102 protein-coding genes and 2 tRNA genes (1 of these 104 cut by a window edge) are annotated in these 115,343 nt (G+C 45.5%); 83 read left to right on the forward strand and 21 right to left on the reverse strand.

Annotation, left to right across the window (positions count from 1 at the left end; all coding sequences use genetic code 11):
- The first annotated feature begins 29 nt into the window (after positions 1–29).
- Positions 30–1,430 carry an NAD(P)/FAD-dependent oxidoreductase gene (locus ABIN22_RS15385; protein WP_346909762.1) on the forward strand — a complete coding sequence of 467 codons (1,401 nt, stop codon included), beginning with the start codon at positions 30–32 and terminating at the stop codon, positions 1,428–1,430.
- Positions 1,431–1,640: 210 nt separating this feature from the next.
- Positions 1,641–2,987 (forward strand): phosphoglucosamine mutase, encoded by a 1,347-nt coding sequence (gene glmM, locus ABIN22_RS15390; RefSeq protein WP_118620171.1) that lies wholly within the window; start codon positions 1,641–1,643, stop codon positions 2,985–2,987.
- A gap of 246 nt (positions 2,988–3,233) precedes the next feature.
- On the opposite strand, the gene ABIN22_RS15395 is transcribed toward glmM, so the two are convergent.
- The 3 genes from ABIN22_RS15395 to ABIN22_RS15405 form a co-directional block, all read right to left on the reverse strand.
- Positions 3,234–5,822 carry a PEP/pyruvate-binding domain-containing protein gene (locus ABIN22_RS15395; protein WP_346909764.1) on the reverse strand — a complete coding sequence of 863 codons (2,589 nt, stop codon included), beginning with the start codon at positions 5,820–5,822 and terminating at the stop codon, positions 3,234–3,236.
- A 186-nt stretch (positions 5,823–6,008) separates the two neighbouring features.
- A complete protein-coding gene (locus tag ABIN22_RS15400) occupies positions 6,009–6,773 on the reverse strand; it encodes an N-acetylmuramoyl-L-alanine amidase (RefSeq protein WP_118620173.1) in 765 nt (254 codons plus the stop codon).
- Positions 6,774–6,911: 138 nt separating this feature from the next.
- Positions 6,912–8,237, reverse strand: a complete 1,326-nt coding sequence (locus ABIN22_RS15405) for an HlyC/CorC family transporter (RefSeq protein ID WP_346909766.1) — start codon at positions 8,235–8,237, stop codon at positions 6,912–6,914.
- A 269-nt stretch (positions 8,238–8,506) separates the two neighbouring features.
- Here ABIN22_RS15405 and murB point away from each other — a divergent pair, with 269 nt between their 5' ends.
- From murB to ABIN22_RS15440, 7 genes are all read left to right on the forward strand, one after another.
- Entirely contained in the window at positions 8,507–9,412 is a 906-nt protein-coding gene (gene murB, locus ABIN22_RS15410) for a UDP-N-acetylmuramate dehydrogenase (RefSeq protein ID WP_118620175.1), read from the forward strand.
- 1 nt (position 9,413) lies between these two features.
- Positions 9,414–10,292, forward strand: a complete 879-nt coding sequence (rapZ, locus tag ABIN22_RS15415; RefSeq protein WP_109732620.1) for an RNase adapter RapZ — start codon at positions 9,414–9,416, stop codon at positions 10,290–10,292.
- A 14-nt stretch (positions 10,293–10,306) separates the two neighbouring features.
- A complete protein-coding gene (gene whiA, locus ABIN22_RS15420) occupies positions 10,307–11,269 on the forward strand; it encodes a DNA-binding protein WhiA (protein ID WP_109732619.1) in 963 nt (320 codons plus the stop codon).
- Positions 11,262–11,522, forward strand: a complete 261-nt coding sequence (locus ABIN22_RS15425) for an HPr family phosphocarrier protein (protein ID WP_109732618.1) — start codon at positions 11,262–11,264, stop codon at positions 11,520–11,522. Before whiA ends, ABIN22_RS15425 begins: the two co-directional genes overlap by 8 nt.
- A gap of 118 nt (positions 11,523–11,640) precedes the next feature.
- Positions 11,641–12,597 carry a diacylglycerol/lipid kinase family protein gene (locus ABIN22_RS15430; protein WP_346909769.1) on the forward strand — a complete coding sequence of 319 codons (957 nt, stop codon included), beginning with the start codon at positions 11,641–11,643 and terminating at the stop codon, positions 12,595–12,597.
- Between the two features lie 178 nt (positions 12,598–12,775).
- Positions 12,776–12,847 (forward strand) — tRNA-Glu (locus ABIN22_RS15435).
- A 264-nt stretch (positions 12,848–13,111) separates the two neighbouring features.
- Complete coding sequence (locus ABIN22_RS15440; protein ID WP_109732616.1) at positions 13,112–13,318, forward strand: helix-turn-helix domain-containing protein; 207 nt, start codon at positions 13,112–13,114, stop codon at positions 13,316–13,318.
- A 254-nt stretch (positions 13,319–13,572) separates the two neighbouring features.
- Here the strand turns inward: ABIN22_RS15440 and ABIN22_RS15445 are convergent, their stop codons facing one another.
- On the reverse strand, positions 13,573–14,157 hold the full coding sequence (locus ABIN22_RS15445) for a TetR/AcrR family transcriptional regulator (RefSeq protein ID WP_181368776.1): 585 nt from the start codon (positions 14,155–14,157) through the stop codon (positions 13,573–13,575).
- A 284-nt stretch (positions 14,158–14,441) separates the two neighbouring features.
- On the opposite strand from ABIN22_RS15445, the gene ABIN22_RS15450 reads away from it, so the two are divergent.
- From ABIN22_RS15450 to ABIN22_RS15460, 3 genes are all read left to right on the forward strand, one after another.
- Entirely contained in the window at positions 14,442–16,490 is a 2,049-nt protein-coding gene (locus tag ABIN22_RS15450) for an oxidoreductase (RefSeq protein WP_346909772.1), read from the forward strand.
- A gap of 261 nt (positions 16,491–16,751) precedes the next feature.
- On the forward strand, positions 16,752–17,618 hold the full coding sequence (gene fba / locus ABIN22_RS15455) for a class II fructose-1,6-bisphosphate aldolase (RefSeq protein WP_346909774.1): 867 nt from the start codon (positions 16,752–16,754) through the stop codon (positions 17,616–17,618).
- A gap of 134 nt (positions 17,619–17,752) precedes the next feature.
- Positions 17,753–19,867 (forward strand): glutamine synthetase III family protein, encoded by a 2,115-nt coding sequence (locus ABIN22_RS15460; protein ID WP_109732753.1) that lies wholly within the window; start codon positions 17,753–17,755, stop codon positions 19,865–19,867.
- Between the two features lie 88 nt (positions 19,868–19,955).
- Here the strand turns inward: ABIN22_RS15460 and ABIN22_RS15465 are convergent, their stop codons facing one another.
- On the reverse strand, positions 19,956–21,800 hold the full coding sequence (locus tag ABIN22_RS15465; protein ID WP_109732612.1) for a CocE/NonD family hydrolase: 1,845 nt from the start codon (positions 21,798–21,800) through the stop codon (positions 19,956–19,958).
- A gap of 150 nt (positions 21,801–21,950) precedes the next feature.
- Entirely contained in the window at positions 21,951–22,676 is a 726-nt protein-coding gene (locus ABIN22_RS15470) for a Crp/Fnr family transcriptional regulator (protein ID WP_109732611.1), read from the reverse strand.
- A 168-nt stretch (positions 22,677–22,844) separates the two neighbouring features.
- Between ABIN22_RS15470 and ABIN22_RS15475 the strand changes: the two genes are divergently transcribed.
- The 13 genes from ABIN22_RS15475 to ABIN22_RS15535 all read left to right on the forward strand — a co-directional run bounded on the left by ABIN22_RS15475 (position 22,845) and on the right by ABIN22_RS15535 (position 41,186).
- Complete coding sequence (locus ABIN22_RS15475; protein ID WP_118620178.1) at positions 22,845–24,233, forward strand: APC family permease; 1,389 nt, start codon at positions 22,845–22,847, stop codon at positions 24,231–24,233.
- 192 nt (positions 24,234–24,425) lie between these two features.
- Positions 24,426–26,246 carry a CocE/NonD family hydrolase gene (locus ABIN22_RS15480; protein WP_109732609.1) on the forward strand — a complete coding sequence of 607 codons (1,821 nt, stop codon included), beginning with the start codon at positions 24,426–24,428 and terminating at the stop codon, positions 26,244–26,246.
- A 139-nt stretch (positions 26,247–26,385) separates the two neighbouring features.
- Complete coding sequence (locus ABIN22_RS15485) at positions 26,386–27,720, forward strand: MATE family efflux transporter (protein ID WP_346909778.1); 1,335 nt, start codon at positions 26,386–26,388, stop codon at positions 27,718–27,720.
- A 111-nt stretch (positions 27,721–27,831) separates the two neighbouring features.
- Entirely contained in the window at positions 27,832–29,280 is a 1,449-nt protein-coding gene (locus ABIN22_RS15490; RefSeq protein ID WP_109732607.1) for an aspartate ammonia-lyase, read from the forward strand.
- Between the two features lie 24 nt (positions 29,281–29,304).
- Positions 29,305–30,468: an NAD(P)-dependent malic enzyme gene (locus ABIN22_RS15495; RefSeq protein ID WP_118620180.1), complete on the forward strand. Its 1,164-nt coding sequence runs from the start codon at positions 29,305–29,307 to the stop codon at positions 30,466–30,468.
- Positions 30,469–30,562: 94 nt separating this feature from the next.
- Positions 30,563–31,822 (forward strand): hypothetical protein, encoded by a 1,260-nt coding sequence (locus ABIN22_RS15500; RefSeq protein ID WP_346909780.1) that lies wholly within the window; start codon positions 30,563–30,565, stop codon positions 31,820–31,822.
- Positions 31,823–32,242: 420 nt separating this feature from the next.
- Positions 32,243–33,565: an extracellular solute-binding protein gene (locus tag ABIN22_RS15505; RefSeq protein WP_346909782.1), complete on the forward strand. Its 1,323-nt coding sequence runs from the start codon at positions 32,243–32,245 to the stop codon at positions 33,563–33,565.
- A gap of 90 nt (positions 33,566–33,655) precedes the next feature.
- The gene (locus ABIN22_RS15510) at positions 33,656–34,540 is read left to right on the forward strand and encodes a carbohydrate ABC transporter permease (RefSeq protein ID WP_109732603.1); all 885 of its coding nucleotides are present in this window, start codon (positions 33,656–33,658) and stop codon (positions 34,538–34,540) included.
- 1 nt (position 34,541) lies between these two features.
- Positions 34,542–35,387, forward strand: a complete 846-nt coding sequence (locus ABIN22_RS15515; protein WP_109732602.1) for a carbohydrate ABC transporter permease — start codon at positions 34,542–34,544, stop codon at positions 35,385–35,387.
- A gap of 10 nt (positions 35,388–35,397) precedes the next feature.
- Positions 35,398–36,906, forward strand: a complete 1,509-nt coding sequence (arfA, locus tag ABIN22_RS15520) for an arabinosylfuranosidase ArfA (RefSeq protein ID WP_118620182.1) — start codon at positions 35,398–35,400, stop codon at positions 36,904–36,906.
- Between the two features lie 121 nt (positions 36,907–37,027).
- Positions 37,028–38,020, forward strand: coding sequence for a LacI family DNA-binding transcriptional regulator (locus tag ABIN22_RS15525; RefSeq protein WP_109732600.1), 993 nt, complete (start codon positions 37,028–37,030; stop codon positions 38,018–38,020).
- 46 nt (positions 38,021–38,066) lie between these two features.
- Positions 38,067–39,035 (forward strand): glycoside hydrolase family 43 protein, encoded by a 969-nt coding sequence (locus tag ABIN22_RS15530; RefSeq protein ID WP_109732599.1) that lies wholly within the window; start codon positions 38,067–38,069, stop codon positions 39,033–39,035.
- A gap of 54 nt (positions 39,036–39,089) precedes the next feature.
- On the forward strand, positions 39,090–41,186 hold the full coding sequence (locus ABIN22_RS15535; protein ID WP_109732598.1) for an RICIN domain-containing protein: 2,097 nt from the start codon (positions 39,090–39,092) through the stop codon (positions 41,184–41,186).
- A 33-nt stretch (positions 41,187–41,219) separates the two neighbouring features.
- Here the strand turns inward: ABIN22_RS15535 and ABIN22_RS15540 are convergent, their stop codons facing one another.
- Positions 41,220–41,978 (reverse strand): IclR family transcriptional regulator, encoded by a 759-nt coding sequence (locus ABIN22_RS15540; protein WP_109732597.1) that lies wholly within the window; start codon positions 41,976–41,978, stop codon positions 41,220–41,222.
- A gap of 173 nt (positions 41,979–42,151) precedes the next feature.
- Here ABIN22_RS15540 and ABIN22_RS15545 point away from each other — a divergent pair, with 173 nt between their 5' ends.
- The 10 genes from ABIN22_RS15545 (at position 42,152) to ABIN22_RS15590 (ending at position 50,389) form a co-directional block, all read left to right on the forward strand.
- Entirely contained in the window at positions 42,152–42,790 is a 639-nt protein-coding gene (locus ABIN22_RS15545; RefSeq protein WP_118620183.1) for a bifunctional 4-hydroxy-2-oxoglutarate aldolase/2-dehydro-3-deoxy-phosphogluconate aldolase, read from the forward strand.
- An 84-nt stretch (positions 42,791–42,874) separates the two neighbouring features.
- On the forward strand, positions 42,875–43,900 hold the full coding sequence (locus tag ABIN22_RS15550) for a PfkB family carbohydrate kinase (RefSeq protein WP_346909786.1): 1,026 nt from the start codon (positions 42,875–42,877) through the stop codon (positions 43,898–43,900).
- A 222-nt stretch (positions 43,901–44,122) separates the two neighbouring features.
- Positions 44,123–44,986: a 5-dehydro-4-deoxy-D-glucuronate isomerase gene (gene kduI / locus ABIN22_RS15555; RefSeq protein ID WP_118620185.1), complete on the forward strand. Its 864-nt coding sequence runs from the start codon at positions 44,123–44,125 to the stop codon at positions 44,984–44,986.
- A 15-nt stretch (positions 44,987–45,001) separates the two neighbouring features.
- Entirely contained in the window at positions 45,002–45,640 is a 639-nt protein-coding gene (locus tag ABIN22_RS15560) for an RpiB/LacA/LacB family sugar-phosphate isomerase (RefSeq protein WP_346909789.1), read from the forward strand.
- An 87-nt stretch (positions 45,641–45,727) separates the two neighbouring features.
- A complete protein-coding gene (locus ABIN22_RS15565; protein ID WP_346909791.1) occupies positions 45,728–46,153 on the forward strand; it encodes a sugar phosphate isomerase/epimerase family protein in 426 nt (141 codons plus the stop codon).
- Positions 46,102–46,545: a sugar phosphate isomerase/epimerase family protein gene (locus ABIN22_RS15570; RefSeq protein WP_346909793.1), complete on the forward strand. Its 444-nt coding sequence runs from the start codon at positions 46,102–46,104 to the stop codon at positions 46,543–46,545. Before ABIN22_RS15565 ends, ABIN22_RS15570 begins: the two co-directional genes overlap by 52 nt.
- A 43-nt stretch (positions 46,546–46,588) precedes the next feature.
- A complete protein-coding gene (locus ABIN22_RS15575) occupies positions 46,589–47,392 on the forward strand; it encodes a polysaccharide deacetylase family protein (protein WP_346909795.1) in 804 nt (267 codons plus the stop codon).
- Between the two features lie 175 nt (positions 47,393–47,567).
- Positions 47,568–48,590, forward strand: a complete 1,023-nt coding sequence (dctP, locus tag ABIN22_RS15580; protein WP_118620188.1) for a TRAP transporter substrate-binding protein DctP — start codon at positions 47,568–47,570, stop codon at positions 48,588–48,590.
- Positions 48,591–48,601: 11 nt separating this feature from the next.
- Positions 48,602–49,081, forward strand: coding sequence for a TRAP transporter small permease (locus tag ABIN22_RS15585; RefSeq protein ID WP_109734042.1), 480 nt, complete (start codon positions 48,602–48,604; stop codon positions 49,079–49,081).
- Positions 49,082–50,389, forward strand: a complete 1,308-nt coding sequence (locus ABIN22_RS15590) for a TRAP transporter large permease (RefSeq protein ID WP_346909798.1) — start codon at positions 49,082–49,084, stop codon at positions 50,387–50,389.
- Positions 50,390–50,397: 8 nt separating this feature from the next.
- On the opposite strand, the gene ABIN22_RS15595 is transcribed toward ABIN22_RS15590, so the two are convergent.
- Positions 50,398–51,294 carry a helix-turn-helix transcriptional regulator gene (locus tag ABIN22_RS15595; RefSeq protein ID WP_346909800.1) on the reverse strand — a complete coding sequence of 299 codons (897 nt, stop codon included), beginning with the start codon at positions 51,292–51,294 and terminating at the stop codon, positions 50,398–50,400.
- Positions 51,295–51,400: 106 nt separating this feature from the next.
- Here ABIN22_RS15595 and ABIN22_RS15600 point away from each other — a divergent pair, with 106 nt between their 5' ends.
- Together ABIN22_RS15600 and ABIN22_RS15605 are read left to right on the forward strand one after the other, a co-directional pair.
- Positions 51,401–52,522: a glycoside hydrolase family 88/105 protein gene (locus ABIN22_RS15600; RefSeq protein ID WP_346909802.1), complete on the forward strand. Its 1,122-nt coding sequence runs from the start codon at positions 51,401–51,403 to the stop codon at positions 52,520–52,522.
- 22 nt (positions 52,523–52,544) lie between these two features.
- Positions 52,545–53,348, forward strand: coding sequence for a gluconate 5-dehydrogenase (locus ABIN22_RS15605; RefSeq protein ID WP_346909804.1), 804 nt, complete (start codon positions 52,545–52,547; stop codon positions 53,346–53,348).
- Between the two features lie 68 nt (positions 53,349–53,416).
- Here ABIN22_RS15605 and ABIN22_RS15610 read toward each other — a convergent pair whose 3' ends face one another.
- Positions 53,417–54,691 carry a PD-(D/E)XK nuclease family transposase gene (locus tag ABIN22_RS15610; RefSeq protein ID WP_346909806.1) on the reverse strand — a complete coding sequence of 425 codons (1,275 nt, stop codon included), beginning with the start codon at positions 54,689–54,691 and terminating at the stop codon, positions 53,417–53,419.
- Between the two features lie 291 nt (positions 54,692–54,982).
- Between ABIN22_RS15610 and ABIN22_RS15615 the strand changes: the two genes are divergently transcribed.
- Together ABIN22_RS15615 and ABIN22_RS15620 are read left to right on the forward strand one after the other, a co-directional pair.
- A complete protein-coding gene (locus ABIN22_RS15615) occupies positions 54,983–55,285 on the forward strand; it encodes a metal-sensing transcriptional repressor (protein WP_109732197.1) in 303 nt (100 codons plus the stop codon).
- A 10-nt stretch (positions 55,286–55,295) separates the two neighbouring features.
- Positions 55,296–57,821, forward strand: coding sequence for a heavy metal translocating P-type ATPase (locus tag ABIN22_RS15620; protein ID WP_346909809.1), 2,526 nt, complete (start codon positions 55,296–55,298; stop codon positions 57,819–57,821).
- Between the two features lie 156 nt (positions 57,822–57,977).
- Here the strand turns inward: ABIN22_RS15620 and iadA are convergent, their stop codons facing one another.
- The 3 genes from iadA to ABIN22_RS15635 all read right to left on the reverse strand — a co-directional run bounded on the left by iadA (position 57,978) and on the right by ABIN22_RS15635 (position 61,231).
- The gene (gene iadA / locus ABIN22_RS15625; RefSeq protein ID WP_346909811.1) at positions 57,978–59,120 is read right to left on the reverse strand and encodes a beta-aspartyl-peptidase; all 1,143 of its coding nucleotides are present in this window, start codon (positions 59,118–59,120) and stop codon (positions 57,978–57,980) included.
- 90 nt (positions 59,121–59,210) lie between these two features.
- On the reverse strand, positions 59,211–60,281 hold the full coding sequence (locus ABIN22_RS15630) for a DegT/DnrJ/EryC1/StrS family aminotransferase (protein ID WP_346909813.1): 1,071 nt from the start codon (positions 60,279–60,281) through the stop codon (positions 59,211–59,213).
- Positions 60,282–60,388: 107 nt separating this feature from the next.
- Positions 60,389–61,231 carry a MurR/RpiR family transcriptional regulator gene (locus tag ABIN22_RS15635; protein ID WP_109732201.1) on the reverse strand — a complete coding sequence of 281 codons (843 nt, stop codon included), beginning with the start codon at positions 61,229–61,231 and terminating at the stop codon, positions 60,389–60,391.
- 234 nt (positions 61,232–61,465) lie between these two features.
- Between ABIN22_RS15635 and ABIN22_RS15640 the strand changes: the two genes are divergently transcribed.
- From ABIN22_RS15640 to ABIN22_RS15710, 15 genes are all read left to right on the forward strand, one after another.
- Positions 61,466–61,732, forward strand: a complete 267-nt coding sequence (locus ABIN22_RS15640; RefSeq protein ID WP_118620196.1) for a hypothetical protein — start codon at positions 61,466–61,468, stop codon at positions 61,730–61,732.
- Complete coding sequence (locus ABIN22_RS15645) at positions 61,729–63,243, forward strand: sodium/pantothenate symporter (RefSeq protein ID WP_109732203.1); 1,515 nt, start codon at positions 61,729–61,731, stop codon at positions 63,241–63,243. The genes ABIN22_RS15640 and ABIN22_RS15645 overlap by 4 nt, the downstream gene beginning before the upstream one ends.
- Positions 63,243–64,001 carry a creatininase family protein gene (locus tag ABIN22_RS15650; RefSeq protein WP_109732204.1) on the forward strand — a complete coding sequence of 253 codons (759 nt, stop codon included), beginning with the start codon at positions 63,243–63,245 and terminating at the stop codon, positions 63,999–64,001. Before ABIN22_RS15645 ends, ABIN22_RS15650 begins: the two co-directional genes overlap by 1 nt.
- Before the next feature lie 124 nt (positions 64,002–64,125).
- Complete coding sequence (locus ABIN22_RS15655) at positions 64,126–65,328, forward strand: M20 metallopeptidase family protein (RefSeq protein ID WP_346909816.1); 1,203 nt, start codon at positions 64,126–64,128, stop codon at positions 65,326–65,328.
- Between the two features lie 88 nt (positions 65,329–65,416).
- Positions 65,417–66,973: an ABC-F family ATP-binding cassette domain-containing protein gene (locus ABIN22_RS15660; protein ID WP_346909818.1), complete on the forward strand. Its 1,557-nt coding sequence runs from the start codon at positions 65,417–65,419 to the stop codon at positions 66,971–66,973.
- Positions 66,974–67,046: 73 nt separating this feature from the next.
- A complete protein-coding gene (locus ABIN22_RS15665; RefSeq protein WP_346909820.1) occupies positions 67,047–68,750 on the forward strand; it encodes an ABC-ATPase domain-containing protein in 1,704 nt (567 codons plus the stop codon).
- Between the two features lie 61 nt (positions 68,751–68,811).
- On the forward strand, positions 68,812–69,972 hold the full coding sequence (locus ABIN22_RS15670) for an exonuclease SbcCD subunit D (RefSeq protein ID WP_346909822.1): 1,161 nt from the start codon (positions 68,812–68,814) through the stop codon (positions 69,970–69,972).
- Position 69,973: 1 nt separating this feature from the next.
- Positions 69,974–72,628 (forward strand): AAA family ATPase, encoded by a 2,655-nt coding sequence (locus ABIN22_RS15675; RefSeq protein WP_346909824.1) that lies wholly within the window; start codon positions 69,974–69,976, stop codon positions 72,626–72,628.
- 20 nt (positions 72,629–72,648) lie between these two features.
- Positions 72,649–73,788 carry an SGNH/GDSL hydrolase family protein gene (locus ABIN22_RS15680; RefSeq protein WP_346909826.1) on the forward strand — a complete coding sequence of 380 codons (1,140 nt, stop codon included), beginning with the start codon at positions 72,649–72,651 and terminating at the stop codon, positions 73,786–73,788.
- A 134-nt stretch (positions 73,789–73,922) separates the two neighbouring features.
- The gene (locus tag ABIN22_RS15685) at positions 73,923–74,939 is read left to right on the forward strand and encodes an ABC transporter ATP-binding protein (RefSeq protein ID WP_346909828.1); all 1,017 of its coding nucleotides are present in this window, start codon (positions 73,923–73,925) and stop codon (positions 74,937–74,939) included.
- Complete coding sequence (locus tag ABIN22_RS15690; RefSeq protein WP_346909830.1) at positions 74,923–75,789, forward strand: ABC transporter permease subunit; 867 nt, start codon at positions 74,923–74,925, stop codon at positions 75,787–75,789. The genes ABIN22_RS15685 and ABIN22_RS15690 overlap by 17 nt, the downstream gene beginning before the upstream one ends.
- Positions 75,790–75,801: 12 nt before the next feature.
- On the forward strand, positions 75,802–77,271 hold the full coding sequence (locus tag ABIN22_RS15695) for a GldG family protein (RefSeq protein WP_109732212.1): 1,470 nt from the start codon (positions 75,802–75,804) through the stop codon (positions 77,269–77,271).
- Between the two features lie 16 nt (positions 77,272–77,287).
- Positions 77,288–78,196, forward strand: a complete 909-nt coding sequence (locus tag ABIN22_RS15700) for a DUF4340 domain-containing protein (protein ID WP_346909832.1) — start codon at positions 77,288–77,290, stop codon at positions 78,194–78,196.
- A 122-nt stretch (positions 78,197–78,318) separates the two neighbouring features.
- Positions 78,319–78,726, forward strand: a complete 408-nt coding sequence (locus tag ABIN22_RS15705; protein ID WP_109732214.1) for a hypothetical protein — start codon at positions 78,319–78,321, stop codon at positions 78,724–78,726.
- A gap of 19 nt (positions 78,727–78,745) precedes the next feature.
- Positions 78,746–79,477 (forward strand): J domain-containing protein, encoded by a 732-nt coding sequence (locus ABIN22_RS15710; protein WP_118620205.1) that lies wholly within the window; start codon positions 78,746–78,748, stop codon positions 79,475–79,477.
- 90 nt (positions 79,478–79,567) lie between these two features.
- Here ABIN22_RS15710 and ABIN22_RS15715 read toward each other — a convergent pair whose 3' ends face one another.
- On the reverse strand, positions 79,568–80,578 hold the full coding sequence (locus ABIN22_RS15715) for a uroporphyrinogen decarboxylase family protein (RefSeq protein ID WP_109732216.1): 1,011 nt from the start codon (positions 80,576–80,578) through the stop codon (positions 79,568–79,570).
- Positions 80,579–80,858: 280 nt separating this feature from the next.
- On the opposite strand from ABIN22_RS15715, the gene ABIN22_RS15720 reads away from it, so the two are divergent.
- From ABIN22_RS15720 to ABIN22_RS15730, 3 genes are all read left to right on the forward strand, one after another.
- The gene (locus ABIN22_RS15720; RefSeq protein ID WP_346909835.1) at positions 80,859–82,490 is read left to right on the forward strand and encodes a PucR family transcriptional regulator; all 1,632 of its coding nucleotides are present in this window, start codon (positions 80,859–80,861) and stop codon (positions 82,488–82,490) included.
- A 185-nt stretch (positions 82,491–82,675) separates the two neighbouring features.
- Positions 82,676–83,965, forward strand: coding sequence for a cytosine permease (locus tag ABIN22_RS15725; RefSeq protein ID WP_109732218.1), 1,290 nt, complete (start codon positions 82,676–82,678; stop codon positions 83,963–83,965).
- Positions 83,966–83,999: 34 nt separating this feature from the next.
- Positions 84,000–84,824, forward strand: coding sequence for a nitrilase-related carbon-nitrogen hydrolase (locus ABIN22_RS15730; RefSeq protein ID WP_109732219.1), 825 nt, complete (start codon positions 84,000–84,002; stop codon positions 84,822–84,824).
- Positions 84,825–85,150: 326 nt separating this feature from the next.
- Here ABIN22_RS15730 and ABIN22_RS15735 read toward each other — a convergent pair.
- The 7 genes from ABIN22_RS15735 to ABIN22_RS15765 all read right to left on the reverse strand — a co-directional run bounded on the left by ABIN22_RS15735 (position 85,151) and on the right by ABIN22_RS15765 (position 89,738).
- A tRNA-Leu gene (locus tag ABIN22_RS15735) sits at positions 85,151–85,234 on the reverse strand.
- Positions 85,235–85,335: 101 nt separating this feature from the next.
- Positions 85,336–86,142 carry an HAD family hydrolase gene (locus tag ABIN22_RS15740; protein WP_346909838.1) on the reverse strand — a complete coding sequence of 269 codons (807 nt, stop codon included), beginning with the start codon at positions 86,140–86,142 and terminating at the stop codon, positions 85,336–85,338.
- A gap of 13 nt (positions 86,143–86,155) precedes the next feature.
- Positions 86,156–86,995 carry a PTS system mannose/fructose/sorbose family transporter subunit IID gene (locus ABIN22_RS15745; RefSeq protein ID WP_346909840.1) on the reverse strand — a complete coding sequence of 280 codons (840 nt, stop codon included), beginning with the start codon at positions 86,993–86,995 and terminating at the stop codon, positions 86,156–86,158.
- The gene (locus ABIN22_RS15750; protein WP_346909842.1) at positions 86,982–87,764 is read right to left on the reverse strand and encodes a PTS mannose/fructose/sorbose/N-acetylgalactosamine transporter subunit IIC; all 783 of its coding nucleotides are present in this window, start codon (positions 87,762–87,764) and stop codon (positions 86,982–86,984) included. The genes ABIN22_RS15745 and ABIN22_RS15750 overlap by 14 nt, the downstream gene beginning before the upstream one ends.
- 35 nt (positions 87,765–87,799) lie before the next feature.
- Entirely contained in the window at positions 87,800–88,270 is a 471-nt protein-coding gene (locus tag ABIN22_RS15755) for a PTS sugar transporter subunit IIB (protein WP_346909844.1), read from the reverse strand.
- Between the two features lie 16 nt (positions 88,271–88,286).
- On the reverse strand, positions 88,287–88,718 hold the full coding sequence (locus ABIN22_RS15760) for a PTS sugar transporter subunit IIA (RefSeq protein WP_346909846.1): 432 nt from the start codon (positions 88,716–88,718) through the stop codon (positions 88,287–88,289).
- Between the two features lie 27 nt (positions 88,719–88,745).
- Positions 88,746–89,738 (reverse strand): phosphoheptose isomerase family protein, encoded by a 993-nt coding sequence (locus ABIN22_RS15765; RefSeq protein WP_346909848.1) that lies wholly within the window; start codon positions 89,736–89,738, stop codon positions 88,746–88,748.
- A gap of 330 nt (positions 89,739–90,068) precedes the next feature.
- Here ABIN22_RS15765 and ABIN22_RS15770 point away from each other — a divergent pair, with 330 nt between their 5' ends.
- The 19 genes from ABIN22_RS15770 to ABIN22_RS15860 all read left to right on the forward strand — a co-directional run bounded on the left by ABIN22_RS15770 (position 90,069) and on the right by ABIN22_RS15860 (position 106,649).
- Positions 90,069–90,785 carry a GntR family transcriptional regulator gene (locus tag ABIN22_RS15770; RefSeq protein ID WP_346909850.1) on the forward strand — a complete coding sequence of 239 codons (717 nt, stop codon included), beginning with the start codon at positions 90,069–90,071 and terminating at the stop codon, positions 90,783–90,785.
- 175 nt (positions 90,786–90,960) lie between these two features.
- Positions 90,961–91,923 carry a beta-ketoacyl-ACP synthase III gene (locus tag ABIN22_RS15775; protein WP_346909852.1) on the forward strand — a complete coding sequence of 321 codons (963 nt, stop codon included), beginning with the start codon at positions 90,961–90,963 and terminating at the stop codon, positions 91,921–91,923.
- 78 nt (positions 91,924–92,001) lie between these two features.
- Positions 92,002–92,226, forward strand: coding sequence for an acyl carrier protein (locus ABIN22_RS15780; RefSeq protein WP_109732221.1), 225 nt, complete (start codon positions 92,002–92,004; stop codon positions 92,224–92,226).
- Positions 92,219–93,208, forward strand: coding sequence for an enoyl-[acyl-carrier-protein] reductase FabK (gene fabK, locus ABIN22_RS15785; protein ID WP_278321118.1), 990 nt, complete (start codon positions 92,219–92,221; stop codon positions 93,206–93,208). The genes ABIN22_RS15780 and fabK overlap by 8 nt, the downstream gene beginning before the upstream one ends.
- Entirely contained in the window at positions 93,201–94,121 is a 921-nt protein-coding gene (fabD, locus tag ABIN22_RS15790) for an ACP S-malonyltransferase (RefSeq protein WP_346909854.1), read from the forward strand. Before fabK ends, fabD begins: the two co-directional genes overlap by 8 nt.
- Positions 94,115–94,855, forward strand: a complete 741-nt coding sequence (gene fabG, locus ABIN22_RS15795) for a 3-oxoacyl-[acyl-carrier-protein] reductase (protein ID WP_346909856.1) — start codon at positions 94,115–94,117, stop codon at positions 94,853–94,855. The genes fabD and fabG overlap by 7 nt, the downstream gene beginning before the upstream one ends.
- A gap of 12 nt (positions 94,856–94,867) precedes the next feature.
- Entirely contained in the window at positions 94,868–96,103 is a 1,236-nt protein-coding gene (gene fabF, locus ABIN22_RS15800) for a beta-ketoacyl-ACP synthase II (RefSeq protein ID WP_118620217.1), read from the forward strand.
- A gap of 27 nt (positions 96,104–96,130) precedes the next feature.
- Positions 96,131–96,634: an acetyl-CoA carboxylase biotin carboxyl carrier protein gene (accB, locus tag ABIN22_RS15805; protein WP_346909859.1), complete on the forward strand. Its 504-nt coding sequence runs from the start codon at positions 96,131–96,133 to the stop codon at positions 96,632–96,634.
- Positions 96,635–96,861: 227 nt separating this feature from the next.
- Positions 96,862–97,293 carry a 3-hydroxyacyl-ACP dehydratase FabZ gene (gene fabZ, locus ABIN22_RS15810; RefSeq protein ID WP_109732227.1) on the forward strand — a complete coding sequence of 144 codons (432 nt, stop codon included), beginning with the start codon at positions 96,862–96,864 and terminating at the stop codon, positions 97,291–97,293.
- A 15-nt stretch (positions 97,294–97,308) separates the two neighbouring features.
- On the forward strand, positions 97,309–98,646 hold the full coding sequence (locus tag ABIN22_RS15815; RefSeq protein ID WP_118620219.1) for an acetyl-CoA carboxylase biotin carboxylase subunit: 1,338 nt from the start codon (positions 97,309–97,311) through the stop codon (positions 98,644–98,646).
- 85 nt (positions 98,647–98,731) lie between these two features.
- A complete protein-coding gene (locus ABIN22_RS15820) occupies positions 98,732–100,453 on the forward strand; it encodes an acetyl-CoA carboxylase carboxyltransferase subunit alpha (RefSeq protein ID WP_346909861.1) in 1,722 nt (573 codons plus the stop codon).
- 17 nt (positions 100,454–100,470) lie between these two features.
- On the forward strand, positions 100,471–101,535 hold the full coding sequence (locus ABIN22_RS15825; protein WP_346909863.1) for an NAD(P)H-dependent flavin oxidoreductase: 1,065 nt from the start codon (positions 100,471–100,473) through the stop codon (positions 101,533–101,535).
- A gap of 36 nt (positions 101,536–101,571) precedes the next feature.
- On the forward strand, positions 101,572–102,018 hold the full coding sequence (locus ABIN22_RS15830; RefSeq protein ID WP_109732231.1) for a MarR family winged helix-turn-helix transcriptional regulator: 447 nt from the start codon (positions 101,572–101,574) through the stop codon (positions 102,016–102,018).
- A 140-nt stretch (positions 102,019–102,158) separates the two neighbouring features.
- A complete protein-coding gene (locus tag ABIN22_RS15835; RefSeq protein ID WP_109732232.1) occupies positions 102,159–102,791 on the forward strand; it encodes a DUF6465 family protein in 633 nt (210 codons plus the stop codon).
- Positions 102,792–103,156: 365 nt separating this feature from the next.
- Positions 103,157–103,741: an HD domain-containing protein gene (locus ABIN22_RS15840; protein WP_109732407.1), complete on the forward strand. Its 585-nt coding sequence runs from the start codon at positions 103,157–103,159 to the stop codon at positions 103,739–103,741.
- A 35-nt stretch (positions 103,742–103,776) separates the two neighbouring features.
- A complete protein-coding gene (locus ABIN22_RS15845) occupies positions 103,777–104,505 on the forward strand; it encodes an NAD-dependent protein deacylase (RefSeq protein WP_109732233.1) in 729 nt (242 codons plus the stop codon).
- 41 nt (positions 104,506–104,546) lie between these two features.
- Entirely contained in the window at positions 104,547–105,071 is a 525-nt protein-coding gene (locus tag ABIN22_RS15850; RefSeq protein ID WP_346909866.1) for a nitroreductase family protein, read from the forward strand.
- A gap of 41 nt (positions 105,072–105,112) precedes the next feature.
- Entirely contained in the window at positions 105,113–106,036 is a 924-nt protein-coding gene (locus ABIN22_RS15855) for a helix-turn-helix transcriptional regulator (protein WP_346909868.1), read from the forward strand.
- A 70-nt stretch (positions 106,037–106,106) separates the two neighbouring features.
- Entirely contained in the window at positions 106,107–106,649 is a 543-nt protein-coding gene (locus ABIN22_RS15860; RefSeq protein WP_346909870.1) for a cysteine hydrolase family protein, read from the forward strand.
- An 85-nt stretch (positions 106,650–106,734) separates the two neighbouring features.
- On the opposite strand, the gene ABIN22_RS15865 is transcribed toward ABIN22_RS15860, so the two are convergent.
- The gene (locus tag ABIN22_RS15865) at positions 106,735–107,595 is read right to left on the reverse strand and encodes a class I SAM-dependent methyltransferase (RefSeq protein WP_346909872.1); all 861 of its coding nucleotides are present in this window, start codon (positions 107,593–107,595) and stop codon (positions 106,735–106,737) included.
- Positions 107,596–107,824: 229 nt separating this feature from the next.
- Between ABIN22_RS15865 and yedF the strand changes: the two genes are divergently transcribed.
- The 7 genes from yedF to ABIN22_RS15900 form a co-directional block, all read left to right on the forward strand.
- Positions 107,825–108,442, forward strand: coding sequence for a sulfurtransferase-like selenium metabolism protein YedF (gene yedF / locus ABIN22_RS15870; RefSeq protein ID WP_346909874.1), 618 nt, complete (start codon positions 107,825–107,827; stop codon positions 108,440–108,442).
- Between the two features lie 104 nt (positions 108,443–108,546).
- Positions 108,547–109,593 carry a selenide, water dikinase SelD gene (gene selD, locus ABIN22_RS15875; RefSeq protein ID WP_346909876.1) on the forward strand — a complete coding sequence of 349 codons (1,047 nt, stop codon included), beginning with the start codon at positions 108,547–108,549 and terminating at the stop codon, positions 109,591–109,593.
- A 70-nt stretch (positions 109,594–109,663) separates the two neighbouring features.
- Positions 109,664–111,118, forward strand: a complete 1,455-nt coding sequence (gene selA, locus ABIN22_RS15880; RefSeq protein WP_109732240.1) for an L-seryl-tRNA(Sec) selenium transferase — start codon at positions 109,664–109,666, stop codon at positions 111,116–111,118.
- Positions 111,081–112,997: a selenocysteine-specific translation elongation factor gene (gene selB, locus ABIN22_RS15885; RefSeq protein ID WP_346909878.1), complete on the forward strand. Its 1,917-nt coding sequence runs from the start codon at positions 111,081–111,083 to the stop codon at positions 112,995–112,997. The genes selA and selB overlap by 38 nt, the downstream gene beginning before the upstream one ends.
- Positions 112,994–113,911, forward strand: coding sequence for a selenium metabolism-associated LysR family transcriptional regulator (locus ABIN22_RS15890; RefSeq protein WP_118620229.1), 918 nt, complete (start codon positions 112,994–112,996; stop codon positions 113,909–113,911). Before selB ends, ABIN22_RS15890 begins: the two co-directional genes overlap by 4 nt.
- A gap of 137 nt (positions 113,912–114,048) precedes the next feature.
- A complete protein-coding gene (locus ABIN22_RS15895; protein ID WP_346909880.1) occupies positions 114,049–115,185 on the forward strand; it encodes an aminotransferase class V-fold PLP-dependent enzyme in 1,137 nt (378 codons plus the stop codon).
- 118 nt (positions 115,186–115,303) lie between these two features.
- A protein-coding gene (locus tag ABIN22_RS15900; RefSeq protein WP_109732244.1) for a putative Se/S carrier protein crosses the window boundary here: on the forward strand, positions 115,304–115,343 show its 5' end (the start). 197 nt of this gene lie beyond the right edge of the window; the window shows 40 of its 237 coding nt (coding positions 1–40); its start codon is at positions 115,304–115,306; its stop codon lies beyond the right edge, outside the window.

Below are 115,343 nucleotides of genomic sequence, written 5' to 3' on the forward strand. Positions count from 1 at the left end.
CTGTATTTGTAGGAAAGCCGAGGGATAAGATGAAACAGTATGATGTTATTATTATTGGTGCCGGCCCGTCTGGTATATTCTGCGCATATGAGTTGAAACGCCAGAAGCCGGATATGAAGATTTTAATGGTTGAGAAGGGACGCTGCATTGAAGACCGGCGGTGTCCGAAACGAAAGACAAAGGTATGTGTCGGCTGCCAGCCATGTTCGATTACAACAGGTTTCGCGGGTGCCGGGGCATTTTCAGACGGTAAGCTTTCACTGTCACCGGATGTCGGGGGAACGCTCCCTGAGATTCTAGGCTATGAAAAGGCGACAGAATTAATCAATGAGGCAGACAGCATCTATCTACAGTTTGGAGCCGATAAGAAAGTGTATGGTATTGAAGACCAGCAGGCGATCACTGACATACGATCCAAGGCAATCCGTGCTAATTTAAAGCTGATTGAATGTCCGATCCGGCATCTGGGAACAGAAGAAGGGTACAAGATTTATACCCGGCTTCAGCATCATCTGCTGGATGCGGGCGTGGAGATTCTGTTTAAGACAATGGTAGAAGATATTATTATAGAAGACGGAGCCGCAAAAGGAGTCACGACTGATAAAGGTGAGAGCTATTATGCACCGGAGATTGTCTCCGGGGTAGGCCGGGAGGGTTCGGAATGGTTTTCACATATCTGCAAGGGGCATGATATCGAAACCAGAAACGGAACGGTTGATGTCGGAGTCCGGGTGGAAGTCCGTGACGAGATCATGAAAGAGCTCAATGAAAAGCTCTACGAGGCAAAGCTGGTGTATTATACGCCTACATTTGATGATAAAGTCCGTGTATTCTGCACAAATCCGTCCGGAGAAGTTGCGACGGAATATTATGAAAACGGCCTTGCGGTTGTAAACGGGCACGCGTATAAATCAAAGGATATGAAGACGAACAATACGAATTTCGCCCTTCTTGTATCCAAGAACTTTACGGAGCCGTTTAAATCCCCGATTGAGTACGGTAAACATATAGCCCAGCTGGGTAATATGCTGTGCGGCGGGAGGATTCTGCTCCAGCGCTATGGGGATTTCCGAAGAGGCCGCAGGACCACGGAAGAGCGCCTGCTCCGAAACAATATTACCCCGACGCTGAAGGATGCGGTACCGGGTGACTTGTCACTGGTATTCCCACACCGGATTATGGTTGCCATTGACGAAATGATCAAGGCGCTGGATAAGGTAACGCCGGGGATTGCCAGCGACGAGACACTTTTATATGGTGTAGAGGTTAAATTTTATTCTAATAAAGTACTGGTTGATAAGAACTTCGAGACGAATGTGAAAGGACTGCGTGCGATGGGGGATGGCGCATCCATCACGAGAGGACTGCAGCAGGCATCAGCGAATGGACTGTGTGTAGCGCGTGCCATCGTAAATAAAATGGAGAGTTAGTATACCGCCTCCTGAATACTGTTCACAGGCACTCTTGTAGTTACTGTTCACAGACAAATCTGTAAACAGTAACGCGCCTGCCCATAAAAAAATGTTGTAACTTGAGCCATATCAGAATATAATGTTAATGAATGTTGCATCCCGGGGTATAGAAAGTATGCCCTAAGCAGCATGGCAACCAGAAACTAGATGATAAGAGGATGAAGACATATGGGTAAATATTTTGGAACAGATGGATTTAGAGGAGAAGCAAATGTAGTTCTGACTGTCGAGCATGCCTTTAAAGTCGGCCGTTACCTGGGATGGTATTTTGGACGAGAACATAAGGCAAGAATCGTAATCGGAAAGGACACAAGAAGAAGCAGCTACATGTTCGAATATGCACTGGCTTCTGGGCTGACGGCATCAGGAGCAGATGCATACCTGCTTCATGTGACGACAACACCGAGTGTTTCCTATGTTGTCCGGACAGAAGACTTTGACTGCGGCATCATGATATCAGCGAGCCATAATCCATTCTATGATAACGGCATCAAGGTCATCAACGGTCAGGGACATAAGATGGAGGCAGAGGTAGAAGAGAAGATCGAGGCGTATATTGACGGTGAGATTGAAGAACTCCCGCTTGCAACGAAGGAAGACATCGGACGCACAATCGACTATGCAGCAGGAAGAAACCGCTATATTGGTCATCTGATCTCACTTGCTACACGTTCTTTCAAAGACATGAGAATTGGCCTTGACTGTTCGAACGGAAGTGCTTTCACGATCGCAAAGAGTGTATATGATGCGCTGGGAGCGAAGACCTATGTCATCAATAACGAGCCTGATGGAACAAACATCAACACAAACTGCGGATCGACACATATCGAAGTACTTCAGCAGTATGTAAAGGATAAAAAACTGGATGTAGGATTCGCATTCGACGGCGATGCCGACAGATGTATTGCAGTAGACGGCAATGGACATATCGTAGATGGTGACCTGATCCTTTATGTATGCGGAAAGTACCTGATGGAGCAGGGGCGTCTTGCGGGAAATACAATCGTAACGACAATCATGTCTAATTTAGGATTATACAAAGCCTGCGACAAGATAGGCATGAATTACGAACAGACAGCCGTGGGCGACAAGTATGTATATGAAAATATGCTTCAGAACGGCTATGTGCTGGGCGGCGAGCAGTCCGGGCACATCATATTCAGCAAACATGCAAGGACCGGTGACGGCATCCTGACATCTCTCATGATCATGGAAGTTATCATGGAGAAAAAACAGTCACTGGCAAAATTATGCGAAGAAGTAAAGATTTACCCGCAGCTTTTGAAAAATGTCCGCGTAACAGACAAAAAGACGGCACGGGAGAATCCGGCTGTACAGAAAGCAGTAGAGGATGTGACGGCGGCACTTGGAACTGACGGCCGGATCCTTGTAAGAGAAAGCGGTACAGAGCCTGTGATCCGTGTCATGGTAGAGGCTTCAACCGATGAAATTTGTGAAAAATATGTAGATCAGGTGATTGACGTGATGAAAGCTGAGAATCTTGTTATCAAATAGGAGGACGGCAAAGTCTGGGAAAGCTATATAAAGGTTACTGTTTACTCCCCAGTCTATCACTACGCTGATAGGCTGGGAACCGTAACGTAAAACAGCCAATAAGCCTGCCCTCTCGCCGAAGGCGACTTTAAATGGGCAGGCGAGTTACTGTTTACAGGCGTGCCTGTGAACAGTAACATATAAAGAGGAGACTGTATCTGCGCCTTTGATGGCGTGATACAGTCTCTTTTTTAAGCCTCTTCTAAATCAGGTGCATATAAGCCTCTGTGTTACAATGTCGGAATAGATTTCAATATTTTCATCCCTCATATCTGTTACGTGTATGACATCAGGATAGATCTCTTCAGGATAGATCTCTTCTTCTGAACTGCCGGCAAGCAGCGTCTCCAGATGGTTAGGCTGTCTCAATATTTTCTCTTCATTAAAGTATACATCCCGTTCATTCTGGAACAAAGCAATATAGAAGATATTGGACTCTACGATATCCTGGAAGAAATGGCTTCCGTAGGAGAGGTCTGGCATGAGCCCGAGTTTTTCATAGGAAACCTCACAAATGGCGTTCATGTTACAGAGATCTGTAAACCGGACAGGAACTCCTAGGGCAGGCGTTGTTGTACCCCAGCGGCCAGGGCCGATGAGCACGGCATGTCTGTCCTTTAATATATGATTCAGTGTTCCGATCTGGTTCGCTATAGCGTACTTCTGTGGCTCGGTCAGCTTTAGGTATGGCTTGATCCTTACAAAGATGAAATAATGCACCGGAAGCCGGACATTTCCGCCCATAAAGTTTCCTTTTGAAGAAAAGTAAGCGTGTTCCCGGTCTACGTTCTCAGGAAAGTCAATCTTCCTGCCCAGCCCCTTCGTCTGGAGCGGGCGGCATTGAAGAAGATTGATGCGGTAGTGTTCCTCTTTATTGAAGTTACAGGTAAACTCAATGTCCACTGGGTAATCATAGGTGTGAGACAAAATTGCCAGAATATTTTCCAGTGCTTTCGGAAAATCTGTATGCCTCAGCAGCCGTGTAAAACTGACGATATCCGGGACATTCCGGTTCCGGTGCCCGGTTTCCCTGAAATGTCTTGCAAGCTCAAAATCTGGTTCCATAAAGAGCCTGACATTCGTCTTTAACGGAAGTCCCCTGACCGACTCAATCGGAATAGTCTGGAATTCATTTTCCTCCAGATTAATTACATCCACATAATGCTGTGAGAACTTTCTTTCATCCCCGTAGGCCAGCAGGGGCGGGCGTTCCGGCTTGTCCAGCGCAACGATGCGCGGATAGTCGGAATTGACCCTGTCCACGGCCCGTGTTCCCATTCCGAACACAAGGCGCAGCATTCCCTTGGACGGATCTGTGTTCTTATCCCAGACAAAGAGGTTGGAAGAATTTCCGACACCTGCACAGTGCGGGAAGAAATACTTTCCGTGGTAATCACCGGAAACTCTCTGCACGAGCAATGCCATCTGCTCATCCTTATCTGCCAGACCTCGGTTTTGACGGTACTCCAGCGCTTCACGGCTCATTGTGCTGGCGTAGACCTTTCGTACGGCATCCAGAAAAGCATCGTACCTTTCCTCCGGGGTTCCCTGGTTCGGACAGAAAAAGCTGTCATACTTTCCTGCAAACGCATTCCCGAAATTATCTTCCAAAAGAGAACTGGACCGCACGATAATAGGAGACTGCCCGAAATACTCCAGCATTACCATGATCTGCTCTTTAATGGTAGTTGGGAAATGCCCGCTCAGCAGGATTTCCCGAAGCTCTGCTGCCGCAGTAAAGTATCCTTCACCGGTTTTTTGCTGCATGCGGAGCCTCCAGCCGCCATTCTGGACGATATAAGTATAAAAGACGTCAGAACCTATATAATAGGAATCATGCCGTTCCATATGTTCCTTATAGAAATCTGGATTCTTCGTTTCCAGTATCTTGCGGGCCAGAAGCATGCCGACAGATTTTCCGCCGATATAACCTGTCCCGATCTCCCGGCCCCCGATCTGGATCAAATCCTCCAGTGTAAAGAATTCTCTGCTTAGTGCTGCTATGCGTGACCGCTTGCCGATCAGGAGATTCTGCAGGTTTTCTTTTACATAAGCCTGCTCAGCAAGAGATGCGCTTAAGTATGGCTTCGCTTCCTCGAAACTTAAATCCCAGTAATCAAGCTTCTTAGTATGGATCTGGAGTCTGGAAAATAGTTCCGCGGAGCTTGCACTGTCCGTGATACATTCCGAACCGCCCTCCGTCAGAAGATGAGGGAGGAACATAACAGGAGAATAACGTTTCCATACCTTCAGTGGATGCAGATAGTAGCGGCTGTCAATATAGTATAAGTTTAAAAGAAGCTGTGTGACCTCCCGGATACGGGCAATCGTGTCCTGCGTATGGGCATTCCTGTAAAGTGCAAAATATGTGACAGCATCCCGCTCAAATAAGTAAGGGCATGTAACCTGAAAGAAATTTCCCGTCATGAGGTCGGAGCACCAGAATTCCTGCAATTCGCTCAGACAATCGAATACATAGAATGCGTTCTTCCCTTCGGCAGTGATAATCTGGTAGACACTGCTTGTAAAAGATTCAAATCCCATACCGGCATCCAATGTAAACATTTCAAAATCAGCACCCTTTTCAAGGAGTGCTTCCTTATCTATCAGCGGCGCGTGGCAGCCGAAATGAATATAAACAAGACGTCTGTGATCAGCAGCGGCCTGCTGCACAAAACGCTCCACCACAAATGAGTAGGCTTCAAAAGAATCCACCTGCCAGATGATATTATCTCCGGGGCGCAGGGTATCAATGACTTCATCAGCACCCTTAAGGCCTGTACTTATCTGCTCCATACTTTCCATAGCTTTCCTCCATTCCCTGATATACAGGATTCATAAAGGTATATCAGAGTAACAACAGTTTACCACAAAAAGAGAAAAAACAAAATGCCGTTGCGAATTTAAGGAATAAAAAAATCCGGAGTTCGAAATTGATATTGAACTCCGGATTTTTAATTCTGTCCATGACGCCAAACCTTCTTACCTGCTGACAATCACAGTCGGATACCCCGCCCGTTTCAGCCGCTGTTCCATTTCGGTTGCGTCATCGAGCGTATCATAATTACCAACCTGCACCCGGAAGAATCCGTCTGAATCTATAATCGAAGCAGGAAAGTCCTGTTCCAATAGTTCGTTCAGCAGTCTGTTGGCGTAAGTAGGGTTGCGGAAGGCACCGACCTGTACTCTGTATCCGGGCGGGTCGATCTCATGATCCATCTCCAGAGTGTCGAGGATTCCGTCCGCGATAGCCTGAGCGATGTCATTAAAATTGTCATCAAAAAGCTGGTTATCGGTATTGGAATTGATAAAACCGACTTCTACCAGCACGGCTGGCATACGGGTGCGCCGGAGTACGACCAGATTAGGACGGGCTTTTACGCCGAGATTTACAAAACCAACAGATTCCAGCTGCTCATTGATGTTTTCTGCCATTTCGAGTTTAATTCCCGATTTGTCATATACAAGCGACTCTACCCCGGATACGACATTATCCGTGGGGAAGGAATTGCGGTGTATGGAAATAAAAAAGTCGACACCGGCATTATTGGCCTCCATTGCTTTTTCATATGGAGACTGGTATACGTCCGTTGTCCGGGTGTACTGCACGTCGATTCCATTATTCTGAAGAATTTCCCCTATAGCCAGTACAAGGCGGAGCGTATCATCCTTTTCCTGACGCCCGTTGTATACAGCACCGGGATCACGCCCCCCGTGGCCGGCATCTAACATGATTGAATAAGGCATAAGTATAATTCCTTTCACATTGTTCTATTTTATAATATGTTGGAATCCAAAAGAAGTTACCCCGCCACCGGAATGTTTTGGAAAATAAAAAAATCCCTGCATTCCATTAAGGAAATGCAGGGAGAACTGTTATATTTTTTAAGCTTCTGTGGAAACTCCTGATTCTGATTCCATATTTTCATCATCGGATTCTTCATCATCGGATTCTGTCTTCTCAGGCAGATAGACGTGTACACTTTCAACACGGTTCTTATCCAGCGTTTCTACAACGAGCCGTATACCATGTTCACTTGTAACTTCGTCACCAACTTCAGGAAGACGGTCAAGATGTTCGATAATAAATCCCCCGAGGGAATCATAATCCTCGGATTCCAGCTCTAAGTCAAGACGGTCATTTACATCGTCCAGACTCATGGAGCCTTCAATAATATATTCATATTCATTTAACTGCTTTACAAATTCTTCCTCGTTCTCGTCGTATTCGTCGTGAATCTCGCCCACGATCTCTTCCAGGATATCCTCCAGTGTGATCAGGCCGGCTGTCTCACCGTACTCGTCCAGAACGATTGCAATATTGAAGGAAGCATCCCTCATCTCCACAAGGAGTTCGGAAATGTTCTTATACTCATAGGTGAAATATGCTTCCCTGAGAATGTCACGTACACAGAAATGCTCCTTGTTATCGAACAGAAGCAGGTCCTTCATGTTAATGGTACCGATGACATTATCTGTTGTATCTTCGTAAACGGGAAGACGCGTAAACTTGTCCTCCTTGAAAATGTCGATCAGCTCTTTATAAGTGCTGTTCACATCTGCGAATGTCACATGCACACGGGGCACCATGACATCCTTTGCGCGTGCATCGCCTAAGTCGAACACGTTGTAGATCATTTCTTTTTCTTCCGATTCGATGATACCGTCCTCGTGGCTTACATCCACAATCGTCCGGAGCTCATCCTCCGTCATTGCGTTATTCTTTGCATTGGGGTCAATGCGGAATAAAAACAGGATACCACGGGAGAATAGATTAATAATAAATATAAAAGGCGTCATAATGGTCATAAATGGCCGTATCACGCGTATATAAGATAGAGAAAGCTTATCTGAATGCAGCGTCGCTATACTCTTCGGGGTAATCTCTCCAAATACAAGGATTGCAACTGTAAGTGTTGCAGTTGCGATACTCACCATATATCCGCCGAAGCTGTATGCCAGCGTAGCGGCCAGTGAAGACGCGGAAATATTGACAATGTTGTTGCCGATCAAGATGGCGCTCAGCATCTTACGGGAATGATTCTCCGTAACATCTAAAACAACCTTTGCACGCTTGTTGCCGTCTTCCGCAAGAGAACGCATTCGTATCTTGCTTACGGTAGTCAGCGCTGTCTCCGCTGATGAAAAAAATGCAGACAGTAGTAATAATACGATTAATATAACAAATTGTATGGCATCACTCGAGTCCAATTATCTGTTCACTCCTTTATTTCTTTAATTGCTCTGTTGCCAAAAGCATGTACACGAAATTAATATACATCATTTAGGGAGATTTTGCAAGCATTAGGCACTTTATCGTGGCTGTCCGGGGGGAAAACAGGGGAAAAATGGACTGCACGGCGGCAGCTGTTTTTGGGTCACAGGTTGAAATACGGTAAGGTTTGTTGTATGATTTGGGTAAAGAAGCGCGGCATAGCTGCAATACAAAGTTTAGGAAATTAGAGAATTGGAGAACGTTTATGGTTTTATATGAAAAGTTATGTGACTTACTTGGAGCAGAACAGGTTCTGAAAGATGAGCCTATGAGCAGGCATACTACATTCCGTGTCGGGGGCCCTTCGGATTATTTTGTGGTTCCCCGCAGTACAGGGGAGATAAGGGACACGATAGCAATCTGCAGACAGGAGGGGGTTCCTTATTATATCTTAGGAAACGGAAGTAACCTTCTGGTGGGAGACAAAGGATACAGGGGGGTGGTCATCCAGATCTATAAGAATCTGAATCAGATACGGACAGAGGGAAATCTGATTTATGCACAGGCGGGTGCGCTGCTTTCGAAGGTTGCGGCAGAGGCGTTGGAACACAGCCTGAAAGGCTTGGAATTCGCATCCGGTATCCCGGGGACACTCGGGGGAGCCGTAATGATGAATGCGGGTGCCTATGGCGGCGAGATGAAACAGGTGATTGAACGTGCAGTGGTCCTGACTCAGGATGGGGAGATTAAGACCCTGTCACTGGAAGAACTGGAACTGGGTTACAGGACCAGTATTATTGCCCGGGAAAACTATGTAGTTCTGGAGGCCGTAATTCGTCTTGAAAAGGGAGATGCAGAAGAAATCCGTTCATATATGGAAGAACTGAAAAACAAGCGTGTAACGAAACAGCCACTGGAATACCCTAGTGCGGGCAGCACATTCAAGCGTCCCGAGGGCTTTTTTGCAGGGAAGCTGATTGAGGATGCAGGCTTAAGGGGATTTCAGGTAGGAAATGCACAGGTTTCGGAAAAACACTGTGGCTTTGTGATCAACAAAGGCGGTGCGACTGCGGCCGAGATTGTTTCTCTGATGGAACAGGTTGCAGACAAGGTGGAAGCAAACGCGGGAGTCAGGCTGGAACCGGAAGTGAAGAGGATAGGAGAATTCTAAGATGAGATTTGTAGTAGTTACGGGGATGTCGGGCGCTGGAAAATCAACTGCCTTGAAGATGCTGGAGGATATGGGATATTTCTGCGTGGATAATCTGCCCATTTTGCTTATGCCGAAGTTTGCAGAGATGCTTTCAACCCCGGATACGGAGATCGAAAATGTCGCTCTGGGAATTGACATCCGGGGCGGTCAGGCATTTAGAGGACTGGAAGAGAACTTAGCTCTGATTGACAAGATGGGGATACACTATGAGATTCTCTTTCTGGATGCCGGAGATGACGTTCTCGTGAAGAGATATAAAGAAACGAGGCGCCAGCATCCCCTGGGAGGGGAAGGTCATATTGACCGCGGGATTGCAAAAGAGAGAGAGAAGATTGCGTTCTTAAAAATGCAGGCCACGTATATACTTGATACAAGTAAGATGCTGACAAGGGAGCTGAGGCTGGAGCTTGAGAAAATCTTCGTAGAGGGGAAGGATTTCAAGAACCTGTACATTACAGTTATGTCGTTTGGATTTAAATATGGAATACCTCAGGATGCAGATCTTGTATTTGACGTCCGTTTTCTCCCGAATCCCTACTATATAGAAGATTTAAAGCCGAAGACGGGAAATGATCCGGAAGTCAGGGATTATGTCATGGATAATGACAAAGCGAGGGAATTCCTTGCAAAGCTTACAGACATGATGGATTTCCTCATTCCCAATTATATACTGGAGGGGAAGAACCAGCTGGTCATCGCTGTCGGATGCACTGGTGGGAAGCACCGGTCAGTCACGCTTGCAAATGCCCTGCACCAGTTTCTGGAACCGAAGGACAGTTATGGAGTGCGTATTGAACACCGGGATATCGGGAAAGATGCAATCACAAAGGCAAAATAATACAGGAGAGCATTATGTCATTTTCAGGGAATGTAAGGGAAGAACTATCGAAACAGTGGAGTACTGCAAGGCACTGCCAGATCGCTGAATTAGCCGCGTTGATCAGCATGTGCGGGTCGATTGTCATCAATAGCTGCGGCCGCTACAGTGTAAAAATTCATTCGGAAAATCTTGCTGTTGCAAGAAAGTGCTTTACATTAATCGAAAAAACATTTAATATAGAAGCTGATATCTCTATCCGCAGGAATATTCCGAAGCAAAGTGTTTCCTATGCAGTCGTAGTCAGACGGCATAATGACGCCCTTCGTATCCTTCAGGCAACGAAACTGATAGACGAACATCAGGCAGGATTTGAAGAGGTTCATATAGTGAATCCGCTTGTAGTCCAGCAGACCTGCTGCCGGCGTTCTTTTATCAGAGGGGTATTTTTAGCGGCAGGTTCAATGAGTGACCCCAACAAGTCATATCATTTCGAAATTGTCTGTGCGTCACCGGTAATGGCACGCCAGATACAAGAACTGATTTGCGGATTTTCGATGGATGCCAAGATTGTCCAGAGGAAGAGGTCCTATGTTGTATACCTGAAAGAAGGTTCCCAGATAGTGGATATCCTGAATATTATGGAGGCGCACATTTCATTAATGGAACTGGAGAATGTCCGTATCTTAAAAGAAATGCGCAACACCGTAAATCGTAAAGTAAATTGTGAAACTGCCAACATTAACAAAACCGTATCTGCAGCAGTTAAGCAGGTAGAAGATATTACATATCTGAGAGATACAATAGGTTTTGAAAAATTGTCGGAAGGATTGGAAGAAATAGCGCTTGTCCGCCTTTCTCATCCTGATGCGACACTGAAAGAGTTAGGAGAACTCTTATCACCGCCGGTCGGTAAGTCTGGAGTGAACCACAGGCTTCGCAAGTTAGGTGAGATGGCAGAAAAGGTTAGGCAAAACAAGGAGGATTATTATGATTGAAACACCGGTTGTTGTTAAGCAGGAACAGGGTCTTGACGGTAGACCTATTGCTTTGTTGGTACAGGAGGCAAGCCAGTATGCAAGCAAAGTATATATCCATATTGACGAAAAACAGATAAATGCAAAAAGTATTATGGGAATGATGAGTCTGACACTCAAGGAAGGTGAGACTTTCACAGTAGTAACAGAGGGCGAAGATGAAGTGAAGGCTGCAGAAGGAATTAAATCTTTTTTTTCAGAAGATTCGAAATAATCCGGCCAGGTTTATAATATAATAAAGAACAAGAAAGAGGTTGTGCTTTTGTACAGCCTCTTTTATAATGAGTACATGAAAATGAAGTTTAAGTGATATTAGACGGAGGAAGTAAGCTATGAAGAAAATGCTTTTTATTTATAATCCGAATGCAGGGACCGGCCTGCTGAAGCCAAAGCTGTCAGAGGTGCTGGATATTTTCGTAAAGGGCGGCTATGAAGTGACGGTTTATCCCACACAGCGGTATCACGATGCACTGAGCAAGACGATTTCCTATACGGATGATTATGATATTGTCGTATGTAGCGGCGGGGACGGGACTCTGGATGAAGTTGTGACAGGAATGGCCCAAAGGGAGAAACAGGTTCCAATCGGCTACATACCAGCAGGAACGACGAATGACTTTGCCAACAGCCTCCATATCTCTAAAGACATGCTGGAAGCGGCTGACACAGCGGCAAATGGAGTCCCTTTTCCGTGTGATGTCGGAATCTTCAACGACGATTTCTTTGTCTATATTGCAGCTTTTGGCCTGTTTACAGACGTATCCTACGAGACAAAGCAGAGTATGAAAAACGTACTGGGACATCTGGCTTATGTGCTGGAAGGAACCAAACGTATTTTCAACATCCCATCTTATCATATAAAAGTAACCTATGACGGGGAGACACTTGAGGATGATTTTGTATTCGGAATGGTGACCAATTCAAGATCGGTAGGAGGCTTCAAAGGAATCATCGGGAAAAATGTCGTATTCGATGACGGAGAATTCGAGGTGACACTGATTAAGACACCGAAGAATCCGATCGAGCTCAACGAAATCATCGGATCTCTGGTGATTAAGCAGATTGACTCTGCACATATGTATTCCTTCCGTACAGGCAGCATCAAGTTTGAATCCGTGGAAGAAATCCCGTGGACGCTGGATGGTGAATTCGGAGGAGAGCATGATGAAGTCGTGATAAAAAACAGAAAGCAGGGGCTTAAGATTATGGTAGCTCCAAAGGCAATTGAAAGATTGTCCGTAAAAGGCAGGATTGAAGCTGCAATCCAGGAGTTTCAGGGAGAAGAGTAATATAATTTCACAGAAACCATAATATAAAAAAGGCTGCGGTGAGTGCCATGTGGGTATAATCTGCAGCCTTCGTAAAAAGTTATCAAAAAAAGTTGGCAAAAAAAGTTGAAAAAAGTACTTGCATTATTAAAAAAGGTATAGTATAATAAAATTCGCTTGTGAGAGCGAAATAAAACATGGCTCCATGGTCAAGCGGTTAAGACGCTAGCCTCTCACGCTGGAATCAGGGGTTCGATTCCCCTTGGAGTCACTACGAAAAATTATCCATAGAATATTCTATGGATAATTTTTTTGTCTGAATCCTTATATATCAAGGGGAAGAGGAGAAAGTATCTCTAACATCCCTATTCTGATAATCTTTTATACGTCTTAAAATCCCTCTAAACAGTAATCTTCTTGTCCTAACCCGAAAGACTTGATTAAATTTGTCCACTTTCATTATAGTCATGGTAAGACTATTTTCCGATAGTCGCAATGAGACTTTCTTATAATAAAAAGATAAGGGGGGACTCTCATGGTTTATGAAAATATCCGCAATTTGCGGGAAGACAGTGATAAAACTCAGATTGAATTAGCAGAATACCTCAATATAACTCAAACTACTTATTCAAAGTATGAATTAGGGAAAATAAATGTTCCGGTAGAAGTCTTTGCAAAATTAGCAGATTATTATCACGTATCTGTTGATTACTTACTTGGACGAACGAAAAATAAAAATTAATATATAGTGTCATCAAGGTTTGATTACATCTGCCCGGACAATGTGAGAAACGCTTAGGTAGTTCGTTTATTGTTGACAATTTTGTATACTTTGCTATAATATACTTAACAAGAGAACCGTTGGTCAGCGTACACCTGACCGCCGGAAAATAAGTGTTATAAAGATAGCGCCTTACTTTACCAGAGCAGGGGCGCTATTTTTTGCGTTTTGTAAGCATTACAACAAGAGTAATAACAGCGCAAAGCATATTTTATTTATTCTTTATAATAACTAATTATCATATCCAGAATCCTCTGTGACCGTTCGGAAAGTGTATAGCTCCCCTCATGAAGGCACCAGTCATAGATTAATCCCCTTGAAACTCCAAGGATATCCTCTGTAATTGCAGTAGAATCACCGTGAAGGGTTCCTGTCTCTGTTTCTGCTTCAACGGCATGCAGGATGGTCTGATAGAAAAAGCGGTCAGGGTTCAGGATATACTTTTCATTGCTGGAAAGCTGATGCTTGAAGTATTGGAGCGCTGCCATCGCACCCATATTTTCCATTGAATGGGCCTGCTCCATTATAAGGAACCGGATAGCTTCAAGCGGTTCATCGGGGTGTCCCTGATTCCAGGCTTCTTCAGACTGCTGGTCAAAGAGCCGGTACCCCTCATCCAGAATGTTATCCTTGCTCTGAAAATGATGATAGAAAGCACCTACAGATACCTCTGCCTCATTACAGATATCCTGAACTGTTATACTCTCGTATGACTTCTGTGCGAATAAAGACAAGGCACAGGAAAAGATTTTCTGTTTGGTTGCCAGAGCCTGTTTCTGACGGTTTGTCTGTGGTTTCATAATATTCCCCCTTATATACGGCAAAGCGGACGTTACTGTGAACGCCCCGCAAGGGGGCGGTAACGGGCGGACCTGCTTTATATACACTAGGATAACATGCAGATTCTGTTTTTGACAATACAGCAAATCAGAATTGGACATATTTCACAAAATAACATTCGCCGAATTGTATTCTGTGTCAATAGATTTTATAGGGGAGAAGTGTTATTATTTTAACAGAACAATAAACGGATCAAAAATTGCTCGTAAAACTGAGCAATCCAAGAGGATGGAAGGAGATGCCTATGTCTACAAAGTATGAACATTTATTTTCCCCGATTAAGGTAGGAGGTGTTGAACTGCCGAACCGTATCGCCATGATGCCGATGGGAGTTTTCTCACCGCGCCTTATGAATCAGAAGACCGCGGCCTATACGAAAGATGGGGCGGATTATTACATCGAGCGTGCAAAGGGCGGAACGGGGCTGATTATTTCAGGGGTAGTCCCGATTATCCCGATTCCGGTGCGTACGCCTGTATGTTTCCCGGATGAATATGTAGAAGAGATGAAGTATCTGATGGACGGAGTCCATAAATATGGTTCTAAGATGTTTGTCCAGCTGACTGCGATGACAGGACGCGCGGCGCATCTGGAGAGTGAAACTGACTGGAAGATACTTCCCGCACCGGCCCCGATTCAGAATGTATGGGACCCGACAGTGAAGAACCGCGGGATTACGAAGGAAGAAATCCATAAATATGTAGAAAACTTTGCAGAGGCATCTTACCTTGTAAAGCAGGCGGGGGGCGACGGTGTTGAGATTCATGCCGTCCATGAAGGTTATCTGCTGGATCAGTTTGCAATCGGGTTCTACAATAAGCGTACCGATGAATATGGCGGATGCCTTGAGAACCGCCTGAGATTCCCGAGGGAGATCGTAGAGGCGATCAAAGAGAAGTGTGGAAAAGACTTTCCGGTTTCTATCCGCTACAGCGTAAGAAGCTATGTAAAAGACTTTAACCGCGGTGCACTTCCGTGGGAGGAATTCGAGGAGAAGGGCAGGGATCTGGAAGAGGGGATCACTGTTGCGAAGAAACTTGAAGAATTCGGATATGATATGCTGAACTGTGACAATGGAAGCTATGATTCCTGGTTCTGGCCGCATCCCCCGGTATATATGCCTAAAGCATGCAATTTAAAGGATGTCGCAGAGGTTAAGAAGGCCGTGAATATTCCTGTGGTCTGTGCGGGCCGTTTTGATGACCCGGATCTTGCCGAGGAGGCAATTGCAGAAGGGAAAATGGATATTCTCGGAATGGGACGCCCGCTGCTTGCCGATGCAGAGCTCGGACATAAGTTCTATGAGGGAAGGCTGGATGATGTCCGTCCGTGTATATCCTGCCATCAGGGCTGTCTGGGACGGATTTTCCAGGGGAAGGATATCAGCTGTGCAGTGAACCCTGCCTGCGGACGTGAGAAGAGTTATGAATTAAAAACTGCGGATGTCAGGAAAAAAGTCCTTGTCATCGGCGGAGGCTTAGGCGGTATGGAAGCAGCAAGAGTCTGTGCACTGCGCGGCCATGACGTGGACCTCTATGAAAAGACAGGGGAACTCGGCGGAGTATTCGTTGCGGCTGCAACGCCTGATTTTAAAGATGACGACAAGAACCTGCTGAAATGGTATAAGAAGCAAATGACGGACCTGCCGGTCAACGTACATATGAATACAGAAGTAACAGAAAAAATGACGGCAGGATATGATGAAATCTTTGTGGCGACAGGTGCAGCGGAACGAAGGCTGGATACCCCCGGATTCGATGCAGAGAATGTGACATATGCGATTGATACTCTGAGGAATACAGATATCAAAGGCGACAATGTAATCATTGTCGGCGGAGGCCTGACAGGATGTGAGATTGCCTACCTGCTTGGAAGAGAAGGTAAAAAAGTCACAATCGTGGAGATGGCGGAGACAATCCTGAACGCGTTCGGTCTGTCAGCGGCTAACTATAATATGCTGATGGAGATTCTCGATTATTATAAAGTAAAAGTGATTAAAAATGCGGTTGTCGAGAGTTATCAGGATGGTATTGCAACGGTTATCGAAACAGAGAAGAACTACCCGAATGCGGCCAACAGGGCAAAACGCATGTTTGCGGTAGGACCTCAGGGACTGAAGGTAAAACACGAGATTCCGGCAGACCATATTGTTGTATCGGTCGGATATATCCCGAACCAGTCCCTCTATGAGAAGATCAAAGGGGAGCACGTACACCTGATCGGTGACGCGCAGCAGCCTACAAATGTGATGGATGCGATCTGGGCGGCTTATGAGACTGCCATGAATCTGTAATCGTAGAAAAATAACAGGAAATAAGGGAAAGGGTCTGTATGTATATGCTATACAGGCCCTTTTAAGTGTGGGAAATATGAATAGTTTTTCATTTCCTGCTGTATTATGCCAGATTAATTGTAACAATTGCGGATTGTCTTTTTTACGTTAATAAGCTATAATAAGAAAAAGATTTTGTAGCTGTACAGTACAGATATAAGATTTTATAACAAACATGCCGGGCGGGGCATATCCGCCGGGTTAGAAGTGGAGGAAGAGAATATGTTAGTATCAGCAAAGGAAATGCTTCAGAAGGCAAAGGCTGGCCATTATGCAGTGGGACAGTTTAACATCAACAACCTGGAGTGGACAAAAGCGGTTTTAACAGCTGCTCAGGAATTAAACTCTCCGGTCATCTTAGGTGTATCTGAAGGTGCAGGAAAGTATATGACAGGATATAAGACTGTTGTAGGTATGGTGAACGGTATGATGGAAGAGATGAACATCACTGTTCCTGTAGCGCTTCATCTGGACCACGGCAGCTATGAAGGATGTTTAAAGTGTGTGGAAGCAGGCTTTTCTTCTATCATGTTTGACGGTTCCCACTATCCGATCGAAGAGAATGTTGCCAAGACAAAAGAGCTTGTAGGTATTGTAAAAGAGCACGGAATGTCACTGGAGGCAGAAGTTGGATCAATCGGCGGTGAGGAAGACGGCGTAATCGGCAAAGGCGAGTGTGCTGATCCTGCAGAGTGCAAGATGATCGCAGACCTCGGGATTGATTTCCTCGCAGCAGGAATCGGCAATATCCACGGAAAATATCCTGAGAACTGGGAAGGCTTAAGCTTCGAGACTCTGGATGCAATCCAGAAGCTTACAGGAGACATGCCTTTAGTACTTCACGGTGGTACAGGTATTCCGGAAGATATGATCAAAAAGGCAATTGATTTAGGCGTTGCTAAGATCAATGTTAATACTGAATGCCAGTTATCATTTGCAGCTGCTACACGTAAATATATTGAAGCTGGAAAAGATCTGGAAGGAAAAGGCTTTGACCCGCGTAAATTACTGAAACCAGGCGCTGATGCAATCGTTGCAACAGTTAAGGAAAAGATGGAATTATTCGGATCAGTAGGAAAAGCTGAATAAATTAATTTTAAATTTTGCTTGCCTTTTTTAGACGATTGAGGTATACTGACAAACGTAGAAACGAACAAAGGCGTTCCAAGTCAGCTTGGAGTGCCTTTTTTTGTCTTATGAAAGGCAAAAGAAAGGAAGGAAGTATGAATACTGAACTTGTTAATGTTGCAGATATTTTTGGGGAAAACGTGTTTAATGAAACTGTGATGCAGGAACGTTTGCCGAAAAAGATCTACAAAAACCTGAAGAAAACAATTGAGGAAGGTAAGGAACTGGATTTAGAGACGGCTGATGTCATAGCCCATGAGATGAAGGAGTGGGCGATTGAAAAAGGCGCGACACATTATACGCACTGGTTCCAGCCTCTGACAGGTGTAACAGCAGAAAAGCATGACTCTTTCATTTCAGCCCCGCTTCCGAGCGGTAAGGTGCTGATGAGCTTTTCAGGTAAAGAGCTGATCAAGGGGGAGCCTGATGCATCCTCATTCCCGTCAGGAGGTCTTCGTGCTACATTCGAGGCCAGAGGCTATACTGCATGGGACTGTACATCACCGGCGTTTGTCAGAAAAGACGCAGCCGGAGCCACACTCTGTATACCGACAGCTTTTTGCTCATATAAGGGAGAAGCACTTGATCAGAAGACGCCGCTTTTGAGATCTATGGAGGCGGTAGGGGCGCAGTCATTGAGACTTCTGCGTCTGTTTGGAAATACAACCTCTAAAAAGGTTACTCCGTCTGTAGGACCGGAACAGGAATACTTTTTAGTGGATGCGGAAAAGTTTAAACAAAGAAAAGACCTGATCTATACAGGGCGTACATTATTTGGTGCAATGCCTCCAAAGGGGCAGGAGCTGGATGACCACTACTTCGGAACGATCCGCCAGAGAATCGCATCTTTCATGAAAGATGTCAATGAAGAGCTGTGGAAAGTCGGGGTTTCCTCTAAGACGCAGCATAATGAGGTGGCACCGGCACAGCATGAGCTGGCACCGATCTATGCTGAGGCGAATATCGCGGTCGACCACAATCAGTTGATTATGCAGACATTAAAAAGGGTTGCAAGCCAGCATGGGATGAAGTGTCTTCTCCACGAGAAACCGTTCGCAGGTGTGAATGGTTCCGGTAAGCACAACAACTGGTCACTGACAACAGACGATGGGATTAACATGCTCGAGCCAGGCAAAACACCTCATGAGAATACACAGTTCCTGCTCGTTCTGACTTGTATCCTGAAGGCCGTGAACAAGCATGCGGACCTGCTCCGTGAGTCTGCTGCAGATCCCGGTAATGACCACAGGCTGGGGGCAAATGAAGCACCGCCGGCGATTATTTCTGTATTCTTAGGAGAACAGCTCGAGGATGTGCTGGAACAGTTAATCAGCACAGGAGAGGCTACACACAGCCTGAAGGGCGGAACGCTTGAGACTGGTGTTAAGACACTTCCTGACCTGGCAAAAGATGCAACAGACAGAAACAGAACTTCACCATTTGCATTTACCGGTAATAAATTCGAATTCCGTATGGTTGGTTCCCGTGATTCTGTTGCGGCTCCGAATGTTGTACTGAATACGATTGTTGCGGAAGCATTTGCAGATGTATGTAATATTCTGGAAAAAGCGGATGATTTTGATAAGGCGGTACACGACCTGATCAAGGAATATGCGATAGAAAACCAGAGAATCGTATTCAACGGCGACGGATATTCAGAGGCGTGGGTTGAGGAAGCGGCAAGAAGAGGCCTTCCGAATATCCGCTCAATGGTGGAAGCCATCCCTGCTATGACGACAGAAAAAGCCGTTAATCTGTTTGAAAGATTTAATGTATTTACAAAGGCGGAGCTGGAGTCACGTGCAGAGATTCAGTATGAGTCTTATGCAAAAGCAATCAATATTGAGGCACGTACCATGATCGATATGACGAGCAAGCAGATTATTCCTGCAATCATGGGCTATACAAAGACTCTTGCGGATACAGTTATCTCAGTTAAAACAGCAGGCGCCGATGCATCTGTCCAGTCAGAACTGCTTGCAGAAGTTTCTGCCCTTCTGGTAGAGACCAGGAATGCACTGAATGTCCTGATTCAGGTGACGGAAGAAGCGGCAGCCAAAGAAGAAGGCGCTGTTCAGGCAAATTACTATTATACCGATGTAGTTCCGGCTATGGAGAGCTTACGTGCTCCAGTAGACAAACTGGAAATGATTGTGGATAAAGACGTATGGCCAATGCCTTCATACGGTGACCTTATTTTTGAAGTTTAATAAAGCATAATATGTTATAAATGAAAATACCCCCTGATGGCAGTCAGGGGGCATTTTCGTTTGAAAGAAGGAATTATAAGGTAAGGGATTAATGTGTGTTGCCTTTTCCGCTTCCGCCGATAACGATATCGTCATCACATATAGGCTGAAGCCACAGTTCCGGTGGTGTTGAAGGAATATAAGGCATAAGGATGTATGAAGGATGATCCTTATCTCTGTAAATCTTATAGTTGATTGTCTTAACGCTCGGGATCGGTCCAAGGTGGTCCATCTTTGCCTGCCAAGCCCCGCTCTGAGGCTCGAAGTTATCCATCGCTTTGATCTCAAGTTCGATAGCGGTGCCAGGTGCAAATACCATACCGATTGGGTTAATCTCAATGACGTATTCTTTGATTTCTCCCGGAACAACAGGTACTTTCTTTGTATAATCGTGTACCGGACGTCCAATTTCGCTCTTTTCTTCGTCAAGAGGATAGCAGGCCTTTAAAGATCCTGTACGGGAAACAGGCATTCTTGTTCCGCCGGCTGTAATCTGCCATACTTTTGTGATAAAGTTTGCATTATCGCTGTCGATAGAAGCCCACAGGTGCAGTTCAATCGGTCCTGTGAACTCGGTCGGACGGCTGAAGCGGTCTGTGCGGTATGTCAGCTTTTCAACCTCTGTTGTAATGAACGGAGGACGGTGTGTGAAGCTGTCAGGTGCCAGATTACCTTCTACAACAGGCTCCCAGCGGAGGTTGCCAAATGTATGGAGGTATAGTTTCTTCCAATGTGTTCTTTCCAGCGGGTATTCATTCTCATAACGATAACCAGCGCCTAAGATGTTCAGCTTCATCGGTGGCTCGTCAACGATACCTGTGTCGACACCCTTCATCCAGTAATCATACCAGCGAAGCATTTCTTCGTTCATGAAGCGGTATGGGAGTTCCATTCCGTTGTAGCCTTCCATAACACCACAGCGTTTGTAAACGTTCAGTTCCTTTGAATTCATTGCGTTAAACACAGGTGCTGACCAGCGGCCCTGAGGAGCCCATCCGCACTTGAAGTATACAGGTACTTTGATCTGGTCGTATTTGTATTTCATGGAACGTGGACGCCAGAAATCATCCTCCTGTGGATGAAGCAGGTAATCAAGATAGAAAGTATGGTATTTCGGCGGCCATACATTGAACATCTTGTTGAAATAGGTGTTCATACCGATATCCGGGTCTTTCTGTACTTCTTCGATCAGGTCTTTCATCTCGTCCTCGGACATCATTTTGCTTGTCCATGTGGTCGGGTTATTGGACGGGCAGAGTTCCCAGTACATATTCATGTATGTATCTGCAACACCACCGTAATATCCATGCTGGTAATAGTCGTCTGTATAGCTCAGAGGCATGATACATACGAGGTGGGGCGGCTGGAGGGCTGCAACAAGTGACTGGATGATTCCGAAATAAGAATATCCGAGCAGTGCAACCTTTTCTGTGCTCCACGGACAGTCGATTCCTGCCCACTCTACATAATCATAAACATCTTCCTGCTCCTGAGGATTGTAAACGCCGAGGTATTCGCCCTCACTTCTTCCGATTCCGCGTCCGTCAGGAATGATAAATGTATATCCTCTTTCTACGAAGAAGTCAATGTCTCCGGCTTCGAGGCTGTGGTCAAAATAGTTGGAAGCTCCCGGAAGTGCTCCGTGGCGCATTCTCTGCATTTTCTTTCCGTAAGCTGAATAAGCTATCAGGGAAGGAGCTGACTCTAATTCTGCCGGATGGTAAACATCGACATAAGTCTTGGTACCGTCTCTTAAAATAACTTCCACGTCTTCTTCAAGTTTAACTGTGTAAATAGGTTTTGAAAGTTTGTCGAGGTTTTTTGTATATCGTCTGTCCCAATAAACCGGTACCTTCTCCAAACCTGTTACTTCGCAAAATTCTTCTTGGTTCATAAATCGTACCTCCTACGTTTTTGATAGGCTAAGTATAATCAATAAAAAAAGTTCTGTCTGTCTATAAAGTGACACAAGGTAAAATTTCTGACAAAATGAAAATCTGCCCCCTCAAATTTGCTGAAGCGGCAGATAAGTACAGTTTTTTGACTAATCTCCTATCTCACTGTTAAGGATGATGTCAAGGAGTTTGTTAAAATCGAGAACAGAAAGCTTGCCCCTCTCGGTGGAGATGATTCCTTCCTTGCGCCAGTCGCTCAGGATCTTTGCTGCGGTCTGGCGGGCCATGCCGGAAGAAAATGCGAGGGCGCTCTGCGTGATCCGGATGTTCATGCTCTTTTGCTTGCTGTTGGTTGTCAGGTTAACGATTGTGGAGGCTAAACGGCCCGGGGCATCCAGATACATGGCATTCACCATGTGCTGTGCCGAGTTTAGCAGACGGTCTATGAGCTCAAAAATGATAACCTTGCAGACACAGGTATTGCTCCAGACAGTCTCCAGAAAGTAGTTCTTGGGGATTGAGATAAGCTGGCAGTCCTCCAGGGTGAGGGCTGTATTCGGGTAAGGCTCGTTGGTGAGCATGCCCATCTCCCCGAAATATTCACCGTCGCTCCTGACTTTTACGATAATGTCAGCACTGGTTCCGTAAAATACGGATTCCATTATGTAGCCGGATTTGATAATGTATAAGTGATTAGATGACTCATCTTTTCTGTATATTGTTGCACCTTTTTTCTTGTGGAGAAGACGGCAGTGCGTTGAAAGTTCAATGAGTTGCTTTACAGGCAGCTTTTCTAATAGTTCGGTAGCCTTTAATGCCTGGAAAATAGCCTGTTCTTCTTTGCTTAGGTCTTGGAGTCTGGTAGTTTTGTCCATTTTAGCAACAGTCCTTTCTTTTACTATGTGTTAATGAGATTTTAACATATTGCACAAAAAAAGAAAAGAAATAACTCAAAATCGGTTAAATGTCACATACCTGACACTTTTGGATTCAGAAATTGGGTATAGTAAACTAAAAATAACAGAAAGAAAAGAGGTAAGTAGATGAAAAAACAGAAAATGGGTTTGTTGTCTTGTATCTTGATGGGTGTCGGAAGTATTATAGGTGCCAGTGTTTTTGCTACAACACCAATCGCTATCAAGATAATCGGCGGTAATGGAATTGTTGTTGGTTTCATCTGTGCGGCGCTGTTCGTATTCTTACGCAGTATCCCTGAGATGTTACTTGTATCAGCATTACCTGCCAACGGAGGTTCCTACATGTACCTGACCAGGCTGGTACATCCGATTATGGGAGCATGGGATGCGTTTAATGAGCTGGTGGTAGGTGTAATGAAGATCGCTACGATGGCTTTGACGTTTTCTACATACTTTTGTATGCTGGTTCCGGCATGCCCGGACAGAATTGCAGCAGCGGTCTGCGTAGTAATCTTTACCATTATTTCCTGCTTTGGAATCAAGTTCTCATCCACAGTACAGAATATCTGTGTTGGTGTCCTTCTGGTAGCACTGGGCGTTTATATTTTCGGTGGATGGGGAGCAACAGTGGTATCCTTCAGTGAAGTTATTTCCACAACATTCCAGCTTGGAGCACTCTGGGCAGCAATGGGAATCATGCACGGAAGTCTTATCGGTGCAAACGTACTGTACTACTCAGCAGAAGAGATCGAGGATCCAGGCAAGAACGTTCCGATCGCATATCTTGTCAGCACACTCGCAACAGCTGTTATTTATGCAGCAGTAGCATATGTAACAGTAGGTGTTATGCCGAACTTCTATGAGATTGACAACCTTGCAACAGTTGCAGGAAAGTTTATGGGACCGGCAATGCTGATGTTCTTCGTGGCAGGCGGTGCACTCCTTGCGGTTGTAACAAGTATTAACTCTGCAATGATGATGTTCTCCAGAATTAACTTTGCGGCAGCCAGAGACGGACTGTTCCCGAGTAAGATCTGTGAGTCCAACAAACACGGCGCACCGGCAGTTTCCCTTTGGGTTAACTCTGTGATCGCTATCGTGGCAATCTTATCAGGATTCAATCTGGATGATGTTGTAAAGATTACAACAATTCCGGGACTGTTACTGCTTCCAATTACATTCTTGAGTATCTTTATGCTGCCGAGAAAATTCCCGAATGCATACAAGAACGCTTATATCAAGACACCACATGTCCTGAACTGTATCCTTACAACGGTTGCCGGTGTAATGTGTGTAGTTCTCGGAAGCTATGTAATTGCTGAGATGAAGCCTAAGAACTGGATAACGATGCTCGTATTCTATGGCTGTGCAATTGTTTACACAATTATCAGACGTAAATATGTTCTGGATAAGAAGGGATACGATATCTTCAGCAAGATGAAAGAACCTTATGAGCCTTGGTTCGAGATGGAGAAGTCAGCAAAAGCTAATCTGGACAGCAAAGCAGCAAAATAATTTTCTGGATCATATAATATCGGGAAGGAATGCCCGTAAGGTGATCATGAGTGGGAATTCAGAAAAATCGGAAAAATGTGTCATAATTGTCTCGTGAGATGACACTAAAAATTTAAAAAATGGTGTGTACATGACAACTGTACACACCATTTTTTGTTATGATTAGTACATGAAAAGGAGGTACGATAAACTATGAAGAAAAGAATAACAGAGGTTCTTGGAATTGATGTACTGCCAAATTACTGGGACAAACGCTATGTAAAGAATTTGGACAAATTGTCAAGACCTAAGTACGAAGTGGAACTGCATGAGGATGTTTGGATGACATTAAGAGACGGTGTACGCCTCTGCGTAGATGTTTATCTTCCGAAGGGAGCAGGTCCGGTCCCGTCACTGGTAAGCTGGTCTGCTTACAGCAAAGAAATGCAGGGCATCAAGAGAGGAGCGATTCCGCCGGAATCCCTTTTATTTGACCACAGTCTGGAAGCAGGCGATATTGAGTATTTTGTACAGAGGGGCTACGCATTTATCATTCCGGACCCGAGGGGGATCGGCAAGAGCGAGGGCGTATTCTACGGCGTTTATAATCCGCAGGAGCACCTGGATATCTATGATATGATTGAATGGGCAGCAGAGCAGGAATGGTGCGACAGTAATGTAGGTATGGTTGGATATTCTTACTTCGGAATCTGCCAGATCCTTGCAGCAGCACAGCAGCCTCCTCACCTGAAATGTATTATGCCTTGCTCATTTGTTGATGATTACTATCAGCATGGATATTACGGCGGTGTACCGTCTACCTATATGAGCATTTACTGGGAACTGTGCCCATCCAATAATCCGATGCCGTGGTCTGTAAAGATGTATGGTGAAGAAAAAGTAAAAGAAATGATGAAAGAGCGCCTGCAGGATCCTGACATCGCGGTAAACTCATACTTTACAAAGATTCTGACAACATGGCCGCCGACTTATCATACGTTCTATCTGGATTACCTGCTTCATCCGCTGGATGACGAATACTGGCAGCAACGTTCAGCTAACCAGATGTATGACAAGGTAAAGACACCGGTATACCTGCACTGTGCATGGTCACCACTTGGAAGATGGAGTTCCCCGATCTTCGCTGCTATGAATGACGACCGTCTCCAGGCTCCGAAGCGCCTTGGCGTCCTTGAAGGATATGACGGACTGGAACTTCCATACCGTGCATTGAACGAAGAATGCTTAAGATGGTATGATCACTGGCTCAAGGGAGTTGACACAGGAATCATGGATGAACCTCCGTATAAGTTCTGTGTAATCAACTCGGGCACACGCTATGAAAACGAATGGCCGCTGGCAAGAACGGAATGGCAGAAACTTTACTTACGTTCCTTCAACCGCCTGCGCTGGGACAAAGAACCGGATAAGGATCTTCCACCGGATGGATTTACACATCTGCCGCCTTCAATTTCTACAGAAGTGAACAAGATTGTGTACAAATCATCCAGATTTGCACAGGCTAAGGAGATTACCGGACCAATCGAGTTACATCTCTGGGCTTCCATTGATGCAGAGGATGCAAACTTTGTCTGCAGCCTGTTTGATGTACTGCCAGATGGTACAAGAATGCCGCTGCTGCGTTATGGCGCGCTGAGAGCTTCTCATCCGCTGAATGAAGAAAAATCAACGATCGGATCACCGGTACATGACAACAGCGTATCTATTCCTGTTACACCGGGAGAGGTTCGTGAGTATGTAATCGAGATGAGCCCGACTGCTATGGTTATTCCGGCAGGCCACTGGATTGAACTGGAAATCACAAGCCAGTGCCCGAATGAGTGCCATACAGAAAGCTGGACAGGAAAAGTCGGCAACATGAATGTAATTCCTACGAATACTACGACTGCTTATAAGATATACAGAGACAATAACCATCCGTCATATCTGCTCCTGCCTATCATTCCGTATACCGATCCGGAACAGTGGGTACAGCCGTTTGAAAACTGGGATGAAATCGAAGTAGAAGATTAAACTGATAGGGAATGGTCTTTGTACGGGGGAAAGCCCATGTCTGCAAAGATTACCCATAAGAAAAAGCAAGAAAAATAAAGGCGCAGGCCGGTATTTTTCCTGCTTTTTTCTTTTCCGTAAGAATAAGGGAGGTTTTTATATGAAGGATATGACGGTTGGAAAACCGGCCCGTATTATCGGAGGATTTGCACTGCCGATGCTGTTGGGGGATGTTTTTCAGCAGTTTTACAATATTGTGGATTCGGTCGTGGTCGGCCGTTTTGTAGGGGCGGACGCTCTGGCAGCCGTGGGCGGGTCTTTTCCTGTTACTTTTATTTTGAATGCGGTTATGATCGGGCTTACCATCGGTGCTTCAGTGCTTTTGTCACAGTTATTCGGTGCCAGACAGATCGGGGATTTTCATAAGGCTCTTTATACGATGATTGTCGGGATGGGTGTGCTTGCCGTGGTTCTGACAGGGGTGAGCCAGGCTCTGGCAGTTCCCCTGCTTCGTCTGATAGGAACTCCGGATGCAATTATGCAGGGAAGTACTCTGTATCTGCGGATTGTATTCGGGGGACTTGTACTGACGTTTGCCTATAACGTATGCACGGCAATTTTCCGATCAATTGGAGACTCAAGGACTCCGCTTTATTTTTTGATGATTGCATCTATATTAAACATCATCCTGGACCTGCTGTTTGTAATTGTGTTTCATATGGGAGTTGCCGGTGTGGCAGTTGCGACTATCATGTCTCAGGGGATATCGGCGCTTCTGTGTGTTCTGTATATTAGGAAGAAGGCTGAAATACTGCGGATGTCTAAGGAGGAGCGCGTGTTTGACGGTGAAATGCTCAGGAGGATTATGGGACTGGGTGTGCCAGCTATGTTTCAGCAGGTATCGGTTTCTGTCAGCGTGATGTGCGTGCAGGGGATGGTCAATCTTTTCGGAACGGCGGCAATGGCCGGTTATGCGGCGGCAGGAAAGGTGGAGTCGCTTGCCATGATGCCGATGTTTGATCTGGGATCTGCTCTGTCTACATATGTGGCCCAGAACATAGGCGCCGGGAATGAAAAACGGGCCAGACAGGGCGTTCATGCGGGGTTCGGACTGGCTCTGGTGGTCTGCGGAGGCATTGGAATTCTGATTTTCATTTTCAGATACCAGTTAATTGGCATATTCCTTAAGGGGGATGTAAACCCGGTTGTAATTGAATTCGGTGTGGGGTACCTTGGGGCGATTGCGCTGTTCTACCTGATCAATGCATTTTATAACAATCTGAGCGGTGCACTGCGCGGCGCGGGGGATGCATTATATTCTATGACGGCGACGGTTATTGCACTTGTTGTAAGAGTCGCATCTTCCTATCTTATGCTGAAGTATACGAATCTCGGGATGGCTTCTGTCTGGTGGGGGCTTCCGGTTTCCTGGAGCACGGGTCTGATTCTGTGCCTTGCAAGGTATCTGGGCGGGAAATGGAAAAAAGAAGTATAAATAAATGGTTATGGATACTATACGAATATATGTCTTTGATTATATAACCTCCCGGATTTATAATATGTCTGTAAAAAGAAACAGGCGATTCAATCTGGGAGGTCATTTGTTATGGTGATGAAGAAAAAAATAGATGGAATGGAATGCAGAACGGAAAAGGATTCGATCGGGAGCAAGGATATTCCGGAAGGCGTGTACTATGGAGTGCAGTCCCTGAGGGCTGCGGAAAACTTCCGAATTACGGGGCTGTCCATGCATCCGGAGGTAATCAACAGTCTGGCGCAGATCAAGAAAGCAGCGGCGATTACAAACTGTGAGATTGGGCTGCTCGATAAACATATTGCTGAGGCAATCGTGAAAGCCTGCGATGAAATCATGGAGGGCAGACTTCATGATGAGTTTATCGTAGACCCGATACAGGGAGGGGCAGGGACCTCGATTAATATGAATGCCAATGAGGTGATTGCAAACCGTGCCATTGAATTACTGGGCGGGCAGAAGGGCGACTATTCCATTGTACATCCGAATGACCATGTAAACTGCGGACAGTCTACCAATGATGTTATTCCGACTGCCGGGAAAATGACTTCCCTGAAACTTCTGAAAAATGCGAAGAAAGAACTGGAGCGGTTACATAAGGCACTTTGTGATAAAGGGGAAGAATTCGACACGATCATCAAAATGGGAAGAACCCAGATGCAGGATGCGGTACCGATCCGTCTTGGTCAGGAATTTAAGGCTTATTCGGTTGCGATCCAGCGGGATATCAACCGTATGGAAAAGGCGCAGGAAGAGATGAGGACGCTGAATATGGGCGGGACGGCAATCGGAACCGGAATCAATGCAGACGAAGCATATTTAAGAAGGATTGTTCCAAATCTGGCACGGATCAGTGATATGGATCTCGTGCAGGCTTATGACCTGATCGATGCAACACAGAACCTGGATCCGTTTGTGGCAGTTTCCGGTGCCGTAAAGGCCTGCGCAGTGACACTTTCAAAGATTGCGAATGATTTCCGGCTGATGTCATCCGGACCGAGATGCGGATTCGGTGAAATCAACCTTCCTGCGAAACAGAACGGATCATCCATCATGCCCGGAAAAGTAAATCCGGTGATTCCGGAAGTAGTCAACCAGGTAGCATTTAACATCATAGGAAATGATGTGACAATCACGATGGCGGCTGAAGCCGGACAACTGGAACTCAATGCATTTGAGCCGATTGTATTCTACTGTCTGTTCCAGTCCATCGATACTCTGGCCTATGCGGTTGAGACATTTGTTGATAACTGTGTCAGTGGAATTACGGCAAATAGGGAGCGGTGTAAAGAACTGGTGGATAACAGTGTCGGAATCGTTACCGCACTCTGCCCGCATGTTGGATACGCGAAGGCGGCGTCACTGGCAAAGACGGCAGTGAAGACAGGGGAGTCTGTCAGAAAGCTGATTCTGGAGGAAGGGCTTCTGAATGAGGAGGAGTTAAACGAGATACTGGATGTAAAGAATATGACGGAACCCGGAATTTCAGGAAAAGAACTTCTGCTTAAGAATATGGAGTAAGAAAGGAAGAAAGAGGTGCCCGTTATGGATTATGGAAAAGAAGCAATAAAGATGCATGAAAAATATCGTGGAAAGATTGAAGTGTGCAGTAAAGTGCCGCTGAAGACAAGGGAAGATCTGAGTACGGCATACACACCGGGAGTAGCCAGCCCGTGTATGGAGATTCATAAGGACGAGAAAAAAGCATATTCCTATACAGCCAAAGGTAATCTGGTTGCAGTTGTAACGGACGGTACTGCAGTTCTGGGCCTGGGAGATATCGGGCCGAAGGCTGCAATGCCGGTCATGGAAGGAAAGGCAATTCTATTCAAGGAATTTGGCGGGGTAGATGCATTTCCGATCTGTTTAGACACAAAGGATACGGAGGAAATCATTGAAACTGTGAAGCGGATAGCGCCGTGTTTTGGCGGCATTAATCTGGAGGATATCTGTTCTCCGAAATGCTTTGAGATCGAACAGAGGCTGGAACAGGAACTGGATATCCCTGTATTCCATGATGACCAGCACGGAACGGCGATAGTGACGACGGCGGCACTTATGAATGCCCTGAAAGTTGTGGGGAAGAAAATAGAAGATGTCAAGGTTGTGCTGAACGGGCCAGGGAGCGCAGGAACCGCGATTGCAAAAATGATGCTGCATGCCGGGGTGAAGCACATGACAATCTGTGATTTGGAGGGGATTCTGGCAGAAGGATGCCCGTTCGCAGTGGGGCACAAGCTGGAACTGGCCAGACTGACAAATCCGGAAGGGATTACAGGGACTTTGAAGGATGCGATCGTGGATGCGGATGTATTTGTAGGCGTTTCAGCAGGGAACATCCTGACTAAAGAAATGGTGCGGACGATGGCACCGGACCCGGTTGTCTTCGCGATGGCGAATCCGACCCCGGAAATCACCTATGAGGATGCTGTCGAGGCAGGGGTAAAAGTCATGGGAACCGGGCGTTCCGATTATCCAAACCAGATCAATAACGTGCTTGCATTCCCCGGTTTGTTCCGCGGGGCCTTGGATGCAGGCGCGCGGGATATCAATTATGACATGAAGCTGGCCGCAGCCCGTGCAATAGCCTCACTTGTCACCGATGAAGAACTAAAACCGGAATACATTATCCCGTCCCCGTTCGATCCGCGTGTGGCTGCAAAAGTTGCGGAAGAAGTAGCAAAATGTACACATATGTCAGTTTTCTGACAGTAAAAAAATCACCGTTCCTTTATACTTATAGCAAGATAACAAGGCTTGAAAGAACTAAGCTTAAGAGGCGAAGTGAGGAAGGTGATTTTTTATGGGGACTGAGTATACGTGGGCGTTTGACAGGAGTTTTCTGGTATTTCTTGCTATTGCATTTGTTTCATTGGCGATAGCGGCAAAATTAAAATCGATGATTCCGATGCCGCTGATTTATGGTGTCATATTTGCTATTGGATTTGGGACGGGGGTCCTTCCGAAGGATATGTTGCTTTCTGCTAATATGATTGCAGTAGGTACGATTGCGTTTAATGTGCTGGTTATTCATTCCGGTACAATGATTAATCTGAAGATGCTGAAGGCGAAGAAAAAGGAATCACTTCTTTGCATTATAGCCTCTCTGGTTCTTGTTGTAATTGTTGGATTCGGGCTTACTCCAATACTTGGGAAGGGACTTGCATTTCTGGCTCCAGGCTCAGTAATCGGCGGCGGCGCTTCCTGTGCGATCGCTTCGAGATGGGTACTGGACAAGAATCCGGCAATCTCTGTGTTTCCCTGGCTTGTGTTCATGTTTCAGGGATTGTTCAGTGTTCCGGTTGTAACGTGGGCGCTGAAGAGAGAAGGAAAGGCACTTTCTCAGGAATTCAGAGCAAGGAATTCACAAGGTGGAAATCAGGGCGCTCCTGAGGGGGCAGGCAATATTCCGCCGATGACCGGGCCGGGCTGCCCCGGAAATGGTAAGAGTCCTGCGGCTGGTCAGGCTGGGAAGGTTCCGTTCTGTGAGAGAATTCCTGCAAAATATAAAAACACGGCGTATTTCCTGGGGATTATTATGATAGTGACAGTCATCAACAATCTGCTTCACGGGACGATTCTGGCTGGTCTGAATATTAATCCGAATATTACGGCACTGCTGTTTGGGTTAATCCTCGGCAGTCTTGGCTTTATGGATAAAGCGCCTCTGTTTAAAGCGGATGCATATGGGCTTCTGTTATTAGGCTTGATGGGACTGATGGCCAATACAATTGCCAATTGCCCGTGGCAGGGACTGGTAGCGTTTATTCCACCGCTGCTGATTGTGTTTGTCATCTCCACGATCGTGCTTGTACTGTGCGGGATTGTCGGGGCGAAGGTCTGCGGATTCCGGGCAGAACGTGGTATTGTACTGACGATGAACTGTATGATGGGGTTCCCTGTGAATGATATGCTGACAAATAATGCGGCAGCAGCCGGAGAAAGCGAAGCAGAAAAAGGATACATAAAGAGTCAGGTTGGTCCCCTTCTTGGGATTGGAACGATGCTGATTTCAAATGCGGTGTCGGTACTGATTGTCAGTATTATGGTAATATTCGTGTAGTGGGAAGATCATGTACACGAGGATGTTAATGATTAATTAAATTTATAAAAGTGAAAAGCACTGAGAATGTAAAAAGAGATGACATTTTCAGTGCTTTTTTTGTTTGGAAAATAGGCTGTGGATGATAGGTTAAATAAATAATATGATTGGAATAATAGAGTACTCGTGAACATTCTAATAAATACTATATTAATATTATAAAATCAGATAATATTAAAATATAATTGTGATATTCAACAAAATATATGTGCAATATTAATGCAATATGCTAGTTTTGGAAAATTATATTGACATTTATGCACAAAGGGAATATCCTTTATTTATAAAAATTAGTTACACGTGTACATTTAAACCAAAAAGCAGATATACGATAAACCGGTAAGTGTGTTTGCTGAATGTTCAAGAAAGGGAGACAGGATTATGAATAAAATGAGCAAGTGGAAAAGAATGGCTGCACTTGGTATTTCGACAATGATGATTGTTTCAACAGCAGCTTGCGGAAGTGGTTCAGGAGGAAACTCTAAATCAGAAAAAACGAATGCAAAAAATCAATCAAAAGGAACCACAATTTCATTCTGGAACAGCTTTACAGGTTCAGACGGAGATATGCTGGTTGAGCTGGTGAACCGATATAATAAAGAGAATGAAGATGGAATTACTGTTGAGATGGATATTTCTTCAGATTTTGACAGTCAGCTTTCCACTGCATTTGCAGCAGGCACAGGTCCTACCATGATTTTAAGTTCAAGTGCCTATCGATTTACATATGGGGACTATATGCAGGATATCAGTGATGTATTTGACAAAACTGATTTAGATAAGGATGATTTCATACAATCTTATTTAGATTATTGCTCCGAGGGAGATAAATTATATTTTGTACCATTTCAGGTTGTAGGTTATTACATGTACTGGAATAAAGATTTATTCGAGGCGGCAGGACTTGATCCAGAGGCTCCTCCGACAACATGGGAAGAATGGCAGACATATGCTGAAAAGATTACGGATGAGAGCAAGAATGTTTATGGATCGGGTATTTCCTATGATTATCCTTACCAGATTGCACATATGATGCAGCGTCTGGGCGGGTTGTCAGTAACGGATGATAATGGCAGCTGGAAGGCAAACTTTGCAGGAAATAAGGGATATGCTGACTTCCTTACGATGTATAAGACTTTAACAGAAAACGGGGATAACCCTCTGGAAGCGGATACGGATTCTATGGTAAGTGCAGGGCAGATTGGTATGACTGTCGGGGGCCCCTGGGTCACGGCAGGACTTGATACAGCAGGTGTTAATTACGGAATCGGTCTGATACCTCAGGGAGATGCAGGGGATATGAACTCTGTAGAAGTACTCGGATTTTCTGTAACAACGACAGCAAGCGATGAGGAGAAAGAAGCTGCATATAAATTCATTGAATGGTGGAATTCAGAAAATGAAGAGGGATCAAGTCCGGCTTTAGAGTGGTCAGTGGCAAATGGTTTTCCTGCTTATACATATTCCGTTCAGGAGAAAGATGAATATAAACAAAGTGAAAAACTTAGTGTGATGTCTTCTGCAAATCCAGATGCACCGACGGACTTTATTGTTGATTCAAGTTTTCCGGGAATCAATGATATTCTGAATGATGTCATCCCTGAGATGATTAACTCCGTAGCGTTTGGAAACATGTCGGTGAATGATGCACTTGAAAAAGCCCAGACAACTGCAGATAAGATTGTTGGGGAATATAATAAATAACTGATTTCAGGGACTTTTGGCAAGTGGAGAGGCGGTTCCGTGTAGCCGCCTTTTCTTTGGAATTTGAGACAGGCGGGTAGGAGAAGTTAAATGAAGAAAATGATGAAATACTGGAATAAGCCTTCCAGAAGTGCGTATCTCTTTTTGGCCCCATCGGTCATTTTGTTAATCCTGTTTAGTGTGGTGCCGCTAATTATAGCTTTTGGACTAAGTCTGTTTGATGTGTCCATCACGATGGACTCGGCACGTTTCATCGGTATGGAAAACTTTGTCGAAGCATTTCGGGACAGCCGGTTTATAAACAGCTTAAAAGTGACTGCTATTTTTACGGGGCTGGAGGTGCCGCTGCAGGTTCTGGGAGCATTGGTAGTTGCAGCGCTGATTACAAAGAATAATATAAAGAATAAATTTTTCAGAGCGGTTTATTTTCTGCCCGTCATATGTTCTGCGACAGCAATCGGTATTATGTGGAAGATGATACTTCACTCCAATATTGGTTTTGTTACAGCGGCGTTACAATCAATGGGGCTGGGGAAGATTAATTTCCTGAATACACCGGGACTGACAATATTCGTCGTTTCATTTATATCCATATGGAGGAGTTTTGGTATTTCTGCAATTATTTATGTGACGGCGATCCAGCAGGTATCAGCGTCCTTATATGAAGCGGCTGAAATGGACGGGGCTGGGAAGATACGGCAGTTCTGGCATATCACCGCACCTTCCATCAGACCGACCTTCTGGTACATTTTAATGACACGGTTTGCAGGGGCATTACAGATATTTGACATCATCTATATTACGACAAATGGTGGACCGAATTATACAACAGAATCCACGGTTACTTACATTTATTCCAGAGCATTTTCATCCCGTTCGAGTATGGGGTATGCGTCTGCAATGTCGGTGATTTTATTTGCGATAATCATGGTTGTTACTGTAATAATGTATCGCAAAATGAATCAGGAGGATTAGTATGAAAAAGAAAAAAGCGATTAAAATCAAAAATATAACAATCAGTATTCCGATCTTTATCGTTTTGGTCATTCTGGCATTGCTGGTTCTGGTGCCGGTTATATGGATGACATTAAGCGCGTTTAAGCCGGAGAAGGAGATTATATCCTGGCCGCCTACTTTTATACCGAAATCATTGACTCTGGAAAATTTTGTTGATGTACAGGACCGAATTAATATTCTTCGTTATATGCTTAACTCAATTATTTATGCAGGGGGAACCACATTGCTGGCTGTTGTTGTAAACAGTATGGCCGGGTATGCCTACGCCTTTTATGATTTCAAAGGAAAGACAGGGCTGTTCCTAATGACTCTGGCGACAATGATGGTACCATTTCAGGTTATTATGGTCCCGCTATTCCTCGTTGTGTTCAAGATGGGTATGTACGATTCTTACTGGGGGCTGATAATACCAAGAGTTGCAGTTGCAGGTTCGATCTTCATGATGCGCGCCGCCTTTTCAGGCATACCAAAGGAACTGGCCGAGGCTGCCAGAATTGACGGGCTTTCCGAAATGGGAATATTCTGGAGAATCATGATGCCGCAGGTAAAACCGGCAGCGATCACTCTGGTTATTTTAAGTATCAATGGTTCGTGGAATGATTTGCTGTGGCCGATGATAGTGACGAGCAGGACAGAGATGCGTACACTTGCAAACGGACTGGCATTATTTATTGGGCAGAATACCATCGAGTATGGCGCCGCATTTGCAGGTGCGCTGATTTCACTTCTTCCGATGTTTATTCTGTATATGGCAGGGCAGAAATACTTCGTGGAAGGTATGGCAAGTGCCGGATTAAAGGGGTAAGGAGAATCATATGTTAGAGGCTAAAATAATTTGCGATAAAAATTTTATAATAGGCAGCATTGATCCAAGGCTGTATGGTTCTTTTCTGGAGCATATGGGGAGAGTTATTTATACAGGAGTGTACGAACCGGATAACTTAAACTCCGATGAAGAAGGTTTTCGCAGTGATGTGATTGAAAAAGTAAAGAAAATGGGGGTGACGGCAGTACGCTATCCGGGCGGAAACTTTGTTTCTGCTTACCATTGGGAAGATGGTGTTGGACCGAAGGAGGACCGGCCGAGAAAGCTTGAGCTTGCATGGAAGGCTGTAGAAACGAATGAATTCGGGACGGATGAATTTATCCGCTGGGCACGGAAAGCTAATATTGAGCCGATTTTCACCGTGAATCTGGGAACCCGAGGGATAGAGGAAGCTGTTCAATATATTGAATACTGTAATTTCCCGGGAGGGACGAAGTATAGTGAAATGAGGAAGGCTCATGGCATTTCAGAACCATATGGTGTGAAAATGTGGTGCCTTGGCAATGAAATGGATGGGGAGTGGCAGATCGGGCATAAGACAGCCGGTGAATATGGGCGTCTGGCAGCAGAAACAGGGAAGACTATGAAATTGGTGGATCCCAATATAGAGTTGATTGCATGTGGCAGTTCGCTTTCGAATATGGAAACATATCCAATATGGGATATGGAAGTTCTCGAGCATACATATGACGTGATTGACTATTTGGCCCTGCACCAATATTATGGCGGGCAGGAAAAAGGCACAAAAGCGTTTCTGGCCCAGACACTCGATATGGAGGAATATATTAAGACCATCCGTTCCGCTGCTCAGGTGATAAAGAAGAAAAAACGTTCCTGTAAGGAGATGAAATTCAGCGTTGATGAGTGGGGCGTCTGGGCGCTTCCGGGTGATTCTGTAAATATGGAAGTGTCGAAAGGACCCTGGAAGGTTGCGCCTGCAATCAGCGAACAGATTTACACTCTTGAGGATGCCCTGCTTTTTGCGGGAATGCAGATGGTTATGCTGAGAAACGCTGATGTGATAAAGATTGCATGCCAGTCCCTTCTTACAAATGTCAGTGCATGCATTATGACTGAAAAAGACGGTGGACTCTGGCTTCAGACAATCTATTATCCATTCTACTATTTTGCAAATTATGCGAGGGGGATTGTTTTAAGAAGCACCTCATTAGGACCTACATACCAGTGTGAAGACTTTGATCAAGTTCCGTATCTTGATGAGGTTGTTGTCTGGAACGATGAAAAAAATGAAATTGTTATTTTCGTAGTTAACAAGAGTGAAGACGAACCAATGAAAGTGGAAGTGATGCTGCAGAATTTTGAGCCAAAGAAGGTCACAGAATTTGTAAGCATGACGGCAGATGACAAAAAGATGACAAATCAATATGACCATACGGCTGTTCAGCCCTGCTCAAGAGAAGGGGCACATGTTATATCAGGCAGCTGTATTGCAGAAATCGAACCGCTGTCTTTTAACATGATTCGTATAGAAATATAACGGGTTGTCTTCGTTGCGGCAGTTATGTTTTGGTGTTATACTTAAGCTGATTTTATGCAGGGTATGATGCGTCCCGGCTTAGAAATGCAGGGGCTTAACGAATGAACGGAGGTAGTGGAAGATGGCAATCACTGTAAATCAGATAGCTGAAAAATGCGGTGTGTCGAGAACAACTGTGCTGAGGGCTTTAAATGACCGGGGGAGTGTTGGCAAGGAGACAAGGGAAAGGATTCTGTCTGTTGCCAAGGAATATAATTACCGTCCGAATCTGCTGGCAAGAAGCCTGAATCATGGCAGAACTATGTCTCTGGGCGTAGTAACGATAAATATTGAGAATATGTATTTTGTCCAATCTTTAAATATTATTAATAAGGAAGCGGACAAGAGAGGGTATTTTACGAATATTGTGGTCTGTGATGAAAGTCTGGATTGGGAACAGAAACTTATTCAGGGGCTTGCTGACCGTCAGATGGAAGGGATACTAATCAGCCCGATTAATAAAGGGAAAGAGTTTGAAAAGTTCCTGCTTTCGCTCCATATTCCGATTGTCTGTATAGGAAACCAAGTGTCGGACGCAATCACAACAGTACAGGTTAATGAGATGGCAGCTGCTATGGAGTCAGTAGATTTGATCGTATCTAAGGGATATCAAAAAATTATATTTATCTGCCCCCCGCTGGCTGTGAAAGAAAAAGAAAATATATATGTTCACGAACAGCGTCTTTTAGGGTTTCAGGCATCAATGGCCAAATATCCGGAGATTGAATCCTCGGTGATTGGTAAGACTGACTATCTGCAGGATGTGAAATGTCTGATTGATAAAGGAACAGAAAAAAAGACGGCTTTTCTATGCTCTGGCGACAGCTATGCCCTGAATGTGATGCGCTGGGGGCAGCAGAATGGAATGACCATACCGAAAGATTTTGGGTTAATGGGATTCGATAACATTAGTATTCTGGAATTTATTACACCTAAGTTGACAACAGTATCAACAAATCTTGAGGGGGTTGCAGCAACGGCAGTCTCAGAACTGCTTGCCCAGATAGATTCGGAGGAATATTCACCGAAAGCCATTTATCTGAACTATAAGATATTAGACAGAGAAACTCTGTGACAGACAGGTGGTATGGGGCAGATAGTAGTAATGTGAGGAAATAATAGTGAATAGAGACAATTTTATAAAAACGAATTATAATGAACCATTTATTATTCAGCGGGCAGATCCTTATGTCTATAAACATAAAGATGGAACCTATCTGTTTACCGGATCTGTACCGGAATATGACCGGATCGTGCTCCGTCAAAGTAGTACGCTTGATGGTCTGAAGGATGCGGATGAAGTTACCATATGGAAGAAGCATGAGCAGGGGATTATGAGCATGCATATATGGGCACCGGAAATCCACTATATTGAAGGTAAGTGGTTTATTTATTATGCAGCAGGTGATAAAGATGATATATGGGCGATACGTCCGTATGTCCTTGAATGCTCAGGCAAAGACCCGCTGAAGGACCCTTGGAAGGAACTGGGGCAGATGCAGGCGTCTGACGATTTTTCCTTCAGAGATTTTTCGCTTGACATGACTGTATTCGAGAATCGGGGGATATGGTACTGTGTATGGGCAGAAAAGGTTAGTGTCGGGAAGAAGATATCGAATCTATATATAGCAGAAATGGAAAGTCCAGTTAGGCTTTCTACACCCCAAGTGCTTTTAAGCTCTCCTGATTATGATTGGGAGCGGGTTGATTTCTGGGTGAATGAAGGTCCGGCACTGTTGCGCCATGCCGGGATGTTATATCTGACTTATTCGGCGAGCGCAACGGGTGCATGTTATTGTATGGGAATGCTGAGTATTCCGGATGATGAAGAACTCCTGAATCCGCGTGTGTGGAAAAAGGAAAGGATTCCCGTCTTAAGAACCGATTGGAAGAAAGGAATTCTGGGGCCTGGCCATAATTCGTTTACAAAGTCAGAAGATGGGGCAGCGGATATTATGATTTACCATGCCCGGCAATACGACGAGATTACCGGAGACCCGTTATATGATCCTAACAGACATGTATATCGCATGAAAATCATGTGGGATGAAGAGGGATGTCCCGTATTTTCTTTTGAAAATAATTTTTAGCTTTTATAAATTAGAAAAAGCAATGCTTAGTTGATAAAAGAGGAGGTAAGAAGGATGAGAAAATGGCATAAGAAACTGACTGCACTAGTAGCGGTATTTACATTGGTATTTTGTTTTTCTGTTCCTGCGTCGGCGCAAACGACGGATAATGGTACTGTTGTTTATGTTTCAGACAAAGATGCGACATTCGATCCGGGAGGGGCTACATATTCCAGAATTATCTGCTTAAAAAATAGTGGTAATGCTAACGGAACTTTATTGTGTACATATGATCAACTGAAAAATGTAACTATTGCGATGGAAGACGGGACAAGTGTTTCAAAACAGGTTTATCCTATTTATAAAAGTACGGACAACGGAGACAACTGGCAGTTGATTAGTAATGTATATGATAAGGAATATGGTCTTTTAAGGACTTCCCAGCCGTGTCTGTATGAATTGCCGACTCAGGTGGGGGACATGCCGGCGGGGACAATCCTGTTGGCCGGAAATATTTTTGACGATGATCCTTATACTCAGTCAAGAATTGTATTGTATAAGAGTATAGACGGGGGATATACGTGGTCGTTTCTAAGCGAAGTGGATAATGGGGGACCTTGCATATATGATCCAAGTACCACATCTTCTACAACAACTGTATGGGAGCCATTTTTGGGAATGAGTGCATCAGGAGAATTGGTATGCTATTATTCTGATGAAAGACAGAAATCTGATGGTGTTTTGCAGGCGGTATCGCTTAAAACTTCATCAGATGGTGTGAATTGGAGCGGACTTACGAATGTAACAGCTATTAATAATACAAGTGACAGGCCGGGGATGATAACGGTGACAGAACTGCCAAATGGAAGGTACATGGCTACATATGAAATGGTTAACAGACCAAGCCTGAGTAAGAATAATGCAGTCGTTTACTGCAAATTTTCGGATGATGGTGTGACGTGGGACGCAGGAAGTCCTGGAACCCGGGTTGCTTTGGCAGATGGCAGAGGAATCGGTTCTTCTCCCTATGTAAAATGGATTGATGCAGGGGGGCCGAATGGGATGGTTGTAATATCTGCAAAGTGGGGAACGGATAGCAGTGACAATATCAGTGGCGGACAGAATTTTTATGTAAACTATAATTTGGGACAGGGAGCATGGGAACGTCTTCCAATGGCAGTGACCTATGATTATAATGATTTGGCAGGAGGTTATTTTTCAGGATTTAGTCAGAGTTTTGATGTAAGCCCGGATAATACGACCCTCTATCAGGCCACTAACGTAGAGAACTTCAATAACTCGAAGATAATTGATGGAGTAAGCTATAATCTGAACGATGTACGGGTTGGCACTCTTCCCTTGAAAGGCTGCATTTACGAAGCGGAAAAGGCAGTGATCACAAATGCCCAGGCGGGCAATGCCATCGATGCATCTAATGGACAAGAAGTACAATATATTAATGAATCAGACAGTGCGGTTGATTTCCAAAACATAAAAGTTGAAAATGCAGGGAATTATAATATCTTAGTCAGATATTCCAATGGTGAGGGAACAGAGGCCTCTCATACGGTTTCTGTTAATGGAACCGAGATAGGGACAGTAAATTATCCTGTTACAGTTAATTGGGACCGCTATCTGTGGAGTAGTTTTACCTGCTATTTAAATTCTGGTACAAATTCCGTTAAATTTGCAAAAAATGTAGGTTTTGCGGAATTGGACTGCATACAGGTCAGCGAAACTTCGGATGATTTTTCTGTTATTAATAAAAACAGTGGCAAGTATCTGGAAATTAAAAGTGCATTAACAAATGAGGGTGCAGAAGCAGGTCAATGGGGAATAACAGATCATTGGTGCCAGAAATGGAATTTTGAAGAAGCAGGAAATGGTGGTTATAGAATCAAAAACATGAACAGCGGCCTTTATCTGGATATTGAAGGGCAGAGTGCAGCTGATGGGGCAAAAGCGATTCAAAACGATTATGCCGAGAGTGATTCACAGATATGGTTACTGGAAGAGACAGAAGGTGGATATTGCCATATTGTGAATAAAAACAGTGGTAAATATCTTGAAGTATTTAGTAATTCTGCGGAAGACGGTGCATCAGTAGGGCAATGGGGCGCAACGGAATATGGATGTCAGGAATGGACACTGATAAAAGAAGGTATCCATTAACAGAACAAATTTAAATTAGAAGCAGAGTAGATTCTAATTCCACTCTGCTTCTAATTTTTTTTGTGTATCCAGGACATCTCTGGCAAGTTCTGCAATCCGTTCATCTGACATACGGTTGACCGGTGCGGAAATACTAAATGCGTATTTAGGTTTCCCTTTATAATCCTTGATGCAGGCGGCGATACATCGAACGCCTAATTCATTTTCTTCATCGTCGATGGCATATCCTTGTGTATGAACCTGTTTTAGGTGCTTTTGCATCTCACTGAAATCGGTGATGGTATGCGGCGTCAATTCCTGAATGTCACTGTTATCCCATATTTCCCGGGCGTCATCCAGATCCATTTCCGCCAGTAATGCTTTTCCGACACCGGAGCAGTAGAGTGGAATACTCTTTCCGACTTTCGACACCAGCCGTACCGAGTTAGTATAAGACTCGACTTTGTCAATATATACAGCTTTTCGGCCATCCACCTGAACGAGATGGACTGTCTCGCCGCATTTGGAGACAAGTTCTTTCAGATGTGGTCTTGCAATATCTACAATGTCATTTTGGGTCAGTAACTGGTTTGCCAGTTCCCAAATCTTAAACGTGAGACTATATTTAGTAGTCTCCGGATTCTGTTTCACATATCCCATATAAATCAGAGAGTTGAGAATACGGTGTACGGTGCTTTTGTTCAGAGACAGCTTTGAAGATAGTTCCATCAGACCGGTAGGGCCTGACTCAGCCAGAACCTCCAGAGTCTGAAAAAGACGGTCGGCCACCTGAATTGGGTTTTTATTTTCCATTATAATCAATGCCTTCTTTCTTTCTCGCGGGAATAAAGAAATACGAAAAAATGTATTGACTTTATTATATAAATGAGTATAATAAAAGTCAACAGTTCCATATTACAAAACATGGTTTCATAATGCGGAACGAAATGCGAGATGCAATTATTTATTTCATTGGAGGAGATTACATGAACGCAATTTTAGAGCAATTTGGTGAAATCGGAATCATTCCGGTTGTTGTATTGAATGATGCAAAGGACGCTCTGCCGCTTGGAAAAGCGCTAATCGAAGGAGGACTTCCGTGTGCAGAGGTTACATTCCGTACAGATGCAGCAGAGGAATCCATTCGTCTGATGTCAGAAGCATATCCGGATCTGCTGGTTGGAGCAGGAACAGTTCTTACAACAGAACAGGTCGACCGTGCAGTAGCAGCCGGAGCAAAATTTATCGTCAGTCCCGGACTGAATCCGAAGACCGTTACTTACTGTCAGGAAAAGGGGATTCCGGTGTGCCCGGGTGTTGTAACGCCGAGCGAGATTGAGAAAGCGCTGGAACTTGGGCTGGACGTTGTAAAATTCTTTCCGGCTGAACCGTCAGGCGGACTTTCGATGATCAAGGCAATGTGCGCGGCTTACACGAAGCTGAAGGTGATGCCTACTGGTGGAATCAGTGCAAAAAATGTTGTAGATTACCTGAAGTGTGACAAGATTCTTGCATGCGGCGGGAGCTGGATGGTGAAGGGCGATATGATTGAAGCTGGCGAGTTTGACAAGATTACAGAACTGTGCAAAGAGGCGGCAGAAATCGTAAAAGCAGCAAGAGCTTAATCAGGTATATAAAATAGCAAGAATATTAGTGACTGTTCATGGTCCTGAACAGTTACTAATATTAATTATAAGGAGATTAGTAGAATGTCAAAGAAAGTAATCACATTTGGAGAAATCATGTTAAGACTTGCACCGGAGGGATATTACCGGTTTGTTCAGGCGGACACATTTGGCGCAACATATGGCGGCGGAGAAGCTAACGTTGCAGTTTCACTCGCAAATTACGGTTTTGATGCAAAATTTGTCACCAGGCTTCCGGCACATGAGATTGGACAGGCGGCTGTAAATTCACTTAGAAAATATGGGGTGGACACCTCTTATATTGCAAGAGGCGGCGAACGCATCGGTATTTATTTCCTCGAAAAAGGTGCTTCCCAGAGACCTTCCAAGGTTATTTATGACAGAGCGGGATCTTCAATCTGTACAGCTTCCGCATCTGATTTTAACTGGAAGGAAATCTTTGACGGGGCAGAGTGGTTCCATTTTACAGGAATTACACCGGCGCTCAACGATGAGGTTGCGGCAATCTGCCTCGAAGCTTGTAAAGCTGCCAATGAGATGGGAGTTACAGTATCCTGTGACCTGAACTACCGCAACAAGCTCTGGAGCAAAGAAAAGGCAGGCCAGGTAATGGGCGGTTTATGTCAATATGTGGATGTTTGTATCGCGAATGAAGAAGATGCTTCAGATGTATTTGGCATCAAGGCAGCTGACACAGATGTCACAACAGGAACTGTAAACCACGAAGGTTACAAAGACGTTGCAAAACAGCTTGCTGACAGATTCGGTTTCAAGAAAGTAGCGATTACACTTCGTGAATCTATATCAGCAAATGATAACAACTGGTCTGCAATGTTATATGATGGATCTGATTATTTCTTTAGCAAAAAATATAAAATGCATATCGTTGACCGTGTTGGCGGCGGCGATAGTTTCGGCGGTGGACTTATCTGTGCCTCCCTTAACGGATATGATTCACAGGCAGCCATCGAATTCGCAGTAGCGGCTTCATGTTTGAAGCACTCTGTCGAAGGAGATTTCAATATGGTATCAATGGACGAAGTGTTAAAACTTGCCGGAGGCGATGCTTCCGGACGTGTCCAAAGATAATAAATCCCTAATGCCATGTGGGAATATAATGTAAAGAAAAACCTCTCTGCAGCAGGCGGAGAGGTTTTTCTATTGGTAATAGTATAAAGTGCAATATTCTTATAAAAACATATAAAATAGGCAATTTTAGTAAGAAAATTTGCACCTTGTTATGGTATGATTTACAATGTAAAAACTTAGAAGAACTTATAGAATGTAAAAATAAAAAAGGAGATAAAAGCAATGGAACTTAGAACCGCAGCATCGCCAAGAGACGTAAAACATTATACAACAGAGAGATTAAGAGAGGAATTTTTAATTCCACAGATTTTTTTCCCGGACGATATTAAATTAGTATACAGTCATATTGACCGTATTATCACAGGCGGGGCAATGCCAGTGGCACATAGCTTAAAATTAACAGCCGGGGATGAACTCCGTGCGGAATATTTCCTCGAGAGGCGTGAGATGGGGATTATTAATATCGGCGGGGACGGAACGGTTACCGTAGACGGCAGCGTGCATAAGGTGGGAGCCAGAGAGGGGATGTACATCGGGAAAGGCGCCAGGGATATCACATTTGCAAGTGACGATGCAGAGAATCCGGCAAAATTTTATTTGAACAGCGCTCCGGCACACACAAGCTATCCGACAGTCGTAATCAAGCAGGAAGGAACTCCAAAAGAGGGTGTTGTCATTGTAAAAGAAGAGAACAAAGTGGAGCTTGGAACATTGGAAGACTCCAACCACCGCGTTATTTGCAAATACATTCTCCCGGGGCAGGTAGAAAGCTGCCAGCTGGAGATGGGCATGACGCATCTTGAGCCGGGAAGCGTATGGAATACGATGCCGTGCCACACACATGACCGGAGAATGGAAGTGTATCTTTACTTTGATCTTCCGGAAGACGCATTTGTGATGCATTACATGGGAGAAGCCACGCAGACAAGACATATCGTTGTCCGTAATGAGCAGGCTGTCATCTCGCCAAGCTGGTCGATCCATTCCGGCAGCGGATCCAGAAACTACACATTTATTTGGGGAATGGTCGGAGAGAATCAGGATTTCGATGATATGGACCATATCCCAAATCAGGACTTATTATAATGGAGGAGAAATAAGATGAAGATCGCTTTAATTAACGAAAACAGTCAGGCGGCAAAAAATGAAATCATTTGCAGCTCTTTGAGAAAAGTCGTGGAGCCAATGGGACATGAAGTGTTTAACTATGGCATGTTTACGGCGGAGGATGAGGCACAGCTTACCTATGTACAGATCGGTATATTGGCGGCAGTTCTGCTGAATTCAAAAGCGGCAGACTATGTCATTACAGGATGCGGTACCGGAGAGGGGGCGATGCTTGCGTGCAACTCCTTTCCGGGCGTTATCTGCGGGCATGTGGAGGACGCGTTAGATGCATATACATTTGCACAGATCAACGATGGAAACGCTATTGCACTTCCATTTGCAAAAGGATTCGGCTGGGGCGGAGAACTCAATCTGGAATATATTTTCGAGAAATTATATGTGGAAGAAGGCGGAAAAGGTTATCCGAAAGACCGCGTTGTTCCGGAACAGAGAAATAAACGGATTCTGGATGAAGTCAAGACGGTTACTTACAGAAAACTGACTGATATCCTGGGGGAACTGGATCAGGAGCTGGTCAAAGGAGCATTATCCGGCGCGAAATTCCGGGAATACTTCTTTGCAAATTGTCAGGATGAAGAAATTGCGGCAGTTGTAAAAGAAATTTTAGCTTAGTAAAGACAAGAAAAGAAGACAAAGGGGCGTGTACTTTGTCTTTTTTCTTTGTAGAAGGAACTTTGTCTTAAAAAAGGAGATCAGAATATGAAAATTGGTGTACGAGCACACGATTATGGGAAAATGAATATAGAAGATTTGGCGCGTGTCCTTCATGAGGAGGGATATGATGCGGCGCAGCTTGCGCTTCCGAAGGCATTTACGGGAATCGACAGCTATGAAGATATCACACTTGCTCATCTGGAACGGATCAGACGGGCATTTGAAGCACAGAAAGTGGAGATTCCGGTATTTGGCTGCTATATGGATCTGGGTAATCCTGACGAGGAGATTCGTGCTTATGCACTCACAACGTTAAAGCAATGTCTGGCCTACAGCAAAGAGGCAGGAGCGAATGTAGTCGGCACAGAGACTGCGTATCCGCATCTGGATGCAGAGCAAAAAAAATCTGGTATCCGTATATGCTGGACAGTGTGCAGCGTGCAGTGGAAGAGGCGGTCAGGCTGGATGTAAAGCTTGCGATTGAGCCGGTATACTGGCACCCGCTCGAAAATCTGGAGGCGCTGGCCAAGGTACTGGAGAAAGTGAACGACGAAGCGCACTTGCGTGTGATTTTCGATGCTTCTAATTTGCTGGAGTTTCCCGATACCACAGATCAGGAGAAGTACTGGACCGGGTGGCTGTCGCAGATCGGCAAATATATAGAAGCCATGCATATCAAAGATTTTATGTTTGGGGAAAACAAGGAATATCAGCCAACACTGCTGGGGGAAGGCTGTATTCAGTATGACACAATATCTAAATGGCTTCGTGAAAATGCGCCGGATATGTATCTGCTTCGTGAGGAAATGAATCCTCAGACCGCACAGCATGACATCATGTTTATGAAGGAGGTTCTATGTTAAGATTAAGACAGGACATACCACTCTTTCCGAAGGGAAGAAAGCTTTGACTTTTAGTTACGATGATGGAATCACGCAGGACCGGAGATTCGTGGAGATGCTAAACCGTTATCATCTCAAAGGTACATTCAATCTGAATCCCGGACTGATGGGAAACAAAGACTGGTTAAGCCAGCCCGGAATCGAAGTCAGCCATTACAAGATGGATAAATGCGAGATAGCAGAGCTGTACAAAGGGCATGAGATTGCAGTACATACAATGACGCATCCTGATCTGCCGCGTGTTCCGGAGGGAATGATTGCATATGAAATCGCAGCGTGCCGCAGGGAACTGGAGGAAATTGCAAAAAAACCGGTTACTGGAATGGCATATCCGTTCGGAACCTACAATGATAAGGTGAAAAACGCAGCGAAGGTGTGTGGTATCACCTATTCCAGAACAACAAAGCAGCACTTTAGCTTTCATCTGCCGGAGGATTTTCTGGAATGGCATCCAACTATTCATCACACAGAAAATACACTATACTCTTTATGGGAAAAATTCTTAGAACCTGTTGATAACGAAATGTACAGGCAGCCCCAGCTTTTTTATGTATGGGGACATACTTATGAATTCGATGCATTTGACCAGTGGAAGGATATGGAGGAGTTTCTAAAACAGGCAGGCGGGCATGACGAAATCTGGTATGCCACGAACGAAGAAATATACAGGTATGTAATGGCGGCCCAGAGGCTGGTTTACAGTGCGTCCGGCGATTATATCTTCAATCCGGGTGTGCTGGATGTGTGGATGCTGATAGATAAAAAAGAATATCACATTCCGGGCGGAGAGACGGTTACGATTGGATAAGCGGATGAAATTTATAAAAAGATAGAGCAATATACTTTGGAAAAAGTGAAATAAGTGCAATATAGATAAGAAAATTGTCATAACCATATGCTAGAATAACAACAGTTACAATATATTATGTATTCGATTATAGGCGCCGTAATCGATATGATGTTTTTTAGGAGAAGGAGTAAAAATGGGAAGCTTAAAGAAAAAAATAGGCATTGCGGTTTCGGCCATAGGCCTGGCCGCAGTAGTCATAACCTTTGGTATGGTTCTGAGCGAAAACAGCACAGACAAAATTAACATCCGTATGGCACATAATCAGGCAGATGGTTCAGAAATTGCAGATTCAATTGCAAAGTTTTCAGAGTTTGTTGCAGAAGATGCATCAAAGAATCTCGAAATTGACATTTATCCGAGTGGAGTACTCGGTTCAGAAAAAGAAGAAATCGAGATGGTTCAGGCGGGTATCCTGGACATGGCAAAAGTAAGTTCAAATACGTTAGGGCAGTTTGAGGACAAATATTCGATTTTCGCAGTACCGTATCTGTTCACAAGTCAGGAACATTACTATGAGGCGATGGAGAAGAGCGAAGCTGTACAGGAACTCTTCCGGTCAACAGCAAATGAGGGCTATATTGCCATCGGATATTATGCAAATGGTTCCAGAAATTTTTACTTAAAGGAGAACAAAGCAGTTACAGATCCCTCCGTGTTAAAATCGAAGAAAATTCGTTCCATGCCCAGTTCCACCTCTATGGAAATGATTAAGTACATGGGCGGGTCCGCAGTACCGATGGCAGGGAGCGAGACATATTCCGCCCTGCAGCAGGGGGTGGTAGACGGAGCAGAGAACACAGAACTTGTTCTGACAGTTGACGGTCATCAGGATATTGTAAAATCCTATACATATACAGAACACCAGTATTCTCCAGATATTTATATCATCAGTACAAAGAAATGGAACAGCCTTTCAGCAGAGCAGCAGGAATATCTTGTGAAATGTCTGGGCGAGACAAATGATAATTTCAAAACCATGTATAACAGAATGATGGATGAAGCAATTGCAGAAGCAGAAGACCACGGCGTTACCATTTACAGAGACATTGATAAAACAGCATTTATCGAAGCTGTTTCACCGATTCATGATGAGTTCTGTGAAAAAGGTGATGATTATAAAGCACTGTACGACGATATCGAACAGTATGCAGAGTAGGAGGATAGCAAATGAAGATACTGAATAAAATATTAGAATATGTCCTTGCAATTCTGGTAGTGGTAATGGTCGCAGGCTGCATATGGCAGATCGTAACACGATTTATTTTACAGAACCCAAGTGACTGGACAGAAGAATTAGTCCGCTATGCACTGATCTGGATGACAATGGTCGGTGTTCCATATGCATATGGCAAACAACAGCATATTGCCGTGACATTTATTACGGATACATTTACAAAAAAGGGCACTTTAAAAGATAAGATTTTTATCGAGATTCTTGTTCTCTTCCTCAGCGTATTCGTTATGACTGCAGGCGGGATTATGGTCAGCATGAATGCAGCCGGACAGGTTTCACCTGCACTGGGAATTCCGATGCAGTTCTATTACATCGGGGTACCGGTCTGTGGTGTTCTCATGGTAGTATACGCAGCAGAACGTTTGATCCGATTTATAAAAGAGTTTAAAGAACTGAAGAAGGAGGAAAAATAAATGGAATTACAAGCAGCATTAGTATTAATTATCGTATTCTTTTTCCTGCTGGCAATGAGCGTTCCAGTGTCATTTAGTATTATTTCAGCAGCCTTGGTTACCATCATCATGTTCCTGACTCCTCAGTTCGGAATGTTTATCTCAGCACAAAAATTAGTCGGTGGTATCGATAGTTTCAGTTTGTTAGCTGTACCATTCTTTATTCTGGCAGGACAACTGATGAGTAACGGGGGTATTGCGAAACGGCTCATAAATCTCGCAATGTTAATCTTAGGAAAAGTGCCGGGATCTCTTGCACTGACCAATGTCGCAGGAAATGCAATGTTTGGTTCATTATCAGGATCAGGTATCGCAGCAGCAACAGCAATCGGTGGTGTTATGAACCCACTGGAAAAAGAACAGGGGTATGATGATGGATTTGCAGCGGCAGCCAATATCGCATCTGCACCGGTTGGACAGCTCATCCCGCCAACCAACGCATTTATTGTTTATTCAGCAGCATGCGGCGGCGCATCTGTAGCGACTTTATTCATGGCCGGATGGATTCCGGGACTATTGTGGGCATTCCTTTGTATGGTAGTTGCATTGGTATATGCAAAGAAAAAAGGGTATGTTGTAAAGAGGGATGAAAAATTAACCGGAAAAATTGTACTTAAGACAATCTGGGATGCAATTCCAAGCTTACTGCTTATTGTGATTGTCATCGGCGGTATCTTATCGGGATATTTCACACCAACAGAATCATCTGGTGTAGCAGTTTTGTATGCATTTATCTTAGCGGTATTTGTTTATAAGACAATTAAGATTACAGATATCAAAAAGATATTAGTGGATGCGGCAGTAATGACAACCATTGTTATGTTAATCATCGGCGCTTCCTCAATCCTGTCGTTTGTTCTTTCGTTTACAGGACTTCCACAGGCAATCAGCGCAGCAATGCTGTCGGTATCAGACAACAAGATTGTCATCCTGTTACTGATTAACATGATCCTTCTAATTGTAGGTACATTCATGGATATGGCACCGGCACTTTTAATCTTTACACCAATCTTCCTTCCGGTTGTAACAAGTATAGGGATGAATCCGATTCAGTTTGGTGTTATGATGGTCATGAACCTTTCCATTGGAACGATTACACCACCAGTCGGCAGTGTATTATTTGTCGGGTGCAGTGTGGCGAAACTCAAGATTGAAGATGTGATGAGACGCCTGATCCCGTTCTTTGGGGCTATTGTCGTAGCACTTCTGTTCGTTACCTTTGTACCCGCATTCAGTACATGGCTTCCAACTGTACTGGGCTTAATGTAACAGGAATTTTAAGGGTTCACCGGCAGAATCAGAGGCTTAATAATATCCAGATTCTTACGATATTTTAGTGGAGACATAGTCATATATGTTTTAAATGTCTGCTCAAAATGTGTGGTACTTCCATAGCCGACACTTTCTGCAATCTTGGAAATGCTGTAATCCGTTTCTTCCAGTAGTTGTTTTGCATGCTGGATACGGATCACATTGACATACTCACGAATCGTATAGCCGGTGACTTCCTTGAACAGACGGCAAATGTAATACTTACTTAAGAAAAACTGATCCGCCAATGCCTCTAAGGAAATGTCCTGCTCATAATTCTGAGAGAGATAGTCAGCGATTTCGTACACATGGCGATGCTTCCCCTCCTGTGGAAGAAGCGGAGTTTCCGGCATACGGATATCAAGTTCACGGGTCAGATACAGAAAATACGTTGTGACTGCAAGTTCAACTGCCTGTTTATAATTATGTTTTTTCTCATTACATTCTCTTTTGATGAGATAGTAAAGGTCCATAAATGCCCTCTGCTGTGCTTCTGTCAGATGATACACACCATAATGCTGGTGAAGGAAGCGGGTCAGGTGCAGTGTTGGATATTTCGTATCAAATTCCTGCACTTTGTCAGGCGTGAGATACAGGATGATTCGGTTGTGGCCGCTGTCATTACTCGATACAGACTTGGTCATATGAATCAGGTTCGTGTCGATTAAAATCAAGTCCCCTTTGGAGGCGACAAAATTACGATTATTAAAGAAGAAACTCCGTGTTCCTTCTAATATATAAAAAATTTCATATTCGTTGTGGAAATGCTTAACCCGCATGTCAAACTTGCCATAACGAACCATGTGTTCCAGTGAAATACCCTCAATGGAGGCGTAATAGGAGAGTTTTTCCAAATGTATCACCTGCTTTTTAATATTTTACCTGCTTTTGTATTATTATATAATAAATTGACGCAAAAGACTAGAGAGCGTATTGGGAAAATAAAACAGAGATGAAAGGAATGTTACCATGAATATAAATGAAACGGAGCTCAGAAAAAAGCTGAATCTCGTAATCGAAAAGCTGCTGAGTCTGGGTGGTCCCGAAAATGAAAAGGAACTTGCGGAAAATGGTGGAGAAGCCATCGGCTTTTTTAAAAGAGATTTTGGTATCAAAGAGTGGGACTGGCCGCAGGGAGTGGGGCTTTACGGACTCCTAAAAATTATGCGGGCAGAGAAAAATGAAGAATACAAAGAATTTCTTCATAATTGGTATCTCGAAAACATGGAGCTCGGGCTTCCATCCCGGAATATCAATACAACCACACCTCTTTTAACCTTAAGCGAGTTAAATGAATATTATCATGATCCAAAGTTTGAAGACCTTTGTAAGGATTGGGCAAACTGGCTGATGACCTGCCTCCCGAGAACCAAAGAAGGCGGTTTCCAGCATGTGACCAGCGCCAATGGTGATCGTCAGGGCGTGCGTCTCAATGAAAATGAGATGTGGATTGACACCTTATTCATGACAGTTTTATTTTTGAATAAAATGGGACAGAAATATCAGAATGAAGAATGGATCAACGAAGGGATTCATCAGGTTCTTATGCATATCAAATACTTGTATGATAAAAAGACAGGATTGTTTTATCACGGCTGGACCTTCAATGGCAACAACAATTTCGGCGGCGTATTCTGGTGTCGTGGGAACAGCTGGTTTACATTAGGCATACTCGACTATGTTGATATGTTTAAAGGAAGCCTGAACCCGGGCGTCAAATCTATCATTATAGATACATATAAAGCCCAGGTTGCAAAATTAAAAGAATTACAGAGCAAAAACGGTTTGTGGCACACTGTTCTTCCCGACCCGGAAAGTTACGAAGAAGTATCTGGTTCGGCAGCAATTACAGCCGGTATCTTAAAAGGTATCCGCTACGGAATTCTGGATGATTCTTATCTGCCATGTGCAGAGAAAGCAGTTAAAGGGATCTTAAAGAATATTGACAAGGACGGAACCGTGCTAAATGTATCCGGTGGTACTGGAATGGGCATGGATGCAGAACACTATAAGAATATCCTTGTTGCACCAATGGCATATGGACAGTCACTTACAATTCTGGCGCTTGCGGAAGCGCTGAAGCATTTATAAGAATCAGGAGGTAAATTTAGAAATGAGTATTTTAAATCTTTTTTCATTAGAAGGTAAAGTCGCACTGGTGACAGGCGGCGCATATGGGATTGGCTTTGCTATGGCAAAGGCTTATGCACAGGCAGGAGCAAAAATTGCATTTAACTGCAGGAGTCAGGCACATTTGGATCAGGCACTCGCTGATTATAAGGCAAAAGGCATTGATGCGAAAGGCTACATTTGCGATGTGACAGACGAAGCACAGGTAAAAGAGATGGTTGCATCTATCAAAAATGATCTGGGAACGATTGATATTCTTGTGAATAATGCAGGAATTATCAAGCGTATCCCGATGACGGAAATGAGTGCGGAAGACTTCCGCCAGGTGGTGGATATCGACCTTACAGCGCCGTTTATCATGTCAAAGGCAGTGATTCCGGACATGATCGAAAAAGGGCATGGCAAGATTATTAACATCTGCTCGATGATGAGTGAACTGGGGCGCGAAACTGTATCCGCATATGCAGCGGCAAAGGGCGGACTGAAGATGCTGACCAAGAATATCTGCTCCGAGTACGGTGAGTATAACATTCAGTGCAATGGTATCGGACCGGGCTATATCGCAACACCACAGACCGCTCCTCTCCGCGAGATACAGGAAGATGGCAGCAGACACCCATTTGACCAGTTTATCATCTCCAAGACGCCCGCAGCAAGATGGGGAGTCCCGGAAGATCTGATGGGACCAGCTTTATTCCTTGCGTCAGAAGCATCTGATTTTGTGAACGGACAGGTCCTGTATGTAGACGGAGGAATCCTTGCCTATATCGGAAAACAGCCAAAATAGTTTCAGCTAAAAGATCTCCCTGACGAAACAATGCCTAATGCATTGCTACCGGCAGGGAGATCTTAATACTATAATTTACCCTCTGACAACTTATTTACAATATTTTTTAATTCTTCTAATTCTTTTTTGATACCTTCCTTCTCAAGCCGTTCTATTTCTATCTGCTGGCATTGTTTTTCATATTTTTCCTGTTGTTCAACAAATATTTTCTGTTGATCTTCTAGCCTTTTCTGTTGATCTTCGTATTTACGCTGTTGTTCATCAAACATTTTCTGTTGCTCTTCTAGCCTTTTCTGTTGCACTTCGTATTTACGTTGCTGTTCATCAAACATTTTCTGTTGCTCAACGTATTTTCTTTGTTGCTCTACGTACTTTCGCTTCTGCTCCTCCAGAATTTTCTTCTGCTCTTCAACTTCTTTCCGCTTTTCATCCACCTCTTTGTGCAATGCATCCAGTTGTTCCTGCTGCTCTTCAATCATATACTGCACTGTGTTGCGGTCTAATTCCAGTAATTCCTTAGAGAACATATCCATCACCCCTTCGATATTACCGCAGATTTCGTATACCTCTTCATACATTTCCTGAAAGACGGGATACTTACCTACAATCTCTAAAATCCGTTCCGGGCTGTCATCACACAAAAAACTCAGCCAGGCCTCCAACTTGTTATTTATAGTTTTATTGTGCGTGCTTTCTTTGTAAATGTCAAGTGGGATTAAAACATACTCCTGCAGCATATTCAAATTCAGTCCTGTCTGAAATACCTGTTTTGCCCTGTGAATATATGCGGATTCGATTTCGTGAAACTCAGATGTGCTTTTTTCGAAAAATACAATGGTATAGACGGTTTTTACATCTTGATATGTAAACTTCTTTTTCCTCTGTCCTTTGACCCTTTTGTATTGTCTCAGCAGTAAATCGGCGGAATAGCAGGCTCCGCGCTGGCCGGGGAATGCATATCCGATTTTCTGGATTTCAATATTTGCCAGACTTCCCTCTTCCAGTTCGACCACGATATCCGTAATCAGAAGCGAACTTTCGTCGGCCAGCCGGACCGAGTCATTGGGAAGCACCTGCCGGATATGTATATTCTGCCCCAGTAATAAGGAAAGCAGTTCTTCCAGACGTTCCGGATGAACATCGGGATTCATAATTTCTTTAAAGAATGAATCATATGTCATTTTTACTCCCCGTACACCCGTGCATACATCCAGAAATTCTTTTTTCTGTTCATCATTCCACTGGGCAAACTGCCACGAACATACCGGACTGCGGTTAATCTCATCTAACACCTCCTTTCGTGTCCTGATTTGTGGAAAATACTTTTTTAGCCCTTTTTGCATAGGCAATGCTCCTTTCTTTGCATACTGCACTGATTTCTTCTTTGTTTTGGTTTTTTCATTCGCGGATACAGTTTCGATAGTGAAACGCCGAAATGAGATGTCAAACGGCTCTGAGCCGGCGGAATCGCCTGCCGTTTTGATGGATTAAGAGTATCATATCCAAAATGGGAATTCAATTAATAATTTATAAAATTTAGAAAGAAAATTCGAAGTAAGACACCGTTTTTGAAAAAGATCTTGCAATATACCCGGTGGGGGTATATAATGCGAGTATAAAGTGAGGTGTTAATCATGGAAGAGACAAAAGAATGTTGTCATAAGACAAAGGAACGTTCTGAAAAAGAATATAAAGATCTTATCAACCGTCTGAACCGTATTGAAGGTCAGGTGCGGGGTATTAAAAAGATGGTAGAGAGCGATACTTATTGTACAGATATCCTCGTACAGGTATCGGCAGTGAATGCAGCCCTGAACAGTTTTAACAAGGTGCTTCTTGCCAGCCATATCCGGACCTGTGTTGCGGAGGATATTAAGAATGGGAAGGATGAGACGATTGATGAGCTTGTCGTAACCCTACAGAAATTAATGAGATAGGAGGCAGAAGATGGAACAATATACGGTAACAGGTATGAGCTGTGCGGCCTGCAGTGCCAGGGTAGAAAAGGCGGTAGCCAAAGTGCCGGGGGTTACATCCTGCTCTGTCAGCCTGCTTACGAATTCTATGGGAATAGAAGGAACGGCCGCACCTTCAGATGTGATAGCAGCCGTGGAAGAGGCTGGATACGGAGCAGCACAGAAGTCTGCGGGGGCAGATAGCAGGGCTGCGGGGAAACCGGCGGCTGACAGTGAGTTTTTAAAAGATAAAGAGACCCCTTTGTTAAAGAAGAGGCTGACGGCTTCTTTGTGTTTATTAATACCGTTGATGTATGTCTCGATGGGGCATATGATGTGGAATTGGCCGGTGCCGGCCTGGCTGGAAGGGAACCATGTGGCAATGGGCCTGATACAGCTTTTACTGACAACGGCGGTCATGGTTGTTAATCAGAAGTTTTTTATCAGCGGTTTCCGGAGCCTGTGGCACAGGGCCCCCAATATGGATACGCTGGTTGCCCTTGGTGCGGGGGCCGCATATGGATACAGCACCTATGCACTATTTGCCATGACAGATGCCCAGATGCATAATGACATGGCCGGGGTCATGACCTATATGCATGAGTTTTATTTTGAATCTGCAGCAATGATCCTGACGCTGATCACGGTCGGGAAAATGCTGGAGGCACGTTCAAAAGGAAGGACGACGGATGCACTAAAGGGCCTTATGAAACTTGCGCCGAAGACTGCGACGATCATGAGGAATGGAGCCGAGACAGAAGTTTCGATAGAGCAGGTTAGAAAAGGGGACATATTTGTAGTAAGGCCCGGGGAAAATATACCCGTGGATGGTATCGTGATCGAGGGCAGCAGTGCGGTTAATGAGTCGGCTCTTACCGGGGAAAGCATACCCGTGGATAAGACTGCCGGTGATACAGTTTCGGCAGCGACATTAAATCATTCCGGCTTTATTAAATGTCAGGCATCCAGAGTCGGAGAAGATACAACACTCTCCCAGATCATTCAGATGGTAAGTGATGCGGCAGCGACGAAAGCACCCATTGCCAAGGTGGCAGATAAGGTATCTGGGATATTTGTACCGGCCGTGATCGGAATTGCGGCCGTTACAATCATTGCCTGGCTGCTTGCAGGACAGAGTATTGGTTTTGCCCTGGCAAGGGGGATTTCCGTACTTGTCATCAGCTGTCCGTGTGCATTGGGGCTGGCGACGCCGGTTGCTATCATGGTCGGAAATGGAATGGGTGCAAAGCATGGAATTATGTTCAAGACGGCCGTATCTCTGGAAGAGGCGGGCAAGATGCAGATCGTGGCTCTGGATAAGACCGGAACGATTACGAGCGGAGAGCCAAGGGTAACGGACATCATACCGGCTGAGGGAATTTCAGAAGAAGAACTTCTTGCAATGGCATATGCACTGGAAAAGAAAAGTGAGCATCCTCTGGCCCACGCTGTATTGAAAAAGGCAGGGGAGAATGAAATAGCGGATCTGGAAGAGGTCTCGGATTTCAAGGCTGTACCGGGGAATGGACTTTCCGGAAGAATGGGCGAAGATATCCTGACAGGCGGCAATCTTAAATTCATCAGCGAAAATGCAGAGGTTTCAGATGAAATAAGACGAAGCGCAGAACAGCTGGCTGAGAGTGGAAAAACACCATTATTTTTCAGCCGCAATGGTAAGCTGGCCGGAGTGATTGCAGTTGCCGATGTTATCAAGGAGGACAGCCCGAGGGCTGTAAAAGAACTGCAGAACATGGGAATCCGTGTGGTTATGCTGACAGGTGATAATGAACGGACTGCGAAAGCGATCGGGCAGCAGGCCGGAGTTGATGAGGTAATTGCGGGAGTTCTTCCGGAAGGAAAGGAGAGTGTCATCCGTACACTTAGGAAGAAAGGCAAAGTTGCAATGGTCGGGGATGGGATCAACGATGCTCCGGCACTTACGAGAGCAGATATCGGTATCGCGATTGGAGCAGGTACGGATATTGCAATCGATGCCGCGGACGTTGTGCTGATGAAGAGCAGGTTAAGCGATGTTCCTGCTGCAATCCGGTTAAGCCGTGCAACACTCAGGAATATCCACGAAAATCTGTTCTGGGCATTTTTCTATAATGTCATCGGAATCCCTCTGGCGGCAGGGGTATGGTACTCCCTTCTCGGATGGAAACTAAATCCGATGTTCGGCGCTGCGGCAATGAGCCTGTCCAGCTTTTGTGTAGTTACCAATGCTCTGCGTCTTAATTTATTTAAGATGTATGATGCTGGAAAAGATAAAAAAATAAAAACAAGAAAAAATCAGGAGGAATTAACAATGGAAAAAACAATGAAAATCGAAGGCATGATGTGCGGACACTGTGAGGCAAGGGTAAAGAAAAGTCTGGAGGCTCTTGCAGAGGTAGATGAAGCAGCAGTGAGCCATGAAGCAGGAACGGCGGTTGTAACTCTTAATGCGGAGATTGCTGATGACCTGTTGAAAAAGGCTGTGGAAGATCAGGACTATAAGGTACTGGAAATCCAGTAGAAAAAAGGGATGCCGCCTGGCATCCTTTTTTTCTATTTCATAGGAAAGTACGTCCTATGAAATAAAAAGCCCTCCGGGGGATGCGCACTGCGGCGTATAAGGTAGATGTCGCGATGCGACCGCCGCAGGCGCGAGTTTCGCAAGCGAAACTCTATTTTACTCATAAGTTCCAAACCGCCTGATTGCTCCGTCTTCCATCATGATCTGGCCTCTGGCAATGACTGTCTTAAGTTCCAGATCCTTATTGAGCAGAATCAAATCAGCATCTGCTCCTTCCCGGACGTGGCCTTTCCTGTCATGGATTTCCAGAGACTCGGCTACATTTGTGGTAAAATAAGTCAGGGCCTGTTCCAGTGGTACAGACAGTTCCTGTACCAGCTTTCTCAATTCTCTGAACATGGTGTCTACTTTGGAGACTCCAATTTCCAGAAGAGTTCCGTCTTCGGCATAATTTGACCAGCTCCCGTGTCCGTCAGAGCTGATTGTAATGTGCTGCTGCAAAAGCCCGCGCTTCATGGCGGCCACGATACATTCTCCGGGGGACGGCTGTCCCGGCATACCGCAGGTAAGGTCGATATACCCGCCCTTGTCCAGAAAAGCATATCCTGCTTCCAGTAAGTCCGGGTTCCGGTTTACGTGGGTCGGGTGGAAGACGCGGATCGGTATGGCGCTTTGGGAGAGGGCTGTCAGGACCGGATCCAGACCGCTTTCGGCATCGCCCATGTGGAGCACCAGAATGCCTGCCTTGCCGCTGAGCATGCCGGCAACTCTGGTCTTGCTTGCAATCTGTATCAGTTCTTCTGCTGTGACATTGGGTGCCCTGTGGTCAGAGATTGCCAGTTTCATTCCCAGTACACGCTCCAGAAATACGATGTCCCTGTCAGGTTCTCCGGTGATCGTCGGTGCGGGATATCCATAAGCCCCTGTAAGCATATAGGCAGTTACCCCTTCTTCATTCAAGGCGGCTGTCTTTGCATACAGATTCTCCACGCTGCGTGTCATTCCATCTGTGCCAAGCAGGCCGACTACCGTCGTGATACCGCTTCCGATTAGTTCAGACAGTTCCAGTTCAGGGGTGCGGGTGTGGAAGCCGCCTTCGCCGCCGCCGCCCGTCACATGAACATGCTGGTCAATCAGGCCGGGGGCGAGTATCAGGCCTTCCCCATCCAAAATACGGCAGTCAAACGGCAGCATTCCGATTTCGTCTGCAATGCATGCAATTTTATCTTCACATATGAATACGTCTTTGCGGCCAATATATGTTGGCGCATATACATCTATATTTTTAATCAGCAACATGGTATAAGCTCCTTTTCCCCACCAGTATTTTCTTAATCTCATATTGACGTACTTTTAATGATTTGTCAATACTGTGCAGCCATCCGGGGATCACATATGACTGCCGAAAGCGGCAAATGTATCCACTACCCGCTGCATATCCTCAAGAGTATACCGCTGGTCACAGCTGATCGACATGATATGGGCATATACATACTGTGCATGCGGAAAATCAGCAATCTCTATGAATGGCGGAACCGGCCAGTAAACCTTCGGAGCAATATCGTTTGCAGTGAGAAAATCCATGAGCGGCTGTCTGTCATCGCAGAGGAAGGGGAAGAACATCGGGCATGCATCTCCGGAAAGGACCGGGAATACCGGACGGATGGCTGGATTCTCAGGCAGATGCTCCAACAGATACGCATAATTCTCCCGCCTCTTTTGGATGGCTTCGTCCAGAGGATAGTGGCGGATAGCATTTAGAGACTGTGCATCCCCTTCCTGTATATCGAAAATTTCCCGGAGCATCCATTCTGCTTCCCAGAATGCATCGTAGCCCTCTTTTTGGAGCGCGGTGTCTCCGCCGGCCTCGTACCCCCTGCGTGCCTGTAAAGCGTGGTCACGAATTGCCAGGTGCTTTTCATCAGGGGGAAGAAGCGTCACATGGAAGGTTCCACTGCGTTTGAATGCGAGACCTCCGGAGGTGACACCCATCCATTTGCGGAGGCTGACTGCCACATAGTCGGTATCCGGGCAGGTTGCCTCCATAGAAAATGCTGTATGGGTGGTATCCTGCATGACAGTCACGCCGTTCTTTCTGCATCGTTTCACAAAACCGGTATCAAATGTGGTGAATCCATAGTAACCACATATGAGCAGGAAACTGATCTTACTGATCAGGTTTTCGTCAAAGAGTGGGACCATATGCTCATCTACATCATAATAATAAATCTGATAGCCGGCCTTTACAAAGCATCCGCTGACTGTTTCACAGGTGTAGGCGGGGAGATAAGCGACCCTCCTTGTATCTGTCAGCATGGAATCTTTAAGACACAGGTAAATCGCGCACCTGCCTGACATCAGATGCCTGACATCTCCTGCATCCGGACATACACGCTGTGCATAATGGTTTTCGGTTGGCATTGCCTTTTCATACGGGAAAAATCCTCCAATTTCCTTCATGTAGAACCTCCTTGAATATGTAATGTGTTTTTAAATATACCGGCAGAAATGAGAAAATATTTCTGACAGCAGATTTTCAGAAGAACAGAATCTGGGACACGGATTCTTTAGGATGGCAGTGTATCAATAAATTCCTCTCTTTCTGATGCCGGGACCATGTCAATGACAAGGCAGGATGCGAGAAGGTTCAGGAGTGCCATCGGGACAGTCAGAGAGTTATAGAACATCCTTGTCGAGGTCTGGCAGAGGAGCAGGTGGCTGCAGCACTGTGCCACGGGGGATGTTACGTTGTCTGTAATTGCAAGGAGAGATCCTGCTTTTTCAATAGCCTTTTTGGCAATGCTCCCAATCGGATAATAGTATTTGGGAAAAGAAAAGAATATGGCAAGATCTTCTTTTGTCAGCTGCTGCAGAAACTGCTGGGTCTGGGCAAGGTCGTCGAGATCGATCAGGACCGCATGGAAGTTAAGCAGCTGCAGGCGGGCTGATAAAAATTCCCCGAGTGTTTTTGAAATATCATGCGCAAAGATAAAAATACGCTGGCTTTTCTGGATCAGGCTGGCAGCAGTCATAATATCAGCGAGATTTACGGCAGCGAAAAAGTCGGTAACTGTGACAGATTCCTGGATACAGATATCACGCAGAAGAGATTCTTTGTCTGCATCATTGGCCACAGTCTGCTCCGGAAGAAAATAGGTAGGGGCAGACAGCAGCTTTATCATATGTTGTGTATAATCACGGAACTTATCCTTCAATTCCAGAAAACTGGAGCAGCCGATTTTTTCACAGAATCTCAGCAGGGTCAGTTCGGAGGCGCCTACCTGCTGGCTGAGCTGTGCAAGTGTGACATAGCAGATATCCTCCGGGTTGGAAATCAGATAATCGGCAATGCTTCTCTGCTTTCTAGTAAATGTAGGATAAAGGCTTTTGATGTGTTCAAGTATGTCCATATCTTAAATCTCCTTAAATTGTGTGAATTGTTTTAAAATTTGATGACTGAAAATAAATATTAAAATTTTTTGAACAATATGTAAGTAAACACTTTACAATAATATAATATCATGTATAATAGAAAATAACAAGTAAAGTATTTACTTTACTTTCGGAAAAAGTTGCAACGAACAGACCGAACAATTATTTGCAGAAGAAACTGCAAAAAAACAAAGGAAAGAGAGGATGTACAATTGAAGAAATTATTTGAAAACCACTTTGAGCGGACATGGCTGATCATTTTTCTGTTTCTATTCTTTCTGATCATGATTCCGTTCCCATTTTTCTACAGTGAGACGTATATTCCGGCGTGGGGAGGAATCCCGTCCTTCTTGTTTGGATGGTTCGCCCACACGACAGTCACATTTGTCCTGATAATCGTGTATTATCGGATGTGCATGAAGAGAAAAGAGTATCATGTGTATGATGAAGAAAATGAGAAGGGAGAAAGTGAAGTATGAGTGAGGCAATCAAACCGTCACCAGGACCGTTTTATGCGGTGCTGATTTTCTATCTTGGAATTATGGCTTTTATTGGCTGGTATGCGAGCAGAAAAACAAAGAGCCTCGGGGACTTTTTCGTGCTGAGCGGAAAAGCTGGTGTGCTTGTCAGTGGTATCGCATACTTTTCTACCCAGTTTTCTATGGGTACATTCTTAGGAACGCCCGGAACCATTTTTGGGGTCGGGTATGCAGGAATGGCGATTTCTGTACCTGGAGCGGTGTTCAGTATGATCCTTCCGGCACTTCTGATAGGGAAAAAACTGGTAACACTGGGCCATGAGTATGGATTTCTTACAATGGCAGATTATCTGTCTGACCGTTACCATTCTAAGAGCATGAGCGGAGTGCTTGGAATTATGATGCTGTTCTTCCTCATTCCAATGATGGGAGCGCAGATTATCGGAGCGGGTGTCATTGTACATGTATTTACAGGACTTCCGGAGTGGGTCGGAGTTGTAGGAATGGGTACGATTGTTATCCTGTACTGTATGACCGGCGGTATGAAGGGGGCCATGATGACGGATGTCATTCAGGGAACTCTGATGTTCGGGACGGCTATCGTTACATTTATTGTTTCTATTTCAATGGGGGGAGGCTTCCATAATATCAACAATACCCTGCAGGGGATGAACGAAGCTTACCTGACGTTCCCGGGAGCGAATGGGTATATGCCGTGGGCATACTTTGTATCTAACATTGTACTATGGTCCTTCTTTACGATGGGACAGCCGCATTTGTTTACCAAGTTCTTCACAATGAAAGACCACAAGACTATGTTCAAGGCAATCCTGTTGGGGACAGCGGGGATGTTCGTCTCAGCGACTTTGATCGAGTGGGCCGGTGTGAATGGAATCGCATCCATCCAGAATATCGCAAAGGCAGACCAGATCGTTCCAATGATTCTGCAGAGAGGATTGAATCCGTTCCTGGCATCCATCTTTATATCAGGTATTGTTGCGGCAGGTATGTCTACCATTGATGGTATTCTTGTCACCACAACCGGAGCAGTGACACGTGATATTTATCAGAAGGTCATCAACAAAAAGGCGACAGATGAAAGCGTTATGAAGCTTTCAAAGGTTGTTACTATTTTGATTGGTATCATTGTGATTCTGTTTGGCGTATTCCAGCCTGGAAGTATTTTTGAAATCAACCTTTTCGCATTCTCGGGAATGGCAATTTTCGTAGTACCGATCCTTTTTGGAATGTACTGGAAGAAATCCACAGCACCGGGCGCTATTGCAGCAGTTGTAGTCGGAGTCATCACACTTTTGTGCTTCACTCTGATTCCGTCCGTGAAAGCACTGGCATTTGGCTTCCATGCATTATTCCCGGCTACTATCCTTGGGGGAATTACGATGGTCATTGTCAGCAGCTTTACTCAGGCACCACCGGAGGAGACAATCCGACGCCACTTCGATGTTTTTAAAAAGAACAATAATGCTATTGGGAAAAAGGAGGCAGCATAATGTATCTTGGTAAAATGACGACAGCACAGGCAAAAGAAGCATTTGCAAAGGACCCGGTCATTGTGATTCCGGTAGGAAGTACAGAACAGCACGGGGCACAGTGTGCACTCGGGACGGACTATATGGTACCTACATATCTGGCAGACCATATCGAGGATATGGAAAATGTAATCATTGCACCGACTGTACCATACGGTGTCTGCCCTTATCATCTGAGTTTCCACGGAAGTATCAATATTGGCTATGAAGGGCTGTATATGGTTCTGCATGGAATCATGGATTCTCTGATGCAGCATGGAATCAAACGCTTTGTAGTCTTAAACGGACATGGCGGAAATACTCCTTCGATCGACCGTGCGGCACTGGAAGTTTATCACAAGGGCGGAATCTGTGCCAGCATTGACTGGTGGAGCCTTGTTGCACAGCTGGACGATAAATTCCGCGGAGGACACGGTGATATTCTGGAAACGTCTGCCATGATGGCAGTGGATCCGGATGCAGTACATCTGGAGCTGGGAGAGCCTATGAACCCACAGGATCCGTCTGAAAATGTGAAAGCGGCATATATTCAGGCAGTAGACTACAGGGGCGGGACCGTACGTCTGGTAAGGGACACTAAAGAGATCGCACCAAGCGGCTGGTTCGGACCGTTTGATCCGAAAGATTCCACAGCAGAGCTGGGGCAGGAGGCACTTGATATTTCTGTTGATTTTATCAGAGGTTTTCTGGAAGAAATGAAAGAATTCAAATGTAAATAATATGTTTTTTTGAAAGTGATGCAGTAGAAGCGGGCGGAAATATCCGCTGTAAGAAAGCTGTCGCCCGAAGACGGGGCGGCAGCTTTTTCCTTGATAAAAGGGGAAAATAAGGAGGCTGAAAGGTATGAACATATTAGAAGAAGCCAAAGGGCTACAGGAACAGCTTACACAGTATGCAAGAGATCTGCACATGATACCGGAGATCGGTGCAGTGCTGCCTGAGACGGCAGGTTATATAAAAAGGAAGCTGACAGAATGGGGAGTTACATATCAGGAGTATCTGGACGGAAATGCAATTGTGGCGACGATAGGCAGCAGCTTGCAGGGAAAACGTATCGCGCTGCGGACGGATATGGATGCTCTGGCAATTGCGGAAGAGACGGGGCTTTCTTATGCATCGGTAAGCGGGAATATGCATGCCTGTGGACATGATGCACATATGGCAATGATGCTTGGCGCTGTCTATATTTTAAAACAAAGGGAAACAGAGCTTTCAGGAACGGTGGAGATATTCTTCCAGCCGGACGAGGAGGGGCTGGATGGCGCGAGGCAGATGATTCAGGAAGGTGCGCTGAAAGAACACCCGGCAGATGGAATCCTGATTCTTCACCTGGCACAGGATGAGGGTCTGGAAAGTGGACAGTTCCTTTTTAAAGAGGGGCCCCTGATGGCTTCGGCGGACACATTCGATATCCGTCTCGAGGGAGAGGGCGTGCATGCGGCACACCCGGAGCTGGGCAGGGACCCGGTGACCGCGGCCGCACATTTGATACAGGCAGTGCAGACGGCTGTCTGCAGAGAATTTCCGGCACTTGATCCGGTGGTAGTCAGTATCTGCAATGTACGGACAAGGCTGAATGATGGAGAGGATGACAGGGTGGTATACAATGCGCTGCCCAAATATGTTGATATGGCGGGAACCATCCGGTGTATGAGCGGGGAAATACGTGAAAGGGCGGTTCGAAGGCTGGGAGAACTGACAGAAGCAGCAGGACAGATGTTTCAAATCAAGACTTCTCTGCGGATGCGGAGAAAGGTTCCTGTGACGGTAAATGATTCAGAACTGACAAAAGCATGGGAAAAGACATGCCGCAATCTATTTGGGGATTCGGCTGTCATTCATCAGGAACAGCCGTTCATGGGATCGGAGGATGCAGGATACTTTATGCAGGAGATTCCGGGTTCTTATGTGCATCTGGTATCCAACGTCTATCAGGACGGCAGAGTGATCCCCGGACACCATCCCCGCTATCGCGCAGATGAAAAGATCCTATACCGGGGGGCTGCATTGCTGGCAGAAGGAGCAGCAGATTTTTTAAACCAATAGACGGGCAGATCACAACGAAAGGTTTTACAATTGTACGCTCAAATGCTACAATAGGTATAAATATTGTACAGAAGTCAAAGGAGTTTTTATGAGCATATTAAATGTAGAGCACTTATCATATGGTTTTGGGGACCGTGCAATTTTCCAGGATGTTTCTTTCCGCCTGCTGCGCGGCGAGCATATCGGCCTCATCGGAGCAAACGGGGAGGGGAAATCCACATTTTTTAATATAGTGACCGGGAAGCTCACCCCCGATGAGGGGAAGGTCGAGTGGGCAAAAGATATCCGGATTGGGTATCTGGACCAGCATACGGTGCTGACGAAAGGGATGACCATACGGGATGCCCTTAAATCAGCGTTTTCCTACTTGTTTGATTTGGAAAAGAAGATGAATGATATTTGTGAGCGTCTGGGAGATGTGGATGAAGAGACGATGAACCAGCTGATGGAGGAACTGGGGACGATTCAGGACACGCTGACGATCCACGATTTTTACGTCATTGACGCGAAGGTGGAAGAAGTTGCACGTGCACTGGGGCTCCTTGACCTGGGTCTGGACAAGGATGTCACGGATTTAAGCGGCGGCCAGCGCACAAGAATCCTTCTGGGCAAGCTTTTACTAGAGAAGCCAGACATCCTGCTTTTGGACGAGCCGACAAACTATCTGGATGAAGAGCACATCAACTGGCTGAAGCGCTACCTTACCGAGTACGAGAACGCGTTTATCCTGATTTCCCATGATATTCCGTTTCTGGATGAAGTGGTCAATATTATTTACCATATGGAGAATCAGGAATTGAACCGGTATGTTGGGAATTATGAGGATTTCCAGCGTATTTATGAAGTGAAAAAGTCACAGATGGAAGCAGCGTACAAGAGGCAGCAGCAGGAAATCAGCCAGCTTAAGGATTTTGTGGCTCGCAATAAGGCAAGGGTGTCTACGAGGAATATGGCGATGTCCCGCCAGAAAAAACTCGACAAAATGGATGTGATTGAGCTGGCGGCGGAGAGGCCGAAGCCGGAATTCCACTTTAAAAAGGGAAGGACCCCGGGAAGATACATTTTTGAGACAAAAGATTTTGTGATCGGTTATGAGGAACCTTTATCAAAGCCGCTCAATATTTCACTGGAGCGGGGGCAGAAGGTTGCGCTGACCGGGGCAAACGGAATCGGAAAGACAACATTGATACGAAGTATCATGGGACTGGTGGAACCGATCAAGGGCAAATGTGTATTAGGGGAGAACCTTGCAATCGGGTATTTTGAACAGGAGATAAAAGGAGAAAACAAATCCACCTGTATCGAGGAGATATGGAGTGAATTTCCTTCTTTTACACAGTACGAAGTGCGCTCCGCGCTGGCAAAGTGCGGACTCACAACGAAACATATAGAGAGCCAGATCCGCGTGTTAAGCGGAGGAGAGCAGGCAAAGGTGCGCCTGTGCAAGCTGATCAACAGGGAGACGAATGTTCTTATGCTCGATGAGCCTACGAACCATCTGGACGTGGATGCAAAGGATGCATTAAAACAGGCTTTGATAGAATATCAGGGAACCCTCCTTTTGATCTGTCATGAGCCGGAGTTTTATCAGGACATTGTGCAGGAGGTATGGGACTGCTCGAAGTGGACGACCAAGCTCGTATAACAGGATATAATGTAACTGTTCATGGTCCTGAACAGTTACGATATAATTATAAATAGGAAAGAAGTGTATAGGAATGCAGACATCAACAGACTTAAAGAACTTATTAAACAGAATTGACCATAAGAGTTATCCTGCGTATAAGGACACAAAGGGTATTTATCAGTTCGCAGGCTACCAACTCTCCATTGACCACGTGCAGGGTGACCCCTTTGCATCTCCTTCCAAATTGAGTATTCATGTGAAAGGTGCTGTCGCCGGTTTCCCGAAGGAATTGTATGAGACAGTACACAGAAGAGTTGCACTTCAGGATTACCTGACAAGACAGTTTGGGCGCTCTGTGGAGCGATATGCATTCAAAGCAAAAGGCTCGGGGAAAAGCGGCCTGATTTCGGTCAGCCGCTGTGGTCAGGAGATTCTGGAGCGCACGGCCTGTGAAATTGATACGAAGAGCGGGGATTTGATTCTCCGGCTGGAGGCCGGATTCCCGGCAAACGGCAGAACAATCAATGCAAGGGAATTAATGAAGATATTGTTCGATTTTTTGCCGGAGAGTGTGGAAAACTCTCTTTATTATAAGAATAGTGATAAAAAAAGAATCCAGCAGACGGTTTTTCTGGCAGATGACCAGCAGTATATCAGAGAACAGCTCCCGAAGCTGGGACTGACTGCATTTGTGGCGGACGGTTCCATTCTTCCGAGGGAGTCGGGAATCTCATCCAGACCGATGAAGGGCGCGGTTGCGTTTACTTCGCCGAAAGAACTAAAGGTGACACTGAAGCTGCCCCATAAGGGTGATATAACGGGGATGGGAATCCGCAAAGGAATCACACTGGTTGTGGGCGGCGGCTACCACGGAAAGTCGACCCTTTTAAAGGCACTCGAACTGGGAGTTTACAATCACATTGCAGGTGACGGGAGAGAATATGTGATCACGGATGATACCGCTATGAAGATTCGTGCCGAGGATGGCAGAAGCATCAAGAAAACGGATATATCGATGTTTATCAGTGACCTTCCGAATGGGAAGGAGACGAGAGGGTTCTATACAGAAGATGCCAGCGGCAGCACCTCCCAGGCGGCAAATGTGATCGAAGGGATGGAGGCGGGGGCAGGCCTTCTCCTGATTGATGAGGATACAAGTGCGACCAACTTCATGATCCGTGATGAGCTGATGCAGCGTGTAATCCACAGGGACATGGAACCGATTACACCGTTTATCGAACGGATACAGGAATTATATGAATCTTACGGGATATCAACAATCATCGTAGCCGGAAGCTCAGGAGCGTATTTCCATATAGCAGACTGCATTATCCAGATGGACCGATATGTTCCGAAGGATATTACACAGCTTGCTAAAAAAGAGGCTGAAAACTTTCCGGTCTTAAGCGGGCCGCAGGAAAAAGCACAGAACCCGGCATTTTCCAGATGTCCAGGGGCGAATGCCGCCTTCCGGGGAAACGACAGAATTAAAATGAAAACACTGGGCAGAGAGGCAGTGCAGATCAACAGGGAGTCCATAGACCTGCGCTATGTGGAGCAGATCGTTGACAGTGAGCAGGTGTCGGCGCTTGGGTATTGTGTGAAATATGCAGAAAAACATCTGCTGGACGGAAGAAAGACGCTTAAGGGTGTCGTAGATGAATTAGAGAAGAAGATTGAAAAAGACGGTCTGGCCGGTTTATGTGAGACCAGTTCCAATATAGCCGCGCTTGCCGTACCGAGAAAGCAGGAAATGCATGCCTGCCTGAACAGGTACCGCGGGCTGAAGCTATAAGGTTACTGTGCACGCCCGAGAGGGTGAACAGAACCTTATAAGAGGACAGAGAGGAAACAGCATGAAATTTATTCATTTATCAGATTTGCATATCGGAAAACAACTGCATCATTACAGCCTGATAGAAGACCAGGCACATATCCTCAGTGAAGTGACCGGCCGTGTGAAGGAGCTTGCGCCTGATGCAGTCGTGATTGCCGGGGACATCTATGATAAGTCTGTCCCCTCGGCAGAAGCCGTTTCCATGTTTGATGAATTCCTCACCGCTCTGGCCGAGATCAGGCCTGCCGTGAAGGTTTTAATCATTAGCGGAAACCATGATTCCGCCCAGCGGCTGGACTATGCAGGCAGAATCCTGCGAAGACAGAATATTTATATAGCCGGGAGCGTGCCGTCCGGAAAGGATGAGTATCTGAAGAAAGTGACTCTGTCGGATGAATTTGGGGAAGTGGATTTTTATCTGCTTCCATTTTTAAAACCGGGTTATGTACGCGGGGTATTTGCGGATGAAGAAGACGTGCCGGAGACATACAGTGATGCAGTACGCCGCATCCTCGGGCGGGAAGAAATTGATACGGAAAAGAGAAACGTACTCATATCCCACCAGTTTTACACCGGGAATGGAAATGCACCGGATACCTGTGACTCGGAAATGTTTTCTGTCGGTGGGATTGACAATGTGGATATCAGTCCTCTGCTCCCGTTTGAATATGTGGCGCTCGGACACCTTCACGGTGCACAGCAGGTACAGGTCCCTTCTGTCCGCTACTGCGGCACACTTCTGAAATATTCGGTCAGTGAGGCGGCCCATATGAAATCACTGCATGTTGTGAAACTTGGGGCAAAGGGTGTGGCGCCGGAAGTGGAACAGATACCGCTGCATCCGCTTCGTGACGTCCGCAGGGTCCGCGGGGAATTAAAAGAAATCGTGGAACATGCATCGCCGGATAACCGGGATGATTATATCAGCGTGACACTGACTGATGAGACTGACCCGTACAGGCCCAAGGAGCAGCTGGAAAAGGTATATTCCCACATTCTCGAGATCAGGATTGATAATACACGGACAAGGAAGCGTCTGGAGGACTTTCATGATGAGGCTGTGATCGCAGACCCGCTGACCATATTCAGTGATTTTTATCAGGAAATACAGGGGCGCGCCCTGTCGGAAGAAGAACGGGGATATCTGGAATCCGTTCTGGAAAAAGTGAAAGGGGAATAGCATGAGACCTGTGAAGTTAATCATGTCTGCATTCGGTTCCTACGCAGGTGCGGAAGAAATAGATTTTACAAAAATGCAGCACGGGCTGTTTCTGATTACAGGAGACACGGGGGCAGGTAAGACGACCATTTTCGATGCCATCACGTATGCGCTTTATGACCGCACAAGCGGAGGGAGCCGGGACGGGAACATGATGCGCAGCCAGTATGCAAATGACGGGACGGACACCTTCGTAGAATATGTTTTTTCTTACAGAGACAAGGAATATACGGTCAGAAGAAACCCCGAATATATGCGTATGGGAAAGCGGAAAAAGGCAGACGGCACACCCAGGCTTGTGAAAGAGACTGCCAAAGTAAGCCTGATTCTTCCTGACGGCAGTGAGTATCAGGGGAAGAAAAAGGAAATTGATCATAAAATAGAAGAAATCATCGGGCTGGATGTAGACCAGTTTACGCAGATCGCTATGATTGCACAGGGAGATTTTCTGAAGCTGCTTCATGCGGAATCCAGAGAAAGGAAGAGAATCTTTTCAAGAATCTTCCAGACCAGAATCTACTGGCAGGTACAGGAAGAACTGAAGGAACAGGCAAAGCAGCTTTACATCCGCCTGCAGGATAATATAAAGGACTGCATAAGGGAAATGGAGCGTGTGGAAACGGTTCCTGAGAGTGGGGAGGCTTCCGCCTGGGCAGACTATCTTACTATGAAGCTTCCGCCTGCAGATGGCGTGATGGATACGCTGAAGGAAATCTGCCGTCAGGGAAAGACAAAAGAGGCAGAAGCTGAAAAGCTGTCTTATGAACTCCAGAAACAGTCTGAGGAACTGAACGCATCCATACGAAGCGGCGAAGAGGTGAACCGCCTGTTTCTGCTGCTGGCTCAGGCAGAAGAAAAACAGCACAGCCTGGAGGCAGAAAAAGAAAAGATGGGGGAGCAGCGCAGGCAGGCAGAGGACGGCGCCCGTGCCGAAAAGGTTTCTGTCAGAGAGACACAGCTTGAGCGGACGAAGGCGGAAGGAAAACGGCTTGTACAGCAAATTGCAGATACCAGGGAATGGATTGAGGAACAGAGTAAAAGTGCGGTATCGGAGGAGTCAGTGCTCAAAGCCGCAGGGGAAGAACTCCAGAAGTCAGAACCTCTTCTCCAGAAACAGATCATCCGTCTCAGGGACATCCTGCCCAGATATGCACAGATCCGGAAATTGGAAAAAGAGTATATCGGGAATCTGAAAAAGATGGAGGCGGTGCTGGAAGAGTGCAGGCTGGCCTCTGAGGATTATGAGGAAAAATACAGGCTTTTCTTTGAGGAACAGGCAGGGATTCTTGCAAAAAAGCTGACAGCCGGGGAGCCGTGCCCTGTATGTGGTTCCACAGAGCATCCGAAAAAGGCCGGGATTTCGGGAAAGGCACCGGAACAGAAGGATGTGGAAAAGGCAAAGGAAAAAAGAGATAAAATAGAAAAAGAACGCTCTCTGATACAGGAGAAGTTCCAGCAGGCAAAGAGCCGCCTTGAATCTGAAAAAAAACTCTTTGAGGAGGAGGCTATTGAAATACAGGGAAGTACAGAACTCAGTGAAGAGCAGGTGAAAGAAAAGCTGGCCGGATGCGAGACTGAGTTAAGTTTAATAAAATCAAATTACCAGAAACAGGAAAAGAAGTTCCGGGAATTGATGGAAGAGCTAAAGAGAAGAGGCGGTCTTCTGGAGAGCCGGGAAAAACAGCTCGAGGAACTGAATATGAAGCAGAAGGAAGAGGAAGAATACTTCTATCAGGAATTAAAAAACCAGAAATTCGACTCATACGAATCCTATCAGCAGGCCAGGGCGTGGATGGAAGGCAGAGATGCGAAAGAAGCGCTCCTTAAGCAGTATGATGCCCAGACTGTCGAGGTAAGGACCCGGCTGGAAATGCTCAGGCAGCAGACAGAGGGTAAAGAGAAGACCGACTTAAGCAGTGAGAAGGAAAAACTCGACGAAGTACAGGCGGCACAGAAAGTGCAGCGTAAAAACGTACTCAGCCTGCACAGCCTGAACCAGAAGAACAGACAGGCAAAGACCAAACTGAACCAGTATTTTGAGGCAAGAGGGACACTGACATCCCGGTATGAGATGGTTAATCATCTGAACCGGACCGCGAACGGGATGCTCAATGGCAGTGTGAAACTGGATTTCGAAACATATGTACAGCGAAAGTACTTCAAACAGATTATTCATGCGGCCAACCGCAGACTCAGTAAAATGACATCCAATGAATTCATTCTGCAGTGCCGTGAAATAAAGGACCTGAGCAGCCAGGGACAGGCAGGACTGGATCTCGATGTATACCATCTGGTCAATGATTCTGTAAGGGATGTCAAGACGCTGTCCGGCGGCGAATCCTTTATGGCATCCCTGTCTATGGCACTGGGACTGGCAGACATCGTCCAGAATACCGCGGGTGCCATCAGTCTGGAAACGATGTTTGTAGACGAAGGATTCGGTTCTCTGGATGATTCTGCAAGAGAGCGTGCAATCCAGATTCTTCAGGAGCTGGCTGGAGAAAAAGGCCTGGTGGGGATCATTTCCCATGTAAATGAGTTAAAAGAACAGATAGACTGGAAGCTGGCGGTTACAAAGACGGAACAGGGAAGCCATGCCGAGTGGGTATTACAATAAACAGAAATGGAAGTGGGCATATGAAGAAATACCTGAGAATGGCCGCCGGCCTTATACTGGCGGCAGCCTTGCTGGTGCAGCAGGTGATGCCGGTCAGGGCCTGGAATGAGGTTATTACCTGTACCGTTTTAGGAGACAGCATTGCAAAGGGCTACTCTTCGGATAAGGTAAATAAAATCAAGTGTTACGGCCGTATCGTAACAGAACGGCTGGCGGAAGAAAATGAGGCCTATTTTGATTATCAGAATTATGCGAAAAATGGTCTGGACACCGCGGGGCTGAACGAAAAGGTTCTGTCGAGGGATACGGTCAAGAGAAATTTGAATAAGTCAGATATCGTCCTGATAACAATGGGCTCCAATGACCTGCTCAACGAGTTTAAACATGTATCACAGCAGATACTGAATTCAAATACAAAGTTCAGAAGCGCGAACCAGGCACTCAGCGAACTGCAGGAAGGTGTTAAAAAGAATCCTCTTACAATCCTGAAAATCGTCGATGCACTGAGTAACTGGGATTACGGGAGTTTCGAGACCGAGTGGATGAAAGCAATGGAGACGGTCAGCCAGCAGAAGAAGGAGAATGCCCAGGTTATCGTAACAAATATTTATAATCCTGTCTATAACATGGAACTGCCGGGGACTCTGAACAAAGTAGTGGAAAATATTATCGGAAATATGAACAGCATCATAGAAAAGCGGGCTTCGGATTATGGATATCAGGTGGTGGACCTCTTCAATTCCAGTATTGTGGCGTTTGTTCAGGGGGACGGACTTCATCCGAGCCAGGAAGGACAGGAACTGATCGCGGGTATGGTTTATAAACTGGTTGAAGACCCGGACAGCCGGGAGGATGTTCTGGAAGAGGATTCACAGTCGGTGGACGGCGGTGCGGTAAAGGGGGAAGCACAGGACAAAACGGGCGGACAGGCCGAGAACAGGGAGAATGCAGCAGCCCCGGATGCTGAATCGGAAAATGTAAAACAGATGCAGGAGAATCAGGCAGGAAAAACGGAAAATGAGAAAAACCTGACGGACAAACAGTCAGGACAGCAGGAACACAGCAGGAGGGCAGACTGGCTCGGGATCGCGGCCGGAGTCATACTGGCAGCGTCCGGTATATGCCTTCTTTATCTCATGAACCGGAAAAAGAAAGGTTAAGTGTCAGTTTTGATGCTTAACCTTTCTCTTTGGGAGAACAAAGAATCTACAAAACTATATCACATTTATAACACAAAACCTTCACAAAATTCTGATAACTTATTCCCTATACAAAAACACAGGGAGGTAAGGACTTGATAGAAGTAAAGAATTTAGTGAAAAAATATGGAAATCATCTGGCCATAGATCACCTGACTTTCAAGATTGAAAAAGGTAAGATCTATGGCTTTTTGGGTCCGAACGGCGCAGGAAAATCTACGACTATGAATATTATGACCGGTTATCTCGGGGCGACAGAAGGTGAGGTCCTCATCAACGGCCATGATATCTTAAAGGAACCGGAAGAGGCGAAGAAGCATATCGGCTATCTTCCTGAGATGCCTCCTCTGTATACAGAGATGACCGTGCAGGAATATCTGGACTTTGCGGCAGAACTTAAGAAAATACCGAAGAATAAACAGGAGTCTTCCGTGGAAGAAGTATTAAAGCTTGCGAAACTGATGGACGTCAGGGAGCGTCTGATTCGCAACCTGTCAAAAGGCTACAGGCAGCGTGTCGGTCTGGCACAGGCTGTGCTCGGATTCCCGGATATTATCATTTTGGATGAGCCGACGGTTGGTCTTGACCCGAAACAGATCATCGAGATTCGGGAGTTGATCCGCAATCTGGCCAAGAAGCACACCGTTATACTGAGCTCCCATATTCTGGCCGAAGTAAGAGAAGTTTGCGATTATATCATGATCATTGCGAAAGGGAAGCTTGTGGCAAGTGATACACCCGAAAATCTGGAGCACCTGATGGACGGCTCCGAATCTGTGGAGATCGAGGCGAAGGCGGCGCCTTCTAAGATAAGGGAGATACTCCGGCCGGTCACTGAGATTTCAACTGTAAAGACGGAGGAACATGCGGACGGTACAACAACGGCAGTGATTGAAACAAAGCAGCATCAGGATATCCGTGAAAAGATATTTTTTGCATTTGCAGGGGCCGGGTGCCCGCTGACCATGCTTAAGACGAACCGTGCAAGTCTGGAAGAGATATTCCTCGAACTGACACAGGGAGAGAGTGCTGTACCAGAGATAACCGGGGATGTGGAAGATATGCTCAGTGAGGACGAAAAGGAGGATGAGACAGATGCTGGCGATTTATAAAAGAGAACTTAAGTCTTATTTCCAGTCCATGATTGGATGTGTATTTGTTGCATTTCTGGTAGCTTTTACCGGAATCTACTTCATGGCTTATAACCTGAATGCGGGGTATCCGTACTTTTCCTATACATTGTCAGGTTCACTGATCGTATTTCTTGTAGGGATACCGCTGATTACGATGAAAAGTTTTTCAGAAGAACGTAAGAATAAGACCGACCAGCTGCTGCTGACGGCGCCGGTCGGACTGGGCAGGGTCGTGCTTGGAAAATATCTGGCAATGGTGTCTGTGCTTGCAGTACCCAACATTATTTTCTGCATATTCCCTTTAATCATTAAGCTTCAGGGAACAGCCTATCTCAAAGTTGACTATATTTCTATCGGCGTCTTCTTCCTGCTTGGCTGTGTGTACATCGCGATCGGTATGTTTTTGTCCTCGCTGACAGAGAGCCAGATCATTGCTTTTATCACAACGTTTGGCGTCCTTCTTGTATTATATCTGTGGGACGGGATCCTGTCATTCATGCCGGGATCAGCATTCAGCGGAGTGATCGGACTGATCATCCTGCTTCTAATTGTGGCGGCTTATATCCAGCAGATGACAGGAAACTGGGTATTAAGCGGAGGCATCGGGCTGATTGGCGCGGCAGCCTTAATTGTAACTTATATTTTAAAATCCAGCCTGTTTGAAAACATTTTGACGAAGGTTCTGGGAAATCTTGCACTTGCAAATATTTTCACGGATATTACGTCAAAAAGCATTGTAGATGTCAGCGGCATTGTACTGTATCTGTCTGTTATTGCAGTATTTATCTTCCTGACAGTGCAGGCCATTCAGAAAAGACGGTGGAGTTAGGAGGGCTGGAGCGTGCAGAAAATAAAAAGTATATTTAAAACAACAGGGACTAAGAATGGAACATACAGTGTAGGACTGACAGTGATTGTCATTGCGATCGTTGTAGTTGCCAATTTGATTTTCGGACAGATACCGGAAAAATATAAAAACATTGATGTCAGCAGCACGAAGATTTACGACATTACAGATACAAGTAAAGAGCTCTTAAAGAATTTAGACCAGAAGGTGACCTTCACGGTGCTGGCGGAAAAAGCGGGCGCGGATGACAGGATCAAGACGTTTTTGAGTAAATACAGTTCTTTATCGAAAAATATAAAAGTGGAATGGATTGACCCAGTACTTCACCCGTCAGCCTTGTCGGAGTACGATACTTCTGCCAATACGATTGTAGTGGCATGTGATGATACAGGGAAAAGTACAACCGTATCATTCAGTGACATCATCGTGATGGATACTTCTTCCTATTATTATACCGGGAATGCAACGGAATCCGAATTCGATGGTGAGGGCCAGCTGACCAGTGCCGTGAATTATGTAGTCAGCGATTCGAATAAGAACATCTACAGGACTACCGGACATGGAGAGGCTACTTTATCCAGTTCTGTTTCGGAACTGATGACAAAAAACAACTATAAAGTGAATGAACTAAATCTCGTGATGGATACTTCCATACCGGAAGAGTGTGACCTTCTTCTGATGTATGCACCATCCAAAGACCTGACAGAGGATGAGAAGACTGCGGTTGAAGATTATCTGGCCAAAGGCGGCAAGGTGATGATACTGTTAGGAGAAACCAGTTCTGCAGACCTGCCGAACATTGCTTCTGTCATGAAAGAATATGGTATGGAAACAGAAGACGGTTATATCGCAGACCCGTCCAGATGTTATCAGGGCAATTACTATTATATCTTTCCAGAACTCTCTGTATCAGGGGATATGGCAAAGGGAATTACCTCACAGATGGTCCTTTTGACGAACGCCCACGGCATGAATCTGGTAGATCCGGCGAGAGACACCATAACGACAAGTCCGTTTATGACGACATCTGAGAATGCTTATGCAGTAACAGAAGAAGCTCAGAAGCAGGGGGCTTATACGCTCGGGGCAGTGGCCGAGGAGACAATCAGCGGGGATTCCGCAGGAAAGACAGATGCGGATACCAGTGAAAATGACGGCGAGTCAGACGATGCGGAGCAGGAAGAACAGAAGACGGGCAGGCTTACAGTGATTTCAGCGGGCAGTCTGATTGACTCGCAGATAACGGATACCTTTACCCAGCTCGAGAATACAACATTGTTTATGAATGCGGTGAGCAGCAATTTTGATGGTGTCCAGAATATTTCAATTGAAGCAAAGAGTCTGGGAACCGAATACAATACGGTACAGCATGCAGGACTGTTCAGCCTTCTGGTGATATTTGGAATTCCGCTTTTGATCCTTATTTCAGGATTCACGGTATGGTATAGAAGAAGGAAGGCATAGGCATAAGGAGGATAAGATGGGACAGAAAAAGAAGAAGTCTATGATTCTGCTGTTTGCTGTTCTTGTAGTGCTCGTGGCGGCATATTTCATTCTCCAGTCATGGAATAAAAGCCAGGACAAAAAGGAACAGGCAAAAGAAGAGGCAGAAAACATTTATATTACGGATATAGATACAATAACAGACATAAAATATAATATTGGCAGCGGTGACATGGAATTCACCAAGGAAGACGGCACATGGTATGTTACTGCTGATAAAGACTTTCCGCTGGCACAGTCATACCCGGAGCAGATGGCAGATACGTTCAAAAAACTTAAGGCAGAGCGTGAACTGAAGGATGGCGATTCCCTTGAGGATTACGGCCTGACGGAACCAGTTTATACGGTATCCCTGACAGATGGGGAAGGCGGCGAGACAACACTGTATTATGGAAATGCGGCAGGAGATGACTATTATGTCACCGTGGGTGATGAGGGAAAGGTTTACACGGTAAGCAGTACTACCATATCAGACCTCCAGTATTCGCTGGAAGATATGGCACAGCTGGATACTTATCCAAACATCGGAAGCGGCAACCTGAAGAAGGAAGTGATCACACAGGGCGGTCAGACAACGACTTATGATTCAGAGAATGACGATGATGCCCAAAATATCGCCGCGGTTGCAGGCGGACTCGGTGCAGTCACGCTTAGTAAGGCGGCTGACTATTCTGTAGAGGATAAAGACCTTGCAGGATTCGGCCTGGATGAAGGCAGCAGAACATCGGTAGAGGCAGTTTACACGTCAGATGATAAGGAAAAGACACTTACCCTCTATATCGGCGGGACGGACGGCAACGGAAACAGATACGTGATGATGAATGATTCCAGAATTGTCTATCTGATATCGGAAGAAATATGTAAAAATATTTTGAATGAAGAATAAATTTATAGTTATTTAATAAGAGTTTTCTTGACAATCCGCGAAAAACAGAGGAAAATGTCTTTCATGTAGTCATACAGCCCGCAGAAAACTGCGGGCAAGAAAAAAAGTGAGGTTGGTATAGAATGAAAGAAAAACTGGTACGGTTTATGCAGGGTCGGTACGGAGTAGATACATTTTCAAAATTTCTGCTCGTTTTAGGTTTGGTTGTCGTGCTGCTCTCATCCTTTTTCGCGGGAAAGACGGTCGGAACAATCTGCTATGTATTGGGATGGGTCCTGATTATTTACTGCTATTTCAGAATGTTTTCTAAGAATGTGACGAAACGGTATGCAGAGAACCAGTCGTTTATGGCCAGGACATACAAGATCCGCTGCTTTTTCCAGAGACAGAAGAATATGTTTAAACAGAGAAAGGCATACCATATATATAAATGCCCGGGCTGCGGACAGAAGATCAGGATCCCGAGAGGAAAAGGAAAGATTGAAGTGCGCTGCCCAAAATGCAGCAATACATTCATAAAGAAAAGTTAAGTGAGGGTATAAGGGAACAATGAATGATCCATACAGAGTGCTGGGAGTGTCACAGGATGCTTCCGATGACGAGATAAAGAAAGCGTACAGGACGCTGAGCAGAAAGTACCATCCCGATGCGAATATCGACAATCCGCTGAAGGACGAAGCGGAGGCGAAGTTTAAAGAAGTGCAGCAGGCCTATCAGCAGATTATGGATGAACGGGAGAGAGGATATTCAGGCGGCCAGGGTGGTTTTGGCAGTTCACAGGGCGGTTATGGTGACTTCGGTGGTTTTGGAGGATTCGGTGGCTTTGGCGGCTTCGGAGGGAACCGTTCCTATGGCAGCCAGACCGGGGACAGTGAATCAGACATTCACTTGAGAGCCGCGGCAAATTACATACAAAGCGGCCATTACAAAGAAGCACTCAATGTTCTGGATGGTATCAAGGAGCACAGCGCCCTCTGGTATTTTTACAGCGCTTCGGCTAATTCCGGAATGGGGAATAATGTGACGGCGCAGGAACATGCCAAGGAAGCGGTAAGGCTTGATCCGGACAATATGCAGTACCAGATGCTTTTAAATCGTCTTCAGGGAACCGGGGGATGGTATCAGCAGAGGCAGAGCGCCTATGGCTATCCGGTCATGGGAGGCAGCAACTTCTGTATGAAGCTGTGTATCGCTAACCTTGTGTGTAATCTCTGCTGTGGCGGAGGCGGACTGTGCTGTAACGGAGGCGGTTATGGAGGCGGATTCGGCAGATATATGTAGTAATAGTATGATGATAAATAGAGGAAGGCGGTAAACGGAGTGGGAGCTTCGGTTACCGCCTTCTGCTTATACCTGCAGACTGTCTGAATGTTATCCGGCGTAGAATTCATCTACCGCTTCGAAGAATGCATTGATATTCTCCCACTTAGAAAGCGGGGGGATATCACAGCCAGAGGAGATGACGAAGTTTGGATACTTACAGCATTTGTCCATGATCTCCTTTGTAGCAGCTTTGATAGATTCTGTTGTTCCGTTTCTGAACTGGCCGGCCGGGTCTACATTTCCTGCAGCTATGATGTGTGCGGGAATGTGCGGCATCATCTCAGCCATGTCGATCGCATTTCCGAAATGAAGGAGCGGGCAGCCTGTTGCGATGATAGAGTCGATCTGTTGGATTGTGCAATTTCCGCAGTTGTGGTAAACGATAATGAATTCATCATCCTGAACAGCATCTACGATCTGTTTTACGTAGTCAGCAGAGAATTCTTCAGCGAGTGACGGGGAGAGCAGTCCTGCCAGAGGCTCTGCGAGGACAATACCGTTTGCTCCGGCTTTTTTGTATTCACGGCAGTAATTAATGATGAATTTTGTGACTTTTTCAAGCACAGTATGTACCATATCCGGCTCTTCATAACAATAGATCATAGCCTCGGATACATCCATTAACCTTCCTGCAAGCGAGAATGGTCCGATCGCTCCAGCGAGAATGGGGCGGTCTTCAATTAACTTTGCGGCTTTTTCAATTGCTTCTATATAAGTGGATGTTCGTCCTGCACCGATTTCAGGGATTTCGAGCGCATCGGCCTCTTCTTCTGTATTGACAACACTTCCGATAACAGTCGGAACTTCCTCATCTGATACACGGATTGTGGAGCCGAAGCATTCAGCTTCGACAGACAGATCCATAAGGCTTACAGAAGCGGATGCATCTGTACTTTCTGCAACAATCTGCATACCGCGTGCCTGAAGGTCACTGCTGGAAATCAGATCCTTTACTGTGATCCCCATCTTCTGAATTGCCGGGAATGACAACACTGGCATTGCCTTCTTAACAGGGTTATTAATCGTATCCGCGATCCATTGTTTCATATTCATCTTCATATATTACCTCCTGGGAAACTTTGTTCTTGATAAAATAAGTATAACGAGTTTAACTATTGATTTTTAGTAAAAATATTCTGTTTTTTGAAATTTTTATACTTTTGTTAGATTGTGCCATACCCTGTTCGCCCTTATACTTTCATTTATTATTGGATATTTTTGAATACCATTGTTTGACTTTTGAAGATGTGTGTCGTACCATGTTAAATAGTAAGGAAGAGGATAGCTGTTCATGGTTTTGAATAGATGAAAAACCGATGAAATGTAAAGGGGTGAGTAAATGACTGTTACTGTAAGGGAGGCACTTAGATCAAAAGCGTTTAATGGCTGCAGTCTGATTGCCGGGGAAGCGGGTCTGGACCGGCCCATCTCCTGTGTCGACGAGATGGAAGTGCCGAACATCCTGCCCTGGCTGAAAAAGGATGAATTATTGATTACGACCGGATATGCGGTCAAAGACGACGAAGGTGCCCTGTTGGGAATTATTCAGGGGCTGTATGATGCCGGCTCATCGGGGATTGCCCTGAAGACAAGATTTATTGGCAATATCCCGCCCAGTATCACAGAATTGGCAGACAGACTGGAAATTCCGATTATCGTAATTCCGCCGGAACTCCCTTTTATAGATATCATCCATCCTTTGATGAAACAGATCGTGGATGAACAGAATATGAAGCTTGAATTTACGGAACAGATGAATGAGCGTTTTCTGAATCTGCAGATCGAAGGCGGAAGCTTTGATTCTATATGCAGTATGCTTGGCAGCCTGATCCAGTGTGATGTCCTGATTACATACCGGAATTTTGAAGTAATCAGTTCTTATCAGGCGTCACAGGGGAGCATGTCCGGGTGGATCGAGGATAACGGGACAGGCGGTGTATTCCTGAAGGACTTTCTGAAAGACCCCCAATTTTGCCAGGGCGGCCGTCTGGTCCGTCTGGAGGATGGCGGTGAGATGATGGCCTGTATGATTAATGTAAAAGGCAAATGCCGGGGATATATGTATGTAATGGGAAGGTCAGGACAGTTGACAGAGATGATGCAGATCGCGGTCAGGCAGGCTTCCGTTTATGCCGCTTTGGAATTCTCTGGAAAGGGACTTGCAGAGGAAAGAGAGTTTCATCAGGACACAGGCTTCTTTCTGGACCTGATCAATGAGAACACTTTATCGGAGGATGAGGCACAAAAGAGGGCCAGGGGCCACGGGTGGGCGGTGCTCCCGTGCCGTATGACAATATCTGATATCGATGATTTTGAGAGCTTTGCAGAGGGGAAAAGTGAGCAGGAGATCCAGAATATTAAGGATGATATCTTAGAGGAATACAAGTCTGTAATTAAGAAAAAGTTTCACGTATTCTTTGTTACGAATCTCAGTGACCGTTTCTACTGTCTGTTTCCGCAGAGTGCAGATAAGTTTCAGATTACCGACCTGATCGGTGAAATATGCATAAGGCTGAAAAAGAAGTTTATGCTCACCATGACAACCGGAGCCTCAAACATGATAGAACAATTCAGCCGTTTTGCCGAAGCACATGAGGAAGGAAAAACAGCGGTCGAGATCGGAAAAAAAGAACGGTCAGGTCGGTCTGTTTTCTTCATAGATGATCTGGCGCTTGAATCTGTATTTTTAGAGATGGGCAGACAGGAGTATTTCCGGAATTTCAGCAGCAGCCTGTTAAAACCATTGGAGGAGTACGACAGAGGCCATGAGAGCAGGCTCATGGAAACACTTGAGATGCTGACAGAAAAGGCCGGTGCACGCAAGGAAACGGCAGATGCACTGTTTCTCCACAGGAATACACTGCTTTACCGCCTCAGCCAGATTGAAGAGATTACCGGATTTAATTTGAATGATCATGAGGTGATATTGAAGCTTACGATAGCTTTTAAAATTAGAAGGTTTGTTTTTTAAGGTGCAGTATGCCCAACCCTGGAAGAGATATTTGTGCAGGACGAATGATGCATGAAGACGTCCTGTATGTTATATTTTATTTGTAAACTAAGCGTGATAAAGAGCAAAGAAGCTGTACTGATTTTGGGGTGCAGCTTTTTCTGAACAGGCAGGTCTTTATCAGGAGTGAGAAAGGAGAGGGCATAATGGGAAATGAGAAGGAGAAGACAAATGTACTGAATGATTATGCAACATCGTCTGTACCGGAGGAAAGGACTTATAATTGGTTGTCTATGGGGCTGATCTGGGCAGGAGTAGGCATCAACCTGGGAATGATTGTAATTGGTGGTGCACTTGGAAACGGGCTGAGCTTTAAACAGGCGGTTGCCGCTGCATTTATTGGAGGAATTGTACTTGCGATTGTTACGGGGGTCTGCGGTGTGATAGGGGCACACACCCATCTTTCTACAGCAATGATCAGTTCATTTACTTTTGGAAAAGCGGCTATTGTGATTATTGCATTAATTCAGGCATTTGGCTCCTACGGCTGGTTTGGTGTTCAACTGGGGCTGTTTGGTGAGACGGTTAGCACAACGGTAAAGATGGCAACTGGGGTTTTGCTTCCTACCTTCTTATGTGTTATTGTAGGAGGCATTTTGATGATTCTGACTTCTACATTCGGGTATAAGAGTCTGGATTTGCTAAGTAAGATTGCAGTTCCGCTTCTGATTATCCTTCTGGTGGCATCCGTTATAAAGGTGATGCAGGGATATTCAATGGGAGAAATTGTAGAGTTTCAGGCAGCAGGGCAGGCGATTACCGTAGGTTATGGGATATCCAGCGCAATCGCTTCATTTATTGTAGGGGCAGTTGTAGCACCCGATGTGTCCAGATATGCGAAGTCAGCGAAAGATACAATACTTGCGGCAATCTTTGCCTTCGCTATTGTTGTTCCGGTTATGCTTGTTGTAGGCTGCCTTATGGCACAGGTGACAGGAACTTCTGATATTATTGAAATTATGCTGAGGCTGGGCTGGGGATTTGCTGCTCTTCTGGTATTAATGCTGGCACAGTGGACTTCCAACGATAATAATCTTTACTGCGCGGCTCTGGGATTTGCCGTTGTATTCAAGAAACTGAAAAAATATCAGATCACCATAATCTCAGGTGTAATTGGAATTCTGCTCGCATTGACGGGAATTGCACAGAATATAACAGGTTTTCTGAATTACCTTGGAGTATTAATTCCACCGATGGGCGGTGTACTTGCATCTGACTATTACTTCTTCCATAAGGCCAGATACAAGGAGGAATTGGCAGGGGAAGTGAAAAACATCGAAACACCGGCATGTGTGGCATGGGTAGTAGGATCTGCTATATCATTTATTACCACGTATACTGCCGTCCGGCTGACAACCGTGCCGAGTATTGATGGTATGCTGGCAGCATTCCTCGTCCATTTTATCTGGACTAAATTGATAGAGAAGAACAAATAGTTTATAGAAAACAGTTGAAGTGAGGTAGAAGAATATGGGCAGAAAAGTAACCGTTGGGTTAGTGCAGATGGACTGTGTTTTAATGGATAAAGAAAAAAATATAGCAAGGATGCTGGAATTTTTAAAAGAGGCTTCTGAGAAGCATACGGATATAATCTGTTTCCCCGAGATGTGCACAACAGGCTACAGCCCTGACCTGATTCAGGGGAAATATCTGGAGCTTGCAGAGGAGCCGGATGGCGAAACATTTCAGATATTAAGTAAGAGGGCGAAAGAATACGGTATGTATATTGCCGCCCCAATTGTCTTAAAAAGCACCATGCCGGGAGTACTGTATAATGGACTTATTATGGTAGGGAAAGATGGTAGCCTGATGGGAACCTATAATAAGACACATCTCTGGGCGGGAGAGCGCTTTTGGTTCAGGTCAGGCAGTGAATATCCGGTCTTCCAGACCGAGTTTGGAAAAGTCGGAATGATGATCTGTTACGATGGAGGATTTCCGGAAGTCTCCAGAATACTGACATTAAAAGGTGCCGAGCTCATCTTATGTCCTAGTGCCTTTCCGATATGGGACAAAGACATGTGGGATATCTACTTTGCTTCCCGGTCACTGGAAAATGGTTGTTTTGTTGCAGGAATTAACCGGGTGGGCACTGAAGGCAAGTGTGAGATGTTTGGGAATAATAAAATCTACAATCCCAGAGGGAAGCTGCTGGCTGAGGCACCTGTAAATGAGGAGGCACTGCTGACCTGTACGGTAGACCTCGATGAAGTGGCATACTATCGGGAAAACGAAGTCGTATATCTGAGAGACCGCCGCCCTGAAACATATGAAATTATTTCGGAATTGTATTAGAGGAAAAATCCCCGCCCTGCATGGCAAAAGCAGCGGCGGGGATTTTTTGATGTATTATTATAACCATGTGCTATTCTATAAAAAATAGCCCGTTATCCAGTACTGGACTCAGGGCTTGTGGTGGGAAAGGAACTAATTTTGTTGGCGAGGAGATTAGTTCCAATCTCATAAAAATATTCTATCATATAATTATCTGAATAAGTGCAACAATATATCGCATATTTTATGTATATTTCCGTAAGCAACGGAGCAGCCCGCTAATCCTGCAAACGTGTCAGCCACGCAGAAAAACAAAAAAGCTGTAATCACAAGGATTACAGCAATTATGCGGAAGAAGAGACTTGAACTCTCACAGGATAAACTCCCACTAGAACCTGAATCTAGCGCGTCTGCCATTCCGCCACTTCCGCTCGACAAATGATATAATAGCATATAATCACCTCATTTGTAAACCCCTTTTTTACAAATTTTTTAATTTTTTTATGCGATTTATTAAAGGTACATTTTACTCTCATTCTAAATCTTCCAAAACCGTTATTGCGGACGCAACAGCGTGGTGTTCGTTATCCCTCACAACGAAATCCGCTGACCGGATAATTTTGTCCAGTGCATTTCCGACTGCAAATCCGATATCTGCGTTTTGAATCATCTCATAATCGTTATTATGATCACCAATACAGCATAGAATCTTATCATCCAGCTGAAATATCTTTTTATAAGCAATAACTGCGCTGCCCTTGGATGCACCCGCATTCATTAATTCTCTGGAATATGCACCGGTTGTCAGACAACGGACTCCAGGCGGTACGGATTTGTTTAAAAAGGCATCTAACTCCTGTTGGTTTACAGTATCGGATGTCATTTCTATTTTCAGCCACTTTCCGGAGATTTCTTGTATATTTGACACTTTTATATATGGCAGGTGCTCTCTCTCCATAAATTGAAGGTAAGCAGGTGTAGGATGCAGGCTGTAAATTCCACACTCTGTCATGATCTGCACTCCTAATGCGGGAAACGCGGTCATGATTTGGTGCAGATATTGTTTTGAAGCGCAAGGGAGTTCCATTTTCCATATTATTTTACTGGTTTGGTAATCATAGATACAACTGCCGTTATAAAGGATTACCGGATGGACGATGTTCAGTACATCAACATATGGTTTAAATCCCGTGATAGAACGGCCTGTTGCGATTGTAAACAGGCCGCCCTTTTCCTGAAAGCGCAGAATTGCATTTCTGTTAATTGGGGATATATTCTTCTGATTATCAAATAAGGTTTCATCCATATCAGATATGAAAATTATATTTGAAAATTCCATGTGTTTATGTCTCCTATGCAGCTAAAATACCAAATCCTGCGCACACGATTGAAATTGCAATAATTCCCAGTAAAATATAGGTTGATTTTACATTTTTGCCAAGCAGCCAATAGATAAAGGCTGTGACGCACACAGGAAGCAGACAGGGGAGAATTGAGTCCAGAATTCCCTGTAGTTCTGTTACTCCATCCCCTGATCCGAAGGTGATCGGGACTTTCATGGTAACCATTGTTGCGATCATGGAACCGATGGTCATAAGACCGACAATCCCGGTCATATTCGTTACCTTGTCCATGAGTCCGGATTTCTGCAGTTTTTCAAGAAGACCGGTACCTAACTGGTATCCCTTCATCATACCGATGTAGCGGACCGCAAATGCCGGGATATTGTAAAGCAGAAGGAACAAAAGTGCCCCGAACGGATTGCCGTTCATAAGCAGGGAACAGCCTATGCCTGCTGCGATAATACGGAGTGTTCCGAGGAAGATAGAATCGCCGATTCCTGAAAGCGGCCCCATAAGGCTGGCTTTTACATTGCTGATGGAGGATGTGTCAAAGTTTGGGTCTTTCGCCCGTCTTTCTTCCATAGCAGTTACAATCCCCAGCACAAGTGTTGAGAAATAGACCGTGATATTAAAAAACTCAGTATGCCGTTCCAACGCTTCCTTACGTTCTTCCTTAGTCTTGTATAACTTTTCAATAATAGGGGTCATCGCATATGCAAACCCTAAATGGTCCTGTCTTACATAATTCCATGAAATTTCGAATGGAAGTGATTTCCAGAATACATTTCTTAAATCTTTTTTTGTGATGACAGATACTTCCTCTGTCTGCGTTTCATTAAAAGTCGTCATCTTCTTCCTCCATTTCTGCCGGGCCTTCTGCGGCGGCTTTCTGAATGCCGAAGTCACCGAATGCCATGATCATAACAATGCTTACCGCCATAATTGCCACGCCAAGGACTGGCAGGCCCACGTATGCCGTCAGTACAAATCCGATTGCGAGAAAGGCGGCAATTTTTTTGTTGAGTATCATCCGCAGCAGGATGGCAAATCCAAGTGCGGGGAGGATTCCGGCGGAGATAGTAAGCCCGTTCTGTACGAATTGCGGTATGGCATCCAACACGTTTTGCATCACGCCACTTCCGGCATAATATGCAATGGCCACCAGAACAGCCATCGGGAGGTACATGCCAAAGATGCCGCCGAACCAGTGCATTCTGGCAACTCCCTTTATATCGCCTTCAGCCGCGTATTTATCTGCCCGGTTGGCAAAGAGTGGCACAACTACGATGAACAAAAAGTTACGGAGTAACATGACTAACATGGCAATTGGCAGTCCAAGCGCAACAGCCATGCCTGCGTCCCTGCCTCCGGAAATGGCGAATGCCGTCCCTAAAATTGCTCCTGAAACAACTTCCGGCGGAAGCGCGGCGCCTACACCAACAGCGCCCATCATCGCCAGTTCGATTGTTGCGCCAATGACGCACCCTGCCTGTAAATCTCCCATTGCAAGCCCTACCAGCGGGCCGAGGACTAAAGGTCTTGTCTGCAAAGACTTCCCTGTGAAATAATCACTATATCCGAAACATGCAATGAGGAAAATTAATAGAACTTTTATCATTTCAATTCCACCCTCTATTCTTGGTTTTCGTATTTTTATAATGCACGCACTGCGTCAATCTTCTTATCGTTTGGAACCTGCCGGATCTCGACCTCAATTCCAGCATCTGCCATTTTATGTATGAGCGTTTCCTCTTCAGGTAAAACATTTACAGATTTGGAAATATTTTTCGTACCCTCCCGGGTTTTTACCAGACCAAGATTCACCTTATCCACTGCTTTGACGGCAAGTGCCAATTTTGCGGCATCTTCAATGGACTCTACCACAATAAACAATTTGTATTTGTCTGTAACTCCGCTGTTTAAAGCGGTAATTGAATCTTCAATATTCTTGATTACCAGCTTCGTTCCTGCGGGTTTTGCCAGTTTCATCGTTGTTTTTCTGAGATTATCATCTACGACGGCATCATTTGCAATTAAAATACAGTCTGCACCGAGTCCTGATGTCCAGGATACTGCTGTTTGTCCATGTAATAATCTGCAGTCCACTCTTGTCATTAATACCATGATTCATCCTCCTGAATTAAAATTCTTCGTCTTCTGGTTCTTTGGTCTTTTGTAGCAGCGTGTTGCAAAAAACAATGGTTTCTTTTGCTTCTTCCACACATTCCGTAATTAAAGCTTCTGTTGCGGTGTCTTCATCTTTTCTTGCAGCCAGGCTCATAAGCAGCGCCAGATTTAATCCTGCAACGAGATATACGTTCTTATCGGTGCCTCCTAAGACGGACATGAATTCGTTATTGACGCTTCCGCCCAATACATCTGTTACGACTATAAGCTCGTCATGGCAGGACAAGGCGTCAATGTGATTCTTGATTTCCTGTTTGATGTCAAAGCCATCCTGGGTGTATGCACATAACACTTTGACGTTGTCCTGGTGCCCCATAATGAGTTCTAGTGAACTAAGGATTCCTTTGGCTAAATAGGCATGGGATGCAAATAAAAATTTTCTCATAACAGTATCCTCCGATATTCTCAGTGCTTAATATTCTACCTTCCACATATATCTTCTTGTATTATAATCGTTTTTAGTTGCGTATGACAACTGTCTCATATATACGTTGTTTAAAACGGGCGAGAATAAAATATGGTTAAAGTATTCACTGACACTATCCTTAATCCTGTTGATTCCCAGTTCTTTGGCATCCAGAATATAAACCTTATCGCCGCCGTATGTATTCAGGAACTTCACGGCACGTTCATCGGCCGGCCGGCATCTTCCTTCAGAGACAAGCAGGAATACAGAAGTATTTTTGTCCAATACTTCAAACGGTCCGTGGAAGAATTCACAGGTGTTGATTGTTGGGGAATCTATCTGGAGCATTTCCTCAATATTGCAGATGGAGAAAATGTATGCGGAGCCCCATGCAGGACCGCTGCCCATGACATAAATGGTCTTTTCATTTTTGTTTTGTTCTGCCCATTTTCTGGCAAGCGGCTCTGCATATTCAACAGCTTTTCTGTAAATATCATCTACAATGTCAAAGGCTGCCATTGCGTCTTCATAACCGGCATATCCTTCTGTCAGTTCTACAAGGTTCATGGCGATGTTAACGCCGATACTGGAATTTACTCTTTCGGTCCTGCTTTCATCTATCGCGATGCTTTCATATTGAATGTTATAATCACATGTATCGGTCAGGTCAGATTCCTGAACATATAAGCCGATAGTTGCAGCGCCCAGCTCCTTTGCTATTTTTGCTGCTACACATGTCTCCTTTGTCCCTCTCATAGAACAGATAACCGCTAGCGTATTCTCTCCTGCAAAAGCAGGTGCTGCATAAACAAATTCATTGCTTGTAAAGGACTGGGAGCGTAATGTTTTAGATTCACGGTCCATAAAATACTGTGCAGGGAAAAAACCTCCATTAGACCCCCCTGCTGCGATCCATACAACATTCTTAATTCCGCCAGCTGCTTCTTTTTCCTTTAATACTTTTTCGATGACCTGTCTTACTTCCTGTTTGATTTCCATAATTTAATTGTACTCCTTTGTTTTTATTATTAGCTACTTGTAGGGAGATGTCTGCATACAAGTGATTAACATGGCTATATATTAGCACGGAATATGCAGCGTGTAAAGACTGGTTTTGTAATTTTGTGAATACATCACAATACAAGCACGGGCAAATTATGCATATTATACACTTGTATTATAACTTGTATTTAAAAGTTACTAAATACATTAACATACATCTTGCTTTTTAACGACCATTTGTTATAATAGTACATGTAAAACATATGTAACTGTTTCAGGGCCTGCCTTTCAACAGTTACCAATCATGAATCAAGGAGGGACAAATGCATGGAGACACTAGATAATGGCACAAGTATTCCTTTATATGACCAGCTTGCAGAGAGGATCCGTAATGATATATATGAAGGGAAGTTTAACCGGGGAGAGAAGATCCCTTCTGAACTTGAACTCAGCGATATGTACAGTATAAGCAGAAGTACGGTGCGGAAAGCACTTTCTGTTCTGGTTTCCGAAAAGCTCCTTGTCAAGGCGCACGGAAAGGGAACCTTTGTTGCATCACCGAAGATGAACCAGCATTCGTCCACATTCCTGAGTTTCACGGATAATGTAAAATCTATGGGGAAGACACTGACAACCAAGACAATATCAAGGACCCATATAGAACCCACCCGAAGCCAGATGGCATTCTTTGGACTGAAGGCCGGTGAGATGGTACTGGAAATTAAGCGTCTCAGGATTGTAGATAAGATTGCGATCTGTGTTGAAACAACATGGTTTTCGTCCCAATATGATTCCTTAATGGGAGCAAACCTGAATGGGTCATTATATGCCGTTCTGAAATCAGAGTATAATATCAAGCCTCTGGCCGGCAGCAAAACCATTGAACTATGTTATGCATCAGAGGAGGAGTCAAAACTTCTGGATGTACCGAGAGGGTCCTCGCTTATGCTCGTGGAAGATCTGGTTTATGATAATAATGAAAATCCGCTGCATATAACCAAACAGGTCGTTCGGGGGGATAAGTTTAAATATGCACTAAAATAAAAAAACTGTCCGTTAGGATATAGGAACAGGGGGTGTGTTGAGCATGCACAATGTTCCTATATCCTTTTTTCTGCACAAAATTTCTTGACATTTACAATTATTATGATATACTTTGGTAATCAAAGTATTTTAAATTAAAAATATTTGGAAATGAAATTAAACACGGAGAACGATTATGATAGGAAAGATATGTGGAACAGGTTCATACGTGCCGGCTCATTTTCTGGACAATAATGATTTGGCCAAGATTGTAGATACAAACGACGAATGGATCCGTGAACGGACTGGCGTCGTAAGAAGACATATTATAGTAGACGAGACAACCGTATCCATGTCCGTAGAAGCATCGAAGCGGGCTTTGGAAAACAGCGGCATTGATCCGGAGGAACTGGATTTGATACTGGTTTCTACATTTACATCAGAAGTTCTGCTGCCTAGCACGGCCTGCGAGGTGCAGAAAGAACTGGGGGCGGTAAATGCGACCGGTTTTGACCTGAATGCAGCCTGCACCGGTTTTTTATTTGCCTATAATACAGCCCAGGCATACATAGCCTCAGGCGTTTACAGGACCGTATTGATCATCGGGGCGGAGAGCCTGTCTAATACCGTAAACTGGGAGGACCGCGGGACCTGCATCTTATTCGGTGACGGCGCGGGGGCGGCGGTTTTGAAAGCGGAAGAAGGCGAAGCTGTCCGGCCGGTAACGCATTCGGACGGGAGCATGGGAGATGCCCTGACCTGTATGAGCAGGCACAGAAAAAACCGGCCCATAGAAGGGGAAGATCTGGATTCTTATATGAAGATGAACGGCCAGGCGGTTTTTAAATTCGCAGTCAGGTGTGTGCCGGAGGTAATCCGGGAGACGCTCGAAGGGACTGGTATCGCGGTGGATGACATCGATTATTTTGTACTGCACCAGGCAAACAAAAGGATTGTAGAATCAGTCGCAAAGAGGCTGAAGGAAGACATCAGCAAGTTTCCTATGAACATGGATGAGTATGGAAATACATCCTCCGCCAGCATTCCGATTCTTCTGGATGAAATGAACCGGAAGGGGATGCTCAAAAGAGGTGATAAGCTGGTGATGTCCGGTTTCGGGGCAGGCCTGTCATGGGGCGCGGCTTATCTTGAATGGTAGTTTTGGTAATACCCGGCATGGACCGGATTACACATATAAATAAAAAGAAAAATGGAAGTAAGAAAGGAATTTAAAATCATGTTAGAAAGAGTAAAAGAAATCGTAGCAGAATCATTAGGGGCAGAAATCAGCACACTTACAGAGGAGACTTCCTTCAAAGATGATCTGGCAGCAGATTCTCTGGACTTATTCGAAGTAGTCATGGCTTTCGAGGAAGAATTCGACGTAGAGATCCCGTCTGAAGACTTAGAGCAGATCGCAACAATCGGCGATGTGATCAAGTATCTGGAAGCTCATAAATAAGAAATTTTATAAAGTAGTTCATAAATTAAGAAAGGTTGTTAGTATGAAGACAAAAGTAACCGAAATATTAGAAATCGAATATCCGATCATACAGGGTGGAATGGCATGGGTTGCTGAATATCATCTTGCAGCCGCCGTATCAGAAGCTGGCGGGCTTGGGCTGATTGGTGCGGCGAGCGCGCCTGCTGACTGGGTACGGGAACAGATCAGGGAAGCGAAAAAGCTTACCCAAAAGCCATTTGGCGTAAATATTATGCTGATGAGTCCTTATGCGGATGAGGTGGCAAATGTAATTGTGGAGGAAGGCGTTAAGGTTGTGACAACGGGTGCCGGATCTCCTGAAAAATATATGAAGATGTGGAAGGAAGCAGGAGTAAAGGTAATTCCTGTCGTTGCATCTGTAGCACTTGCAAAGCGTATGGAACGCTGCGGTGCAGATGCCCTTGTTGCAGAGGGGACAGAGGCAGGCGGACACATTGGTGAAAATACAACGATGGTATTAGTGCCACAGGTTGTAGATGCGGTGAGCATCCCGGTTATCGCGGCAGGCGGTATTGCGGACGGCAGAGGAATCGCAGCAGCATTTATGCTGGGCGCACAGGCCGTACAGATGGGAACTCATTTTGTGGTTACGAATGAATCTATTGTTCATGACAATTATAAGAAATGCATTCTGAAAGCGAGAGACATTGATTCCAGAGTGACAGGGCGCACGACAGGGCATCCGGTCCGCGCACTGCGCAACCAGATGACGAAACTGTACTTACAGAAGGAGCAGGAAGGGGCATCTTTTGAGGAACTGGAGCTTTTGACACTGGGCGGTTTAAGGAAGGCTGTTGTGGATGGCGACGTGGTAAATGGGAGCGTGATGTCAGGCCAGATTGCCGGTATGGTTAAGGAAGAGATGTCCTGCCAGGAGCTGATCCAGAAGCTTGTAAAAGAGACAGATGACCTGATTGGAGGAAAGGGTTTTTATGAGTAAGACTGCATTTATATTTCCCGGACAGGGCGCACAGAAAGCCGGGATGGGAAAAGATTTTTATGAACATAGTGAAACGGCGGCAGAGATTTTTGACATGGCATCTGAGCTGCTTAATATAGATATGAAAGAATTATGTTTCGAAGAAAATGATCTGCTGGACCAGACAGAATATACACAGGCGGCATTAGTTACTACGTGTCTTGCAATGGCGGCAGTACTAGAAGAAAGAGGGCTGAAACCGGATGTATCAGCGGGATTAAGTCTGGGAGAGTACTGTGCGATTGCAGCAGCAGGCGGGATGAGCGCCGCGGATGCGGTTACTACAGTCAGAAAGCGCGGGATCCTCATGCAGAATGCAGTGCCGGGAGGCGAAGGCTCAATGGCTGCTGTTCTGGGACTTGGTGCAGATGTGATTGAGAAGGTGTTAAGCGGCATTGAAGGAGCAGGGATTGCAAATTATAACTGTCCGGGACAGATCGTAATTACAGGATTAAAGGACAGTGTGGAAAAGGCGGCTGAGGCTTTGAAAGAAGCCGGGGCCAAGAGGGTGCTTCCGCTGAATGTGAGCGGGCCGTTCCACTCACCATTCCTTTCAGAGGCGGGAAGAGAGCTCGGAAAGGTGCTTGAGGGTGTTGAACTGAAGTCTCTGAATATCCCTTATGTGACGAATGTTACGGCAGAGTATGTAAAGGATATTGGCAGTACGAAAAAACTGCTGGAAAAACAAGTGGCGTCTTCTGTACGCTGGCAGCAGAGTGTCGAAAACATGATTGCCGATGGTGTGGATACATTTGTGGAAGTCGGGCCCGGTAAGACACTTGCAGGGTTCATGAGAAAGATTGATAAGTCGGTAAAAGTATACAATGTAGGCACATGGGAAGATGTAGACAAGGTGGTTAGCGAATTATGTTAGAAGGAAAAACAGCGATTGTTACAGGCGCATCGAGAGGCATCGGAAGAGCGGTCGCCCTCAAGCTGGCAGAAGAAGGCGCGGCTGTCGTGATTAATTATAATGGTTCTGCCGACAGAGCAGAGGAAGTTAAGAATGAGATTGAAAAAAACGGCGGAAAAGCGGAAGTGATGCAGTGTAATGTATCCGATTTCCAGGCCTGTGAGAATTTTATAAAAGAAGTGACTGCAAAGTTTGGAAGAATTGACATTCTGGTTAACAATGCAGGAATCACAAGGGACGGTCTTTTGATGAGGATGTCAGAGGATGATTTTGATGCGGTAATCGATACGAATCTGAAGGGGACTTTCAACTGCATCCGTTTTGCCTCCAGACAGATGATGAAGCAGAGAAGCGGCCGCATTATTAATCTTTCATCCGTATCCGGTGTTTTGGGAAATGCAGGGCAGGCAAACTACTGTGCATCTAAAGCAGGAGTGATCGGACTGACAAAATCGGCGGCAAGGGAACTGGCATCCAGAGGGATTACGGTAAATGCCATTGCACCGGGATTTATTCACACGGAGATGACACAGGTACTGCCGGAGAAGGTAAAAGAAGCCTCCATCGCGCAGATACCGCTTAGAGCGTTCGGGGAACCGGAAGACATCGCCGAGGCGGCGGCATTTCTGGCATCAGAAAAAGCAAGATACATTACAGGACAGGTCTTGTGTGTAGACGGCGGAATGGCAATGTAAAAGGAGATTAGTATGAAAAGAAGAGTTGTAGTGACCGGACTGGGGGCAGTGACTCCGATCGGTAATACGGTAGAAGAATTCTGGAGCGGGATTCGTGAAGGAAAAGTCGGAATCGGACCAATTACAAAATTTGATGCATCTGAATATAAAGTGCAAATCGCTGCAGAGGTGAAAGATTTTGTGGCAAAAGAGCGAATGGATTTTAAGGCGGCAAAACGTATGGAGCCTTTTTCCCAGTATGCGGTTGCTGCGGCAAAGGAAGCATTTGAAGATTCTGGTATAGACATTTCGAAGGAAGACGCATACCGCGCAGGCGTAATTGTCGGCTCCGGTATCGGAAGCCTCCAGGTTGTAGAACAGAATTATACAAAGATTGTGGAAAAAGGACCGAGCAGGGTCAATCCGCTGATGGTGCCGCTGATGATTTCCAACATGGCGGCAGGGAATGTTTCGATTCAGTTAGGTTTAAAAGGGAAATGTACAAATGTTGTGACTGCGTGTGCTTCCGGAACAAACTGTATCGGTGATGCGTTCCGTGCAATCCAGTATGATGATGCGGATATCATGGTTGCCGGCGGTACGGAAAGCTGTATCTGTCCGACAGGCGTGGCCGGATTTTCAGGACTGACCGCACTTTCCACTTCCACGGACCCGATGCGGGCATCCATTCCGTTTGACAAAGACAGAAATGGGTTTGTGCTCGGAGAGGGAGCCGGTATCGTTGTTCTTGAGGAACTTGAGCATGCAAAGAAGAGAGGGGCAAAGATCTACGCCGAGCTGGCAGGCTACGGTTCTACAGGAGATGCATACCACATCACATCCCCACAGGAAGACGGGGAAGGAGCCGGTATGGCGATGAAGATTGCGATGAAGGAAGCAGGCGTTGCTCCAGAGCAGATCGACTATATCAATGCACACGGAACGAGCACACATCATAACGATTTGTTTGAGACGAGGGCGATCAAATATGCGCTCGGGGATGCGGCGAAAGATGTTGCGGTCAACTCCACAAAATCTATGATCGGGCATCTGCTCGGTGCAGCAGGCGGTGTCGAGTTTATCGTTTGCGTGAAGAGTATTCAGGACGGTTTCATTCACAAGACGGCAGGAAGCATCGAGGCAGAAGAAGATTGTGATCTGAATTACACATTCGGCTCCCCGATTGAAAAGGATGTTAATTATGTACTGACCAATTCACTTGGATTCGGCGGCCATAATGCAACCCTGCTCGTAAAGAAGTATCAATAACAGGTAATAACGCGAAAGGCGGATATCATGAAAATAGAAGAAATATTACAGTTAGTGGATTCAGTATCCAAATCCGCGTTGGCGGAATTTAAATATGAAGAAGGCGGAGTAAAGCTTTCTCTGAAGAAGGCAGCGGCAGTCCAGTATGCCGCTACAGATGCAGTGGCGTATACACAGGCACCCGTATCACCTGCAGCCGCACAAAAGCCGGCTGTTACGGCCGAAATGGCATCGGATGAGACAGCATATGTGGCAGCTGCATCAGCTTCAGATACACCGGCAGAAAAGAAAGCAGACGGTAAAGTCGTAAAATCTCCACTGGTAGGGACATTTTATTCTGCGCCTTCAGAAGAGGCAGAGCCATTTATAAGCGTCGGCGACAGCGTTAAAGAAGGTCAGGTCATTGCAATTGTAGAGGCGATGAAACTGATGAACGAAATCGAAAGTGATTTTTCTGGAAAAGTAGCAGAAATACTGGTCCAAAACGGGGACACAGTAGAATACGGACAGCCATTGTTTGTTATAAAATAATCAATTAACTGCAAAGGGGGCAGACCCCTTTGAAAATGTCTACTGTTCACACCTTTCAGGCGTGCACAGCAGCCGCATCTGCTTATTTCAAGTCGCCTTCGGCGAGAAGCAGATGCTCTGGGGCCATCGCTTTATTGGCCCGATACCGTGCAGCGGGGTGCACGGTACGGTGTGAACAGTAACACAAATGTCAGTTTAGGCTTGACATAAAGAAAGAAGGTTTTTGCATGAACAGATTAGATATTAAGCAGATTCAGGAAATTATTCCTCACAGACATCCGTTTTTACTGGTGGACTATATCGAGGATTATGAGCCGGGGCAGTTTGCCGTTGGTTATAAATGTGTGACTTACCGGGAGGATTTTTTCAAGGGACATTTCCCGGACCATCCTGTCATGCCGGGAGTGCTGACGCTGGAAGCGCTGGCGCAGGTCGGTGCAGTCGCGATTCTGAGTCAGGAGGAACACCGCGGCAAAATCGCGTTTTTCGGGGGCGTACAGAAATGTAAGTTTAAAGGCATGGTGAACCCGGGAGATAAGATCAGGCTGGAAACGAAAATCATCAAGCAGAAGGGACCTGTCGGAGTCGGTGAGGCGGTTGCGACTGTGGATGGCAAGGTCGTTGTCAGTGCAGAACTGACTTTCATGGTTGGAAAATAAGGAGATGTGCAGGTTATGATTGAAAAGGTATTAATTGCAAACCGCGGAGAGATTGCCGTGCGCATTATCCGTGCCTGCAGGGAGATGGGGATCGAGACGGTAGCTGTGTATTCGGAGGCGGATAAAGAGGCTTTGCATACCCAACTGGCGGATGAGGCAATCTGCATCGGGCCTGCCCCTTCTACGGAAAGTTATCTGAGTATGGAACGAATCATCAGCGCGACGCTTGTATCTGGAGCAGATGCGATTCATCCGGGATTCGGTTTTCTGTCCGAGAACAGTAAATTCGCGGAACTGTGCGAGCAGTGCAACATCACGTTTATCGGGCCGTCATCAGAAGTGATCCGGAAGATGGGGAATAAGCAGGAAGCCAGAAACACAATGGTTGCTGCAGGTGTTCCGGTAATACCGGGCAGTAAAGAACCAATCTACGATGCGCAGACAGGTGCCGCCATAGCAGATGAAATCGGTTATCCGGTTATCGTGAAGGCCGCCCTCGGCGGAGGCGGAAAAGGAATGCGCGTGGCCGAAACTCCTGACGAGTTTGAAAGCAGTTTTAATACGGCACAGAAAGAAACCCAGATGGCTTTCGGTGACAACACGATGTACATTGAACATTTCGTGCAGCACCCAAGGCATATCGAGTTCCAGATCATGGCAGACAAACATGGCAATGTCATTCATCTGGGGGAGCGTGACTGTTCCGTTCAGAGGAACCACCAGAAAATGATAGAAGAGTCCCCGTCCATTGCATTGTCAGACGCAATGCGCAGGAAAATGGGGGAGGCAGCCGTGAAAGCGGCGAAAGCGGCCAATTACACAAACGCCGGAACAATCGAATTCTTGTTAGAAAAAAGCGGCAATTTCTATTTCATGGAGATGAACACAAGAATTCAGGTTGAGCACCCTGTAACAGAATGGGTAACCGGAATCGACTTAATAAAAGAACAGATAAAAATCGCCGATGGAAGAGAACTGAGTTATACACAGGATGACGTAACCATCACGGGCCATGCCATCGAGTGCCGCATCAACGCAGAAAATCCGAAGAAGAACTTCCGCCCGTCCCCCGGTACGATCACAGACATGTACCTGCCCGGAGGAAAAGGCGTGCGTATCGATTCCGCGATCTACAGCGGCTATACCGTAACCCCTTACTACGATTCCATGCTGGCAAAACTGATCGTGCATGCGAAAAACAGAAAAGAAGCGATTCGGAAAATGCGCAGTGCCCTCGGCGAGATCATAATTGAGGGAATTGACACGAATGTAGATTATCAATATGAAATTCTTCACCATCCAGATTTCGAGTCAGGCGATATAGATATTGAATTTATAGAAAAAATGTCATGATAATGAAAGGGAAATTTTCAGAATTATCAGAAAACGGACCGCAAAAGGGTCTGACCCCTTTGCAGTATAAAGTTAGGAGCTGTCTATGAAGTTACAGAATATGTTTAAAAAGACGAGCAGAAAAAGTTATATTTCTTTGAAGGAATCCAGACCGGAGGTCCCGGAGGGGCTGCTTCGGAAGTGTAATAAATGTGGAGCGGCAATTATTGCGGATGATGTGAAAAATGGGTTTTATATCTGTCCCAAGTGCCACGGTTATTTTCGTGTCCATGCGTACCGGAGGATTGAGATGATTGCCGATGCCGGTTCTTTTGAAGAGTGGGACCGCGGCTTGGTGACAGGAAATCCACTGGATTTTAAGGGATATGAGGAAAAGATTGAGGTACTGAAGGAGAAGACGAATCTGGAGGAAGCGATTGTTACCGGCAAGGTTGTGATTGACGGCTGTCCGGCCGTGATCGGCGTATGCGATGGCCGCTTTTTGATGGCGAGCATGGGCGAAGCCGTGGGCGAGAAGATCGCACGTGCGGTGGAGCGTGCTACAGAGGAAAAGCTCCCGGTTATTATCTTTGCCTGTTCAGGCGGCGCCAGAATGCAGGAGGGGATTGTATCCCTGATGCAGATGGCGAAGACTTCGGCTGCTTTGAAGCGCCATAGTGATGCAGAACTGCTCTATATTTCTGTACTGACAGACCCGACGACGGGCGGTGTGACGGCAAGCTTTGCAATGCTTGGGGATATTATTCTGGCAGAACCGAATGCCCTGATCGGTTTCGCTGGCCCGCGCGTGATTGAGCAGACAATCGGGGAAAAACTGCCGAAAGGTTTCCAACGCTCGGAATTTCTGCTGGAGCATGGCTTTATAGATAAAATTGTGGAACGCGAAGACATGAAGCAGGAACTGGCCCATATTCTCCGCCTCCACTGTAAAAATGCAGAGGGTGCCAGATTGCAGGAAACTACATTTGAAGAAAAAATGAGTACACCGGAAGGCAGAGAACCGCAGCAGGCGAAAAGCAGCAAACACCATACGGCATGGGAACGCGTGCAGGTATCCCGCAAGAAGGACCGTCCGGTGGGGGCAGAATATATTGAAAACTTATTCGAAGACTTTGTGGAATTTCATGGAGACCGTTACTTCAAAGATGATAAGGCAATCATCGGTGGTATTGCATCTTTCAAAGGAATGCCGGTGACGGTCATTGCGCAGGCAAAAGGGAAGACAACAAAGGAAAATATCGAACGGAACTTCGGAATGCCATCCCCTGACGGATACAGAAAAGCCCTCCGCCTGATGAAACAGGCCGAAAAGTTCGCCCGTCCGGTTATCTGTTTCGTAGATACCCCCGGGGCATTCTGCGGATTAGAGGCGGAAGAGCGCGGTCAGGGTGAGGCGATTGCCAGAAACCTGTTCGAGATGTCGGGCCTGAAGGTCCCGGTCCTATCCGTTGTAATCGGAGAAGGAGGAAGCGGCGGCGCCCTGGCGATGGCCGTTGCGGATGAGGTCTGGATGCTCGAAAATTCCATTTATTCCATACTCTCCCCGGAAGGCTTTGCGAGCATTCTGTGGAAGGACAGCAAACGTGCAAGCGAGGCTGCGGAAGTTATGAAGCTAACGGCAAAAGATCTTCTGGAGCTGAAAATCATCGAGCAGGTGATTCCGGAACCAGAGCATTATACACAAGAGAACCTGACAGAAGTCTGCAATACTCTGGAAATCAAAATCGCAGAATTTCTGAAGAAATATAGAGCTTTACCAGAGGCTGATCTCACAGAAAAACGATATCAGCGTTTCAGAAAGATGTAAGAGAAAAGAGGTAGTATATGGATCCATTTAAAATTGGTGGAAAGACGGTGAGAGTTCCTTTGATTCAAGGGGGCATGGGAGTCGGTATCAGTCTTGGAAATCTGGCCGGCAGCGTAGCGGCAGAAGGCGGAGTGGGAATCATTTCCACGGCCCAGATTGGATTCAGGGAACCTGATTTTGACCAGCATCCTTCTGAGGCTAATGTCCGGGCGATTCAAAAAGAAATGGATAAGGCAAGGGCTATTTCACCGGACGGCCTGATCGGCTATAATATTATGGTTGCCTTAAGAGATTATAAACAGCATGTAAAAGCCGCCGTACAGGCAAAAGCCGACATCATCATCTCCGGTGCGGGACTTCCGACAGAACTGCCGGGACTTGTGGGGGACAGCAGTACAAAGATTGCGCCAATCGTATCGACCAAGAAATCGGCAAAGGTGATTCTGAAATACTGGGGCAAAAAATACCGCCGCACAGCAGACCTTGTTGTCATCGAGGGCCCGAAGGCCGGCGGTCATCTCGGATTTAAGGAAGATGAACTGAAAGTATACACACCGGAAGTTTACGAAGACGAGATTAAAAAAATTATAGCAGTTGTACATTCTTATGAAGAAGAATACCAGACAAAAATCCCAGTGGTAATTGCCGGGGGAATCCATGACAGAGAAGACGTCATACATGCATTGTCACTTGGTGCCGACGGCGTTCAAGTGGCTTCCAGATTTGTAACAACAGAGGAATGTGATGCCGATATCCGGTATAAACAGGCATATCTGGATGCAAAAAAGGATGACATCGTAATTGTTAAGAGTCCCGTAGGCATGCCCGGACGTGCAATCTTGAATCCGTTCATGAAACGTGTTATGCTAGGTGAGAAAATAGAACACACACCATGCCACGGTTGTCTGGCAAGATGTAATCCGGCAGAGATACCATACTGCATCACAGACGGCCTGATTAACGCCGCAAAAGGAGATGTAGACCATGCATTACTATTCTGCGGAGCCAAAGCTTATCAGGCACAGCGCATGGAAACTGTGAAAGAAGTGATAGATTCCCTGTTTGACCGTAAAGAGTCCTGACATCATAATAGGAATCAGGAAAGGAGTACAGCATCTGTGAATGCACATGAGAAAATCAATGATATCCTCGTACATCTGTTTAATGAAATCTGGGAATTGGAGGAAGATGCCATTATTACAGATGAGTATAAAGATATCAGCAACAATGACATGCATATCATAGAGGCCATCGGACTCGGCAGCGACAGCACGATGTCCGTGGTAGCCAAGAAACTCGGCATTACTGCCGGGTCTCTTACTACGTCTGTAAACAGCCTGGTAAATAAAAAATATGTGGTGCGTGAAAGAAGCGAAACGGACCGCCGTGTCGTATACATCCGCCTGACTGAAAAGGGGCGCCGGGCATACAGGCATCATGAAGATTTCCATATGCAGATGACAGATGCGGTGATCCAGAGTCTTGACGAAAATGAGATGCCGGTCCTGCTCAAAACACTCGAAAGCCTCTCAAAATTTTTCCGCGGGTACAAAGAAGAAAAATGACAGTTACTTGACCATTTTAGTGACTATGGAAATTTTTTTTTGACGTTTCAGGGAAAATGAGGTACAATACCCCTTGTAACAAAAAAATGTTTATGTTGAAGCCAAGATACTTGAGTTTGTTTTAGCAGGAGGGAGCAAGTATGGTAACCAGAAAAACAACAACGAAAACAACAAAGAAACCAGTAACCGCGAAGGCAGCAGAAAAGGCTGTAGAGACAACGGCAAAAACAGCAGCTGCAAAAGCAGAGGCTGCAGAACCCGTTAAAACAGCGGCTGAAAAGACAGAGGCTGTGAAACCAGTTAAGGCTGAACCAGCGAAAGAGGCTGTTAAAAAAGCACCGGTTAAGACAGAAGCTATTGAGACAAAAGCCGGTCAGGCAAAGGCGATTGAAACGAAGAAAGACACGACGAAAGCGATAGAGACCAGAGCAGCAGTTTTAAAAGATCCGGAACCTGTAAAAGAAGAGAAGCCAGTTGTGAAGAAAGCAGCAGTTAAGAAGACTGCTTCCAAGACAACAGCTAAGAAGACAGCTGCAAAACCAGCTGCAAGAACAGCAGCGAAAAAAGCAGAGGTTAAGACGGAGTTATTCCTTCAGTTTGCGGGAAGAGAGTATACTCAGGAAGAAGTTCTCCAGAAAGTGAAAAATGTCTGGACAAAAGAACTGAAAAACAAAGTCGGCGATATGAAAGATGTAAAGATCTATCTGAAGCCGGAAGAATTTGCGGCGTATTATGTAATTAATGGTGATACAACAGGGAAAGTAGACTTATAAAATGCTCATTAGTAACTGTTCAGGACCATGAACAGTTACGCCGCAAGCCCATGAAAATCGCCTTTGGCGATGGGGCTTGCTTCTGGCTGTTCTACGTTTTCGTACGGACTGTGCAGTAAATACACAGCCCTGTACTGAACAGTTACGCTCATTATACATAATAGAAAGACTCCGGATATGGGACTGAAAAATGCTCATATCCGGAGTCTTTCATTTTTAACCGGTATACTTTTTAGCATAACATTAGCAATTGTTAGTTACTGTTTACAGGTTATCTGTGAACAGTAACGATTGTAAAAATGGACAAGAGAGTTTACAATAAAAATATAGAGATCCAAAAACAGAAAAGAAAAGGGGCAGCGAAAATGACAAGGTTAGAGCAGCAGATTCAATTCATTACGGAAATCGACAAGGTAAAGAATATTTACCGGCAGTCCTATCTGGCAGATGGTCAGAGGAAAGAAAACGATGCAGAGCATTCCTGGCATATCACTTTGATGGCAGTACTCCTTCAGGAATATGTGCCCGGAACAGACCTGACAAAGGTTATGATTATGGTACTGATCCATGATCTGGTAGAGATTGACGCAGGGGATACATATGCCTATGATTCCGCAGGAGCCGAGACAAAACGGGCGAGAGAAGAGAAGGCGGCGGAGAGAATCTTCGGGCTTCTTCCGGAAGACCAGGGAAAGTATTTCCGCAGTCTGTGGGAAGAATTTGAAGAGTATCAGACACCTGATGCAAAATTTGCACACCTGCTGGACAATTTCCAGCCTCTGCTGCTCAATGACGCGAGTGGCGGAAAAAGCTGGGCCGAACACGGCGTGAAGAAGTCACAGGTATATAAGCGGAACGAGAAGATTGAAGAAACGTCAGAAGATGTATGGAAATGTATGCAGGCCATTGTACAGAGGCATATCAATAAAGGAAACCTGAAAGACGAGTAGGGGGCACGAAGCAGGACAAGACAGGAGGGCGTAAGATGTATGAAAAGGAAGTAGAGCAGCTGCAGGAAATCATAGATGAAAGTGAGAACATCGTATTTTTCGGCGGCGCAGGAGTATCAACGGAGAGTCATATTCCGGATTTCAGAAGTGCGGACGGTATCTACCACCAGTCGTACAAGTATTCACCCGAGCAAGTTGTGAGCCATAGTTTTTTCATGCAGTATACAGAAGCATTTTATGATTTCTACAGAGAAAAAATGATGATTCTTGATGCCCGTCCGAATCCGGCCCACCTCAAGCTGGCAGAATTAGAGCAGGCGGGGAAACTGAAAGCAGTGATCACCCAGAATATTGATGGACTGCATCAGGCCGCAGGCAGCAGGACCGTGTATGAGCTTCACGGCAGTATCCACCGTAATTACTGCATGGAATGCCATCGGTTCTACGACGCACAGTTTGTGAAAGAATCCATAGGGATTCCGCGTTGCGAGTGTGGGGGCATCATTAAGCCGGATGTCGTGCTTTACGAGGAAGGGCTGGATTCAAGTACCATACAGGGTGCAGTGGAGTCCATAGCCCGGGCGGATACGCTGATTATTGGCGGGACATCCCTGGTCGTGTACCCGGCGGCAGGATTCATCGATTACTTCCACGGGAGGCACCTTGTTGTTATAAATAAATCCCGGACCGCGAAAGCAGTCAGGGCCGAACTTAACATTTCTGCGCCAATCGGGGAGATTCTGGGTCAGATCGAAGTTCGTTAACAGATTTCATATACAGAACAGACAAAAGGAGGAAGAATAATATGGAGCTTCTTGAGACTATGAGAAGACGCAGAAGCATTCGAAAATATACAGACGAGCCGGTTGAAAAGGAAGTGCTCAACCAGATCCTGCAGGCGGGCTTATTATCTGCATCGAGCAGGACAAGACGGCCGTGGGAGTTCATTGCCGTAACAGACAGGGAAAACTTAAAGCTCATGTCCAAATGCAGGGCCGGGGCAGCAAAAATGCTGGAGAATGCTGCCTGTGCGGTCGTTGTGATTGCAAACCCCGAAATAACAGATGTATGGACGGAAGATTGTTCCATAGCAATGACAAACATGCATCTGATGGCTTCCAGCCTCGGTGTGGGAAGCTGCTGGATACAGGGACGCCTGAGGGAAACGCCTGACGGAGGCACAACAGAAGCTTTTCTTCGTTCCATACTGAAATATCCGGAAGGGTATAAACTAGAAGCAATCCTGTCCCTGGGTATGCCGGATGAACAGAAAGACGCATACGAATTGGACGAACTGCCGATAGACAAAGTGCACTGGGAACAGTTTTAAATGATTATTAATATAGAAAAAAGAGAGCGGGGTGGTTACAGTTGAAAATTGACCGCCTCATCGGAATCACGATGTACCTGATGAACCGTAATGTCGTTTCAGCCAAAGAGCTTGCTGAGCGTTTCGAGGTATCAATCCGGACGATTGTGCGTGATGTAGAGACTCTGTCCATTGCAGGTATTCCTGTAACATCATCGACAGGGGCATCGGGCGGCTACGAAATACTTGATACTTTCAGGCTGGATAAGCAGATTACAACAATGGAAGATTATTTATTTATCATCACCGCACTCAAGGGCATGTGTTCGGCTTATGACAGCCAGAAAATAAATACGACTCTGGAAAAGCTGTTGGCCGCGGGCCATTATAATGATAGGGAACAGCGTATATTCATTGACTTCGGTGTAGTCAGCGAGGGTGGAAATATTCCCGGATTTGTGCGTGAAATCGAAGAGGCAATCCACAATAAAAACATAGTTGAATTTGATTATACCAACGGGTCAGGACAAAAAAGCCATAGGACCGTTGAACCGCTGGCACTGAACTACCGCTGGTATGCCTGGTATCTGCTGGCGTATTGCACCTGTAAAAACGATTACCGTTTCTTCAAGCTCAACCGGTTAACGAATTTAAGAGTTACCGGCAGAACGATGGACAGCAGACACGGTAATGTCCCGGAACTGCTGGAAAAACAATGGGGCAGTGATACCCAGCGCTATATTCCCGTAAAATTACGGTGTAAAGCGGAAGAAAGAATTCCCATTATGGAATACATGAAAGGTGAAATCATCGAAGAACATGAAAATGGTGATTTTGTTATAGCTACGCATGTAAAAGAAAATGAGCGGCTGTGGCTCTCCCTGCTCCTCGGATTCGGTGATTCAGTCGAGGTGCTGGAACCCCGGGAGATCATTGATATGCTGAAAGAAAAATCCTCCCAAATTCAAAATCTTTACAAAGATTAGTGACATACAGTTGTCATAAATAATCAGTTATAATAGCGGTAAATAAATCACATAATCAGGAGGAACCGCTATGCAGAAAAAAGCTTTAGTAGTAATAGACATTCAAAATGATATAACAAAGAATTACAAGGAAATCATTGACCGTATAAACCAATCCATAGATTGGGCAGTAAAACAGGATATTCATGTCGTCTACATAAGACATGAAAATTTATCTGGCGGGACAAGGACTTTTAAACCCAATACGCGAGGGGCTGAATTAGTTTCAGATTTAAAAATAGTATCAAAAAATATCTTCACAAAGTATAAAGGAAATGCATTAAGCAGCGAGGCATTCGCAGACTTTATTGATAAAAATGAAATAAGTGACTTCTACATCACAGGAGCAGATGCGGCAGCCTGTGTAAAATCAACCTGTTACAACCTGCGCAAAGCAGGCTATCGAGTCAATGTTTTATCAGATTGTATTACAAGTTATGATAAAAGGAAGATTGACGAAATGCTGCGCTATTATGAAAGCAAAGGATGTGAAATCACAGGTATAAATGTATTGTTGGGTTCTGACAGTGGCATTTATGAAGCTGATAAGCCACAACATCATAATATTAAGTAAATATAAAATATATCCCCACTGGAATTTTTAACGCTTTTATACGTTGATTCCAGTGGGGATATGGGTTTTAAAGATTGAAATAGTCTCAATCCCGTGCCCAGCGTCCGGAAGCCCCACAAGGGAGGACCAGTCCGTTCTGGCTGACCGGAAGCCCGATCTCCTGTGAGTCTACTGTACCACGCCATGCTTTTAATTCTGTAGAAATCATATAAGTCAGGACAGCAGGAGCAAGCCCTGTAGTATAAGAGTTGATCAGGAAGAAGACTGCATCCTTGGAAAGAATCTGGGTACACAGCTTAATCAGAGGATGGATCATATCCTCGATCTTCCATATCTCGCCCTTGGGTCCCCTGCCATAGGAAGGCGGATCCATTATAATCGCATCATAAGTATTACCTCTGCGGATCTCGCGCTCCACAAACTTCACGCAGTCATCCACAAGCCAGCGGATCGGGGCATCCTTCAGCCCGGAAGAAGCCGCATTCTCCTTCGCCCAGTTCACCATCCCTTTCGATGCATCCACATGTGTAACCTGTGCCCCGGCAGCCGCAGCAGCAAGAGTCGCACCGCCTGTATAGGCGAACAAATTCAGTACCTTCACCGGTCTGCCCGCTTCACGGATCTTTCCGGAGAACCAGTCCCAGTTTACAGCCTGTTCAGGGAAAAGCCCGGTATGCTTAAAATTAAAAGGTTTTAGATTAAAAGTAAGGCTTCCATAATGAATCTGCCACTGATGGGGCAGGTCAAAAAACTCCCATTCACCGCCGCCCTTCTTACTGCGGTGGTAATATCCGTTCGGGTGGGACCATCCCTTGTGTGTCTTAGGCGTGTCCCATATAACCTGCGGGTCCGGCCTGATTAGGAGATAATCTCCCCATTGCTCTAACTTCTCACCGTTAGAACAGTCTATCACTTCATAATCTTTCCAATTGTCAGCTATCCACATAATATTTATCTAATCCTTTCTCTCGGAAACTGCCAGTTAAATTAAACAGGCAGAAAACTAAACCTATCATCTCATAAAACCCCGACTTTTTCAATACGGAATGTGGATGAAACTGCGGGAGAAAAGGGAACGTGAAGCTATTTCCCCACTTTTTTAAGATAAGGTGTTTACCTGACAGCAACTCAGTGATAGAATATATCTATAAGTGTAGCAGAAGGGAGATTACAAGATGATAACAGTTAATGCTATGGGGGATGCCTGCCCGATACCGGTAATTAAAGCGAAGAAGGCTCTGCAGGAGCTGGAGGGACCTGATGTTTTGGAGGTTCTGGTGGATAACGAGATTGCGGTCCAGAATGTGACGAAGATGGCATCCAGTTCAGGGGGAGATGTCACTTCAGAGAAAATCAGTGAGAAGGAGTTCAAAGTGATTATAAGAACAGACAGAACGATGCCGAAACGAGAAACCCAGGCTATGGAAGAACCGGTCTTATGCCGTACAGACAAAAGGAAAGATACGGTAGTCGTGATTTCATCAGACCGCATGGGGGAAGGGAATGATGAGCTCGGGGCTGTCCTGATAAAAGGCTTCATTTTTGCCGTATCACAGCTTGATGAATTGCCGAAAGCAATCCTTTTCTATAACGGGGGTGCTAAACTGACTTGTGAAGGTTCTGATTCTCTGGAGGACCTGAAGTCAATGGAAGCACAGGGAGTTGAAATCATGACCTGTGGGACATGCCTGGATTACTATGGTCTGAAGGAGAAGCTGAAGGTCGGAACCGTGACGAATATGTACAGCATCGTGGAGACGATGAATCAGGCGGGAAAGATCATACGTCCTTAGTCTTACTGAAGAAGTACAAACAGTCAAAGAAAATGATGAACAGACAGCGTACCGGTCAAAGTTGCGCTGTCTGTTCTGCGGAAACGAAAAAGGAGAATAATACTATGACGACAGGCAAAGATGTACGCCTTACCCAGATGGCAAAAACGGCCGGATGAGCGGCCAAAATAGGTCCTGAGACCCTTGCCCAGGTTCTGGGCAGGCTGCCGAAATTCCAGGATGAGAATCTCATGGTTGGAATTGAAACATCAGATGATGCCGCGATTTATAAAGTAACAGATGACATTGCCATGATCCAGACGGTGGATTTTTTCACCCCCATCGTGGATGACCCATATACATTCGGACAGATTGCAGCGGCCAACTCCTTAAGCGATGTATATGCGATGGGAGGGGAGCCGAAAGTTGCCCTGAATATCGTTGGATTTCCAAACTGTCTTGACCCGGAAATACTGGGGGAGATACTGAAAGGCGGTGCGGATAAAGTGCTGGAATCCGGTGCGGTCCTTGTCGGGGGGCACTCTGTGCAGGATGATGAACCCAAGTACGGGTTAAGCGTATCGGGATTTGTACATCCGGACAGAATATTTAAAAATTACGGATGCAGGCCGGGGGACGTGCTGATTCTGACAAAACAGATCGGCAGCGGCATCGTTAATACGGCCGTGAAAGCGGAAATGGCATCCAAACAGGCAGAAGAGGAAGCGATTACAGTCATGTCCTCACTGAATAAAAAAGCAAAGGAAGCAGCCGAAAAGTATCCTGTCAGTGCTTGTACAGATATCACGGGATTCGGGCTTCTCGGACACTGCTCGGAAATGGCTTCTGCGAGCGGTGTGACACTGGAAATCCATGTACGTGATACGGCATATATAGAAGAAGCAGTCGAGTATGCCAAAATGGGGCTGATACCGGCCGGTGCATATAAGAACAGGGAACATAGCGGGCACATGGTGGATGCAGGTGGTGTAGAAGAATTTTATCTGGACCTGCTCTATGATCCGCAGACATCCGGCGGACTTCTGTTCAGCGTGCCGGCGGACTTCAGCGAAGGATTTCTCCGTGATCTTGAAGAAAAACAACTGGATACGAAAGTGTCCGTGATCGGCCGCGTACTGGAAAAGCAGGAAAAACTAATCCTGCTGCGTTAGCTTGAAACAAGCGTTTACGAACAGCAGGTATGATCCCTTCCGGGAGTAAAGATAATAAAAGGAGAAGGTTATGAACAAGAACCTCTTATTCCGCAGGATTCCAAAGGTGGATGTTCTGCTGGAAAATGAAACGATAAAGAAAATGATAGATTACTACAGCTACGACAGTGTGCTGGAGGCGATACGCACGGAGCTGGAAGCCCTAAGGACCTATATCGGTTCCTGTGAGGAGGAAGAAAAGGCCCAGGAGCAGATAGACCGTCTCTGCGAGCGGATAGAACTGAATGTAGCCGCGATGTACCGGCCGAACATGACCCGGGTGCTGAACGGGACGGGGACAATTCTCCATACGAATCTGGGACGTGCCCCGCTTAGTGGGGAGCATTTAAAACAGGTGACCTACATTGCGTCAGGATATTCGAATCTGGAATATGATCTGGAGGCAGGAAAAAGAGGGGAGAGGTATTCCCATTTTGAGGAACTGCTCTGCAAGATTACAGGTGCAGAAGCAGCTATGGCCGTGAATAATAATGCCGCCGCTGTTATGCTGATTTTAAGCTCTATGGCAAAAGGCGGGGAAGCGGTCGTCTCCAGGGGGGAACTGGTTGAAGTGGGCGGTAAATTCAGGATTCCGGATGTCATGGAACAGAGCGGCGCCGTTTTAAGAGAAATCGGCACGACAAACAAAACCCACATTTCCGACTATGAAGATGCGGTGACAGAAGAAACAAAAGTATTTATGAAGGTACACACAAGTAACTATAGAATTGTTGGTTTTACGGATACCGTGCCGATATCGGAACTGGTATCCTTAAAAGAAAAATATGACATCCCCGTGATCGAAGATCTGGGAAGCGGTGTACTGATAGATTTGAGTAAATATGGACTGACTTATGAACCGACTGTACAGGATTCCGTGAGAAACGGAGCCGATGTCGTGTGCTTCAGCGGCGATAAACTTCTGGGCGGCCCGCAGGCGGGAATTATTGTCGGGAAGAAGAAATACATTGACCTGATGAAGAAAAACCAGCTGACCCGTGCCCTGCGTATTGATAAGTTTACTGCATCGGCTTTAGAAGTCGTGCTTAGGGAGTATTTATCAGAAGAAAGGGCAGTGAAGAATATACCTGCACTTCATATGATCACAAAGAGGGTGGAGGAAGTAGAACAGGATGCAAAGAAGTTCCGGAGGCTGCTGAAGCGGGCAGACTTACCGGCCGAGATTGATATCGAGGAATGCGAGTCACAGATCGGGGGCGGATCCCTGCCTCTCGAGCGGATCCCGAGCACTGCGGTAACGATCCGTCCGCTTAAGATTACGACCCCTGAATTGGAAGAACGTTTAAGACATCTTCCAGTGCCTGTAATCGGCCGCACGGCAAATGACAGGATTCTGCTCGATATGAGGACGTTTGACGGGCAATTCATGAACTATTTTGCGAAAATACTAAAGGAACTGAATGTCCTTGAAAAGGAAGGAAATCAATATGAAGCATATTATTATCGGAACAGCGGGACATATTGATCACGGAAAGACGACACTGATCAAGGCGCTGACCGGACGTAATACAGACCGCTGGGAGGAAGAACAGCGCCGGGGGATCACGATAGACCTCGGATTCACGTATTTTGACCTGCCAAACGGAAACCGCGCGGGGATCATCGATGTTCCCGGACATGAAAAGTTCATCAATAACATGGTTGCCGGAGTCGTCGGCATGGATATGGTACTGCTTGTTGTGGCGGCTGATGAGGGAATCATGCCCCAGACGAGGGAACATATGGATATTCTGGCGATGCTTGGCGTCCAGAAAAGTATTCTCGTCCTGAACAAATGTGATCTGGTGGACGAGGAGTGGCTGGAACTGGTCGAAGAGGAAATCAAAGAAGAACTCGAGGGCACATTTCTGGAAACGGCTCCTGTCGTCAAGGTATCGGCCGCGACAGGGGAAGGCATTCCGGAATTGATTGAAACTGTTGAGCGTCTCACAGAGGAAGAGGTGGAGGAAAAGGATATCCACACCATCCCGAGACTGCCTGTAGACCGGGGTTTCTCGTTATCCGGTTTTGGCACGATCGTTACGGGAACTCTGGTGAGCGGTACGATTTCAAAGGAAGACACACTGGAAATGTTTCCGAATGGACAGGAATGCAAGATCAGGAATATCCAGGTGCACGGCCAGGATGTGGAAAAATGTTATGCGGGACAGCGGGTTGCTATTAATATATCTAATATGAAGAAAAAAGATTTAAAAAGAGGCTGTGTTCTTGCACCTCCGGGCAGCATGACCGATTCAAGGCTCATGGATGTCAAGCTGGAAATGCTGGATTCTACCATGCGGCTTTTGACCAACAATGCAAGGCTCCATTTCTTTAGCGGGACGAGTGAAGTTCTGTGCCGTGCGGTTCTTTTAGGGGACGAGGAGCTGGGACCCGGGGACAGCGGGTATGTGCAGTTGAGAATGGAAGAGGATGTAGCCTTCCGAAGAGGTGACCGGTTTGTTGTCCGCTTTTATTCCCCAATGGAAACGATTGGCGGCGGCGTGATTCTGGAGCCGAATGCGGCCAGAAAGAAACGCTTTTCTAAAGAAACAATTGAAAGTCTCAGGCAGAAAGAATCAGGCACCGCAGAGGATGTCATCGAGCTTCATGTGAAAGACTTTGCAGAGACAATGGCATCGGTTTCAGAACTTGCAAAACTGACCGCTTTATCAAAGGAAGAGACGGAGGCCGCAGTGACAGAGCTGGCCACACAGGGGCTTGTGTGCGTATTCCCGATGAAAAAGGATACTTATGTCCTTCATATGGCAGATGAACACGCATACAGGGAAAAGATACTCGGGGCGCTTGAGGACTACATCAAAAAGTATCCTTACAGGTATGGAATGCCGAAAGCGGAGGTACACAGTACATTCATGAAACGGGTAAAGCCGAATGTATTTGACAGGTATATAGAATATCTGGAGGAACAGGATACTTTGACAAGGCATGATGAATTCCTTGCGCCGAAGGGATATGAGGTAGTCCGGGATGAAACCTTTGAGAAAGTAAGGAGAAAACTGCTTGGCGTTATTAAGCCTGCAAAATTCGATTTTGTCAGGCTGGCTGATATTGATTTTGGCGGCGTGCCGGCACGGACTGTGGACGATATCTTACTTCTTATGACAGACAGCGGAGAAATCATAAAAGTTGCCGAAGGTATGTATACACCGGGTGTGTATATGGCCGAGGCAAAAGAAAAGATCGTTGAGAAGCTGAAAGCAGATGGAAAAATCACGATAGCCGAAATTCGGGATATGTTTTCTACAAGCAGGAAAAGCGCCAAGCCGATACTGGAGTACATGGACAGCATCAAAGTAACCCGGAAAACAGGCGGAGAAAGTGAAAGGATATCAAATCTATGAATCTGAAACAGTTAGAAGCATTTGCAGCGGTTGCAGAGGAAGGCAGCTTTTCAAAAGCGGCAAAGGCCCTTTTCTTAACCCAGCCTACAGTGAGTGCTCATATTTCTTCTCTGGAGAAGGAGCTGGGGGTCCGTCTGTTTATCAGGAATACAAAAGAAGTAAATCTGTCTGAGGATGGAAAGATTCTTTATGGATATGCGAAACAGATGATCATACTTCAGAAAAAAATAGAGACAACTTATGACCAGACAAGAAAAGATGGGAGCCACTGCATCCATATTGCGGCATCCAGCGTGCCTTCGCAGTACCTCCTCCCGCAGATACTGGCCCGCTTCAGTGAAAAGTATCCGCAGGAACATTTTAAGATTATGGAAACTGACAGTGCAAAAGTGGTGGAACAGGTAGTAAACGGCAACGTCGACATCGGATTTACCGGTACGGTACTGGATAAAAAATACTGCCAGTATATTCCGTTTTATAAAGATGAACTGGTTGTGATTACCCCGAATACCGACAGGTTTAGAAATCTTAAGAAGTCAGGCGCAGGAAAAGCGGCTGGGAAAGAATGGATTCAGAATGAACCGGTCATACTCAGGGAAGAAGGATCAGGCACCCGTAAAGAGGCAGAAAAGCTGCTGAAGAAGATGGGCCTGGATTTTGACTCTCTTAAGATTGTTGCGAGCATGGAGAATCAGGAAACGATTAAGCGTTCTGTGAGCCGGGGGATGGGGATCTCCATCATTTCCCGGCTGGCCGCGGGGGACGAGATAAAAGAGGGCAAAATGCTGGAGTTCTCACTGGACGGAGAGTCTGGCAGGCGTGACATTAATGTTGTGTATAATAAAAACTTTCATTTATCATCTCTTGCAGAAAAGTTCTTGCGGGTGGTGGATAAAGTGTATCCTTCACTTTAGCTGAGAATGGAATGGAAAGTGGTTTTAAGGACTATTATAGAGAACATCTATAATAGTCCTTATTTATTTATGTTTTCGATTAGACTCTTATGGGAAGGGAGGGTATACTAAACATGTATGGAAATGGGGGATGAACTATGATTTATATGGATAACGCCGCAACGACAATGCGAAAACCGAAAGAAGTGACGGAGGCTGTCGTTCAGGCGATGAATTCAATCGGTAATGCAGGACGGGGAGCTACGGAGGCTGCCTTAAGTGCATCGAGAATCATATATGATACAAGAGAGAGACTAAGCCGTTTTTTTCATGCGGAAAACCCAAAGCAGATCGTCTTTACGGCTAATTCTACGGAGAGTCTGAATATTGCCATAAAAGGAACCTTAAATCCGGGAGACCATGTGGTTACGACGGTGCTGGAACACAATTCCGTTCTTCGGCCGCTATATGAGTGCAGGGATAAAGGCGTTGAACTCACCATACTTCCATCAGATGAAAAAGGGAATATCTGTTATGAAGAAATGGAGAGTGCCATCCGTGAAAATACTCGTGCGATAGTCTGTACACATGGTTCGAACCTGACTGGGAATATGGTGGATATACACCGGGTGGGAAGTATAGCAAAAGGCCACGGTATTCTTTTTGTAGTAGATGCATCCCAGACGGCAGGCGTATTTCCGATTGATGTCCAGACAATGAATATAGATATCCTTTGCTTTACCGGTCATAAAAGTCTTCTGGGACCACAGGGAACTGGCGGCATGTATGTGAGGGAAGGGCTGGCCGTGCGCCCGCTCCTTTGCGGCGGCTCCGGCGTTGACACGTACAACATGCATCATCCGCAGGAAATGCCGACGGCATTGGAAGCCGGGACACTGAACGGACATGGGATTGCCGGCCTGAATGCGGCGCTGAAATATCTGGAGGAGACTGGCATTGAAGAGATAGAGAAGAAAGAAACAGACCTCATGAGAAGGTTTTACGAGGGAATATCCCAAATCAAAGGTGTAAAGATATACGGAGACTTTGAGGCGGAAAAGAGATGCCCGATCGTAACCTTTAACATTGCGGACTATGATTCTTCAGAAATCAGCGATGAGCTTTTTGTCACTTACGGTATTTCCACCAGGCCGGGGGCGCACTGTGCCCCCCTGATGCATAAGGCCCTCGGAACCGAGAAACAGGGGGCGGTCAGATTTAGCTTTTCACATTATAATACGGAAGAGGAAGTAGATGCTGCCATAGAAGCAGTGCGGGAGATCGCTGCCGATTAATACAGCAGGTTGTTAAGTTATTGTCAATCAGCCTCAAAGGGGTCAGACCCCTTTGCAAAAATAAGATGAAGGAAGCAGATGCGGGGTGCAGATCCTGCCATCATTGAATAAGAGAAAGATGAGAAAAAAAGAATTAAAATTAGTAGTGACATTTCATA

The sequence above is a fragment of the Faecalicatena orotica genome (assembly GCF_905197545.1).
Lineage (GTDB): Bacteria > Bacillota > Clostridia > Lachnospirales > Lachnospiraceae > Faecalicatena_A > Faecalicatena_A orotica.

What these genes read in the sequence shown, in the direction of transcription:
- ABIN22_RS15750 (WP_346909842.1), bottom strand. Translation starts at nt 87,764, where the DNA reads ATGATAAAAGTTCTATTAATTTTCCTCATTGCATGTTTCGGATATAGT.
- ABIN22_RS15615 (WP_109732197.1), top strand. Translation starts at nt 54,983, where the DNA reads ATGGAAGAGACAAAAGAATGTTGTCATAAGACAAAGGAACGTTCTGAA.
- ABIN22_RS15470 (WP_109732611.1), bottom strand. Translation starts at nt 22,676, where the DNA reads ATGGACAAAACTACCAGACTCCAAGACCTAAGCAAAGAAGAACAGGCT.
- ABIN22_RS15895 (WP_346909880.1), top strand. Translation starts at nt 114,049, where the DNA reads ATGATTTATATGGATAACGCCGCAACGACAATGCGAAAACCGAAAGAA.
- ABIN22_RS15560 (WP_346909789.1), top strand. Translation starts at nt 45,002, where the DNA reads ATGAAGATCGCTTTAATTAACGAAAACAGTCAGGCGGCAAAAAATGAA.
- ABIN22_RS15675 (WP_346909824.1), top strand. Translation starts at nt 69,974, where the DNA reads ATGAGACCTGTGAAGTTAATCATGTCTGCATTCGGTTCCTACGCAGGT.
- ABIN22_RS15485 (WP_346909778.1), top strand. Translation starts at nt 26,386, where the DNA reads ATGAAGGATATGACGGTTGGAAAACCGGCCCGTATTATCGGAGGATTT.
- ABIN22_RS15780 (WP_109732221.1), top strand. Translation starts at nt 92,002, where the DNA reads ATGTTAGAAAGAGTAAAAGAAATCGTAGCAGAATCATTAGGGGCAGAA.
- ABIN22_RS15545 (WP_118620183.1), top strand. Translation starts at nt 42,152, where the DNA reads ATGAACGCAATTTTAGAGCAATTTGGTGAAATCGGAATCATTCCGGTT.
- ABIN22_RS15720 (WP_346909835.1), top strand. Translation starts at nt 80,859, where the DNA reads ATGACTGTTACTGTAAGGGAGGCACTTAGATCAAAAGCGTTTAATGGC.
- fba (WP_346909774.1), top strand. Translation starts at nt 16,752, where the DNA reads ATGTTAGTATCAGCAAAGGAAATGCTTCAGAAGGCAAAGGCTGGCCAT.
- ABIN22_RS15480 (WP_109732609.1), top strand. Translation starts at nt 24,426, where the DNA reads ATGAAGAAAAGAATAACAGAGGTTCTTGGAATTGATGTACTGCCAAAT.
- ABIN22_RS15430 (WP_346909769.1), top strand. Translation starts at nt 11,641, where the DNA reads ATGAAGAAAATGCTTTTTATTTATAATCCGAATGCAGGGACCGGCCTG.
- ABIN22_RS15650 (WP_109732204.1), top strand. Translation starts at nt 63,243, where the DNA reads ATGTATCTTGGTAAAATGACGACAGCACAGGCAAAAGAAGCATTTGCA.
- ABIN22_RS15660 (WP_346909818.1), top strand. Translation starts at nt 65,417, where the DNA reads ATGAGCATATTAAATGTAGAGCACTTATCATATGGTTTTGGGGACCGT.
- ABIN22_RS15760 (WP_346909846.1), bottom strand. Translation starts at nt 88,718, where the DNA reads ATGAGAAAATTTTTATTTGCATCCCATGCCTATTTAGCCAAAGGAATC.
- ABIN22_RS15425 (WP_109732618.1), top strand. Translation starts at nt 11,262, where the DNA reads ATGATTGAAACACCGGTTGTTGTTAAGCAGGAACAGGGTCTTGACGGT.
- ABIN22_RS15565 (WP_346909791.1), top strand. Translation starts at nt 45,728, where the DNA reads ATGAAAATTGGTGTACGAGCACACGATTATGGGAAAATGAATATAGAA.
- ABIN22_RS15710 (WP_118620205.1), top strand. Translation starts at nt 78,746, where the DNA reads ATGAATGATCCATACAGAGTGCTGGGAGTGTCACAGGATGCTTCCGAT.
- yedF (WP_346909874.1), top strand. Translation starts at nt 107,825, where the DNA reads ATGATAACAGTTAATGCTATGGGGGATGCCTGCCCGATACCGGTAATT.
- ABIN22_RS15460 (WP_109732753.1), top strand. Translation starts at nt 17,753, where the DNA reads ATGAATACTGAACTTGTTAATGTTGCAGATATTTTTGGGGAAAACGTG.
- whiA (WP_109732619.1), top strand. Translation starts at nt 10,307, where the DNA reads ATGTCATTTTCAGGGAATGTAAGGGAAGAACTATCGAAACAGTGGAGT.
- ABIN22_RS15690 (WP_346909830.1), top strand. Translation starts at nt 74,923, where the DNA reads ATGCTGGCGATTTATAAAAGAGAACTTAAGTCTTATTTCCAGTCCATG.
- fabG (WP_346909856.1), top strand. Translation starts at nt 94,115, where the DNA reads ATGTTAGAAGGAAAAACAGCGATTGTTACAGGCGCATCGAGAGGCATC.
- ABIN22_RS15445 (WP_181368776.1), bottom strand. Translation starts at nt 14,157, where the DNA reads ATGAAACCACAGACAAACCGTCAGAAACAGGCTCTGGCAACCAAACAG.
- ABIN22_RS15630 (WP_346909813.1), bottom strand. Translation starts at nt 60,281, where the DNA reads ATGAAGGAAATTGGAGGATTTTTCCCGTATGAAAAGGCAATGCCAACC.
- ABIN22_RS15395 (WP_346909764.1), bottom strand. Translation starts at nt 5,822, where the DNA reads ATGGAGCAGATAAGTACAGGCCTTAAGGGTGCTGATGAAGTCATTGAT.
- murB (WP_118620175.1), top strand. Translation starts at nt 8,507, where the DNA reads ATGGTTTTATATGAAAAGTTATGTGACTTACTTGGAGCAGAACAGGTT.
- ABIN22_RS15515 (WP_109732602.1), top strand. Translation starts at nt 34,542, where the DNA reads ATGAAAAAGAAAAAAGCGATTAAAATCAAAAATATAACAATCAGTATT.
- ABIN22_RS15585 (WP_109734042.1), top strand. Translation starts at nt 48,602, where the DNA reads ATGAAGATACTGAATAAAATATTAGAATATGTCCTTGCAATTCTGGTA.
- ABIN22_RS15635 (WP_109732201.1), bottom strand. Translation starts at nt 61,231, where the DNA reads ATGGACATACTTGAACACATCAAAAGCCTTTATCCTACATTTACTAGA.
- dctP (WP_118620188.1), top strand. Translation starts at nt 47,568, where the DNA reads ATGGGAAGCTTAAAGAAAAAAATAGGCATTGCGGTTTCGGCCATAGGC.
- kduI (WP_118620185.1), top strand. Translation starts at nt 44,123, where the DNA reads ATGGAACTTAGAACCGCAGCATCGCCAAGAGACGTAAAACATTATACA.
- ABIN22_RS15835 (WP_109732232.1), top strand. Translation starts at nt 102,159, where the DNA reads ATGGTAACCAGAAAAACAACAACGAAAACAACAAAGAAACCAGTAACC.
- accB (WP_346909859.1), top strand. Translation starts at nt 96,131, where the DNA reads ATGAAAATAGAAGAAATATTACAGTTAGTGGATTCAGTATCCAAATCC.
- ABIN22_RS15645 (WP_109732203.1), top strand. Translation starts at nt 61,729, where the DNA reads ATGAGTGAGGCAATCAAACCGTCACCAGGACCGTTTTATGCGGTGCTG.
- ABIN22_RS15450 (WP_346909772.1), top strand. Translation starts at nt 14,442, where the DNA reads ATGTCTACAAAGTATGAACATTTATTTTCCCCGATTAAGGTAGGAGGT.
- ABIN22_RS15655 (WP_346909816.1), top strand. Translation starts at nt 64,126, where the DNA reads ATGAACATATTAGAAGAAGCCAAAGGGCTACAGGAACAGCTTACACAG.
- selA (WP_109732240.1), top strand. Translation starts at nt 109,664, where the DNA reads ATGAACAAGAACCTCTTATTCCGCAGGATTCCAAAGGTGGATGTTCTG.
- ABIN22_RS15495 (WP_118620180.1), top strand. Translation starts at nt 29,305, where the DNA reads ATGGATTATGGAAAAGAAGCAATAAAGATGCATGAAAAATATCGTGGA.
- ABIN22_RS15670 (WP_346909822.1), top strand. Translation starts at nt 68,812, where the DNA reads ATGAAATTTATTCATTTATCAGATTTGCATATCGGAAAACAACTGCAT.
- ABIN22_RS15775 (WP_346909852.1), top strand. Translation starts at nt 90,961, where the DNA reads ATGATAGGAAAGATATGTGGAACAGGTTCATACGTGCCGGCTCATTTT.
- ABIN22_RS15825 (WP_346909863.1), top strand. Translation starts at nt 100,471, where the DNA reads ATGGATCCATTTAAAATTGGTGGAAAGACGGTGAGAGTTCCTTTGATT.
- ABIN22_RS15505 (WP_346909782.1), top strand. Translation starts at nt 32,243, where the DNA reads ATGAATAAAATGAGCAAGTGGAAAAGAATGGCTGCACTTGGTATTTCG.
- ABIN22_RS15540 (WP_109732597.1), bottom strand. Translation starts at nt 41,978, where the DNA reads ATGGAAAATAAAAACCCAATTCAGGTGGCCGACCGTCTTTTTCAGACT.
- ABIN22_RS15500 (WP_346909780.1), top strand. Translation starts at nt 30,563, where the DNA reads ATGGGGACTGAGTATACGTGGGCGTTTGACAGGAGTTTTCTGGTATTT.
- ABIN22_RS15725 (WP_109732218.1), top strand. Translation starts at nt 82,676, where the DNA reads ATGGGAAATGAGAAGGAGAAGACAAATGTACTGAATGATTATGCAACA.
- ABIN22_RS15490 (WP_109732607.1), top strand. Translation starts at nt 27,832, where the DNA reads ATGGTGATGAAGAAAAAAATAGATGGAATGGAATGCAGAACGGAAAAG.
- ABIN22_RS15850 (WP_346909866.1), top strand. Translation starts at nt 104,547, where the DNA reads ATGGAGCTTCTTGAGACTATGAGAAGACGCAGAAGCATTCGAAAATAT.
- ABIN22_RS15730 (WP_109732219.1), top strand. Translation starts at nt 84,000, where the DNA reads ATGGGCAGAAAAGTAACCGTTGGGTTAGTGCAGATGGACTGTGTTTTA.
- ABIN22_RS15890 (WP_118620229.1), top strand. Translation starts at nt 112,994, where the DNA reads ATGAATCTGAAACAGTTAGAAGCATTTGCAGCGGTTGCAGAGGAAGGC.
- ABIN22_RS15765 (WP_346909848.1), bottom strand. Translation starts at nt 89,738, where the DNA reads ATGGAAATCAAACAGGAAGTAAGACAGGTCATCGAAAAAGTATTAAAG.
- ABIN22_RS15620 (WP_346909809.1), top strand. Translation starts at nt 55,296, where the DNA reads ATGGAACAATATACGGTAACAGGTATGAGCTGTGCGGCCTGCAGTGCC.
- ABIN22_RS15860 (WP_346909870.1), top strand. Translation starts at nt 106,107, where the DNA reads ATGCAGAAAAAAGCTTTAGTAGTAATAGACATTCAAAATGATATAACA.
- iadA (WP_346909811.1), bottom strand. Translation starts at nt 59,120, where the DNA reads ATGTTGCTGATTAAAAATATAGATGTATATGCGCCAACATATATTGGC.
- ABIN22_RS15700 (WP_346909832.1), top strand. Translation starts at nt 77,288, where the DNA reads ATGGGACAGAAAAAGAAGAAGTCTATGATTCTGCTGTTTGCTGTTCTT.
- rapZ (WP_109732620.1), top strand. Translation starts at nt 9,414, where the DNA reads ATGAGATTTGTAGTAGTTACGGGGATGTCGGGCGCTGGAAAATCAACT.
- fabZ (WP_109732227.1), top strand. Translation starts at nt 96,862, where the DNA reads ATGAACAGATTAGATATTAAGCAGATTCAGGAAATTATTCCTCACAGA.
- fabD (WP_346909854.1), top strand. Translation starts at nt 93,201, where the DNA reads ATGAGTAAGACTGCATTTATATTTCCCGGACAGGGCGCACAGAAAGCC.
- ABIN22_RS15600 (WP_346909802.1), top strand. Translation starts at nt 51,401, where the DNA reads ATGAATATAAATGAAACGGAGCTCAGAAAAAAGCTGAATCTCGTAATC.
- ABIN22_RS15590 (WP_346909798.1), top strand. Translation starts at nt 49,082, where the DNA reads ATGGAATTACAAGCAGCATTAGTATTAATTATCGTATTCTTTTTCCTG.
- ABIN22_RS15605 (WP_346909804.1), top strand. Translation starts at nt 52,545, where the DNA reads ATGAGTATTTTAAATCTTTTTTCATTAGAAGGTAAAGTCGCACTGGTG.
- ABIN22_RS15770 (WP_346909850.1), top strand. Translation starts at nt 90,069, where the DNA reads ATGGAGACACTAGATAATGGCACAAGTATTCCTTTATATGACCAGCTT.
- ABIN22_RS15715 (WP_109732216.1), bottom strand. Translation starts at nt 80,578, where the DNA reads ATGAAGATGAATATGAAACAATGGATCGCGGATACGATTAATAACCCT.
- arfA (WP_118620182.1), top strand. Translation starts at nt 35,398, where the DNA reads ATGTTAGAGGCTAAAATAATTTGCGATAAAAATTTTATAATAGGCAGC.
- ABIN22_RS15755 (WP_346909844.1), bottom strand. Translation starts at nt 88,270, where the DNA reads ATGGTATTAATGACAAGAGTGGACTGCAGATTATTACATGGACAAACA.
- ABIN22_RS15535 (WP_109732598.1), top strand. Translation starts at nt 39,090, where the DNA reads ATGAGAAAATGGCATAAGAAACTGACTGCACTAGTAGCGGTATTTACA.
- ABIN22_RS15680 (WP_346909826.1), top strand. Translation starts at nt 72,649, where the DNA reads ATGAAGAAATACCTGAGAATGGCCGCCGGCCTTATACTGGCGGCAGCC.
- ABIN22_RS15865 (WP_346909872.1), bottom strand. Translation starts at nt 107,595, where the DNA reads ATGTGGATAGCTGACAATTGGAAAGATTATGAAGTGATAGACTGTTCT.
- ABIN22_RS15845 (WP_109732233.1), top strand. Translation starts at nt 103,777, where the DNA reads ATGTATGAAAAGGAAGTAGAGCAGCTGCAGGAAATCATAGATGAAAGT.
- ABIN22_RS15525 (WP_109732600.1), top strand. Translation starts at nt 37,028, where the DNA reads ATGGCAATCACTGTAAATCAGATAGCTGAAAAATGCGGTGTGTCGAGA.
- ABIN22_RS15510 (WP_109732603.1), top strand. Translation starts at nt 33,656, where the DNA reads ATGAAGAAAATGATGAAATACTGGAATAAGCCTTCCAGAAGTGCGTAT.
- fabF (WP_118620217.1), top strand. Translation starts at nt 94,868, where the DNA reads ATGAAAAGAAGAGTTGTAGTGACCGGACTGGGGGCAGTGACTCCGATC.
- ABIN22_RS15465 (WP_109732612.1), bottom strand. Translation starts at nt 21,800, where the DNA reads ATGAACCAAGAAGAATTTTGCGAAGTAACAGGTTTGGAGAAGGTACCG.
- ABIN22_RS15400 (WP_118620173.1), bottom strand. Translation starts at nt 6,773, where the DNA reads ATGCCTTATTCAATCATGTTAGATGCCGGCCACGGGGGGCGTGATCCC.
- ABIN22_RS15570 (WP_346909793.1), top strand. Translation starts at nt 46,102, where the DNA reads ATGCTGGACAGTGTGCAGCGTGCAGTGGAAGAGGCGGTCAGGCTGGAT.
- ABIN22_RS15475 (WP_118620178.1), top strand. Translation starts at nt 22,845, where the DNA reads ATGAAAAAACAGAAAATGGGTTTGTTGTCTTGTATCTTGATGGGTGTC.
- ABIN22_RS15665 (WP_346909820.1), top strand. Translation starts at nt 67,047, where the DNA reads ATGCAGACATCAACAGACTTAAAGAACTTATTAAACAGAATTGACCAT.
- ABIN22_RS15550 (WP_346909786.1), top strand. Translation starts at nt 42,875, where the DNA reads ATGTCAAAGAAAGTAATCACATTTGGAGAAATCATGTTAAGACTTGCA.
- ABIN22_RS15745 (WP_346909840.1), bottom strand. Translation starts at nt 86,995, where the DNA reads ATGACGACTTTTAATGAAACGCAGACAGAGGAAGTATCTGTCATCACA.
- ABIN22_RS15385 (WP_346909762.1), top strand. Translation starts at nt 30, where the DNA reads ATGAAACAGTATGATGTTATTATTATTGGTGCCGGCCCGTCTGGTATA.
- selB (WP_346909878.1), top strand. Translation starts at nt 111,081, where the DNA reads ATGAAGCATATTATTATCGGAACAGCGGGACATATTGATCACGGAAAG.
- ABIN22_RS15815 (WP_118620219.1), top strand. Translation starts at nt 97,309, where the DNA reads ATGATTGAAAAGGTATTAATTGCAAACCGCGGAGAGATTGCCGTGCGC.
- ABIN22_RS15740 (WP_346909838.1), bottom strand. Translation starts at nt 86,142, where the DNA reads ATGGAATTTTCAAATATAATTTTCATATCTGATATGGATGAAACCTTA.
- glmM (WP_118620171.1), top strand. Translation starts at nt 1,641, where the DNA reads ATGGGTAAATATTTTGGAACAGATGGATTTAGAGGAGAAGCAAATGTA.
- ABIN22_RS15610 (WP_346909806.1), bottom strand. Translation starts at nt 54,691, where the DNA reads ATGCAAAAAGGGCTAAAAAAGTATTTTCCACAAATCAGGACACGAAAG.
- ABIN22_RS15705 (WP_109732214.1), top strand. Translation starts at nt 78,319, where the DNA reads ATGAAAGAAAAACTGGTACGGTTTATGCAGGGTCGGTACGGAGTAGAT.
- ABIN22_RS15840 (WP_109732407.1), top strand. Translation starts at nt 103,157, where the DNA reads ATGACAAGGTTAGAGCAGCAGATTCAATTCATTACGGAAATCGACAAG.
- ABIN22_RS15820 (WP_346909861.1), top strand. Translation starts at nt 98,732, where the DNA reads ATGAAGTTACAGAATATGTTTAAAAAGACGAGCAGAAAAAGTTATATT.
- ABIN22_RS15440 (WP_109732616.1), top strand. Translation starts at nt 13,112, where the DNA reads ATGGTTTATGAAAATATCCGCAATTTGCGGGAAGACAGTGATAAAACT.